Consider the following 81,401-nt stretch of genomic DNA (forward strand, 5'->3'; position numbering starts at 1 on the left):
TCAGGGTTAAAATTAGTTCCGGGTTTATATTGATACAAACCGTGGCTGGCTGAGATTGGGTAGGGTCTTTGTCCGCTTATAGCCATATTCTGAAGCTCACTTTGAATGTTGGACCAGATTGCTTGTGCGGTGTCCATTTGCCGTTCGAAAAATAGAATGATAAATTCATCACCGCCAAGGCGGAAAAGGACGTCTTTTTCTTTAGTATGGAGTTTGATGGTTTCGCAGCAAGTAGTAATCAGGTCATCGCCTGCAGAATGTCCGTACATGTCATTTACCACTTTTAAATTGTTTATATCAATATAGCAGACTATGAATTCTGATGATCCATCTATAAGGTGTTGTGAAAGGATTTCCATTCCTCGCCTTCTGTTGAGAACTCCTGTAAGCGGGTCAAGCGATGCATGATGATAAAGCTCTTCTTCCGTTGCCTTCAAATCTGTAATGTCCGTGCTTCCAATTAGGACACAGGATTCACCTAAGTAATTGACCAGTTCAAAATTGAGCATCGACCATTGCTGTTTATGTTTGACCATATAATTTTTTAAGCATTGATGTTCTTCGAGTTTTTTTACGATTGCTTGTTTTTCCTCCGGTGTGGTCAGCATGAACCATCCATCAAGCTTTGTCATATCTTTATTTTTCAAATGAAAGTATTCGATGGCTTGCTGATTTAGGAGCAAAATGTTGCCGGTTGTAAAGTTGAAAAGGACCAACGGATTAGGATTCATGTGAAATAATCTGCGAAAGCTCTCTTCATTCTTCATTAGTTTCCATTCGTTAGTAAAATTATTTTTGCGGAAGGTATAGAAGGCATACGCAATCGTAAATGAAATAACAGCAGCACCCGTTGAATTCACCATCTTAAATAAAAATGAAAAGTGATTTTTTTCAAGCAAAAACAATCCTGTAATGAAAAACAGATGAGTTCCCGTAATGAGGCCAGCTTGGTGCCGTGGCTGAACCGGGAAGACAACAGCAGCCGCTAAAAGAACAATAATATATGCATAGATATTCCCATTATTAAGCTGGCTGTTGATAGAAGAAACGGCGCCTATAAACAAATAAAGAAATACATAGGTGAGAATAATTGGCCCTTTGGCGTTGTCCTTGCTACGGCGATAGACGATCAAAAAGATAAGGGAGATCATCAGCCCTATGATATGAAAGGCTGAAAGGTTAAATTTATAAATTGGGTTATTCAGTTTAGCCAAAAGGATAAAGTCCACAATGAAATAACAGGGATAGGTGAAGATGAGCATATAGGAAACGTGCTTAATTCGCTCGAATAATAGGTTTTCATTACATTCGATAAATTGTTGCTCTATATCATTTTCACACGTAGCGTTTTTTGCCAATAACTCCATCAGAACTACCATCCCTTGTAATCAAATCACACCTGTATTTTATCATTGAAAACAGCGGCCTGTCACGAAAACAATGGGACATTTCTTGTTAAATGGTGTCGTATCCACTACCGGTGACTGGTTGATTTCACTGTTTGAAAAATAAACGGAAGAATTCCGCCTATTTTGGGAAATGCTCATATTTCCCTGAAAATAAAGGTGCTTATTCCGGTTATATTATCCAAATCTTTGTATTTTGCCCGATTTTGAGAAGTTAGTCGGAATATGTCCGCTTATATCCGCTTCTTTAGCCTTCTTTAAGACATTAGCCGGAAATTCTCCGCCTATGGATGCTCATACCTGTATCAAAAATCGGCAAAATAGGAAATTCCCCTTGCCAAAATATTTATGAGATTTCCAATGCTCATCCATTTCCTAATTCATGTTACTATTAATGAATGAACTAGTTTACTAGGGTTACTTCAGGATTAGGAGAATGAACAATGTTTATCATGATAGGGATCATCGCCTTATTAATCTACGTCGGGTTGGTGTATTATATCGGCTGGCGTGGATATCGTTGGCTGCGTCCGGAAAAATCGTCGCGAAGGTTTAAAATACTTTACACCATGGTAGTAGCCATAGCAGCTACTTCCTTCATTATGGGTCGAATTTCGGGGATTACATTTCTCAGCAAAATCGGCGCATACTGGATGGCCATTTTTTATCTGTTTCTCCTGTTGGTGCCAGTTGCCCATATTTCTGTGATCGTGCTGCGCTTAACTCGATTGCCACGCACCGGTACGCAGAAGTGGGCGGGAATAGTGATTTTGGTTCTAACGATTTCCTTACTTATTTATGGTACTTATAATGCATATAATCCAATCGTTCGTACGTATTCAATCCATATGGGAAAAAATACCCCATCATTAGATTCACTAACCATTGCAATGGCCGCGGATACACATTTTGGGTTGTTGTCTGGCAAAGATCATGCGAAGCGTCTAGTTAAAGAAATCAATGGGATGAAACCGGATATCATCCTACTGCCGGGAGATCTAATTGACGATGATATACAACCTTTCTTGGACCAGGGGATTGATGAGATTTTATCCAAGCTTCACGCTCCCTTTGGTGTATACGCCACTTTGGGAAACCACGACCGGCATAACGGTACGATGCAGGAATTAATTGATACAATAGAGCGAAGTGGAATCAACGTACTTTATGATGAAGCTGTTACAATCGAAGACCAACTTACATTGATTGGGCGAAAAGACCGCAGAGATCCCGATAGATCGGAATTGAACCAGATCATGAAGGGGGTTGACCTCTCCAAACCGGTGATCCTCCTTGACCATCAGCCCTATGACTTGGATATTGCCCAAAAAGCGGGTATAGACTTGATGTTGTCGGGGCACACTCACCACGGCCAAGTTTTCCCGGCGAACTTAATTACGGATTCGATTTATGAGAATTCTTGGGGGTATTTTAAGAAGGGCAGCATGCATTCGGTTGTAACAGAAGGTTTTGGATTCTGGGGCCCGCCAATCCGGATTGGAACGAGGTCAGAAATTGTGAGAATTCAGGTGGATTTTGAATAAGTAAATTGGGAAGTGAGAATCACCTATGTATAAGGTTGGTATTGTAGGACCGGCACGTTCAGTTGGGGTAATTTTACACTACGCAAAAGAATTTGAATCAAACCTAACATTTGTCGGATACTCCTATAACATTGTAAGTGAAACAACGGATATACTAGAAAAACATCATAATAATGTCGATTTTTGGCTATTTTCAGGCTATATTCCTTATAAGATCGCACAAAAATCAAAGCATTTTTCAAAGGATAGAATGGAGTATATTTTTATTACAGGGGATATGTTTTATCGCGGTGTGCTAGAAATAAGCCATGAAATTGGAAAGTTAGTGAAAAATGTTAGTATCGACGTACTAGATGTTCCTGAGGAAAGCTTTTTTGATGAAATAGTAGATTTAGATAAAATTTTAAATCATGTATATATCATACGATTTACGGCTAACACATCCATCGCTGAAATTATAGTCCATCATGCAGCACTCTGGAATGAACAAAAAATAGATAGTGTCATTACGGTTTACCCGACAGTCGAAGAAAAATTAAAGGAGATGGGGATTCCTGTTTGTTTGGTTAGCCCACACACCCAGGCTATTTATCACACGCTACAACTATTTAGCGAAAAAATCCAAACATTTTATTATAAGGAAACCCAAACCACTGCTTTAGTTGTACAAATTAAAAATTTTGATTTAATAAAAATGGCGAATAAAAATGGCTATGGAATCCATTTTTTACAGCTTAATATGAAAAAAATTATTCTGCAAATTTGTGAAAAAATAGATGGATACCTAATTGAGGAAAGTAATGGCCGCTTTGTCATTTTTAGTTCGCGTGGGATTGTTGAACGAAATATTAATGCAATATTTGAAATGATTGATCGTTTGTCAGTTGAAACAGAACAGCAAGTTGTTGTTGGTATTGGACATGCCTCTACGGTTTACTATGCGGAAAATTATGCGCATCATGCCATACAACATTTAATGGAGAAGGGGACCCAAGGTATTGTTGTAATGCAGGAAGATGGGGCAATGACAGAAATTGCCCAAGGGTCATCGCAAATTTCGTATGCAAGTCGTATTCAAGATAAGGAGTTAATTGAACGACTGAATAAAACGTCTATCAGTGGAAAAATGTTTGCAAAAATCGAGGCCATTATGAACGAGTTAAAAGTTGAGGCATTTAGTGCAAAAATGTTGGCAAAAGAGTTGAACATGACTGAACGGAATGCGCAGCGAATTATTTCAGAATTAGCGAAGGTTGAACTGATTGAATATTGTGGGGAGGAAAGTCGCAATTCAAGGGGGCGCCCTGCTAAGTTATATAATTTACGTGCATAATACTAATTGAAATATTGTAATGGGAAAAAGCATTTTCTATTTTAAGATAGAAAGTGTTTTTTTCTTTTAATCCAAAACCATATTCCAAAACTATTTTCAGTTATTTTGAAACCCCAAAAAATTTATTGAAAGCTTTTACAATTCGATATATAATTTACGTATATTTTACGAAAATGTCGCTAAATAAAAAAGGAGGGCATTTATGAAAGAAAATATTCTGGAGAAAAAACTTCGTAAAACATTGGTAATGCTACTATTCATTGGTTGGGCATTAGGGAACCTAGACCGTTATTTAATGAATTATGCCGTTGTGTATATTGGTAAGGATCTTGCGCTAACAGCAACGGAGACAGGTTTAATCTTGAGCTCATTTTTTCTAGGATATGCGTTAATGCAATTGCCCGGGGGGATTTTGGCTGATAAATTTGGGGCAAAACGGGTTTTATTAGTAGCGGTGATTGTATGGTCCATCTTTACAGGTTTAACAGCAGTTGCATTGACATTAGGTGTGATGGTGGTCATTCGATTCTTATTCGGAATTGGTGAGGGCGGTTTCCAACCTTCAGCTTCAAAGATTATTTCAACGTCTTTCCCTGTGAATGAGCGAAGTAAGGCAATGTCTATCATGCTTACATCTGGTGGGATTATGGCGATGCTTGTACCCATTATTTCAGCTGCATTATTGGTAACTATTGGATGGCGTACATTCTTTGTTATTGCTGGTTCATTGGGGGCAATTATTGCATTCCTATATTGGAAATATGTACCTAAGGATGAAGTAGCAAAAGAGTCTGTTAAAGGGCCTCAAGTAAAAGCGATATTAGGCATTTTATTTAAAAGGCCATTAATGTGGAGTTTAGTAATTGCTTACTTTACCATTTATGCGGTGAACTGGGGTTTAAATTCTTGGATGCCGAAATATTTATCAGATGTACGTGGGCTTGATTTAGTTTCCATTGGCTGGTTACAAATGATACCTGGTGCTATTCAGATTATTGCCATGTTGATATTTGGCTATTTAATCGACAAATTAGATTTAAAAGTAAATAAGTTTATTGGTGCTATATGTGCACTCGTTTTAGCTGGATTCCTATATTTAATGTTTAATGCAGAATTGATTGCGTTATTTATCACATACCAAAGTATCGTAACATTGTTATTGACTTTTGTTATGTTACTATTACCATCATTTGTGTTAAAGAGAATTCCTTCAGATTATGCGGGAACAGCTATGGGTATGGCAAACACCGGGGGACAACTGGCAGGATTTGTTACACCTACCTTAATAGGGTTCATGGTTGATTCATTTAATGGTTCATATAATGCTGCAATGTGGCTGTTAGTAGTGATTTCGATTATTTGTGTAGGTGCGATTTTAACAATCTCTTCAAATGGTCAAGGTAATAAGGAGGCAGAGCATGAGTACATTGCATAATTCATTATTTCATGTAACCAATTTTCTTCAAGAGAAAAAGAAAACGTTTACAACAATCAGTGATAAAATCTGGGCAAAACCGGAATTGCATTTTAAAGAAAGATATGCGGCTTCAGTAATGGAGGAAGCATTAAAAGCTGAAGGATTTACAGTTAAAAAAAATATAGCGAGTCTTGGAACTGCGATCATGGGCAGCTTTGGCAGTGGTCCGACTGTTATAGCATTTTTAGGTGAATATGATGCCCTGCCATTATTAAGTCAAGAAGGTGGAAAAGCAGAATATTCTCCGGTTGAAGAGAATGGCAATGGGCACGGCTGTGGACACAATTTACTTGGTACAGGTGCATTTGCAGCAGCAGTAGCGGCGAAAGAATATGTTGAAAAAACAAATGCACCGTTCACTATTCGCTTTTACGGTTGTCCGGCTGAAGAAAACGGATCAGGTAAAGCCCACATGGCAAAGCATGGTGTGTTTAATGATGTAGATACGGCTATTTCGTGGCATCCAATGACAAACAATGCAATTTGGAATATAACAACACTAGCAAACTACGCTGCGACTTTTAAATTTACAGGTAAGAGCGCTCATGCGGCTGCAGCTCCTCATCTTGGGCGCAGTGCTTTAGATGCAGTGGAGCTAATGAATGTTGGTGTAAACTACCTGCGTGAACATGTTATTCAAGAAGCGCGCATTCATTATGCTGTGGTCAATAGTGGTGGTACATCTCCAAATGTAGTTCAGCCCTATGCGGAGGTTTCTTATTTAATTCGTGCGCCAAAGAAACAGCAAGTAATGGATATCCATAAGCGTGTTCAAAAAATTGCTCAAGGTGCGGCCTTAATGACAGAAACAACATTTGAGGAACACTTTGAGGGGGCAGCATCGGATTTAATTCCAAATACAACACTTGCAAAAGTGATGCAGCAGCAGTTTGATGAGGCCCCATCCCTTCAATTTAGTGAAGAGGACTTTGCTTTTGCTGAGCAAATTTATCAAACATTGAATGATGAGAGCAAGGCTTTAGCTTATATGAATATGTCTCCTGAGCAAAAGGAATTAATAGGCAACAAGCGTCTATGCGAGCATGTATCCCCATTATCACAAGAGATGATGCTGTATGGCTCTACTGATGTTGGAGATGTTAGCTGGAAAACACCAACAGTACAATGTACAACTTCTTGTTTTGCACTTGGGACACCACTCCATACTTGGCAAGTAGTAGCTGTTGGTAATACGCCAATTGGACATAAAGGTATGCTTTATGCGGCGGATATTATGGCTCGCACTGCGATTGCTTGTATGGAAAATCCGAAAATTATTGAGGAAGCAAAAGAGGAGTTAAAGACTCGGTTAAAGGATGAAGAGTACGTTTCACTCATTCCAGAAACATAAAGTAATTGAAAAAGAGATGTTACCATCAATGGGCATCTCTTTCGTCATAAAAGAGAGGTAAACAGGATGCTAGAGCAAATTACAAATACAGCAAAAACATATACAATGAGAGGGAAACCTGCATCTTATATTCCGGTATTAGCGCTTCAATCTGTAGACCAATTTGCCGCATGTATCATAGATCAAAGTGGAAATTGTTTTGAGGCTGGTAATATAGAAGCACAATTTACTCTGCAAAGCATTTCAAAGGTTATTAATTTTATTGTGGCCTGTGAATATCATGGATTACAATTTGTCCTTGATAAAGTAGATGTTGAACCAACAGGTGACGCTTTTAATTCAATTATTCGTCTAGAAAGCACGGCACCGGGGAAACCATTTAATCCGATGATAAATGCGGGTGCAATTACTGTTGCCTCCATGCTACCCGGAGAAACTGTGAAGGATCGAATAGCATATGTTGCGGATTTTTTATATCGTATTACAGGTCATCTCCATCAAGTAAACGAAGAGGTTTATCGTTCCGAAATTGAAACAACCCATAGGAACCGGGCAATTGCTCATTATTTAAAGGCAAATGATTATTTGCTTTGTGATGTAGAGGAATCGGTAGAGACCTATATTCGTTTATGCTCACTCGAGGTTTCCGCAAAGGATCTTGCAAAAATAGGGCTTATGCTTGCCGGAAATGGCGTGCATCCATCAACAAACGAAAAGTTTATAACACCTAAAACAGCAAAAGTAACTAAAGCTTTGATGACAACTTGTGGACTTTATAACGCCTCAGGAAAGTATGCTGCTTCTATTGGAATTCCAATGAAAAGTGGTGTATCAGGCGGCGTTTTATGTACAGTAGCGGACGGTAAAGTTGAATACCTTAAAGGGAAATTAGGCATCGGTGTTTTTAGCCCGGGAATCGATGATATAGGCAATAGCGTTGCAGGCATGAAATTTATTGAAAAACTTTCGCAGACTTATGATTTAAGCATTTTTTGAAAGGGAGAAATAGGGCCGGTTCTCATTGTAATTGTTCGCGGGTTTCGAAAGCACCGTCTCGATATTACTAAAGAAGGAAATAGAAAATGATTAAAGGGCCAATAAATGATTTCAAGTAGACAATAAATATGAGCTAAAAATCCGTTAGTTTAAATGGAGTTTTAACTTCTCCCAACTTGAAACAAAGGTTGGGTTTTTATTGTTTTTTTATGAGGATACTCTTCATTTCCAGCCCTTCAACTGTATATTTTTTTATCTTGATAAGCCTTTGTAGCAAGCAGGGCCAGTATTAATATGAATTCAGCTATATTATGTAAGGCAGCAGTTTTTAAAAAGTGGATCATTGGTGCGAAGCTCATAATTAAGGTTCCGATAAAATACCATGGCCATTTTTGCTTCATCCAGATCATAATTGATGTAACGACTAACACAATGGAGACACCAATGATCATGACAGGAGGTCCGTCTCCAGCTCCTACATTTTTATAGCTTAAAACACCATACTTCATAGTAGGTTCTAGGGTAATTCCCCTGACCACTGTAACGAATTCGACGATAATCAAACAAATCGTCAATAAGACAGCAAGCCATGGGACAATGCCTTTTTTTGCCCATTTAAGATTTGCCTTTACTAGAGTATGCCAGGCAAAGAGGACAAGCAGGGGGGTGATAAGGGCATGCAAATAGTATCGGGCTAGGTTTAATGCCCTCAGTAAGTCTCCCTCTCCCATGTATTTCCCCAGTGCTAGGATCCCATTATCATAGAGTAAAGCCAGAATAACCATCATTAGTACATTTCCAATGTCAGTCCAACTTTGCCCTTTAGTCAGCAGGCTACCTAGTATGAATAGAATTAGGTATGAGATGGTAAGTAATGAATAGATAACAGTATCCATGTTCCGCTGCCTTTCTTAATTAAGATAGAAATAATAAGTCTATCTTATTGTATAAATAAAAAACTTATTTTATTCAAATATCTTCGAAAGAGCAGGAATGCCCTGATATAGCCTCTCCCACTTCGAACAACTTCTAGGGTTATAAAGTGATGAGCATTTCAAGTGTTTTGTGATAACATATATAGGTGAAAATGAAAAAGACTACATTACGAAGTCAGATTACCTGATAAGAAAACTATGAAAGTGGGAACAAATTTGACAATAATTCAAAACATCATTGATTTCATCCTACATATTGATGAACATCTAGTTGAAATCATCAAAAACTTTGGCGGATGGTCATATGGAATCGTATTTTTAATCGTATTTGTAGAAACGGGAATTGTGATTTTCCCTTTCTTACCGGGTGATTCCTTATTATTTGCTAGTGGTGCTCTTGCCGCGATGGGGGCATTTAACATTTATTTACTATTCATTGTCTATTTTTTCGCGGCGGTAATTGGGGATACTGTCAATTATCATATCGGCAGTAAAGTAGGGACTACCATTTCACAAGGAAGTTTAATGGGAAGATTGATTAACCAAGATAAAATGATGAGAGCTGAGGATTTCTTTAATCAGCATGGAGGAAAAACGATTGTGATCGCCCGCTTTATGCCGTTTATTCGCACGTTCATTCCTTTTATTGCAGGGGCGAGCAGGATGAACTACCGGTATTTCTTGATTTATAATGTGGTTGGGGCCGCAGTATGGGTAGGAGTTTGTACGATCTTAGGCTACTTTTTCGGCAATATCCCAATTGTCAAAGACAACTTTTCAACGGTTCTTTTAGCCATTATCTTCGTTTCTGTGCTGCCAGCCATTATTGGTTTGATTCGGGGGCAATTGAAGAAAGGATGACGGTTCCAAGGATGTGGTCAGGCTACGGAGAACCGCTCTTTAAATAGAGGCAGTTTTTAACTGGATGCCCTTCCCCTATAGTTGGGGGATTTCGTTAAGTACGTAATCAGAAAAATAGTCGTATAAATTCCGCTTAATTAATAAATATCATTGAAAACAGCCCTAATAGACGGAGAGATTCCGGCTATTGGCTCGAAAAACACAAAATTGGGGGATTTTACTTTGCATAGCCGGAAAATCTCCCTTTATTAACCCCGAAAACAAGCCCCATTCTGTATTAACCGGAAAATCTCCGCTTACTTTTCCTTGGCTAGATTCATAATTAAGGACAAGAAGATTCTATTAAAAATAAACAAAACCTCCTGTCCATTCGTGAACAGAAGGTTTTGTTATTACTGTTGCTGCTCCCCTGATACATTTATATGGAAGTTAACCCCGAACTTGTCCTTTACCATCCCATACAAGGGGGTCCAATCCGTCTTATGAAGGGGTACAATGACTTGTCCGCCATCTTCCAAAGCGGCGAAGATTTCTCTCGCTCTTGCCTCTTCTTTTGGATGAACGGCAATTTGAACCGTCTCGCCTGGCTGATAAGGCATGCCGTCATACGTATCGGAGAACATGAGATCCGCGTCGCCGACTTTCAAGTGTGCATGCATGACGCGGTTTTTCATGTCATCGCTCAACGGATAATTCGGGTCGGCAGGCATATCTCCGAACGTCGTGATACCCATTACTTTTCCGCCAAGAGCCTTCTCATAAAATTGTACCGCTTCTCCCGTGTTACCATTAAAAAACAAATACGGGTTTAAACCGATTGACATCATACAACAACCCCTTTGGAATAATTTGGACAACTCCATTCATGATACATTAATACGCAGCTTGCGTAAACTGGACTGACCCCACATCATGTACTTCTAGTATATTTATACGCGGTGATGCATGAGGTGGATGTGTTTCAATTAAGAAAAACCCCTATTTTTTAAGGCTTTTTCATGGCTACTTAACCACTGGCCCTTGATTATGTAAACTAACTATGTATACAATAGATATATTGTTTTCGTTTTCTTAATAAAACTTTGCTCTAACTTACACATTAAGCTGTACCCAAAACAAGCATTCAATCTTAAAAGGGGGGAGATTTGAAAGTAAAAATAAAATGAAAGCGAAAGATGGGACAGGATGTGGAGAGCACCATGAAAGGATGATTGCATGAGTGCAGATCTTACAAAAGGTCTCCAAGAAGAAGAAAAAGACGATTATTCATTTGATAAGGTTCCAGAAGAAAAACGTAATATGGGATGGTTTAGTGTAACCAACATTACGTTTGGTATTGCTACTGCGATTTTTTATTTTCAAACTGGTAGTGTAATGGCACTTCAGTATGGCGCTATGAACGCGATTATATCAGCGATTTATGCCATCGTGATTGCTGGAGTCTTAGGTACAGTGATTGCCTATTTATCCGCGAAATCAGGAATGAACGTAAACCTTATGTCTAGACAGGGTTTTGGATATATTGGTGCTTCGTTAACTTCATTAATTTACGCATCTAATTTCATCATGTATTGCGCCTTTGAAGGGATGATACTCGTTTCCGCAGTACATGCATATTTCCCCACAATTCCACTATGGATATTAATTATCGTTTTTGGATCCATTGTCATCCCGCTAAACTGGTTTGGCATTAAACAATTGGATAAATTACAAAAATGGTCATTACCAATCTTCTTTATCTTTTTAATTGCCATTATCATTGTCGCAGCCAATATACCCTCTCAATTTGACGGGCACTTTTGGAGCTATATGCCTGAAGGTGTACAGATAGGTGGAACAGCTTTATTGTTATGTATAGGAATGCAACATGGAATTATGGGACTAACCGCCTTAATTGCATCGGATTATGCGCGTTTCCTTAAACCAAAAGATATTACATTTGGATCCATTATGATCGGATTTATTCCGCAAATTTTTTGTTTTGGTGTCATGGGACTACTTGGAATTTGGTTTGGTGTCAAGTTAGCTGAATCTAATCCTGGGATCTATATTGTCACAATTCTTGGACTAGGCGGAGTCATTTTTACGATGTTAACTCAACTGCGTATTAACGTTACAAATATATACAGTGCTTCCCTATCATTGTCCAATTTCTTTGAGAATGTGCTCCATTTCAAACCTGATCGCCGTTTCTGGGTTGTTGTCTCAGGCATCGTATCGATCGTACTAATGCTTGGCGGTATTCTAGATTATTTAGGTAGTGCGATGACATTCCAAGGGGTTCTCTTAATGGCATGGGCTGCTATTTTAGTTACAGATGCATTAGTCGTGAAGAAGCTGTTGAAAATTGGACCGCAGAAATATGAAGCCAGACAAGAAAAATTATATAAATGGAATCCCGTTGGGGTTGCACCATTAATTATCTCAAGTGTCCTTGGAACGATTGCAGCATTAGGGTATATGGGAACGTTCCTGCAAAATACAGCTACTTTCTTTGCGGCGGTACTAGCTTCACTCCTTACCGTTGCAGTGGCAGTCTTTACGAAGGGGAGATACTACAGCAAAGAATCTGAAGTATTAAGTGTGCAACGAAAAAAAGAAAAAGAGAGAAAAATGCCGAAATACACAAGAGAAATACCGCTTGATTAATTAAAACAATTGTAAATGATACATGTTTGATCAAAGGTCCTGAAACGATAAACAGGACCTTTTGATGTTCGGAAGCTAAATATGTGCTTTCCCTAAGAAATTTTAGGGGAAGCACTTTTTTATTTAACGGTTTCGTCCAAAGCGATACTAACCCATCTTAGATAATTTTCATACATTGGCAGTAAACCAGGATGGCTTACTAGATAGTAATGGAGATTTTTAAAAACGAATGATATCAATACGAATAGACAACTAGATGTAAGGGAGATATTAAGGTGGAAATAATGATTTCAATACGAATAGACAATTAAATGTAAGGGAGTTATCAAATGAAAAAACTGATTTCCATTTTAGTGACAGCAATTCTCTTCATGTCTACGTTCGTCATGCCTACTTATGCGACGAACGGTGGGACGCAAGGGGCCAAGCCCTGGATGAACACGAAGCTATCTGCTGAGGAGCGCACTAAGCTGCTACTCAATGCGATGACGTTGGAACAGAAGATCCAGCAAATTGCTATTTCGCGCTTCAATGAAAATGATAAAGGTGAGCCGATTGTCATTAAGAGGGGCGGTACTAATAAATATCAGAGCGGCGTGTTCCCGCCTCAAGGTACCCTGCCTGGCTGTGAGTTTCAGGATACTGGCCGGCAAATCCGAGGAATTGAGGAACTGGGTATCCCGACAGTCCGCATGACAAACGGCGGTACGGGTGTAAAGGGCGGATCGTGCAGCAATGACCCAGTGGCGACGGGCCTGCCGTCCACTGTGGCTATGGCTGCAACCTTTGACCGCGGGCTGAACTATGAGGTCGGTCGAATCCTTGGCCAGGAGACACGTGCCTTCGCGCATCATGTGTTGCTCGGGCCGGGCATGAACCTCGTACGCCATCCATACGGCGGCCGGAACTATGAGTACTTCAGTGAGGATCCGTACCTGACTGGTGCCCTGGCGACCCAGCAGGTCAAGGGCATCCAAAAACAGGGAGTCCAGGCTCAACTCAAGCATTTAGCTGGCAACGAGCAGGAAACCGAGCGATGGACGATGGGTGTCCGGGTTCCCTCAAAGGCCATGAATGAACTGTACATGCTTCCATTTGAGATGACTGTCAAGGATGCTAACCCGGCTTCCGTAATGTGCTCGTTTCCGGATGTCAACGGCACCTATGCGTGTGATAGTTCTGAACTGCTGCAAGATGCCCTGCGTCGCAACTGGGGCTTCGGCGGTTACGTAATGAGTGACCGTCGCGCGATTCACGACACGGTCGCGGCCATCAAGGCGGGCACAAATGTCGAGCTTGACTGGGCACCACAGTACTACACTCAAGAGACAATTAAGAAGGCACTTGACTCGGGTCAGATGACAGAGCAAGACATTGACAATCTACTTCGTCCACGGTATATCAAAATGATTGAGTACGGCCACATGGACAAGCCTTTCAACAAGTTCCTGCCGGAGATTGTCGATCTGAAGGTTAACGGCGCTAGCGCACGGAAGATAGCAGAAGAAGGGGCCGTGCTATTGAAGAACGATAACCGCTTCCTGCCGCTAGACGGTAAACCGAAATCAATCGCGCTGATCGGAGTCGAGTGGTTCGCCGGTATAGCAAAGATGTCCCCGCGCTCTGTTCGGGACGACAACGAGAACGTCGTGACTTCTTATACGGTCACACCAAAACAGGGTCTAGAGAATGTTATCAAAGAGTTAGGCTATAGCACCAAAGTGACGTACAATGATGGCCGAGACCCGAAGGCTGCTGCTAAGCTTGCTGCTGAGTCCGACGTTGTGCTTCTCATGATCGGCGACAATCCGCATGAGACTAAGGACCGCGAGACACTTGGCTTCCCGGCTATTGATCTCAACAAAAACCCGGATCAAGTGGACTGGGTGGAGCAGGAGCCACTGATCGACGCGGTTCTGAAAGCAAACGCAAAGAAAACGGTTGTTGTCCTGAAAACTTCCGGAACAGTGCTCATGCCGTGGCTTAATAAGGTCCCAGCAGTCCTTGAAGCTTGGTATCCAGGAATGGAGGATGGCAATGCCGTCGCGAATCTGCTCTACGGTAAGGTCAATCCGTCCGGCAAGTTACCTATGACGTTCGGTGCGACTGAGCGTGAGGCCGCCTTCGCTACTGAGGAGCAGTTCCCTGGAACCCGTCAAGACACTGGCAAGCCTGGGGGTCCTGGCCCGTACGGTAACGGCTCTGAGCAGCTAATTGCCCAATACAAAGAGGGTCTCGAAATGGGTTACCGTTGGTACGGGGCCAACAAGGTGAAGCCTGTATTCCCATTTGGGTACGGCCTTTCGTACACAACCTTTAAGTATGACAAACTCAAGGTGAACAGGGTCCGCAACAACGGCTCGTTGTCTGGTATTGACCTTTCCTTCACGATTACAAATACCGGTGACGTTGCCGGCAAAGAAGCGGCACAGGTCTATTTGACCCTGCCGGCTGAGGCGGGGCAGCCGTCCAAGCGACTCGTCAACTTCGAGAAGGTTTATCTCAAGCCCGGTGAGAGCAAGCAAGTGACACTTAGGATTAACGAGACCGACTCCAACCGTCCGTTCTCCTATTTCATTCCGAAAGAACCGGATAATTTGAAGAACTGGGCCGACGGCAAGTGGGTTACCGCTAAAGGAAAGTACCGCGTACATGTCGGTGGTTCCTCGGCAAACACCCCGTTAGAAAAAGAGGTTCCGCTGAATTTTAAAACTCAGCAGGGACAAGGTAGAAGGTAAAGGCAAAAAAATTCCGTCAATAAGCCTTTGACTATGGGATGACATCGGCGAATCCGATAGGGGTTGTCAGACATCTTGAAAATAGTGAGCCCGTGAGCTTGGTGAATTAAGCCGAGGCTTGCGGGCTCATTGCTTTTTTCAAAGCCTTCATAGATGACCAGAGGGAAGAAAAAAATAAAGGAAGGAAGTGAACAGTCTGATGAGGGAATTTGTTTGGAACAGCTGGTGGGGTCTGGTACATTCGTGGTTGGTGGCCTTTAGCCTTGTGATCATCTTGAGTGCATGCTCCGTCAAGAAATCCGACGGGCCAGTCGGGAGCAAAGCCCCATCCGGGCATGGAGACTGGCAAACCCCCGGCCTGGTAGACCAGTCTGGCGCCCCGATTGAGGTGCCGAAGCCGAGTCCAGCCACGGGCAGGACCCTGGACGTCACAGATTTTGGGGCAGATCCGAATCCGGACTCACACGACGACGCAGCAGCCATTCGAGCGGCCCTTGATGAAGCCAAACCGGGTGATGAGGTTTGGCTGCCAGCGGGTACGTATGACCTGCGCTCCACTGACCCAGCTGATAAGTCGGCGAATATCGTGTTGCGCAGCGGCGTGAACCTGCGCGGCGAGGGCCGGGAGAGAACGGTGCTGTTGACCTCCTTCGACGGCGAGCATGGAAGCCGGGTGATCCGCGGCTCCGGAATCCACGACGTCATCATCGCTGATTTCACTATTACCTCCCGCTATGAGGGTCCATTCGGCGATGATCCCAACAATGGCAACGCGGGTGGCGGCCCGATGTACGGGGTCTACCTCGGTGCCCACAAAGGGAAGGCAAGCTCCAAGGTCCTAGTGGAAAACCTTGGAATACGCAGGTTCGAGCGCCATGGTATCTCCCTCAAGGCCAGCCGTGAAGTGACTCTCTCTGGAAACTACATTAGTGGGGCCACTGCCGTTGGCCACGGCGGACAGGGGTACGGTATCGCTATCGAGGGCTCAGCGGACCAGCACGACCCGGATGCCGCCAATGATTCCCGGCACAACATCGTCACCCGCAATACCTTTGATGGCAGGCATCTGCGGCACGCGATTCTATTACAGTTCCCCACGCATAACAATCTCGTGGCTGAGAACACCATCGTAGGCAGCCTCCTTGACGCAATCGACCTGCATGGCGAGGGCGAATACATGAACGAGATCCGGAACAACACGGTCATCGGCGGGAAGCGGGCGGGCATCGCACTGGGCAATCCCGGCGGTTCTAAGAACAAGCACGACGCTACTGGACCTGGAAACTGGGTGCATTCCAACGACCTGATTGGAAACCGTCAGGGAGTCCTCGTCATCCTGGGAACTCCTGACACCCTCATTGAGGACAACTGGATCAACGCCGGGGATAATTCGGAGACCGGCATTGAAGTCCGCAATGCGCCGGGTACGGAGTTGCGCGGTAATCTCATCACAGGAGGGACGGACGGGTTCTGGGCCATACGGCTCAGTGAGGACCGCGGTACTGACGGACGGGGCAAAGGAATCCCCTCAGGCATCACGATCGCGTACAATGTCATTCGACAGGCCGCCAACGGTATTAGAATCGATGCCGGGAAGGACCTAAACATAGTCGAAAACATCATTGACGACATTGAAGGACCCAAGCTAAGGGTGGCCGACGGGATCGAGGAAGGTGTTGATATTAAAAAAGTTGGGGATCAAGGAGAGTCAAAATAACAGCATGATGGGGAAGTAGAGATTAATTTCCTTCCCCAAATGATTTTTAATGATTAATATATAAACAATTCTACGACAAAAACCGATAAACAGGCCAATAAGGCAACACTCACCAAGCTGGCCCCCCGGTAGGCAAAAAGAATGGCCACAATAAAGCCAACTAGTGCGGACCATGGCGATGCCGTTACGTCTAAAATTGCCGGAAAAACCATCACTGCCAATGTTACATATGGAACATAGTATAAAAACGATCGGATATAGACATTTTTGATTTCTTTTCTGACGAGTGTAAGCGGCAGAACTCTAATAAGATAGGTCACAACTGCCATCACCAAGATATAATAAATAGCATTATTCATGAGTATGCTCCTTCACTGGATGCTCCTTTACCGGAAAGACAAACGCTGCGATACCTGCAATCAAAATCGTTAAGATGATAATTTTTACACCTGATGAGATGGATGCTAAGGTTTGCAGCTCAGCAAATACAAGGCTTAGTACCATAGAAGTGACGATTAGCCCGGAAAGGATTTTATTCCCTTTTGCTGGAGGGATAATGACAGCAAGCAGCATTCCGAACAATGCAATACTTAATGCACTCATCAATCTATCTGGCAGAATATTTCCGGAAATAACCCCAAACAGTGTACCTAGTGCCCATCCTGGCACCGCAACACTCATCACGCCATAGGCATAATAAGGGCTTAACTTTCCGGGAACCGCAACGGACACTCCGAATACCTCATCCGTAATCCCATATGCCATGATTAATCGATGGAAAAGGGGTGTTTTCGGGTCAATTTTTTGGGATAAAGCAAATGACATTAGAAAATACCTAGAGTTAATAATCAGCTGTGTGACAGCAATTTCAATGATGGCTGCGGCACTGGCAATAAGAGTAAGCCCAGCAAACTGTCCAGCCGATGTTAAATTTGTTACGGACATGAATACTGCTTCAAACGGATTTAGCCCGGCTTGCTTGGCAAGAATGCCAAAGGTAAACGAAACCGCAAAATAGCCCATCGCAATGGGAATTCCGTTCTTTAGCCCGTTTTTCCAATCTCCTATGTTTGTCTTCATTTTCTCTCTTTCGCTCCTCTATAGATGCTAATATGATAGGGTAATTTAATTAGAAATTATTATATATCAACTAGAACTTTTTAATATAAAAATGATTCTAGCATAGTTTTTGAGTTGGTGAAAATCGTTATTTTGCTAGAGTTTAATAGTAATTTCCTTAAATAAGCAATGACCATTATGAACAAATTTGCTGTAATAATGATAGAATAATAGTTCATCCTGTTCTAAGTAGGTAAAGAAGTGAGGAATTGACGGTGAAAAAATTTAAGAAGTTTTACTTGGAGATAACAAGTGTATGTAATCTTGCGTGCAGCTTTTGCCCGCCGACAGAACGACAGAAGCAATTCATTTCTGTGGAGGATTTTTCTAAGAGATTAGACCAAATTAAACCGCACACAGATTATATTTATTTACATGTAAAGGGTGAGCCTCTGCTCCATCCTAAAATAGACGAATTGTTAGACTTAAGCCATGAAAAAGGATTTAAAGTCAATATCACCACCAATGGAACATTAATTAATAAAAAGAGGGAAAAGTTATTAAATAAACCTGCATTAAGACAAATGAATTTTTCACTCCATAGCTTTGATGGGCATATTGGTTCTAAAGATAAGGAAGGGTATGTGAGAAGCATCCTTTCTTTTATCAAAGAAGCAACGAGTCAGTCTGAAATGATCGTTTCCCTAAGGTTATGGAACCTTACACAAGACAATACGACGAATATGGAAAGACAACGAAACAGAGAATTACTAGAAATTATTGAGAAAGAGTTTGATTTAGATTACAAAATTGAAGAGAAGGTCGAACCAGGAAGCGGCGTGAAAATTGCGGACCGCATCTTCATCAATCAAGATTACGAGTTCCAGTGGCCTGCGTTGCATGAAGAGGAAGATGATGGGAAGGGCTTCTGCTATGGCCTGCGAAATCAAGCAGGTATTTTAGCAAACGGAACGGTTATTCCTTGTTGTCTGGATGGTGAGGGAGTGATCAACCTTGGGAATATTAATGATCATTCTTTTTCAGATATTATCGAGATGGATCGAGCCAAGAACCTTGTAGATGGTTTTTCACGAAGAGTGGCAGTGGAGGAACTATGCAGAAAATGCGGATATCGCAAAAGGTTTGGAAAATAAATGTCATAAAGAAAGGGGCAGTCGTAGCATGACTGCCCTGCTTTTTATTCAGTTTATATTTAGCCTATGATCACTGCCAGTTTCGAGGTTTTAACTCTGGTCCAAGTATGTGTGGAACTTCTTCTCCGCTAGTTTCATCATGTACGGAATGGGCCGAATACAGGGAAAGCGTTGCCTCCTCCCGTTTATCAGATAATTTTGAACCCATGTTATAATATTAATTAGAGGGCCAAGCATCTTTTGGGCTAAGTCTATCTGACAGTATTATCCAATTGACAATTTTACATATCGATAAATGAGGAGTGATTGTTTTGGAATTCAATGATGTAATATTTGGACACAGGTCCATACGAGAATATGAAGATAGGGAAGTAAGTCAAGAATTGCTAGAGCAAATATTAGATGCAGGCATTCGTGCCTCTTCAAGTGGGAATATGCAAACTTATTCCATTATTGTCACAAGAGACAAGGAGCTTAAGCAAAAATTATACTCCCCTCATATGGAACAATCCATGGTTGTGGATGCACCAATCCTATTAACCTTTTGTGCTGATTTTAATAGAATGAGAAAATGGCTTACGCTCAATGATGCACCAGTCCACTTTGATAATTTCATGAGCTTTATGATCGGGGCGATTGATGCAACTTTGGCAGCACAGAACTGTGCTTTGGCAGCAGAGAATGCTGGGCTGGGCATTTGTTATATGGGCTCAACCCTTGCAAATTGTGATCAAATTGGGGAACTGCTAAACTTACCGCCAAATGTCGTACCCATCGTTGGTTATTCATTAGGATATCCCGCAGAAAGCCCTGCCCCGCGTGATCGATTGCCAAGGCATGGAGTTGTTCACTATGACCAGTATCGTGATTATTCAGATGAGGAAATTCTAGAAATCTACGAAGAAAGAAATGAAAAGGGATGGCAACGCTATATGGACATTCCGAGGCTGAAGGAAATGACAGAACGGCTGGGATTAAAGAATCTAGCCCAAGTCTATACCATTGCCAAATATACGCAGGAATCCCACATTGAATTTTCGCAGACAGTGCTAAATTACTTGGAGAAGCAGAATTTTATGAAGAATGAATGAGGTTTTCCCGCTTGATGCTATATCAAAGGGGGCATTGTATGAAACAACTTTATATCAAACAAAGGGTATTCAGTCTAGGTGGCAAATTTACAGTAAAGGACCAGCAGGAGAAGGATGTTTATTTTGTAGAGGGAAGTTTCATGCAAATTCCAAAGACTTTCTCCATTATGAATACAACAAGAGATGAAATTGCCCTAATTACGAAAAAGGTGTTCAGCTTTTTGCCGAAGTTCTTTGTTGAGGTGAATGGCCGAGAGGTGTTAACGATTAAGAAGGAGTTTTCTTTCTTTAAAGCACGCTATACGATTGATGCAGCAGGCATTGAAGTACAAGGCAATTGGTTGGATATGGATTTCCAGGTGTTACAGCATGGTGAAATCATTAGTAAAGTGAACAAGGAATGGTTCACTTGGGGCGACAGCTATAAAGTTCAAATATTGAATGAAGAGATGGAAGCCATCATTATTGCGCTCGTTGTCGCTATTGATTGTGTGAAGGCTGACCAAGCCGCAGCTTCCTCAGCAGCAACACCTTAAGGCAGGGGCGTTAAATTATAAAGCTGACAGTTTTTTTAAAAAAGCTAGACAAAAATGATGTTACATCATGTCTAGCTTTCTTTTGTACAATTATCAGTGTCAAAAAAAGTACTTTCTCAACTAGTCGATAAAAAGCTGCAGATCAAGAGGGTTCGCAGGGGATCAGATTCAGCACCCGATCAGATAGTCGGAAAAACTCCGCTTAATTCATAAATAAAGTAAAAAATAGCTTAAATAGACGGAGAGATTCCGGCTATTTACTCAAAAAACGTGCAAATGGGGGGATTTCCCCTGCTTAGTCGGAAAAACTCCCCTTATTTACCCCGAAACAAGCTCCATTCTGGATTTAACCGGAAAAACTCCGTTTATTTTACATTGGTTGTTGCTTAAATTGAGGCAAAAAACCTTTTATGGAAGTGAGATGAAACCCATGGGGGTTTTCACCATTCCCTCGGTTCATAGTTCAATTCTCTAAATAATTGAGTTCGCTCTTTCTTAGATAAATCTCTCCATTGTCCAGGGGGAAGATTGCCTAAATGAATATTCATGATTCGGATTCTTTGCAATCTGTAAACCTCATACCCTAATTCACCGCACATGCGGCGAATTTGACGATTAAGGCCCTGTGTTAAAATGATTTGAAAATCAAATTTAGATAACTGGGTGACTGTACAAGGTAGTGTTTTTGTTCCTAATATTTTGACTCCCTCTGACATTTTCTTCAAGAACTCGGGAGTAATAGGCTTGTCCACAGAAACAATATATTCCTTCTCATGCTTACCTTCAGAACGCAGAATTTCGTTAACAATGTCGCCATCATTCGTAAGAAGTATTAGGCCCTCTGAATCTTTATCAAGGCGCCCAATATTAAACACTCTTAATGGATGGTTGACCAAATCAACAATATTTCCCTTTACGCCTTTTTCGGTTGTACTCGTAATCCCTACAGGTTTATTTAAGGCAATATAGACATTGTTCCTTGCTACTCGGATTTGATTACCATTTACAAGAATGTCATCCCCGGGATTCACTTGGCTGCCTATTGTTGCACGTTTGCCATTTATCATAACTCTTCCATCAGCAATTAATTTATCTGCTCCCCGCCTAGATGCTACTCCAGAATCGCTTATAAATTTATTAATACGCATGTATGTTGACACATCCTTAATCAGAGGCTTGTTTTATTAGATAATTAACTATACTTTATTTTAAGAGTAAATTACAGCCCTATGCACATAACCTAATATCATCTGACGATACGTAAACGATACGGGGACAAAAAGAAAAGAAAAAGAAAACAACTACTAAGTCATCGGTGTGGCAGATGAAATTCAGTATAATGAACAGGGTAATGTATTTTTCAGTGGAGGGGAACCTTTTGAAGCGGCTATCTAAAAAGTATAAGAAACCTATCATTATTTTTATTATGATCCTTTTTGTGTTTGCTGGTTTACTTGATATTAAATACGAAGGATTGCTCTTTCAGCTATTACCTAATTCAATACAAACCTACTTAGCTGATATTTTTAAAAAAAGTGGATGATGAGCTCCATAGCTCGTTATTTGTCCACATCCCAATTATTGACATCAATTTATATTTCCCATAACATTATTTTAATCTAAAACTTATTAATTCCTTAAAGAAAGGATGTTTATGATGAATATGAAAGCAACCCTTACCCATAAAGAAAAAGCAGTGTCGTTCCTGCAGCTTGTAGCTTCTGGAAAAGTAGAGGAAGCCTATCAGAAATACATAAGCCCAGAATTCCGCCACCACAACCCTTATTTCCGTGGCGATGTCAATTCCCTTATGGTCGCGATGCAGGAAAATGCAGCCCTGAACCCTAACAAGATACTTGAGGTCAAGCATGCTATTGGAGAGGCAGAGATGGTTACGGTTCACTCTCATGTGAGACAGAATCCAGACGATATTGGGGGAGCAGTGGTCCATATTTTTCGGTTTCAGGATGATCAAATTGTTGAATTATGGGATGTAGGTCAACCTATACCCGAGGATTCTCCTAACGAGAATGGCATGTTTTAAGGTTCGTGTGGAAAATAATTTAATCCGAAAAACTATAAAAATTAATACATATGGAGAGTATTGTCAGAGAAGAGGGCACTAAATAAAGTCTTTTCGAGGAGGTCCTTATGCAAAAAATCATTCCACATTTATGGTATGACAAAGAAGCAAAAGAAGCCGCTTTATTTTATATTCGTTTATTTGAGGACTCTAAACTATTAAATGAAACAGTGATAGAAAATACTCCTTCTGGAGATTCGGATTTGGTCAGCTTTCAATTGGCTGGGCAAGAATTCATGGCGATTAGTGCAGGTCCTTACTTCAAATTTAACCCTTCCGTTTCGCTGATGGTAGCTTGCGAATCTGTAGAAGAGGTTAATGCCAAATGGAAAGCTTTAGTAGAGGGCGGTACGGAGCTCATGCCATTAGATGAGTATCCCTTCAGCAAGCGGTATGCCTGGGTGCAGGATCGCTTCGGCTTGTCATGGCAGTTGATGCTTATAGACAATAGTAAAGCTGTTCAAAAGATTACACCAAACCTGCTTTTCTCAAGTGATTCATGTGGGAAAGCTTATGAGGCAATCAAGTATTACACAGACGTATTTAAGGATTCGGAAATAGAAGTAATCAGTGAATATGAAGCAGGAGAAGCCAAGGCATCAAAGGCAAAGGTGAAATATGCAGCTTTCAACTTAGCCGGATATCATTTATCAGCGATGGATCATGGTTTGGATGTAGATTTCAATTTTAATGAAGCCTTTTCACTCATGATCAGCTGTAAAGATCAGAAGGAGATTGATTACTTCTGGGAAAAGCTCTCTGCCGTACCTGAGGCGGAACAATGCGGATGGGTCAAGGATCTATTCGGCCTTTCATGGCAGATCGTTCCGGACAATATGAATGAGGTCATGTATAAAGGCTCAAGAGAGGAAAACCGCAGAATTATGGAAGCACTATTAAAGATGAAGAAAATTGATTTACATGCTTTGGAAAATGCACGCTTGGAAAAATGATAAAAGTGGGCTGTGCCATAGTAGAGGAATTTGGCGGACAGTGGTTCCGTTATTTCACGAAAAACCTTTATTTCATAGTCTTATCGGACTTAGGTTCCGCTAAAGGGGGTCAAAAGGGTTAATTTTGGATGATTTCCATCGATTAACGGAACTAGTGTCCGCACACACTTGGAATAAGGGGGATTTTAAGTAAATAGCGGAATGGGAGTCCGGTAATTTTTTGTGCGGACTGTAGTTCCGTTATTGATCATGCATCTCTTAATCCTTGCTGTACTTGGCCAAATTGAAAATTCATAAGCTAGTATACCAAAAAAGCCAGTATCTCTTTAGGATACTAGCTTTTTTTGTTAACACTAATTTTCCAAATATAATGGTAAAGGATGGGTTCCAATGCGAGAATTTCTTTTACCGATGAGAAAATTATTGAATCATTTTAAAAGTCATTTGAATTACTAGAAATCTATATTAAAATGATTCTATCAAAGAGAGAGAAGGATTATTGATGTGGATTGTAGCAGCAGTTCTGACGATGTTGTGCTTTGGAATCAATAATATGATTTTTAAGGTCACGTCGGTCAAAGGACTATCGAAGGTGCATTTGCAGTTTTTCTTTTATCTAATTGCGTTTTTAATCATGTTTGGCTATGGGACAGTCGTAGGGTTTGCCTCATTTAATGGATTAACGATTGTGCTAGGGGCGTTCATCGGCATATTGAATGCAAATGGGAATATTCAAATGTCAAAGGCATTTGAAAAAGGACCTGCTAGTATAACATCGCCGCTTATTAGCACAAATACGATTATTCCTATCCTAAGCGCAGCGCTTATTTTTCAAGAGCATATTACACTCATTCAGTGGATTGGCATTATTGTTATTCTTGCTTCTGCAGCGATCATCCAATATGTGCCAAGCAGCGGCGTTAAGATGGATTATAAACCGTGGATGTACCGCATTTTACTGTCGATTGGATCGTTTGGTGTACTCGGTGTGCTTATGAAAACGTCCTCACATTTACATATTGATTCCATCAATACGCTAGTTTGTATGTATGGCGGTGGTGCGACCTATTTATTGATTAATAGCTTTATGATGAAGGAAAAATGGCAGCAAACAGAGCTAAAATTTGGTGCCCTTATTGGATGTATTAGTGTCGTAGGTTATAGCAGCTACTTTTTTGCCCTGAATATCGGAGTTGCCAGCATTGTATTCCCAATTGTTAGTTTAAATTGTTTAGTAGTCGTCCTAAGCAGCTGTTGGCTCTATAAAGAAAGGCTTAAAAAGTATCAGGTTATCGGGGTTATTTCCGCACTAGCCGGTATTGTGCTGACAAAAATTTAACAGAAACCATGAATCAGGGCTTAGGCTCTGATTTTTTTATGCGTAAAATCTTATCTGCTAGAATACGGAAATTTGAATAAATCTACATTTATTCCTAAATCTAGTTTTGGGTATAATTCCCCAAATTTTGTATTAATCCAATATTCCAACTCATATATATAACCAAAATGATCTGATTGAGGAGGAAGGTTTTTATGGAGGAAAAAGTGTTTGTTACACATAAAAGTCCAGATAGCAAATACGAAGGATTAATTACATATGGAGATAGAGATATTTCGTTGCCTAAAGATGCACTTATTTCTATCACTTTAGGCGAAAAATTTTCTGTCTGGAGAACGATTGTTAATGCGATTGTCAGTAAATTTGTTATGAAGCAGATGAAGAAATCTCCCAAACTGCTTTATGCAGAAATGAAAGGTGATGTAAAGGAAGGCTATGGACTTACCATGACAGTATGGGAATCCCATTCAATGAAGCAATTTCGGGATAAGAGTGCACATAAATTTGCTATGCGATTTTTTAGCTGGGTTTTTTATGGCGGCAATGCCCAAGCTTACTTTTTATCATTCAAAAATAATGGTTCGATCCCAACGAGTACCGAAGCCTATGAATTAGTAAAGGAATATGGCAGATTTTTTGACAATGGAAAGTTGATTCGGAGTAGCAGGGCTCCCATTTTTAATGATGAGGCAGAAATTCGTCCTTAATGATCATTGCTTCGCCTAACTTCTAGCAATTTTGAAAATGCTATTGTATTAATATGCATTCCTAGTTATTATTATAATAATTGATTGTAAGTATAGGAGAGATTGCTATGAATAGAAAAAATATTATTATTATTGGCGCAGCAGGAAGGGATTTTCATAATTTTAATACGTATTATCGTAATAATGAAATGTATAATGTTGTTGCTTTTACAGCAACTCAAATTCCAGATATCGATGGACGGAAATATCCAAGTGAATTAGCGGGCGAATTGTACCCTGAAGGTATTCCTATTTATTCACAAGAACAATTACCAGAATTGATTAAAGACTTGCAAGTGGATGAATGTGTGTTTGCGTATAGTGATGTGAATTACGAAGACGTGATGGGCGTGGGTGCGATTGTGAATGCAGCAGGAGCTAACTTCACATTGTTAGGGCCGAAAAGCACGATGTTAAAAAGTAATAAGCCTGTTATTTCCGTTTGTGCTGTGCGAACTGGAACTGGTAAAAGCCAAACCTCTCGAAAAGTGATTGAAACCCTGATCGAGCAAAATTTAAAGGTTGTTGCAGTAAGACACCCGATGCCTTACGGTGATTTAAACGCACAGCGTGTTCAGCGCTTTGCTACAGTGGAGGATTTAAAAGAGCATAATTGCACAATTGAAGAAATGGAAGAATACGAGCCACATGTGGCACGCGGAAATATAATATATGCAGGCGTGGATTATGCTGATATTTTAGCCGCAGCTGAAAATGATCCTGATGGCTGTGACGTTATTTTATGGGACGGAGGAAATAATGATTTTTCTTTCTTCGAGCCTGATTTAGCTATTACTGTCTTAGACCCACATCGCCCTGGACATGAGCTGAAATACTATCCCGGCGAAGTATGTTTGAGAACAACTGATGTGGCTATCATTAATAAAGTGGATAGCGCAGCAGCAGAAGCAGTTCAAATCGTAGAAAACAATATTAAATTCGCTAATCCGAATAGCACGATTATTAAAGCTGAATCAACGATTACGGTCGATCAACCGGAGGCTATTGCTGGAAAACGCGTGCTAATCGTTGAAGATGGTCCGACGCTAACACACGGTGAGATGAAAATTGGCGCAGGCTCAGTTGCAGCCAAGCGTTTGGGTGCGAAGGAAATTATTGATCCGCGTCCATTCGCAGTAGGTACATTAGTTGATACGTTTAACAAGTACCAGCATATTGAAAACGTCCTTCCAGCGATGGGATACGGCGAACAGCAATTAAAAGATCTTGAAGAAACGATCAATAAGGCTGACTGTGATGTAGTAATCATTGGCACACCGATCGATTTATCACGCGTCATTTCAATTAATAAGCCATGCACACGTGTACACTACGATTTAGACGAAATCAGCAGTCCGAACCTGAGCGATATTTTAAAGGACTTCATCCAAAAACATAAGCTTGTGTAATATTAGAAAAAGACTAGCGACATTAGTTGTTGCTAGTCTTTTTCAATGTAAGCTTCAAATGTAGATAAATCCAACTTTGGTTCCTTAAGATAGGAAAGAGGATGATTCAATAATTATTCTTTTAATTTCTTGAGAATTCGATAGTGCCCTTTTCCAGGAATATAGCCAATACTTCTATTAACATTTTGCATTGGAGCGTTACTTTCTTCCGAATCAGTGATCATAGTATGTGCCCCTGCTTTTATTGCTGCATCAATAGATATTCGTTTTAACGCCTTTGCAATCCCGCGGCCTCGGTATTCTTTTTGAACGCCTGTATAGTTCGTATACACCACCCCAGCATCCTCGGTGCTGAATAATTGAGTCACTCCAACGAAACGCTTACCATCAATGGTGATAAAAACCCAGTCATTGCGTGAAGAATCTTCTGGCAGAAACTCATTTCGCCACTGAGCAAAAGGAGGAAGGCTCTCGTATTGACCAGGATTATCCTTTGATGTTTCTACACATAATTCATATAATTTATGCTCTGTTTCCTCTCCTGGCATATCAGCTAACGTAACAAATTGAATACCTGATTTTGTTATTTGTTCTATTAAATCTACATACTTAGTTGAATCAAATTGATTGAGATCTAATACTAATTCAAATACATGAGCATCCAACGAAAAGCCACGTTTTTGAACAAAAGGAAGTGAAACATCAATCCAGTCCATTACTATAGATGATAATACAGATGCCTGATGTTCGTTAGCCCAATTTTCAATATGTGATAGGATCATTTCCCCTACACCTTGCTCACGAAAATCAGGGTGAACACAGAAGATACTTCCCAACTGACCGGGATCGGCCCAAGGAGCACGATAAGAAGCACCATAACCAATTATATGGCCCTTTTCGCCTTCAGCAACGACCCGTGTTCTTCCAAAGCCAACGAGTAGACCATTTTCATTTAATTTTAGATTAGAGGTGGCTGGCATTTGCTGATCTTCTTCTTCAATGGATTGAGCGGTTGCAGAACCAGGTTCAATTATGTTAAAGAGTTTCGCAATTTGTACATAATCTTCTGGAATTCTAATATCTCGAAGTCTTACGGCTGTAGAACCTTCACCTGATTTATTTAAGGACATTTATCTTTCCCTCCAATTAAATGCTGTCAAATAATTTACAAAACAGAGATTCTATTTAATTTCTACAATATCAAAAGAACTCCTTTTTTAGGAAAAGAATTAATCATTATAAAAATCATCTATTATACTATAAATCAATATTAAAATAGTCCTTTCATGTAGAAGGGAGAAGTTGTTCCTTAATTTAGTTCTTCAGTTTTGCAAAAGGGAAAAGGAACAAAGTGAATTTCCTCGTTTTGTTAGGTATTTTATTGACGAATATAAAAAAGTAGGAAAGGATAGCCTCTCCTACTTTTTCCTCTAGTCCACACCATGACTTTCAATAGTTATTTTAAAATAACAAATGAAGACTCTATCCCTCAATCCGCCTTCGATATCGAAACAGACTCGAACCAAGTTCATTCAACGCAATGGCCGCTAAGATAATGGCCGTGCCTACCCACTGAAGCGGTGTGATCGTTTCAGATAAAATAATGCTTGCTGATAGGATGGCGACCGGTAATTCAATAGATGTTAGGATATTGGCGATGCCTCCCGTAATTAAAGGCGCGCCCATCGCGAAAAATAGCGGCGGAAGGACAGCTCCAAATAAAGAAACTCCAACGGCACTGGTTAATAAGTTTGTCTCCAATGGAAATACAGATGGAATCTCACGCATGAAAATGACAAGAACTAAGATTGTTGATCCTGTTGCCATCAATGAGGTCCGGGTCCATGGATCCACATTTACTGCGACCTTTCCACTGAAAAAAATAAATCCCGCATAAGTGAATGCAGATAGAATGCCAAAAAGGATCCCTTTGAAAGGCATACCCTGTATGTCCCCATTTAAAACATTCGAAGCAAAAAAGACTCCTACTAATATTAAAATGATAGATAATATGGTTACAGGCGCAGGCTTGATTTTACTGAAAATCCATTCTAATAGGATTCCTATCCAAACGAATTGAAACATTAAAATGATGGCCAATGAGGCAGGCACATATTGCATGGCCCCATAATAAAAAATACTGGTTAATCCAGTAAAACAGCCGGTCATCATGATTTGAGGAATATTCTTTTTATTAAGCCCTTTAAAACCAGCACGTTTTATTAGGGTGAAAGACCATAGTAAAATGGAGGAAATCAACATTTGTGCGATATTAATTTGGCCAAGTGTATAGCCGAAGCTAAACCCCAATTTAGCAAATACCGGTGTAAACCCAAAAAAAGCAGCACCTATTAACACAAATAAAATACCTTTATTTAATTTCAATTATGAGACCTCCTTGGTGCTGAAATATACTATACTATTATAGCATAAATAGAGGATTGGCTGCCTCAATCCATGGGGTGAGTGAATAGCTTTAAGGAAACTATTAAAGAGAGGGGCATTGGTCACATTGATTGTTATGAATCTTGTTGATGAGCTGGGATCGGCAAAATATTTTCCCCTTCTCTCGTGTATCCGGACTATGGTTCCGTTATTTGTCTGAAAAAGCTGTTTTTCCAAGTTTATAGGACTGAGGTTCCTCTATTTCATGAAATGGAGGCTATTTCTCTATGTTTTTGGATCATTAACGGATTCTGTGTCCTATTCATTCAAAGAAAACGCATATTTTTTGTAAATAAGAGATCCCCTGTCCGCTGCTTGATAGGAACAGACACCATCCCCCGTTATGAACCTGTGAACAAGCAAAAAAATAACCCTTCCGAAAAAGGGATCTTCAACAAAAGACACGGGCTAAACCTATTCAATCCAGGGCCCCCTATATATCTGAGCGATTTTTCACAACTAAAGAAATAAATGAAAGTGTGCAAATGAAGGCAAATCCGATGAGAAGCCAGAATGCGGCGTCAAATGAGCCATTAGATGCTTCAACGATGAATCCAATGGCAATAGGAGTGACAAAGCCTGCAAGCTGCCCGCCAAAACTAACAAATCCCATGGTTGAACCGACAATTTGTGTTGGTACAGTTTTTAGGACACTTGTTGGGAGAAAAATGATGATAAATGCGCCAAAAACCATAATAATGGTTTGATATACCATGAATTCGGTGACACTGCTTGCATTAAACATAAGATAAAGCAGAACACCAACAGAGGCTGCGCTGATGATGCCGTAAATATATTCTTTTCCCTTTGGTAATTTATCTAAAATATAACCGGCCCCAAATGTCCCGATGATGGCTGACAATCCAGGAATGGCAGCAATCCAGCCTAATTCAAGCAGTTCTAATCCCCGAATGTTTACGAGATAAGTGGGCATCCATGATAAAAGTCCCCAGTTAATCGCATTTACACTAAACGAAGCAATGAACAAGCTCCAAACAAAAGGATACTTTAATAGCTGAAGTAAGGATTTTGGCTGTTGAATGTTTAATTCTACATTCACATTCTCATCTTCTGATTTAGGATTTTTTATGTAGAACCAAAAAATTATGGCTAAAACAACACCTATTACACCAATTATCCAAAACATTGAGCGCCACCCAATGGTTGCCATCATCGTCGTTGCAAATATAGGTGTCAAAATCCCTAAAAAGGCCCCTGATGAAAGAACGATGGCCATCGCTCTTCCTCTTTCCGATAAGGGAAAAGTTTGGGCAATCAGCTTGGATCCGGCTGGCATATAGCCCCCTTCTCCAATCCCGAAAAAAAAGCGAATCAATAATATCGAAGTTAACGACCACGCTGCGCCCGTTAAAGCAGTAAAGATGGACCACATGATGATGGCGGTTATCAAAACTTTTCTTGAGCCAAAACGATCGGCTAGCCAGCCCCCAGGAATTTGCATGAGCGCATAACCTGCAAAAAAACTGCTAAGCAGGAATCCTGTTGAGGTTGCACTTAGCTGCAAATCCTTCGTAATGGAAATGACAGCATAGTTCATCACAAATCTATCTAAATTTCCAAGCGACCATCCAGCAAATAATAAGGCTAATATGAAATGTTTTTCATCCCATGCTTTAAATTTCGCCAAAATCCTCTCCCCAGTCATTTTGAATTGGGTGCTGTCTTTATATTAAAGTGTGATCGCTTTATGACGGCCAAGTTCCCGCCGTTTTTGCCTAAGAAACTTAGGAAAAAAGTCTAGTATTATATATATTTTATAATTGGTGTATTAGCACATAAAAAAGAAAGTCACTATACTATCATTCAGATAGCACAGTGACTTTCAAAAATATCAGATTATCATTAATTGCGAATCAAGTAATCAAATGCGCCCAAGGCTGCATTCGCACCGGATCCCATTGAAATAATGATTTGTTTATATGGACTGTTTGTGCAATCTCCTGCAGCAAATACGCCAGGGATGTTCGTTGCGCCGCGATTATCGACAACGATTTCACCGATTCTAGATCGTTCAATGGTTTCACCTAACCAGTCAGTATTTGGCACAAGACCGATTTGAACAAATACTCCCGCCAATTCAATATGCTTCTCTTCTTCCGTGTCACGCTCAACGTAAGTAATTCCATTTACCTTATCGGTGCCGGTAATTTCTTTCGTTTGTACATTCTTCAAGACTGTGACATTCGATAAGCTGTTAAGACGGTCTTGGAGTACTGAATCTGCTTTAAGCTCTGCATTAAATTCAAGAACAGTTACGTGTTCAACAATTCCTGCAAGGTCAATCGCAGCCTCAACGCCGGAGTTACCGCCGCCAATAACAGCGACTTTTTTCCCTGCGAATAATGGGCCATCACAGTGCGGGCAGTACGCCACACCTTTATTCTTAAATTCAGCCTCACCAGGTACGCCGACATTGCGCCAGCGAGCACCAGTTGAAAGGATAACGGATTTGCTCTTTAGAACTGCACCGTTTTCCAATTCAACTTCAATGAGGTCTTTCTTTTCCAAACGTTTAGCACGCTGTAAGTTCATCACATCGATGTCATACTCTTTCACATGCTCTTCAAGGCTTGCAGCAAGCTTAGGACCTTCCGTTGACTTTACACTTATAAAGTTTTCGATGCTGAGCGTGTCCATAATCTGGCCGCCAAAGCGTTCAGCCACAATACCTGTGCGAATGCCTTTACGAGCCGCATAGATAGCCGCACTCGCACCCGCAGGTCCGCCTCCAACAACAAGAACATCGAATGGATCCTTATCAGCAAACTCGGACGCATCTGGACCGCTTCCCATTTTGGCAAGGATTTCTTCCAGTGACATACGGCCGCCGCCGAATTCTTCCCCATTAAGGTATACAGTTGGGACAGCTAGAATGTCTTTGCTGTCTACTTCTTCTTTGTATGCAGCCCCATCGATCATCGTATGTGAAATATTAGGGTTAAGAACGCTCATCACGTTTAATGCTTGTACAACATCAGGACAGTTGTGGCAACTTAAGCTGACGTATGATTCAAAGCGATATTCTCCCTTAATGCTTTTCACTTGATCAATGACTTTCTGATCGACTTTCGGAGCTCTTCCGCTTACCTGAAGAAGAGCTAATACTAATGAAGTAAATTCGTGTCCGAGAGGGACACCAGCGAAAGTTACTCCAGTGTCTTCGCCGATACGATTCACACTAAAGCTCGGAGTTCTTTCTAATTCTGTGTTCTCAACTTTTATTTTCTGTGACAACGTTGCTAATTCATCAACTAAAGCCAGCATGTCGCGAGAAACTTCATCAGATCCCGCACTTACTTTAAGAAGCACATCGCCCTCCATCATTTGAAGATATTGGGCTAATTGTGCTTTTATATCTGCATCAAGTAGCATGGATGACACTCCTTAAATTTTCCCTACAAGATCAAGGCTTGGCTTCAGTGTAGAAGAACCTTCTTGCCATTTTGCCGGGCAAACTTCACCTGGGTTGTTGCGCACGTATTGTGCAGCCTTAATTTTGTTAACAAGAATACTTGCATCACGGCCGATGCCGCCTGCATTAATTTCAAGTGCTTGTACAACACCGTCTGGATCGATAATGAAAGTACCGCGATCTGCAAGACCTTCTTCTTCGATTAGCACATCGAAGTTGCGGGAAATTTGTTGTGAAGGGTCGCCAATCATCACATATTTGATTTTGTTAATTGTTTCTGAATGATCATGCCATGCTTTATGTGTAAAGTGAGTATCTGTTGAAACAGAGAAAACTTCAACTCCAAGACCTTTTAGAGTATTGTATTCGTTTTGAAGGTCTTCAAGCTCAGTCGGGCAAACGAAAGTAAAGTCAGCTGGATAGAAGCAAACAACACTCCATTGTCCTTTCATGCTTTGTTCAGTAACCTCAATAAACTCGCCGCTTCCTGCATCATAAGCTTGTGCTTTGAATGGTAGAATTTCTTTTCCGATTAGAGACATAGTAAATCTTCCTCCTATATATGTTTTTAAATCTTAGATAGTTTGGGCATAAAGCCATCATTTTAAAAGGAAAAAATGATGAATATTTATTTCAATCATTATTCCTTAATTAAAATAATTCTAATACAATACCCATTGTTATATAGAATTTACTTTTTGTCAACAATTATACTTAACTTTTTAGAAGAACGTTGAAATACATACGGAAGTGGTTGGAATGATGGGTTTAGTCCTATCTTATAAAAAAGCATTTACTTTGATTTTTCATTGGAATTTATTTTTTCAATTACTATTGGTAGTTATCAATTACCCTGCGTTTTCAGCAATTAGAAAAAGGGATCATTAAGACCGTGGCCTCGGTCGAAAAAACACTTTAATTTTAAAAAGCACATTGAAAAAGGCTGTCCGGAAAGTCAGTTTTCATGACTGCTGGACAGCTTTTTCATTATTTTCTTCCAAAATTCCAAGTACTTATTGGTTGGGGGATTAGGTTAAGCACCTGGGCTAAAAAATAGACGGAAGAATTCCGCTTAATTAGTAAATAGCATTGGAAATAGCCATAATAGACGGAGAGATTCCGCCTATTTACTCGAAAAGGTCGAAAATGGGGGGATTTGCTTTGCATAGTGGGAAAACCTTCCCTTATTTATCCCAAAACTAACTCCATTCTGTATATAACCGGAAAATCTCCGCCTATTTTACTTTCGCTAGTTACTCGATGTATAAAAGATTTAACCTAAATAATGTAGTAAATCCTTTAATACCAATAAAAAACATTCATGATTTTGCAATCTCAACCCAGTATGTAAATGTCGTTGGCTTCATTTCTCTGCGCTGGTGATTACTCCGTACATCAAGGCTTGTTCAATGAATCCAACGACAATTTATTTTTACATAGAAAAAAACCATCAAATTCAATTACAAATTGATGGTTTTTTTATATATTTTTGGGGTTTTGTGACAGGAAAACAGATCCCGTTTTGATTTTTTGGTGTTATTGATTAACCTTCAATTGTTGGCTATTAAGCAATTGTTTTTTACAATCCGCCGGGATTTCTTACACTTAACGGAATGTTTTCATAGTCCTCAGGATTTAATTGATGGACAGATCCATCTGCTACACCGTTAATAATGCCCATAAGGCCTGTTTCGACCGTTTTAACGAGCTGGCCTTTTTTCTTTTGCCCGAAGTTTTGAGTTTGGCCGCTTACTTCAAATAGGACAGTTCCACTTCCATTTAAAGCAAATGAACCTAAAGCAGTACCAGGCAGGTCAATTTTTTGATCATATAATGAAATATTGGTAAAGACTGAATTTCCTTTTTCTTGTAAGGCGTTATAGACGGCTAAATTCAATTGGCGTGAGAAGTCATAATTGAAGTTATCCGCGTATGCAGCATATTTTTCTCCGCCAGGACTGTTTGGATTTGTAACGAATTTGCCTGAAATGGACATCGTTACCCGATCATCAGTCCCCTCTACATAAGGGAATCCTTGGTGGTGGAGATCCACGAATACATCCACATTTCCAAATTGCGCCTTCAAGTCTTTATATACGTCTCTTACCGTTTGTGCTTCAGGAGTAATATACCATCCATATTTATTCGATGCACCCGGAAAATCCTCTGCCTTAGGAACATAGTTCAAATCTGGGTGGAAATCACGGTTTACGTCAAATCCAGGTTTTTTATCATAATTCCAGCTTCCTGGAGTGGAATAATAGTTCCAGGCAGGCTTTACATTTGCAAGTTGAGGAAATTTGGCAACGACCGCTGACCAATCCATATCATTCGCACGACGGCTCAGCTCAGAACCATCCACATTCATCATCGGAATGACAACAATGGTAAGCTCATCTAAGATTTTTCTCGCTTCTTTAGAATTGCTGGATCCTAGGTCCTGCAGAATGTTTAGGAGCGCAACCGTTCCCGTTTTCTCATTTCCATGAATTTCACTCTGGATCAGCACAACCTTATCACCATGACCAACCGAAACCTTATAAATTCCACGTCCCTGGTTCGTATACCCAGCTGTTTCAACGCTTACTCTTCCTTGGCTCGATTTTTGAATCTGCTCTAGCTTCTTCCCGAGCTCCTCATAGCTAATGAAACCTTCAATCGATAGATTTTCCCCCTGCTGCGGACTTGGCCCTGGATCTGCTGACCCCACTGTCGGCACTGCAAATAAAGATGCAGCTAAAGCTGCTGAACTTAACACCTTCCAAACCTTTTTCATTCTTAATCCCTCCTCTTTTTATGTGAATATAAGGAGGTAATTCCACGATTTTTCCTTGATTCCTCTATGTTTTCAGAAAATGAATAGATGAGACTAAGAAGCTGAAAAAAAAGATAGGGATTAATATTCATATTTTTCAGAGTAATCGGTAAATATTACACCTTACGAACTATTTAGCCTACGCTCCTTTTTGTATTAATCCGATTATGTCTTTTCGCCAATCGTTTTTCAATATAACCTGTCCCAAATAGAACTCCAGCTGCAATAAACACAAATCCAATCAATTGTGAAGCTGTAATGGTTTCATTTAAGAAAAGTGCGGAGAACACTAGACCAAAAAAGGGAACAAAGTTATTAAATATAGCTGTTTGTCCTGCTCCTATCTTCTGAATCGCTGCATTAAAAACAACATACCCCAATCCTGTAGCCACTACCCCTGATACAATAAATAAAATGTAAATAAATATAGGGGCTGAAGTCATTTCATTGATTCCTTTAGGTTCAGCGATAAGACTAATAATCAGCAAACCTATTGAACCAACTAGGTACATGATTGTTGTTACCTGTTTTGAATCGAGTGTTTCTGTAGCCTTTTTTACAAAAATAAAACTAATGGCCTGGACGAACATAGCAATAAATATTATTAATTCTCCTTGAGACAATTGCATATTTCTGAACGAACCGCCTTGAATAAAAAAGACACCAGTTAACGCGAGAATAAAACCGATCGTTCGCAATTTAGTTAATTGTTCACCTAAAAAAACGAAGGCGAGTGTGGCTGTTGTGAGAGGTACTAATGCAAGAATTAAAGAAGCATTCGAAGCATCAATCATTGTTAAACCCACTGCCAAAAGCAAGTGATGTAGAATAACACTAAAAACACACCCGAGCAGTGTATAAATCCATTCTCGTTTCGTTAAACGGCGAAAGGATTTTCCGAGAATGATTATGAATAACGCTGTAATCCCAGCCATCATAATTCGGAATGCCGTCATGGTCTGTGGAGGTAATTCTGCCACCAATACTTTAATCATAACAATATTAAGTCCCCAAATAGCCGTGACAAAAAATACTAAACCGTAAGTTAGTAATAATCGCTTTTGATCCACAAACTTCCCTCCTTTGAACCCTGAATTTTACATTTCGATTACTGTCGGAATGTGCTCTGCATAGGTTAGGAAGTTATTGACGATCAGCTTTGTTATGACCTTCATATATCCGGTTGTCCTAACTTGAATTTTTAATAGTAGTAGCATATCATACTCACATACATTACAAAAGTGAATGTTCATCATGATGCGTATGACAAAATCAGATGGGGTGAGAGAAGAGATATGAATATCCAAAAATATATGGCATTTGTCAAAGCAGCGGAATTTGGCAGCTTTACAAAAGCTGCTCAAAGATTGGACTATACACAGTCTGGGATTAGCCGTATGATTAGTGATTTAGAAACGGAATGGGGGGTTTTCCTTTTCGAGAGAGGACGTGCCGGTATCAGTTTAACCTCGGATGGCTTAAAGTTACTTCCCCAATTAAAACGAATTTGTAACGAGCATGAAATCTTAATGACGCAGATCCAAGACTTACACGATATGGAGTCTGGGATGATTCGCATTGGGACATTTTCAAGCGTGGCAAGTCATTGGCTCCCTAACATTATCAAAATTTTTAAGAGGGATTACCCAAAGATAGATTTTGAATTTCTACTTGGAGATTATACAGAAATTGAAGGTTGGATTCTAAACGGACGTGTTGATTTCGGATTTGTGCGGCTGCCGTCAAATCCAGAATTAGAAACGATCTTTTTGGAGCAAGACCGTTTGCTGGTAGTGATTCCACAAAATCATCCTCTTGCTAATTGTGGAAAATTCCCAATTGGCGAATTGCTGAATAGTCCGTTTATGCTATTGGAAAAGGGAGCAAAAGCAGAAGTCTCTGAAATTTTTGAGATGCATCATATTTCACCGCAAGTTAATTTTACAACATGGGATGACTATGCCATTATGTCAATGGTGGAAAACGGGCTAGGAATCAGTATATTGCCAGAATTGATATTACAGCGTATTCCCCACAAGATTATATCTAAAGAGCTTGAAGTTCCTGCTTTTAGAAATATTGGTATTGCAATGAGAGATCAAAAATCACTTTCCATTGCGTCCAAGAGATTTTTAGAATATTTATCATATAGGACCAGAGGGGAATAAGTATTTATCCTTAATCGCAGAGCAAAAAGGATATGAAATAACCATTGAATACAACTATCTGAGTTTGGCGGACATCTGTTCCTTTAATTGCCCAAAAAGGGGCTAAATCCTCATATTTGCGGACATGGGTTCCGTAATTTTTAAAAAAAGCATTAATTTCCTGTGTTTTTTCCTTAATAGCGTCCTCTGTGTCCGATTGGCCCTTAAATTATGCTCATTTAATGAAATAACGGATCTACTGTCCTCCTAAATTTTTGACATGCCAGAATATAAAAATAGCAATGAATTTCACTTGGAGAATATTGGGGATAGGATATCAAAGAGATGTCCTATTCTTTTTTGTTAACTCTTCTTAATATATAGAAATAATTTTTTCGTTCCTGTTTTATTCGTAATGGAAGTTGTTAGGGTTATACAGTCAACTTGGAGGGAATGGGAAAGGGTGGAAATGCAGGCAGAATATCTAAAAGGTGCCATCCAGAAAGAAATTGAAAGATGTAGATTGGGAAATTAAGACATTTTATTTATTACAATATTCTACAAAATGGTAAGCTAATCGTTATTTTTTTTAATTCATGTGACATATCATGGTAATCTCTCTAATTTATAGTATGAGTCAGGCAGTTAATGGGCTGCTAGAATCTGATTTGCTATAAAGGAAGGTGCTGCTATACATATAATTTGCAGAAAAACATCTATCAGCAATTTAGAGAAAAATAACAAATAGGGAGAGAAAAAGATGAATAAAAAACAAATGAATTCAAAAAAAGAAAGTAAAAAGTTTGCAAAAAAAGTGGCTCCATTTGCGATGTCCACATCTATGATGGCTGCTGCATTTTTAGCTGCTGGTGCACCAACTTCTGCCGCAGAGCTAGAAAATAAAGGAGTTAAACCAGAAGTTCTGCAACATGTAAAAAATCACGGTCAGGAAGTATCTGCATTAGCTACAAGTCTGCCGGGATCTCCTGAAAAAGGGAAATTGATTAGCGAACTAGCAAAAAACAAATCGTTTAAAACAGTTAAGCTTAATACAGATGATGATAAAGATGAACCAAAACCGGTTGAAGGGGCTGATGGCGAAGAAGAAGCACAAGCTACTGACGAGGCAGCTAAGCCTGCCGACGAAGCCCAAGCCGAAGAAGGCACAGAAAATGCAGAATCAGAAGAAACAGCAGATGAAGCAGTAGAAGAGGAAGCCCAAGGGGAAGAAACAGCTGAATCTACTGACGAAGGACAAGCTGAAGAAGGCACAGAAAATGCAGAATCAGAAGAAACAGCAGATGAAGCAGTAGAAACTGACAACGCTAAAACTGACGAAAATGTTTCAAATGTAGATGCAGGGTTGTTTGATCAATGGGTAGTTGGAACCTACAAATCAATTACCAATGGCTATCAAAGCCTTATTGAATACTATCAAAAACTCATTGAGAAGCAATTTAATCAAACAGATTCTGAAGTAATGGTAGAAAATGAATCAGAAGAAAACGTAGTAGATCCATTAGCAGAAATACCAGTTGATACTGATATTGAAAGTACGACTGAGGTTGAAGAAACTACAGATACAGCTTTAGAAACGACTGAAGGTATCCCTGTTTCGGATGAAACAATTCCTACTGATGTTGATGCAGCAGATAACCAGGTCGACTTAGAAAATGTTGATGCAGCAGATAACCAAGTTGACTTAGAGAATGTTGATGCAACAGATAGCCAAGATTTACCTGGGAAAACGGAAGAAGATCAAGTAGATCCGGAAACTGTTCAAGATGAACAAGCAGCAACAGATGTTGAAACGGATGAGGCAACTCAAGAAAATGATCAAAAAGACGCAGTAGAAACTGACAACTCCAAATTCTCAATTATGGACAAATTAATTGGATACTATAAAGATTTAGTGACTGCCTACTCTAGCTTTTTGAACTTTTTCAAATAATGCAGTGCCGATTTCGGTAAACTAGTCTTTTAAAGATAGAAAAAAGAGAGGTTGGGGAGGCATTCTCCCCGCCTTCAATTAAACATGCAGTAGTCACAAGGCCACCATGAACATTATGGTGACCGTTTTCTCTCTTTTTGAAAAAGTCTATCCGTTTACGATCGTGCCGCCGTTCACATGAATAATCTGCCCGCTTACATAGGAAGAATCATCACTTGCCAAATATACATAGGCAGGCGCTAGTTCGTATGGCTGTCCTGCACGTCCAAGCGGTGTGTCGGTCCCAAATTGAGCCACCTTATCGACTGAGAATGTAGATGGGATTAATGGAGTCCAAATGGGCCCCGGTGCTACACCGTTAACGCGTATTCCCTTTCCCGCTAGTGACAACGCAAGAGATCTAGTAAAAGTAACGATTGCCCCTTTGGTTGCTGAGTAATCAATCAGCTGTTCATGTCCGGCATAGGCTGTTATGGAAGTGGTATTTATAATGGAACTGCCTTTTTGTAAATACGGAAGAACCATTTTTGTTAAATAAAAATAAGAAAAAATATTTGTCCGAAAGGTTCTTTCCAGTTGGGCAGAAGAAATATTCAGGAGACTATCCTGAGGGTGCTGCTCTGCTGCGTTGTTTACTAATACATCTATTTTCCCAAACTGGTCAATCGCATTATTGACAATCTCTCTACAAAAAGACTCATTTCCGATATCTCCAGGAAGTAATAGACATTCTCTTCCTTCCGCCTCAATTAATTGCTTCGTTTCGTTTGCATCTTCATGCTCTTCCAGGTAGTTAATCGCAATATTTGCCCCTTCTTTAGCAAAATAGATGGCTGTAGCCTTTCCAATTCCGCTGTCACCACCTGAAATGAAAGCTATTTTTCCTCTTAATTTCTCTGCCCCTTTATAATTGGGGTCAATTGAGGTTGGTTTTGGATCCATCCGACTTTCTAGTCCAGGCTGCTTGTTTTGATGCTGTGGGGGAAAAGCGTTTTGCTTCGGCTGATTTTGTTTGTTTGGCATGTTGAACGAACCTCCAACTAGTATTTATTTTCCTAGTATGGAGTAAACTTGCATGGATTATTTGTTTCGATGGTATCTGGCGATTTTTTTACGAAACTTATTTAGATCTACCGTCCTTTTTGTATACTTTAAATATTCCTTCCACTGCCCAACGGCTTCCCTAGTTTCACTGCGCCAAGTTTTAAAAATAGAATCCCTTCTCTATAAAGCCCAGAACCGATATTATTTTCATAGGACTACACTTAAGAAAATCTTAAGATTTACATAAAGAGTTTGTTAAGATTTGTTGGCTATTCTATCTTTAGGACAAAAAATAAAGGGGAGATAGGCCATCGACTATAAATACAGGGGAGAATGCAAATGAACATATTGGTTTGTGATGATGATCAGGCGATAGTGGATGCGATTGGGATTTATTTGGAAAATGAAGGCTATCAAATATTCAAGGCTTTTAACGGGATCGAAGCGATAGAAATCATTGATGACCAGGAGATTCATCTGATTATCATGGATATTATGATGCCTAAGATGGATGGAATAAACGCAACCATGAAGATTCGGGAAACTAATAAAATTCCATTGATCATGCTTTCTGCCAAATCAGAGGATTACGACAAAATTTTAGGATTAAATATTGGAGCGGATGACTACATAACGAAGCCTTTTAATCCTTTAGAACTCATCGCAAGAGTGAAATCCCAGCTAAGAAGGTATACAACATTAGGCGGGCTGGAAACAAAGAAAAATGTCTTCAAAACGGGCGGCCTCATGATTGATGATGAAAGCAAAACGATAACGGTTGATGGAGAGGCAGTCCGCTTGACACCGGTACAATATAAGATCCTAAAGCTTCTGACAGCAAACGCCGGGAGAGTATTCTCCATTGAAGAAATTTATGAAAAAGTATGGAATGAAACAGCCTTCAGTCCAGAAAATACGGTCACCGTTCATATTAGAAAAATTAGAGAGAAAATCGAAATCAACCCGAAAGAGCCCAAATATTTAAAGGTGGTGTGGGGAGTTGGATATAAAGTTGAAAAAGTTTAGCCACTTAATGACAACAAAAATAATTATTTTTATCTTAATGATTACATGTTTTACAGGTGCCATCCAAGCATCTGTAGATTTAGCAGTCAAGGGCGATGGGGATCTTGGACTTGTTTTTGGAGACAGCTACTTTCGCAGCAAGTCATTTGAACGGGAAAGTGAACCTCTCCTTTTTGACCTTACTAGATTGATCGGGGAATATAAGAGTGAGGAACATATTTTAAATGGTGGAACGATCAGTGAGGAAGAATGGAGAAACGAAGAAGAAAACTTATTTGAAGATTATCAGTTTCATTCGAAAAATTTCAATCCCAATTTAAGTGAAACGGAAAACTATGAAAAGTTTAAAGAAGACTATGCAGATAAGATCTCTCAGGCAAGAGACAGGCTGATTAAGGATGATTTAAGAGAGTTTCATTTATTAATGCAAAATATTAAAGAAATTAAAGGTCCTTTGTATTATGCAAGTGATGGGGTAAATGTATTTAAGAACAGTTCGCAGACGGAAAAGGGACAGTTTAAAACTTATCCTTCTTACTTGTTGTTTGAGGATTATTCAAGTGAAATTTACCCAGAGGAAATAGAAGACAATGAATCCTTCTATTGGTTTCGAGAAGGTAAAGAAGAATTTGATTCAAAGGGAAAGGCTATTTATATCGCTTTTACAGACGAATTTTTAAATAACAAAATAAAAGCTTGGAAAGAAAGTAAGGCAAGTGCCACAGAAAGTTTTTATAGAGTAGTAGGATTTTTTACAGGGTTTATTCTTTTATTTCTATATTTAGTCACTGTGGCCGGGAGAAGATTATTTAAGGATCAAGAGGTCCATTTACACGCAGTAGATAAATTATATGTGGATATTAATTTTTTCCTATTCTCAGGACTTATGGTGACATGGGTTGCCACGATGGAAACTATAACTTATTCAAACATACACAAGGCTGTTATTCCAATCACGATTCCGATTTCCGCAGCAGGGTTCATGCTGATTCTATCCCTAGTAAGGCATATCAAAAATAGAACGTTCTTTAAGCATACATTAATTTATAAACTCTTCTCGATTCTGTTTAAGTTTGTAAAGGATGTATATGAAAACGGAAATGTTGCGGTCAAAACAGTTTTAATTGTTATTGGATACCCCGTTTTGATTGCTTTAACATTTTTCATGTTTCCTATCACGATCGGGCTGGCTGCTTGGTTCTCATTAAGAAGAGTCAAGTCATTTAATGCTATAAAAGAAGGGGTCGAGAGGATAAAAGATGGGGATATTCATCATCACATCGATGTTGGCGGAAAAGGAGAGTTTAGTAAACTTGCGGCTAACATCAACAGTATGACTGATGGATTGAAAAAAGCGGTGGATAGCGAATTAAAAAGTGAGCGGCTGAAAACGGAGCTTATCACGAATGTATCCCATGATATAAGAACCCCATTAACTTCTATTATTACGTATGTAGATTTATTGAAAAAGGAAAAGGACCCAGCAAAGGTAGCCGAATATGTCGAAGTATTAGATCAAAAATCAAAACGGTTAAAACTATTAACGGATGATTTATTCGAAGCAGCAAAAGCTTCCAGCGGAAATATTCCCGTTCAGCTGGAGCGAATCGATATTAGTTCGTTAATCAATCAGGGCCTAGGGGAAGTAAGTGATAAAGTCGAAGAGCTGGGTTTAGAATTTAGATTCAATTACCCTAAGGAAAAGGTATATATTCAAGCCGATGGAAAATTATTATGGAGATCCATTGAAAACGTATTATCCAATATATTCAAATATGCCCTTAAAGGGTCTAGAGTATATATCGACATCGAGGAGACAGGCAACGAAGTCCTTCTCACCTTTAAGAACATTTCAGCCTATGAGCTCAATATTTCAGCAGACGAATTAATGGAGCGTTTTAAAAGAGGCGATGAATCCAGAACGAGCCAAGGCAGCGGATTAGGGCTATCCATTGCCGAAAGCCTGACTGAAATACAAAAAGGCAAATTCATGATACAAGTCGATGGAGATTTATTTAAGACGATGATTTATATGCCTAAATATAAAGATGTTATCTAAAGGGAACTTAGCAGACCAAATCGATTATGATTTGGTCTTTTCATATCTAATAAGGAAATCCCCCATCCATCTGTGCTTGGCGGACATCTGTTCCGTTAATTGGGCAAAAGTGGGCGATTTTTCATATTTGTGGACATGGATTTCGCTATTTATAAAAAAAGCGTTAATTTCCTGTGTTTTTCCGTCAATAGCGTACCCAGTGTCCGCTTTGCCTGTAAATTATGGCTATTTCATACATATAACGGATCTACTGTCCGCCAAACTCCATGCATGACTATTTGTAGTGAAGTTTCATCAAGATTGCGAAGACCTGGGCCCGCTGGATGAACTTCTCAGCTTTAAAATAACTTAAAATTATCATATAATAGTAAATATACTAATCTACAAATAAATGTGTTATACTCATAGATAAATGTGATATACTTATTAATGTGATATAATCACGATAAGCTTATTTTTGATACAGAATCGGTGTGGACTAGATCGCGCCTTCGCTTGGTGTGGCGCTTAAGTAGGGGAGCCTGCATCCTTTCTGCAAATTTTAGGTATAAGGGATGGTTAAAATGAGCAACAGCGAAACGAAAACTGACGTCATCTTAATTGGTGCCGGAATCATGAGTGCGACTTTAGGGACACTTCTGAAAGAATTAGTACCGGAATGGGACATTTCAGTGTTTGAAAAGCTCGAAAAGGCTGGAGAAGAAAGCTCTAACGAATGGAATAATGCAGGAACTGGGCATGCCGCATTGTGCGAGCTTAACTATACAAGCGAAAAACCAGACGGATCTATCGATATTAGCAAGGCGATCAAAATTAATGAACAATTTCAGATTTCGATGCAATTTTGGTCTTATCTTGTCAGCAGAAAGCTAATCAATAATCCGCATGACTTTATCATGCCCTTGCCCCATATGAGTATGGTACAAGGGGAAGAAAATGTAACCTTTTTAAAGAAGCGTTTTGAAGCGCTTTCAAATAATCCGCTGTTCAAAGGGATGGAATTTTCCGATGACCCGGCAAAGTTGATGGAATGGATTCCGCTTATTATGGAAGGCCGTTCATCGAATGATCAAATTGCAGCGACAAAGATTGACTCAGGAACGGATGTTAACTTTGGTGCATTAACACGTATGCTATTTGGCCATTTAAAAAATCAAAACATTGAAGTCAAATATAAACATCAAGTGGAAGATATTACCCGGACTAGTGATGGTCTATGGGAATTGAAAATTTGGAATATGGAAACCGGCAACATCGAACGCCATACAGCCAAATTTGTCTTTATCGGCGGCGGCGGCGGCAGTCTGCATTTGCTGCAAAAAACGGGCATTCCTGAAAGCAAGCATATTGGCGGATTCCCTGTAAGCGGAATTTTTCTGTCATGTAACAATCCAAAAGTGGTTGAACAGCATCATGCAAAAGTTTACGGAAAAGCTAAAGTGGGTGCGCCTCCAATGTCTGTTCCACATCTTGATACACGATATATTGATAATAAGAAATCATTGCTATTTGGACCATTTGCCGGATTCTCACCGAAGTTCTTAAAAACGGGTTCAAATATGGACTTAATTACTTCAGTCAAACCAAATAATGTTTTAACAATGCTGGCGGCAGGTGCAAAAGAAATGTCATTGACGAAATACCTAATCCAGCAGGTTATGTTATCGAAAGAACAGCGTATGGAAGAACTGCGAGAATTCATTCCGAACGCTAAATCTGAGGATTGGGAATTAGTAGTAGCGGGCCAACGTGTACAAGTAATTAAAGATACTGAGGCTGGCAAAGGAACGCTTCAATTTGGTACGGAAGTAATTAATGCGGCTGATGGCTCGATTGCAGCATTATTAGGAGCTTCTCCAGGTGCTTCTACGGCTGTTCACGTTATGCTTGAGGTCTTAAATAAATGCTTCCCTCAACATGTGAAAGAGTGGGAGCTGAAAATTAAAGAAATGATCCCTTCTTATGGCTTGTCACTTATGGAAAATCCAGAGCTTCTGCACGAAATTCACACTTCAACAGCAGAAACGCTCGGTTTAGCCGAAAAAGAATTAGTTCATAGTTAAATTTCAGATAAAAGTTCCGAACCTTTAATCTAGCTTTAGATTGAAGGTTCTTTTTTATCGTTAATTTGCGGTTTCACAACGGTCCAAAGCGCCATATACATATACTACTTTTGATCATAAAGGAGTTTATAAAATTGGGAATGAAGGGCCGCATGACATTTATGACGTGGAATCTTTATGCTGGTGCAGACTTGGGGCCGATTTTTACCGCGAAGGTTAATGAACTTCCACAACGTGTTACCGAGGTATATCGCCAATTTCTAGCGACTAATTTTCCTGAACGTGTAAAAGAAATCGCCCGTCAAATTGCTTTGAATCAGCCTGATATCATCGGATTGCAAGAAGCGGAACTATGGGCGCTGCAAGTCATGTCAGTACCAAGTTTCCCTATCGTAAAATACAATTTTATTAAACTTCTGTTAAAAGAACTGAGAAAATTCGGATTACAGTATGAAGTCGCGGCCACAAATAAAAACGGTTTTGCTTCCCTGATTTCAAGTGAAGGGAATTCAGTATCTTTGTCGGACAGAGACACTACTTTAGTCCGAAAGCAATCCGGACTGCAGGTTATTCAATCCATCTCAAAGGAATTCCAAGTCAATTTGAAAGTTCCCATTGGGGTGAAAACCTTTCAGATTGTTAGGGGATGGTCATTCATCGATGTGAAAGCAAATGGCCGTACTTTCCGGGTGATCAACACCCATTTGGAACCTCTTTCTGAAGGTGTCCAAATTGCGCAAGGCAACGAAATACTGAAAGGGCCCGCCAAAACCAATCTTCCGGTTATTATCCTTGGAGATTTGAATTCGGATGCTGATGGCACGGGTACACCAACTTACGGAAATTTTAGATCAGAAGGATTTGAGGATGTTTGGGAGGAAGCAGGTCAAGGGGGCGGCTTTACCTGCTGTCAAGATGCGGATTTGTTAAATGGTCTATCCTCACTTAATAGAAGAATAGACTTTATTTTATTCAAAAACGGCTGGATGCCGATTCGTGCAGATCTAGTAGGGGAAGACCAAAGCGATAGAACCCCAACCGCGCTCTGGCCTTCTGATCATGCTGGAGTAGTTGGCAGGCTATTTTTACCGTAAAATTGGAAAAGGCTGCCGGACGCTAGGATCCGCAGCTTTTTTCAGTTAAAACGTAAAGCGGGAAACTTGTTCGTCTCCGATCATTAGCCCGTCTATTTCTTGGAAACCTACTTTTTCGTAAACACGTTTTGCGTGCTCATTTGTTGGTTCATAAGATAGGGAGATGGTTTGATGGCGATCCTCTTTCATGTTCCTAATATCGTCAATTACAAGTTGAATCGCTTCTTTGCCATACCCTTTCCCTTGATGGTTTTGATCAATCATCATGCGATAAATCCAGTATTCATGGTCGTCTTCGTCAATTCCGAAAAGTGTAAATCCAATCATTTCCTCGCCGTTATAGATTCCTTTTGCGTGGAAATTTTCAAGGAAATTCAACTGGGCTAATGATACCGCATTAGATGCCACAAACATCACTTGATCTTCACGGACACGCAGGGAAATGGCCTTACGCCAATTGTCTTTCGTAATCGATTCTAAATGCAACATATGTCAACACTCCATTCCATTCATCAAAAAACTTTTGAAAAAATAACGCCTTCTATTTATTCGGTAAAAACGATTTATTTCCTTTATTCCCTTATAAAAATAGAGGTAAATTGACTATTGAAGAGAGATATGTAAAAGTAAAAAGAGATACTGAAGGAGGAACTGAACGAAGTGATAAACATAACGATTCCAAAACCAACTGTAACCATTACGAAACAGAAAAATCCGGAGCTCAGCCATATTTATGGATTTACTGACTTTCATCTTATCCCTAGAGATAAGGGTGGTATATTTATGTTTTATAACAGTAATCAAGAGCTACTATTCGTTGGGAAGGCAAGGAAGCTGAGACCAAGAATTAAAAAGCATTTTGAGGATACTGTATCCCCAATCAAATTGCATAGAGATGAAGTGACAAAAATTGAAGTTTGTGTAATAGAGGATCCTGTACATAGAGAAATTTACGAAACGTATATCGTTAATGAACTTAAGTCGAAGTACAATATAGACAAGGTGTTTTTTAGATAAGCTTATTAAGAGAGGCAATAGGTATAGTCAAATTAGATCATATCTATTGTCTTTTTATTATTTTAAAAGGATGAGAATGGTGGTTAGTAAATATATTTATACGTATTCCTGCAAAGAAGGGGAACGTTCATTATGTGATTTAGAAATGCGCACATTACTTGGGAGTGAGCCGCAAATTGGCATTGTGGAGAGCCATTTAATGCTGGATCCAAGCCGAAGTCCGTTTTTAAAGGAAAGAGTTTCTGTAATGTTTGAGGCGGAAACTCTTGATCATCTTCTTGAACAAGTTTCAGCCTTAGAAGTAACGGGTGAAACTTATAAAGTGATATATGTAAAAAATGGTGCTCCTGAAAAGGTAGGGTTTGAAAATCGGCGTACTATTGAGAAGAAAATTGGACTACATATAAATGGAGTGGCTGATCTCCATCACCCACAGCAATTGTTTGGCGTCATAGTGGTAAACGGAAGATGGATATTTGGTGATTATGTTGAAGGTGAACCTGTTTGGCATCGGCATCAGCAGAAGCCGAATAGTTACTCCACGGCGCTTAATACACGTGTGGCAAGGGCCATTGTCAATATCGCCATACCTGATCCAAGTGGGATCAAGGCTATTGACCCTTGCTGTGGAATTGGGACCGTACTAGTGGAGGCTTTATCAATGGGGATTGATATAGTGGGAAGTGACAGAAATCCACTTGTTCTTGGCGGAGCGAGGGAGAATATCGCCCATTTTGGACTAACCGGAGAAGTGAAATTAGCCGATATCCGTGACATCACGAATCAATATGACACAGCGATTATTGATTTGCCGTATAATTTATGTTCAGTCATCACCCCAGAAGAGCAGGCCGAAATGCTTCAAAGTGCTCGTAGATTTGCTAAAAGAGTTTTAGTGGTAACCGTTGAGCCGATTGATGAAATTCTTGTCAACACAGGGTTTGTTGTGGTGGATCGGGCTTTCGTTAGGAAAGGGTCATTTACCCGCGAAGTGATTGTATGTAAGTAAACCTTATTTCCCTATAATGGGAAGCAATAATAGCTTTAGCGATTCTAAAAAATGAATACTAAGGAGATTATGATAATGAAAGTGGGATTTGTTGGAACAGGGAATATGGCAAGCGCCATCATTAGAGGGATGATTAATAAAGAACATACAAGGGCGAATGATATCTTTGTATTCGATGTAGATACGGAAAAGATGAATCAGTTTGTTAGGGAGACTGAAACGAATACATGTGCCTCCTGCGAAGAGTTGGTAGAATGTGCGGATATATTGGTTTTAGCGGTCAAACCGAACCAATTTGAGACCGTTTTAACACCATTGAAAGAGTGTATTCAAACAAGAAATCCACTGATTGTTTCCATTGCAGCAGGAACTTCGATTGAAAAGATCCAAACGCTTACAGAGGCAGGAAGTGAGCTAGCCATTATTAGGGTCATGCCGAACGTAAATGCCATGATTGGTGAAGGGGCTGCAGCTGTTTGCGGGAATAAATCTGCTAGCCAGGAACAAGTGAATTTTGTTCTGGACATGTTTAATGCGATTGGCATGGCAATTGAACTACCTGAGGAGCATTTCAGCACGTTTACAGCCATTGCTGGCAGCTCGCCTGCTTATGCGTATTTATTTATTGATTCCTTGGCCCGTGGCGCTGTGAAAAATGGGTTGCCGAAAGAGTTAGCCAATAAAATTGCCGCACAAGCTGTTTTAGGAAGCGCAAAGATGATTCTTGAAAGTGATGAGGACCCATGGGTGCATATTAATCGAGTCTGCTCTCCCGGCGGAACAACGGTAGCCGGCTTAGTGGCGTTAGAGGACCAAGCCTTTATCTCAACGGTGATCAAGGGTGTAGATGCAACGATTAAAAGAGATGAGGAATTAATGGGAAAATAATTGTTGTAATAACACTTTTATTAGTAGTGAACATGGTAGGAGCTCAGGGTGTTGACTTTACTAAAATAGGTAACTATTAGCGGAAGGCGGTCCTCTCAAAAGTTTAAAGGACTCCCCTTCCGCTATTTGCGCAAAATCCCCCTATTTCCAACTGTTGCGGCCACCCATTCCGTTAATCGATGGAAATCATACATAAAATCCCTTCATTAGCCCTAATAGCGGAGCCTAAGTCCGATCAGCCTATGAATAATGGCATTTTTGTGAAATAAAGGAACCACTGTCCGCTAATTTCTTCAGCCTGAAGAATTCGATGTATGAAGTGCTTACTCAGCCCTCTTTGAAAGCAAACTAAGAGAGTTCGTGTCAAAGTAAGCTTCGTTACTAGCTACCTCCATAAGAAAAGAATCATTACCAAGAATTCTTGTCATAAAGTTGTTTCTAGTGTAAGCACTGTGAAACCAAAATACGTTTAGCCTGTCCGATAAATACCACGGTAAAAAAGTGAAACTTTATTGAAAACTGCACAGTATAATGTAGTAATGTTTTCCAAAAAGGGAGGAGCGAAATAAGATGAGTATGATCACAAGGTTTAAGGATATTATGGCAAGCAATATTCATGCATTGTTGGATAAGGCAGAGAACCCTGAGAAGATGATTGATCAATATGTAAGAAACCTGAATAAGGATTTAGGGAAGGTAAAATCGGAAACGGCCTCGGTAATGGCTGAGGAGCAGCGGTCAAAAAGGGCATTACATGAGTGCCAAGAGGATATGGAGAAGATGGAACGCTACGCGGTAAAGGCACTAGAAGCAGGGAATGAAGGAGATGCGAGACGGTTTCTAGAGAAGAAAGCGGAATTGGCAGCGAGATTCTCTGAATTGCAGACTGCTTTCCAATTGGCTTCAGCGAACTCTCTGCAAATGAAGCAAATGCATGATAAGCTTGTCGCGGATATCGGCGAATTGGAATCGCGAAGGAATATGCTAAAGGCGAAGTGGTCAGTGGCAAAAACCCAAGAACGAATGAATAAGCTCGGAGCTTCAGCTGCCCAATCAGGACAGTCGATCTCTGCATTTGACCGAATGGAAGAAAAGGTTAATCGCGCATTAGATGAATCGAAAGCCATGGCCGAACTAAATGCGGGCCCGAAGGATGATATTGCAGACTTAGCAGCGAAATATGAAGAAAAGGGCAGTGACAGTAACATTGATCGTGAGCTTTCGGCACTGAAAGAAAGGATGAATAAATAAGGTTGTGGGCGCGAGAGGCTTTCCATTGCCCGGAAGAGCACTTTTTTAACTTTTGCGGTAAAAGGCCTGAATGTTCATTACCCGGCAGAGCACCTTTTTCCTTTTCGCGGTAAATGAAAAACATTTTCCTTGTCCACAAGTTCCTCCTTTTGCCTTTTTGAGTAAATCGTGTAGGACAAAGAACCTGAGTATAAAAGAGGTGAGGAGAGCGTGATTTTTCACTATAAATGCCCGAGCTGTGGGAGTGATATGAGCTTTGATGCTGATTCAGGCGAATTATCCTGTCCGAGCTGCGGCAGACAAGAGAGCATCGAAAATTATCCAGAAGAGTTGAGGAGAGCCACGTTTTCAGAGGATGAGACAAATGAATATCATTGTGAGAATTGTGGGGCCGTTTTAATGACAACAGCTGAGACGGCTGCCACAAGCTGCAGTTTTTGCGGGGCGGGTGTGGTCATTGCGGACCGGCTATCAGGTCATCTTGCCCCTGCCAAGGTGATTCCTTTTACAATCAGTAAGGAAGAGGCGACTGAGGCCTTTAAAAAATGGTGCAGAAAAGGGCTTCTTACGCCGAAAGGTTTCATGATTGCAGACCGAATCAAGAGTATAACAGGCATGTATGTGCCTTTTTGGTTATTCGATCTGAATAGCAAGGTTCAGGTGAATGCCACTTGCACGAAGGTCAGAACCTACACAAAAGGGGACTATATTTATACGGAAACGAGTTATTATGACGTTTTCCGTGATATAAACCTTGATTACGTCAAAATCCCAGTGGATGCATCGGAAAAAATGCATGATGACTTAATGGATAAATTGGAGCCATACCCATATGAGCAGCTAAAGGAATTTAAAACTCCTTATTTGGCTGGATTTATTGCGGAAAAATATAATTATACGGATGAAGAACTGCTTCCAAGGGCGAAGGATAAAATAAGCGACTATGTTGAGTCCTATGTTCGTTCAACATTTTCGGGCTATCAATCAGTCAATTATAAGAATAAGCAAATTGATACGAGAAATGTAAGCAGTTATTATGTTTTACTGCCTATGTGGATGGTCAGCTATGATTTCAATCAAGCCGAGCATGTTTTTGCGATGAATGGGCAAACAGGAAAAGTGGTCGGCAAACCGCCCATTAGTTCAGGCAAAGTGGCTATGTGGTTTAGCGGGATTGCCGCCGGAACCTTTGTCGCCCTTAAATGTGCTTCCTATTTGATGGGAGGTGGCTTTTGGTGAGAGGAAGTTGTGTAAACAAACGATGTCTCTTTTTCTTTTTCGCCGCCATACTTCTGCTGCTCCCGTGGGAGTTATCAGCCAAAGCAGAGTCACTTAATCAGACGCAATATATTTATGATTACGCTGAGCTGCTAACGGAGGAGGAGGTGGCTGAATTAGAATCGTTGGCAAGGAAACTCGGGGAGGAAAGAAATACGGCCTTTCTAGTCATAACGGCTAATGGGACGGAAGGGAAGGACATCGTTCCATTTGTGGAGGATTTCTATGATGAGCAGGCTCCCGGCTATGACCAGCCGCATGGAAATACGGCAATATTAACGATTGATATGCAGGAAAGAGATGTGTATTTGGCAGGATTTAAAAAGGCGGAGCAGTATTTAGATAGCGGGCGTCTTGATCGGATTCGAAATAAAATTACCCCTGATTTATCGGAAGGCCAATATTATCAAGCCTTTTCAACGTTTATCTACACGGCCCATCAGTACATGGGATATGAGCCAGGTGTGAATCCGGAAAACCTGCTTTTTAAATGGTGGTTTCAATTGGCGGCAGCCTTACTTACAGCCGGAATCATTGTGATGATTATGGGCTATCGCACAGGCGGCAGGATCACGGTAAATGCAAGGACTTATATGGATAGTTCCCGATCCGGAGTGCTAAACCAGTACGATCATTTTGTGAGAAAAACCGTGACGAAGCAAAAGAAGCCGTCCTCCAATTCAGGCGGCGGTGGAGGCGGTGGCGGAATCAGCAGGGGAGGTCACTCGCATAGCGGAAGCAGAGGCAAGTTCTAAGGCAACTTAGTAATAGAGGAAAGGAGCAAATAATCGATGTCTTTTTTTAGAAACCAATTTGCAAATGTAGTGGAATGGCAAGAATTTAGAGAGGATATGATTTTTTACAAATGGAGCAATCGGGAGATTAAAAAGGGGAGCAAATTGATTATTCGCCCAGGTCAGGATGCGATCTTCTTTAATAATGGAAAAATCGAAGGGGTATTTCGTGATGAGGGTGAGTATGATATCGAATCGCAGATCATTCCCTTTTTATCGACATTAAAGGGGTTCAGGTTTGGGTTTAACAGTGGCATGCGTGTAGAAGTGCTGTTTGTGAACACGAAGGAGTTTATTGAAAAGTGGGGAACGAAAAATGCGATTAATATCCCAACGCTAGGGCTCCCGGGCGGCATGCCGATTCGTGCGAACGGCACATTTCATTTTAAAGTAAATGATTATGTAGCCTTAATTGACCAAATAGCAGGAGTCCGCGAGCAATATATCGTAGAGGATGTCAAAATACGGATTACTTCGATCCTTGATCAGCTCCTGATGAAATGGATTTCAAGAGAAGGGAAGGATATGTTCAATCTCCAATCCAATTCCTTTGAAATTTCTAAAGGGATCCAGGAAGATTTAGATATGCAGATGATCAAGAGCGGCATCACAATCACAGGCTTTAATGTCATGAGCTTCAGCTATCCGAAGGAAATTCAAGATATGATTAATAAAAATGCTTCACATGGAATGGTCGGCAATGTTGAGCGGTACCAGCAGATTTCCATAACGGACGGCATGGCTTCAGGAAAAATGAGCGGGGGGGGAGTGGCGTCCGATATGGCTGGGATGATGATGGGGATGAATATCGCGGGCAAAATGCTGAATCAAATGAATCAGCAGGGCCAAGGTCAGCCTGCCTCCTCTCAAAATGCACAATCACCTTCACAATCGAATGGCGGTGAGCAAAAAAGACCTAATTTTTGCCCTAATTGTGGGACAAAAACGGGTGAAGGCAATTTCTGCTCCAACTGTGGGCAAAAGCTTGTTTAAGCGGGCGGGGACCTCTTTAAAAAGTTGGGCTATTTTATAAAGAGGGGTTGCCCGTTAAGACAGAGCTAAGTTATAGAGGGTCATGGGCTAGTCCTCATGACCCGCGTAATAAGTGAATGACCATACGGTTTTTAAAAAATATTGGTTTGGGTATAAAAACCAATTTATTCGTATTCTCAATACTAGCCTAGGAATGAACTAGCATTTTACAACTCCCGACATACCATATTATGTGCATGTCAATTTTGATTGAAGGGAGTATGAAATGATTAAAGTTCTTTTTATCACTCGTGATTTTAGCCAATATGTAGAACGAAATACATTTTATTTAACGAATGAATTACGAAAATGGATGGATGTAATCGAATGGTTCGAACCTGGAGACATTCATGAAATCCTTAGAAAAATACGTGAAAAGCCTGATTTCATCCTGCTTAATGATTTAAGGGATTCTAGATGTCCGGCCATTTCTGGGCTCTCAACGCTCAAAATCCCTTTTGGAATCATTATGCATGATCTGCATTGGGAAGTGGAAAAACGAAAGAAATTTATTGAGGAATCAAAGGTTAAATATATATTTAGCATCTATAGAGACCCCTTTTTAAGGAAGTTTCCGGAATATAGAGACCGCATGTACTGGCTCCCGCATTTCTTCAATCCGGCTATTTTCAAGGATTATCATTTAAAAAAGGATATCGATTACCTCCTATTAGGGAAAATGGCGTCGTATTACCCATTAAGAAAAAAGATCGTGAAAACGATGAAAGGAATCCCTGGTTTTGTTTATCGCGAACATCCAGGCTATCGCAATATAAGTGAAGGGGAAGAAAAGGCTCTTGTCGGAGATAACTATGCGAGAGAAATTAATCGCGCCAAAATTTTTTTCACATGTGATTCAACCCTCCATTATCCCATTATCAAGTATTATGAAGTGTTAGCGTGCAACACCTTATTACTTGCCCCTTCCTTAAAGGAACTAACGGATTTAGGTTTTATTCCTGGGCAGCACTTTGTGGAAATTAATAAGGATAATTTTTTAGAAAAGGCTAAGTATTACTTAGATCATGAAGAAGATCGGAAGCAAATAGCGCGGACAGGCTATGAGATGGTTCATAAAAATCATACGGTGTCTATACGTGCAGTCCAGCTAGTTTCCTATATTAAAAAAATTCTAGGCAAGTTGGCTTAAACCGGACAGGCTGGCGAAATGTAGGGAAATAGGGAAACAAGATCGCTGAAGTTTCCCCGTTTTTATTCCTTTACCAGCATTTTTAATAGCTCTTTCAATGCAAATGAATGGTAAGCTCCTTTTTTTGTAATAATTCCAAGCTTCCACAATAGGGTGGAGTTTTCGAGAGGAATAATTTTGACATTCCGGTTAGATTGTTTATTAAATATCGATTTAGGCAAGAGTGTAATTCCAAGATTCGATGAGACCAGTTCGAGAATGAGATCCCATTGCGAGCTTTGGTAGGAAATAGCGGGGGTAAACCCTGCTTTTTTGCATGCATCTTTTATATAGTCATGTAAGGTAAAGTCTTCTGAAAAAATGATAAACCTTTCATCCTTTAATTCAAGTAAGGATACTGATTTTCTGCCCGCAAGCTTATGATCCTCCTGGATATACAACACAAATTCATCTTGTATGAAGGGGTAAATATTAAATTTCTCCTCATTGGCCGGCAATACAACAATGCCAAGATCTATTTCGCCATTTTCAATTAATGACCCAATCAGCTTGGCGCCATGTTCGATTAATTCAAGCGAAACCTTTGGATATTGCTTGTTAAAATCGCTGGCGATTTTCGGAAAAAACAAGGTTCCTATAAGCGGGGGAATGCCAATTTTAATTTCTCCCGAAGCAATATCCCTTAATTCATCTAAATGGACATTTAATTCGTTTAAGGTAGCGAGAACTTTTTGGCTGTGTTGAAAAACAATTTTTCCTGCATCTGTGAGATGTAAATGCCTGGTTGAACGATCAAATAGTGTAACTTGCAGCTCTTCCTCTAATTTTTTGACAGCTTTGCTTAAGGAAGGCTGTGTTAAGTAGGAATGGGCAGCTGCTTTCGTAAAGCTTTTGTGGACAGCCACTTCAATAAAAGACTTTAAGTCTTGCAGTTCCATAGATGCCTCCTATTTATTCCGATTATTCATAGTTTATATTCGATTTATTCATTTTACTTATAGTAATGATGGCTGTAAAGTATTAATTAGATAATTGATTTGTGAATTTTCAAAATATTTTCCTTTTGACATTGGTGAAGGCGCGGCTCGAACCTTGCAATGGTTCGTCTCATATTAGCCCAGTCAAGGCGCTGTAGCCATTAATGATAAACTTAAAGGGGATTGAAGCAATGAAAACCATACTTACATCATTTTCTGAAGCTGTAAAGGACATTAACGATGGTGCGACCATTATGGTTGGGGGCTTTGGTTTAGTCGGAATTCCAGAAAATTTAATTCTGGCATTGGTGCAAACAGGAGTAAAGGATCTTACCGTTATCTCCAATAACTGCGGCGTTGATGATTGGGGCCTCGGTTTGCTTTTAAAAAACAAACAGATCAAAAAGATGGTTGGTTCCTATGTAGGGGAAAACAAGGAATTCGAACGGCAGGTGCTTTCCGGTGAAATTGAGGTAGAGCTTGTCCCACAAGGAACGCTGGCAGAACGAATTCGAGCGGGCGGAGCGGGAATACCAGCTTTCTATACGCCCGCCGGGGTGGGAACACCTATTGCAGAAGGAAAAGAGGTCCGCGAGTTTGACGGGAAAGCTTACCTGCTTGAAAGAGGGATGACAGCAGACTTTTCCTTAGTTCGGGCTTCCGTCGGGGATAAGATGGGCAATCTTGTATATAACAAAACGGCCCGAAATTTCAATCCGATGATTGCTGCCGCTGGAAAAATAACAATCGCTGAAGTGGAGAAATTAGTTGAGGTTGGGGAACTGGATCCCGATCAAATTCACACACCTAGTATTTATGTTCAAGCCATAATTGTTGGAAATCAAGAGAAGAAGATTGAGAGACTAACAGTTCAAAAATAGAAGAAAGGAGTGAAGATGATGTCCAAAACATCAACGAGGGAAAAAATCGCTAGACGTGCTGAAAAGGAAATTGAAAGCGGATTCTACGTGAATTTAGGTATTGGCATTCCAACGATGGTTGCCAATTATATTCCAGAAGGAAAGCAGGTCGTTTTACAATCGGAAAATGGGCTGCTAGGGATTGGGCCTTATCCAACAGAAGACGAGGTCGATCCTGATTTAATCAATGCCGGAAAGGAAACCGTTACAGCCATTAAAGGAGCTTCATACTTCACTAGCGCTGAATCATTTGCGATGATTCGCGGAGGCCATATTGATATCGCCATTCTCGGCGGAATGGAGGTTTCTGTGAAGGGTGACCTTGCCAACTGGATGATCCCTGGGAAAATGATTAAAGGGATGGGAGGCGCAATGGATCTCGTGCATGGTGCCAAAAAAATTATCGTCATTATGGACCATGTGAATAAAGATGGGCAGCCGAAGATTTTAAATGAGTGTTCCTTACCGTTAACAGGAATGGGCGTTGTCAACCGCATTATTACGGACCGTGCCGTGATTGACGTAACTGAGGGTGGCTTGAAATTAGTGGAAGTAGCTAAGGGCTACACGATTGAAGATATTGTCAACGTGACGGAACCGAAGCTTGAGATCGCTGATGATGTGAAGCTCGAGGCATTTTAATGATATGTAAAATTGGGAAAGGGATTAAACCCTTTCCTTTTTTGTATCCCGATGATAAAGACATTCCCCCAACCTGCAGAATTTGACTCCCCGTCTCCAAGAAGTTAGGCATGACGGGGTACAAAACTACATAAATTTATAAAATAGGGAAGATTTAGTACTTTCGATTCATTATAATAGAATGAGTGGGACCAAAGTATCAGGATTTTCAATATGATTTGAAAGGTTGGGATAACCCCATATGAGAAGGATACTTAAAAGAGTGCTTTATAGCTTTGCCATTTTACTCGTTTTATCACTTGCTGCTGTACTATTGTTCGGACACTCTAATTATTCAAAGGGATCGGGCAATTTACAATCGAAACTGGATGCATTCATGGAAAAGAAGGAAGATTTCAGCGGTGTTGTCCTTATTGCTAAAGACGGAAACATCCTAATGGAAAAAGGTTATGGAATGGCTAACAAGGAGGAAGGGCTTACCAATCAGCAGGATACGAAATTTAGAATTGCGTCCATTACAAAAACATTTACGGCTACTGCCATTATGCAATTAGAGGAAAAGGGCCTGCTCTCCGTACAGGATCCGTTGAGCAAATTTTATCCGGACCTTCCAAACAGTGACTCTATTACGCTTCATCATCTATTGAGCCATTCGTCAGGTTATGTTGAGTATCTTTCCAAGGGGTTCGAGTTTGATCATGAATATACAAAGGAACAGCTTGTCGACCTTTTTAAAGATGAGCCGCTGAACTTCACACCAGGCAAAAAATTTAGTTATAGCAACTCCGGATTTCTTTTACTAGGAATGGTTATTGAAAAGGTATCAGGGCAATCATTCGAAGACTATATTGCTGAAAATATTTTTAAACCTGCAGGTATGACCCACTCATCCTTCGACGTTGAAAATCCACAAGAATTGGCGACAGGCTATGTGAAAGGGGAACCTGGCCCGAAAGTTGATCCTTCTATCGCTTTTGCCGCTGGAGATATTATATCTACCGCACAGGATGTTTATTTATACGACCAAGCTTTAAAAAGTAATAAGTTATTAAAGTCTGAAACACAAAATAAAATGTATACGGTATACTCAAGCAGCTTCCCTTATCAATACGGTTATGGCTGGTATGTGTTCGAAACCTTCGGACACCGCAACATCAGCCATTCAGGAGGATATCCGAACGGCTTCAGAAATTATCTTACTAGATACATAGACGATGACCTGACGATTATCGTTTTGAGTAATCAAATGGAAACGAATTCGAAAGCATTGACGAGAGAATTAGCTTCCATCGTTTTTGGAAAGGGCATTTGGTTTTGGCAAAAATCCCTTTAGAACTTGAAGAAGGACTATTATTTGCAATGGCATGGATGCCTTAAAGTAAGAAAGCGTGAAAAAAAGAACGGAACCCAATCTGCTGAAGGGCTGATTGGGTTCTGTCCTTACCTGGCCATTTCGTTCAAGTTAGCGGGACAAGGTACCTGTCCCCTTGTGCCAAGAGAGAACTTTATCCATAAAAAGAGCTTCACACAGCCTGTAGTAAGCAAGATAACGGAAGTACCCCATATTACACTCGTAAGATCAGGAATGAAATCATATAGGAAAGACCATGTAAATCCTAATGAATTTGGCAACTGGGTTAAAATGAGCAACGGTAAAATGAAGTTAACCAGTAACGGCAGGATTATCGTTTTGAGTTTGGGTGACTTCCCATTTATTAATCCGGAATGCCATTTTAAAATGTTTTTCATATGAAAGATTAGTAGAACAACGATAATCAGAATGACCCCATTCATGATCATATAGATTTTAGGAAAAGTATTGCTGGAAATGCTGGAAGGCTCTTTGCCTGCCAAAATATCAACGACTCCTGCCCCAATCTTCTCAATGAGCCCCGAGATGATGATCGAATTATTAATATTGGACAGGAGAATAATTCCGTAGTTTTCATTTGGCATGATGATCATGGTTGAATGATAATTAGGAGCCTCTCCTGAATGTCTGATTGTTGGCACCCCATTGGTTGGTGAAACAAACCAGCCCATCCCGTAATAACTGTCCTCCCCCATAATAGGCGCTTTTACACTTGGTTTGTGCATTTCTTCTAAACTCGAATTTGAAACTAATGTTTGGCTGAGATATTTTCCGTTATTCATTTGGGCAATTAAATAATGAGTCATATCCTCTGCACTTGAAATGAGATATCCCGCAGGAAGATACTCCTCGTTAAATGGCAGTTCGTTTTCAAAATTGAATCCAAACCACGTTCGATAACCTGCAGCTAATCCGTTCTCCCCTGCTAGAGTTTGTGAGGTATAGCTATGAGTCATGTCAAGCGGGGTAAAAATATTTTCCCTAATATACTCCTCATAAGCTTTATTAGTAACAGAGGTAATAATTTGACCAAGAAGCTTGTAATTTTCATTGGAGTATTCAAACACTTGCCCAATGTTTTCTCTTTTGATTTGCCACTCCCCATTTTGCTTAGGGGCCTTAGAAATTCCGCTCGTCTGATTAAGAAGCTGCCTAACCGAAATGTTCGGGAAATCCATTTCGGGAAGATACGTTTGGATTGGCGAATCCAAATCAACCTTACCTTCCTCAACCAGCTTCATAATGGCCATTGCTGTAAAGGATTTGGTGGTTGATCCTAAGATAAAAGGAGTTTGGGGTGAAATCTCTTTTCCGTACCCTTTTAAATGAGTAATCTGATCTCCTTTCACAATTCCAATTGCTAGTCCGGGGATGTGAGCTGCTTTCATTTCTGCTTGAATGTATTCATCAATTTTTTCCTCGGAAAGTTCATTTGGCTGTGCATGTGCAGACCATAGATGGAATGGGGTTAGTAACATACAAAAAACAAATAAAATCATTATTTTTTTCATTTCTCATTCTCCTCAACTAAGTATTTCTGCTCTAAGTGTAGGGCGGAAAATAGAAAAAAAGGAGGGGGATTTTTTCTCCCCTCCCTACTTGCGGCGTTTGAGCTTTTTCGAAATGTTTTTCATATGGGTGCCGATTGTATCTAGCGTGGTATGGAAATACTCGGCCATCTGCGGTCTCGTATATCCTTCTTCCTTTAAGCTGAAAATATTTTTTTCCATCGGGGTGAGTGACTTTAAGCGAATCTCTCTAAGTATTGCGCTTGTAGCATCCGGATGAAGGGAAACCTGGTCATAGTGCGCCTCCCGAATGCAATTCAGGATATCTTGGATGCTGGATTTGTTTACATAGTTAATGGCACCATATTCAATCGCCTTAACAATGATTTCCCGCTCGGCTAAGGCAGTTAACATGATGATTTTGATCCCTTTTCCTAAATTAGAGATTTCCGAAGTTGCCTCAATTCCATCTAAGTTATTATCGGTTAAATTAATATCCATGAGGATTACATCAAGAGGCAAGTGTTTAGCAGCTTCAATTGCCTCTTCTTTTGAGGAAACTACCTTAACAACATCAAGGTCCTCTTCTAGTTTAAGGTCCTCTGTTATATCCCTTTGCCATCTGGAATCATCCTCAACCAGCATGACTCTTATTTTTTCCAATCGTTCTCACACTCCAAAATGATTTCGCTTTAATTGGCAGATGAATGCTCATTGTTGTCCCCTTCCCAATTTCTGAATAGGGGATGGATAGCGTGCCGCCATGTTTGTTGATAATAAAATAAACATAATAGAGACCTACTCCGTAATGGGAAACTGACTTTTTTGTCGTAAATAATGGAGTAATCACATCATCTAAATGATCTCGATGAATCCCTTTGCCGTTATCAGTCACTTCAATTACAGCTTCTTGATTTTTACGATAAAGGCTGATTTGTATTTTTCCATTCTGATGTTCAATTGCCTCAACACTGTTTGATAATAAATTCGTTATGCATTCTTTTAAATGTAAGGGATCGACTTCCGCATCGATTGAGGCAGATAAATTCATCTCAAATTTAATACCTGGATGCTGGTCTCCTTCATGGAAGCCCTTTGCTGCCTCATGGATAACATCATTAATTGATTGTGTTTGTAGGTTTAGCTGAAAATCATCCGTTTTTTTAGTAGCTAGAATCATATTATTCATGTGAAGGAGGGTTTCGTCCATTGCTTCGAAATTTCGCCCAAGGGGTTCAGCTAAGGTTGAATCCATTGATGAAATGATCCGTTTATTGCGTTCATTCAAATATAGCAGTCGGTTAATTTCATTTTTTAACGTGTGCAATACCATTGAATCGGCCTTCATTTTTAGATCAAGGGGGTCGTGCTGAAAGGTGAAGGGCTCATAAATAAAATCAGTTCCCTTCGCTTTGAACCGTTTCAGCAATATAACTGTTAAGCAGCCTGTGAAAATTAATAAGCCCCATATGATCGTTTGGGTTGGAGCGTAATTAGCGATTTTAATAGCTAAAGAAAGGTCATAAATAAAAGTGGCAATCAAACACACAAGCCCAAAAGTGAAAATTTTCGCATCAATGTTCCCATTATAGGCGTTTCTAATAGTGGAAATAGCAATATATAATACCGTTGCAATATTCAATAGACTATATGGGAGAAAAATATCTTCAAGGTAAACGATTGAGAGCAGGGATAGCATAGTGATCATCCCCCAGCTGAAGAAATGGACCTGCCATAAGCGGCGATTTATTTTTCTATAGCCTGGGCCAAAGATTTGCTCATAAAATAATAAAAAGAAAGGACTGGCACTATAGGAAGCGTATTTTATGAAAGATGAGTAGGTTATGGCGGCCGGCAATTGCCAAGCGCCGATTAAATTGATTGAAATGGCTGCAAGGAATACTCCAAAGTATAGAAGATAAGGATGTTTTCTCTTAGGAAGTGAATAAAAAAATACACTGATGAAGAAAATGCTTAAGAGTAATAACAAATAAATAAAGAAATATTGGAAACTATAAGGAACCATGCTCTTACTCCTATTCGACTCGTTAGTTAAAGATATTATACAATAGGGACTAGGGGCCCGTCTCCATGTTCCATTTCAAACTGAAGGGATGTTATTGTAGATGATAACGCAAGTCGGTCAAATTATGTTATACGTTAATAATCAAGAGGAATCAGTGAAGTTTTGGACTGAAAAAGTCGGATTTATCGTCGTTTCTGATCAAGATAATGGCCACATGAGATGGATTGAAATTGCTCCTTCACAGGGAGCGGAAACAAGCATTGTTCTTCATAACAAGGAGTTCATAGCCAAAATGCAGCCGGAATTAAATCTTGGCACCCCATCGTTAATGTTTTTCACAGAAAACCTGGATCAATTGTATAAAGATCTTACTGATAAGTATGTCACGGTTGGCGAAATTGTCACGATGCCTTCAGGAAGAGTATTTAACTTTGCAGATGATGAGAAAAATTACTTTGCCGTCATGGAAAAAAGTAAGGCGTAATAATAAAAACTAGATGCCGAGTTTCAAGGGCATCTAGTTTTTTATATTTACTTCGTATAGTTATCAAAATATCCTTGAATAAAAATAATCGGTGTTCCTTTATCTCCGCTGCCTGAAGTTAAGTCAGATAGAGATCCAATCAGGTCAGTTAATTTTCTAGGAGTCGTTCCTTGTGATTCCATTGATCCTACAAGGTCAGATTCTTTATTATTAATAAATTCGGAGATCGCCTTTTTCAGTTCTTCCCCTTTTAAATCAGCAAAATTATTATCAGCAAGATACTTTAGCTTTATTTCATTAGGAGTTCCATCAAGGCCGGAAGTGTAAGCAGGTGATACAACTGGATCCGCAAGCTCCCAAATCTTTCCGACTGGATCCTTAAAGGCGCCGTCTCCGTAAACCATCACTTCAACGACTTTTCCTGTCTTTTCTTTCAGCATTTGCTGAATTTGGTCAACAACCGGCTGGCAATTGCGCGGGAATAGCTTCACACTGTCTTCAGTTGCTTTATTGGATCCAAGGAGACCATAATCTTCATTACAGCCGCTTCCATCAATAGACTCTGATAAAATATTATCGAGGCTATAAATTTTTTCGCCGCCATTCGCTTTTAAAATTCTCTTCGTTCTAAATCTTGTATGGATATCACAAGTAAGAACATTCTTTGTATATTCTAAAATGGTTTTCGGGTTATTGGAGAAGATGACTTCACATTCCACACCGTATTCTTCTGCTAACGATTTATAGTAATCAATATAATCAACACCGGTAAAAGTATGTTTGTTATAGCCAAAAAGGTCACGGAATTGGTTCTCAGTTAGAACATCTGTCCAAGGATTCACACCCTTTTCATCAAGTAAATCGATATCAACTAAATGATTTCCGACCTCATCAGACGGATAGCTGAGCATTAATACAATTTTCTTTGCTGTCCCTTTTGCAATCCCGCGAAGACAGATAGCAAAGCGATTGCGGCTTAAGATAGGGAAAATGACCCCAATGGTTTCATCACCAAATTTTGAACGAACATCTTGAGCAATATGATCGACTGTCGCATAGTTTCCTTGTGCACGAGCAACAATGGATTCCGTAACGGTTACAATATCTTTATCTTGAATACTAAAGCCTTCAACTTCTGCAGCCTTTAGCACACTGTCTACAACAATTTCTTCAATATTGTCCCCTTGATTGATGATGGGGCAACGAAGGCCTCTAACAACAGTTCCAACTACTCTTTCCAATATAATCGCTCCCTTATGACTGTTAGGCTTAATTTCCATAATATCCACTTGTACTATACACCTCTTTAGTGATATAAGTAAAATTAATATATCTAATAGTGGATATAAGGGGTGTTTATATGGTTAGTAAGTTAGATTTATATAAGGTTTTTTGTATCGTTGGAAATTGCAAAAGTTTTTCTAAAGCGGCGAAAGAGCTTTACATGACACAGCCTGCCGTTAGTCAAAGCATCATGCAATTAGAAAAAGAATTGGATACACGCCTTTTCAACCGGACTCCTAAAGGGGTTACCTTCACGGATGAGGGCAAATTATTATTTGAATATGTTCATTCAGCTATTAATTTAATTGATGTAGGAGAGGAAAAGATATTAGAATTTAAAAATTTAACGGCGGGAGAATTAAAGATCGGTGTCGGGGACACGATCTCCAGATATTTTTTACTCCCATATTTAGAGCTTTTTCACAATCATTATCCTAATATTAAATTTAAGATTGTGAATGGGACGACATTAGAAATCTGCTCCTTGCTGAAATCAGGGGAGGTCGATGTGGCTGTTTGTAATTTCCCGCTTGATGATCCTGCGTTAGAGCTAAGGCCTTGCCTTGAAGTCCACGATATCTTTGTATGCGGTGAAAAATATAAGGGCCTTTTATCTGAAGCCGTAAGTATTCAGAAATTAGTTAAGCTGCCGTTAATTTTTCTTGATAATTCAAATTCCAGAAACTATGTGGAGGAATACTTGCTATCCAAAGGGATACAAATATCCCCTGAATTCGAATTAGGCTCACATGATTTACTTTTGGAATTTGCAAAAATTAATTTAGGGATTGCCTGTGTCACGAAGGAATTCTCACAAAATTATTTAAATAAAGGATTATTGTATGAAATCCAGCTTGTCGAGGAAATACCAAAGCGCGATATTGGCGTTTGTTTTCTAAAAAGTGTTCCACTTTCGCCAGCCTCCACTAAATTTGTAGAGATATTAGAAAAGAAGCCAGCACAAATGGCATTTCTATAAAGTGAAGCTGTTCTTCAACAGTATTATTTTTAATAAAATTAATTGTTGAAGGTTTCTGTAAAATCTGATATTATGGAATCAATTTCAAAGGCTATGTGTAACTGGCGAAAACGGATAACCGTGGGGGAGCACATAGTAACGATTAGCCGTTCGCCTGGGCAGAGGTAAGGGAGTTTTTTCCCTTACCTCTTTGTGTATATACAGGGGGGATGGCTTAGAAAATTAATGGTTGATAAAGCTTTTAATTTCTATTATTGTAGAGGTACAGATTTTTCGTAAAATTACTAATAATTAAATAGAAGGAAAGCTATGATTGTTATGGGTCGCACTATAACAGGAGCAGCTTCTGGAGAGACTGCACGTTGACTGCAGCGCCGAAGGGTTCAAAATCTCAGGCAAAAGGACAGAAGAATAACAAATGTATTGTGCTATTTGTTATTTTTTGACGTCTGATGAGATTGGGGAACACCAGTCTCTTTTTTTATTTTATTAGATTCCTAGTTTAAAAATAGACGATAAAGAGGAGAAGTGACGATGAGCACAACAGTAGTAAATAAAGTTAAGACAATCAAAACATTAAATAATATCGCAGAAAGCGGACTAAAAGTTCTTAATAACGACTATACAATTGACAATGATCATGAGAACCCTGATGCGTTTGTTGTTCGCAGCTTTAATATGCATTCTATGGAATTCGGCAATCAATTAAAGGCTATTGCACGAGCAGGAGCGGGCGTGAATAACATACCGGTCGAAAAGTGCACGGAACAAGGGATTGTTGTCTTTAATACCCCGGGTGCTAATGCCAACGCAGTGAAAGAATTGGTGCTGACTTCATTAATGGCTGCATCTCGCAACCTTTTTGCCGGTGTGAGCTGGGTTAAGAACTTAGCAGGTGAAGGAGAACAAATTCCAAAGCTTGTGGAAGCAGGCAAGAAGCAATTTGTTGGGAAGGAAATTAAGGGGAAAACGCTAGGCGTTATTGGGCTGGGGGCGATCGGCGCCCTTGTGGCGAATGATGCGATTGAGTTAGACATGGATGTCATTGGGTTTGACCCATTTATCTCTGTTGATATTGCCTGGAAGTTATCCCGCAAAGTTCAGCGCGCGATGACCATCGAACAGCTTTTTGCCGAATCTGATTATATTACGGTCCATGTTCCATTAACGGAAGATACGAGAGAAATGTTCAACGAAGCGACCTTTAGCTTAATGAAGGACGATGTATATATTTTGAACTTTTCTCGAGGAGAATTAGTGAATGAAAAGGACATGGCTACTGCCCTTGAAAGCGGAAAAGTAGGAAAATACATGACAGATTTCCCAAATGAAAATGTATTGAAAATGAAAAACGTGATTCCAACCCCTCACCTTGGTGCTTCTACAGTGGAATCCGAAGAAAATTGCGCGATTATGGCAGCCCGTCAGCTAAAGGATTTTCTTGAGACCGGGAATATTAAAAACTCAGTGAATTTCCCAAATGCTGCTCTTCCTTATACAGGAAAACAGCGTGTGACGGCTTTCCATAAAAACATACCAAACATGGTTGGGAAAATTACATCTGCTATCTCAAACTATCATTTAAACATCGCTGACATGGTGAATAGAAGCCGCGGCGATTATGCTTACACTATTATTGATATTGATAGTCATGTAGATCAAGAAATTATGTTGAGTTTGGAAGAGATCATAAGCCAGATCGATGGAATTGTGACCGTTCGAATGATTCCATAAGCTAATAGAGACTAGCCTCCTTTAATTCGGAGGTTGGTCTTTTTTTGCCTGAAGGGATTCATGGTGATCGTTTTAGCGGTTTGAGATGGAAAACGGAAGCTATGAAGGGCTCATGATGCTTGTTTTAACAAGTTAAGATGGAAAACGGAAGCTATGAAGGGCTCATGATGCCTGTTTTAGCAAGTTAAGATGAAAAACGGAAGCTATGAAGGGCTCATGATGCCTGTTTTAGCAAGTTAAGATGAAAAACGGAAGCTATGAAGGGTTCATAAAGCTCGTTTTAGCAGGTCAAGATGGAAAACGGAGGTCATGAAGGATTCATGGTATTTAAGTTCGGTGAAAATATCATACTAAGACCAGCATTTATGAAGTTTAGTGGAAACTTTACTGATTATCCAATATACTTGTAGGCGATGAAACCAAGATAGTATTTAGACTAATAATGAAGGGGGAAATGGCCAGTGTCGAAATTGCCTAATTGTCCAAAATGTAATTCAGAATATACATATGAAGATGGAAATCTGTTTATTTGTCCGGAATGTGCCCATGAATGGAATCTGGAATCAGAGGCCCAAAATGATGACGTAAAGGTTTATAAAGATGCAAATGGAAATATCTTAAACGATGGGGATACGGTTACAGTCATTAAAGACCTTAAGGTGAAAGGGAGTTCATCTGTTATCAAGGTTGGAACGAAGGTTAAAGGAATCCGTCTTGTAGATGGCGACCATGATATTGATTGCAAAATTGAAGGCTTTGGAGCCATGAAATTAAAATCTGAATTTGTTAAAAAGGTATAAGAAAGACAGGACCTAACATCCTTGTGGCTTACCCTAAGAAGAGTATGAAAAAGCATACAATAAAAAATGCCTATCTGATTGATTATCCAACCAGATAGGCATTTTTTATCGTAAACTACGCTTGTAATATATAACTCTTTTTCTAATTAAATTGCTATACATGGTTTAAGGAAGAAGCAATTTAACTCCATCAAGTCCATTAATGGTATTCTTAAGTATTTCTGTAAAGGCCTCCATATATTCTGATTCATGATCTGGCTTACTAATTAAAAATATATTTCTGTCAGGTGGGTTGTTGATGAATTTTCGAGTGATTAATAACGGATTCTTCAGAAAGTACTCCAAAGCAGATGATGGGACAAATGTCCATATATTTTTATTTAAAGATGTAAGAAAATCTTCAACAAGTAAAATTAAATCAGTTTCAATAAGTGGTTCATTCCGTGTTTTAAACCAGTAATCAAACCAAATCATATACTCTGCTGAATACGGAGAATAAACACTATTTGAAACAGAAAGCATATTAGGCTCAACTATGTCTGGATAGTCTGAATCAGTTCGGCATATAAAATGCATTTTTTCACTATAAGCAGGTAAGGATGTAACCCCTTTAAAATAATAGTTAGCACCTACTAGTGCAACCTCAACACTTCCAGTAGCAACTCTTTGATAGCATTCACGATAGTTTAATGTTTTCAAACGAAGTGCTAAGTTAGGGAATCTTTTGATCATTTCCGTATAGACTTTGGACAAAACATATAAATGTGGCCCATCCGAAGAAGCTATATGGAATAGGTTATATTGTTTGATAGTATCTAGGGATTTTACATCACTCCAAATATCTTTGAATCGATTAGCGATAGATATAAAAGAGTTCCCTTTTTCAGTAAGTTTTACTTTTCGAACACCTTTTTGTCTAATAATCAAAGGAAATCCAAGTTTTGCTTCCAGCTGTGAAATACGTTTACTTAAAGCTGGTTGAGAGATGTGAATAGCCTCAGCTGCTTTTGTTAGTGATTCGTGCTTTACAACTGCTAGAAACGCTTCGATTTCATAAGAGGTCATTAATTAATCTATCCTTTCTTATAATATAACCTTTGGTTATATTATAAGTTCAATTAATTCATTATTCAAACAAATTGATATATTTTATAATAGCAGTAACACACATTTCATACCCATTAAACAATTTAAGAGGAATCAAACAAACAACGAAGGTACGTAAGGAGGTGGAAAATGTAGATTTTATTGCTAAGGCGCTTCAAATCGCAACAAAGCGAAAATGTGATATTCAAAGCCTCATTACGGAATAGAAAACTCTAAGGGATGGAAATAGATTAATGGAAAAAATGATGATTGCCAATGTACCTACAAAAATTGAAAAAGCCAATTTTTTTAGTAAATACTTGAACAAATCGGTCTTTATTAAACGCGATGACCAGACGGGAATGGAAACATCAGGAAATAAAGTTAGGAAGCTAGAGTATTTGTTGAAAGATGCTCAAACTAAAAAGTGTGATTATTTAATTACCAGTGGCGGGATCCAATCAAACCATGCGAGAGCCACTGCAATTATAGCGGCTAAATATCAAATGAAATCATTATTGATTTTAAAAGAAAGTGAGACTAATAAGTCAGAAGGGAATCTATTTTTCAATAGATTAGTCGGTGCACAAATAAAACTAGTATCCGAAGATGAGTATCGAAATTTAACATCAATTATCAAAATAGCGGAAAAAGAATTGACTAGTTTGGGACATAAACCATATGTCATTCCGATGGGAGGTTCGAATGGTTTAGGGGCTTTAGGATATGTAGAAGCATACTATGAAATCTTGCGTCAAGAAGAGGAATTAGGAATTAGGTTTGATACAATCGTGGTTGCGAACGGCTCCGGGGGAACGTATGCGGGTTTGTTATACGGAAATAAAGAAAGCAATAAAAGTAAGAATATTATCGGAATGAGTGTGTTAAATCAGCAAAAAAAAGCAACTGATAATATCATGCATATTTTGGAGAATATGAATCAATATAGGGCCAACTCTTATTCGTTTAATGATAAAGAGATTAATATTATTGACCGTTATATTGGATTAGGGTATGGCAAAAGCCAATTGGAAGAATTGAAATTTATCGAGAGATATGCACAAGAAGATGGGCTTATTCTTGACCCCGTCTATACAGGAAAGGCCATGTATGGTCTATACCATGAACTTGCAAATGGAAAACTCCAGGATAGCCAAAACATCCTTTTTATTCATACGGGCGGTATTTTTGGTTGGACGGATGAAAAGATTAATATGTTAAATAGATGAAAAAAGTAAAAATCATTTTCGATAAAGAGGGGAAACTATGATGTTACACGACTTTGATGAAACTATAAATAGAATCGGCACTGATTCGGATAAATGGGACAATGAAGGAAAAGGTGGTGCACTGATTCCATTAGGGATTGCTGACACTGATTACAGAGCTCCAAAAGAGGTATTAGATGCAGTAAGAAAAAAAGTAGACTTTGGCGTTTTCGGTTATGGATATTTTCCTCATGAGCGATTTACTAGTGCTATTAAAGGATGGTATGGTCGCCATCATAAAGTTGATATTGGTCTAGATGAAATTAGTTATGCACCAGGACTAATGACAGGTGCTTTATGGATGTTTTTAGATGCTTACACCAATCCGGGAGACAAGATCGTGATTCAACCTCCAGTCTATGCAACTTTTAAAACGGTCATTGAGAATTTTAATAGAGAAGCTATCAACAATCCATTAAGATTTAACGATGGATGTTACAATATTGATTTTGAAGATTTAGAGAATAAACTAAAGATGCCAGACGTAAAGATACTCCTTGTATGTAACCCTGCTAATCCAATTGGACGGGTATGGACAAAAGAAGAAATGAAGAAAATGTATGATTTGTGTCGCGAGAATAACGTGATTATTATAAGTGATGAGATTCATAGTGATATGATCCACAAAGGATTACCTTTTTACTCCTTTTTAGAGATTTGTGAGGAAGAGGATAAAAATGTTGTAGTGATGAACTCTCCAAGTAAAACTTTTAATTTAGCATCTTTTTTTAGCGCTTATATTATTATAAAAAACAAAAATTTGAAGAGAGCTTTTGACGATATTTACGTAAAATATCACTTTGATTATAACTATCTAGGGATTGAGGCTTTAATAGCTGCTTATAATGAATGCGATTATTACGTGGATGAATTAAATGATTATTTACGAAAAAATATTACCTTTGCTATAGAGTATATCAATAAAAATATGCCAAAGTTAAAAGTTCAGTATCCTGAATGTTCCTATTTATTATGGATTGACTGTGAAGAGTTAGGCTTAAATAGCGAATTGCCAACTAAATTTTTTGAAGATTCGGGAATTAGGGTTAATGCTGGTAGCACATATGGAAAAGATAGCGGTAATTTTGTGAGAGTAAATATTGCCTGTACAAGATCTTTATTAGAAGTTGCTTTAGAAAAGATAAAGGAAAGTTATGTGAAACGAGCTTATAAATTAATTCCTTAATTCATAGAGGTGGAAAAGTGAAGAGTATTCCTTTTACAAAAATGCATGGTTGTGGGAACGACTTTATTTTGATTGATAACAGGGAAGACATTATGGAGGGTGTAACAATAACCAAATTCGCTGCGGAAGTTTGCAAAAGGAGATTTCATATTGGCGCTGACGGTCTCATGTTGTTGGAAAAATCGACTATTGCGACTTTCAAAATGCGATATTTTAATGCTGATGGCAGTGAAGGAGAAATGTGTGGAAATGGAGCCCGTTGTCTTTGTAAATTCGCCTTTCAGCTTGGCGTGACTGGAAAGGAGATGACTTTTGAAACGTTAAATGGAATCTATGAAGCATCCATCCATGACTCTTATGTAAAAGTAAAGTTCCCTGAACTTAAAAAGAATGAGATTGTACTAAACCAAGTTTTATCTTTGAACAATCAAAACAAAACATATCATTATGCCAATGTTGGTGTACCGCATACGGTATGGCTGCAAGATTCTTTTGACCTGTCGGAGTGGTCTTCCTTTTATGAATGGGGAAGGATGATTAGGAACAGAACGGATATCTTTCCACAGGGAACGAATGTAAATTTAATTGAAATTTTGGATCGGCATCATATCAATATAAGGACATATGAAAGAGGAGTCGAAGAAGAGACTTTAGCATGCGGGTCGGGTGCTACGGCTTCGGCGATTATGTCACGGTTATTGGATCTAATTGAATCTCCTGTCACGGTAAAAACACTTGGGGGGACTCTTAGAGTATCGTTTCAAGTAACAGATGAAATGATTCAAGACATATATCTTGAAGGTAATGCTGTTACGGTTTGTGAAGGGACTATTCCATTGGATGATTGGAAAGGTGTAAAAGTTTAAAATAACTAAGGAGGATCGGAACATATGAATAAAAAGAGTATTTGGAAATCATATAAATTCCCTATCATTTTAATATTGTCAATAATAACAGGAAGTATTATTGGCTTAATTGCTGGACCTAAAGCGGAAGTACTCAAACCGTTGGGTGACATTTTTATTAATCTCATGTTTACCATTGTCGTTCCACTTGTATTTATCTCTATTAGTAGTGCCGTTGCCAGCATAGCAAGCCTCAAAAGACTTGGTAAAATCTTAGGAGTTATGCTATTAGTGTTTGCTGTTACGGGGATCATTTCTTCCATTGTTATGATTGTGGGTGTGACAGCATTCCCTCCGGCAGAAGGAGTACACATTGAAATGCAGAAGCCGGATGAAATAAAGCCATTGAGTACGGCAGACCAAATCGTTTCTGCATTCACCGTACCTGATTTTCTTGAATTGTTTTCAAGAAAAAACATGCTTGCTTTAATCGTCTTTTCTATCCTTTTCGGTCTTTCTGTTAGTATGTTAGGTGAAAAGGGAAGGAAAATTGCAGCGGGGCTTTCTCAACTCTCCGATGTAATAATGAAACTCGTTTCCATTGTTATGTGGTTTGCTCCAATTGGATTAGGCGCCTATTTTGCAACGTTAATTGGGGTATTCGGTCCTGAATTGCTTGGTTCTTATGCAAAAGCGATGGCCATTTATTATCCAATTTCAATTATATATTTCTTTGTTGCCTTTACCATTTATGCTTTTATAGCTGGGGGGAAAAGAGGGACAAAAACATTCTGGAAGGAAATTATCACTCCAGCAGCCACTTCCTTGGCAACTCAAAGCAGTGTTGCGACAATTCCAGCAAACCTAGCAGCTTCCGCCAAAATTGGCGTTCCAAAAGATATTCGCGAAATTGTTATTCCTGTTGGAGCAACAGCCCATATGGACGGATCCTGCTTAAGTGCGATATTAAAAATTGCTTTTCTTTTCGGTTTATTCAATATGTCCTTTACTGGAATAGATACGTTTATGACGGCTATTCTCATTGCTTTATTGAGCGGCATGGTCATGTCGGGAGTACCAGGTGGAGGTTTTGTCGGTGAATTGTTAATTATCACAATGTATGGGTTCCCTCCAGAAGCCTTGGTTATCCTCTCTATGTTAGGAACTTTGGTAGATCCTCCGGCAACAATGGTAAATTCAACTGGAGATACAGTAGGTGGAATGTTAATGGCCAGAATCATCGAGGGGAAAAACTGGATGGACAAAAAGTTAAAGCCTTCAGAATTTATAGAACATGGAGAAGCATTAGAACAGTGATAAGTACCACCTAGGTTTTCCTATTGAAGAAAGGAAGGCAACTGACCTAAGTTAGTTGATGTGTTCTTTACAACTTCGTCAGTTAGGTAGATAAAAGATTCGAATAAGAGGACAAAGCTGTTCTGCTTAATATAAGGCAGAAACAGCTTTTTCTTTTGCAACAAGCAGGATTTCTGTGCATAGATTATGGATAAAACCAACTATGCAAAGGGGAATACTCGAGATGATTCACCCACATACGGAGTTACGCTTTATTAATGATCAGATAGGTTTTGGGGTATTTGCTACTGAATTCATTCCAAAGGGTACCATTACGTGGGCTTTGGATGAGCTGGATCAAATACTGAAGCCAGACGATGTTGAAAATCTAGATCCATACAGAAGGGAGCTCCTAAAGAAATACTCCTATCGCAATCAAGAAGGAAAATATATTCTTTGCTGGGATTTAGGCAGATATGTGAACCATAGTTTTCATGCTAATTGTTTAGGAACCGCTTATGAATTTGAAGTGGCAGTCCGGGACATTTATCCAGGGGAGCAATTAACAGATGATTATGGAACTTTAAATATAGATGAACCCTTTGAATGTATACCAGAGGATGGAACAGAGAGAAAAGAAGTTTACCCTGATGATCTACTTAATTTCTCGGAGGAATGGGATCAAAAAGTAATGGAAGCTTTACAAAACCTCTATGAGGTTAAACAGCCCCTATTTCACCTCATTCAGCCACAATTTATGGAAAAAATAAAAATTGCATCCTTAGAGCGAATTCTATTGGATTCTATCAAATGCATCTATTATGACCGAAATAAACATAGATAATGGTTAATAAAAAATATGAAGCATACATCCTTCAACATCAAGGATGTATGCTTCTCTATACATCTATTTAACTCTTCTAATCTCAATTTGGAATTCTTTAAGTCTCTGGTACAGGGTTGTACGAGAGATGCTAAGGTGTTTGGCTGTTCTCGTGATATTTCCCTTGTGTTTCATTAATATTTGGATATAAAATTGGCGTTCGTGTTCATAGTTTTTTTCCTTTATATCCGTAATGCTCTTTATATTATGGAGGGAATAAGAGCCTTCCTGCTTAAATGCTTGGACATTTTCAGCTATTTCTTGAGGAAGATGCTCTTGTTCAATAATGGATGAGTTCCCTGCTAAGTAATAGGCTCTTTCAATTACGTTGCAAAGCTCTCGGATATTTCCGGGCCAATTGTATTTTTGCATTAGCATCAGGGCTTCATTTGAAAACTCCTTCTTATTGCCGGTTAGGGCATTGAAATCTTCTAAATAATGATAACTGAAATGGGCGATATCCTCAGGTCTTTTACGAAGAGGCACAAGTTCGATAGTAAAAACATTTAGCCGGTAATACAGGTCACTCCGAAATGAGCCATTGAAGGCAATTTCCTGAAAAAGATCCTTATTCGTTGCGGCAATGATTCGTACATCTAACGGAATAGGCTTGTGACCGCCAACGCGAAACACTTCTTTTTCTTGCAAAACTCTTAATAAGGTTGTTTGCAGCTCAAGAGGCATTTCACCAATTTCATCAAGAAAAAGAGTCCCGCCATTAGCAACCTCAAATTTGCCTGGACTGCCGCCCTTTTTGGCACCTGTAAAAGCCCCTTCTACATACCCAAACAGTTCAGAATTAATCAGTTCTTTTGACATTGCACCGCAATTTACCGCTACAAATGGCTTATTCCTCCGTGCACTTTCATTATGGATAGCACGAGCAAACATCTCTTTGCCAGTTCCGCTTTCGCCTAGTATAAGAGTATTAGCCTGTATTTTCGAAGCAGAGCGTGCCAATTCAATTGTTTTTAAAAATAAATTGCTGGAACCGATTAGATCATAAGTAGTTAAGTTCTTTCTTTCATTCAAGGAAAAACGATAAGGCTGGCGAGGAAGGGACTTAAAACGAATAAAAGTCAACAAATTTTTCTTTTGTACTTTTATCTCAAAGCTTTCTTCTTTATCCTTCCGCCTTAAAATACGCTCCTCTCCTTTTTCTCTGTCGCTCCTATCCAAAGAGATCTCCTGTAAAACAGTTTGTACCATGCTTTGTTTATTTCCCCATAATTCAACTGCCTTTTTGTTTTGAAAATGAATATCCCCTTCTTTTATGATGAACAAACCTCCCGGCTGCTGGTCTGTAATTTCACCAAGGGCGTTATTTAAAATATGCTGTTTCTCTTGACTTTCAACTAGCTTAGAACTTAGATGGATGATCCCCTTAATGCTTTCTAGCAGCTGTTCAGTTGATTCAGATGAAGTCTTTGGCATATAAACGCCCAATACACCTTTACGTTTATCAAATGATCCAACGATAGGGAACCCTGCAACAACATATGTATTGTTTGATTTCCTAACACTCTCATTTGTAACTGTATATGCGGATGTTTTCTCTCTGAAAGCAGTGCTAATTCCACTGTTTTCTAAGAGTGTGCTATTTACCGTATCTCCTGGCCGCAAATTTAATAGTGGGGAGGTGGCTGCGGGAGAGCCACCATTAATGATTTCTATCAGGACACCTTCCTCATCAAAATAGGCAAACGGAAAGGGAAGCCATGAAAGATTTTTTTTGAGTTCAGAAAGAAGGGGCTGGCACTGATTTTTTTTAGTCTGGAATTGCTCATTATTTTTGACAGGAATAATATCCTTAGGATGTGATGGCAGTGCGTCTTCCATCAACGGAATCGGTTTAATTGGATTATCTGACTCCCATAAAATATGAAATTGACCGGATTCATTGACCTTTCCAATCCGCGAATTTAGCCATACATGCTGATTGATCGGATCAACCATAATTTTCCCTTGTGGGGCTTCAATGGATAGACCAGATAAAGCATTTCGAATAGCTTTAGTTGAGACAGTATCCACCCTTTTAAGTGCTTCTGCAAGCAGGATCATGCTATTATAGGCACTCTCCATAACCGAACTAATAATATCAGTCCCATAAATTCGCTGGAATTCCGTAATGAATTTTCTATTTTCGGCCCGATCAATCGTGCTGAAATATGAAAAACTGGAGTAAAATTCAGTTTTCCCTTTAGGATCAATCGCTTTAATTTCAGTTTCCGCCGTCACATTACTAGCAATGGGCTGCTGAAACCCGAGTTTTTCATGCTGCTGGTAATAGCTAATGGTACTGTCGCCAACCAAGGTGGAAAAGACAATATCTGGATTCATCTGTCGGATTTCACTGAAGTGCTTATCAAAAACTTGGTTTCCTAGTGCAACGTATTGTTCTCCAAAAACAGATCCTCCGTGATATTCAACGAGCTGGCGTACGAATCGGTTTATCTCTCTAGGATAAATATAGTCTGAGCCTAGGAGGTAAAAGGTCTTTCCAACATGGCGAATGAGCCAAGGAATGAAGTCCAGCAGCTGTTGATTAGGCGTTGAATTGGAATAAAAGATGTTGGGATGCATTTCTCCGCCTTCATTTATGGTCGGATAAAATAATAAATTATTATACTTTTCCAAAACGGGAATAACACTTTTCCTGCAGGCGGCGGTATAGCAGCCGATAATGGCCGTGACTTGATCGGTAACGATAAGCTTTTCAGCCTTCTGGCGAGTTATATCAGGATCGGAAGCCGCATCCTCGACAATCGGGATAAGTGTTTTTCCATTAATGCCGCCGCTTTCATTAATATGTTTAATCGCTAATAAGCATGCTTGATACTGTCCCCGTTCAGTAATACTGGTTGTCCCTGTTAATGAAAAGAGAATTCCCACTTTCAGCTCCTGTTTTTCCAATGATATTGGCTCCCTTCTTTTATAAAATTGTTCATTTTTTGTTCAGTACACTAATTTGACAGTTGAACATCTTCTTTACAGATTTGAGTGTACAAATGCTTAACATTTTGTTGGCAAGAAAATTTTTTTTAATGAAAAATGTAATTTTTATAAAAGGAAGAAAAGTTGACTCTCAAAAGGTTAACAACATCAAGGTATTATATTCTTCATTTCATTGGAAAAACCTTTAAGTCTTTTATTTATGAAACTTGGCATGGACTTTGCATTACTAAAAGTGAAGGGTGCAAACCAAGAAAGGAAGTGACTGATTGTTTGGGTATTGTAAAAATGCCACCCAAAACCTAAAGTGAATCAACTGATTATTCCAAATTACCGGCAGCCACTTTGGTAAGTCAGAAACATTACAATGGTGAAAATAAAGGAGGGTTTATTTTGAATGCACAAGCAAAGAAAGCTTATTTAAGTACAGATAAATACATCCTTGAGAATAACATTAAGCCCCTTATTACAGAGGAGTTAATTGAAGAGCATAGAAAGCTTCCTGTTGGCAGGCATAGCTATAATCTAAGTATGGTTGTTAATTTCCTAAGAAGAAATCACGAAATTATCGAAGGAAAAGATCTTATTGTTTGTACAAAGCCCCACCAAGAATGGTGTTTAGGGGAGCATCCGGGGAAACGCGGAGTTCCGTATAAAGTTTTTGAAGATCAATGCTTTGACACACGTGAAAAGGCAGAGCATGCCTTATTCCTTAAAAGACTCAAAAAACATGGATTAGTAGATTAATAACTACCAAAAAGGGAGAGGATTCTATTGGCAATTAACGGTTATACAGATCGATTAAGTGTTCAGCCCGGTCAAAATATTAAATTTATGGTTAACAGTGACCATAAAAAATATAAAACAGAAATTGTCCATCTTGTCCATGGGGATTCCAATCCCGAAGGGCCAGGACTAAAGATTTATAGTGTAGATGCAGATGTGAATAAGGAATATGATGGCAGAAAGCAGGCCATACATATGGGATCCTATATCAAGTTCGATGCTCAGTCTCATTTTGAAAGCGTTAACAGTTTTTCGTTGCAAGCGATGATTTATCCAACAACACCTGATTTAGGCGTGCAAGGAATTCTGACAAAATGGTCCCCTGATCAAAATTCAGGTTATGGCCTTTTCATTGATGAAAAAGGCTGTCTGGCTTTATGGATTGGCGATCAAAACGGGAACGTTGAGAAGGTTAGCACTAACAAGCCACTCGTACAAGGCACATGGTTTTTTGTTGGGGGAACCTATGATGCGGAAACAGGGAAAATAACTGTTTTTCAAGAAGCTGTCATTAGTAAAACAAATGGGAGATTTTCACTTCCATATGGAATTGAAGAGATGAATGCAAATAATGAAGTAGAAACAGTAGTAAAGCCTCATGCTACAAATGATGCTGAATTCACCATCGCCAGTATTTTCCAAAAAGCAGACGGTAAACAAAAGGTTATTTGGCGATTTAATGGGAAAATTGACCGTCCGCGTATCGCGAATGAAGCTTTAACGAAAGAAGAAATGTCTGCATGGATTGAAAATCCTTCGGGAAATCGTGTTGTAGCGGCATGGGACTTTGCGGAGGGAATTACAAAGAAGGGCATCAAAGAGCTTGAAAAGATATATGATAAGGGACCAAATCAAATCCACGGTGAAGCAGTTAATCACCCTACCCGCGCGATGACCGGATATAACTGGACATCTGAGGAGCAAAACTTTACCCATGCCCCAGAACAATATGGAGCTATTCAATTCCATGATGATGATATGACTGATGCGAAATGGGATGTTGACTTTGAATGGACAGTTCCTGATACGCTAAAAAGCGGTGTATATGCTGCCCATGTGCACGCAGGAGATGATGAGGATTACATTGTATTCTTCGTTAGACCTAAGAAGGGGAAGCCTACTGCGAAAACAGCTCTTATTATTCCTACTGCCAGCTATTTAGCATACGCCAACAACCGCTTCCAGGACATCCCGCTTGCTCAACTTATGTTTGGAAGAGCCCCAGTTGTCCAGCAGGAAGATATGTACTTGGGAGAGCATGCGGAATTTGGTCTATCCACATATGATCATCATAATGATGGTTCAGGGGTTTGCTTCTCATCTAGCTTGCGTCCAATTTTAAATATGAGACCAAAATACCGTCATAATTTATCTCCATCCTTATGGCAATTTAATGCGGATTTACACTTAATCGACTGGCTGACTGAAAAAGGTTTTGACTTTGATGTTATTACGGATCAAGACCTGCATTTTGAAGGATATGAGCTGTTAAGCCATTATCAAGTAGCCATTACAGGCTCTCACCCAGAATACTACTCGGGCCAAATGCTGGATGCTGTAGAGGATTACCAAGCTAATGGAGGCCGCTTCATGTATATGGGCTCAAATGGTTTCTATTGGGTTGTTACCTTTGATCCGAATAATCCAAACCTCATGGAAGTTAGAAAGAATTATGGAAACCAAGGCTGGAAATCTAAGCCGGGCGAAATTCATTTAAGTATTACGGGCGAACAGGGCAGTATTTGGAAGCACCGTGGCAGGGCGCCTCAAAAGGTTTGCGGCGTAGGATATATGGCGGAAGGCTTTGAAGTATCTTCTTATTATCTGAGATCAGAGGATAGCTTTGAACCTGGAGTAGAATGGATCTTTGAAGGAATTGGAAAAGACGAAAAAATCGGTGACTTCGGTCTAGTAGGTGGAGGAGCAGCTGGATTAGAATTAGATATTTATGATGAGGAGCTTGGAACTCCTTCGCATGCCGTCATCGTGGCTTCATCTGTAGGCCATACAAATGTCTACGTGCCGGTAGCAGAAGAATTGTACTTTAACATTCCTGGCCTAGGAGGGGAAGAGAATCCAAGAGTAAGGGCTGATATGGTTTACTACCCGACTCCAAATGGTGGTGCAGTATTCTCAACAAGCTCCATTGCTTATTGTGGAAGCTTATCACACAATAATTACGATAATAATATTTCTCGTCTAACAGAGAATGTGTTGAAACGATTCTTATCAGAGGAACCGATTCCATTTCCGGATTTGAGCAAGAAGGCTGAAACTGTAAAATAATGGTGAGTTAATAAGAAAGCGTTATTGATAGATTAATAGTTTAACAGGTAAATACAGGTAAGCTCCAAAGGAAAAAAACCTATGGAGCTTTCTTTTTGTCTGCTTTCTCAACAACATCAGTCAAGTCCTTATTTTTGTGTAAAATCAAATCAACAATGCTAACCTTAGTATAGTTGATACCTCTGTTTGATTTTTTTCTGGGGGAAGGGGGTAC

Annotated in this window: 68 protein-coding genes and 2 riboswitches (1 of these 70 only partly in view); of the genes, 46 read left to right on the forward strand and 22 right to left on the reverse strand. The window is 39.6% G+C overall.

All coding sequences use genetic code 11. The annotated features are described in order from the left end of the window. A protein-coding gene (locus tag AR328_RS13970) for a sensor domain-containing diguanylate cyclase (protein ID WP_066296151.1) crosses the window boundary here: on the reverse strand, positions 1 to 1,367 show its 5' portion. It extends 79 nt beyond the left edge of the window; 1,367 of the gene's 1,446 nt are visible here — the first part of the coding sequence; it begins with the start codon at positions 1,365 to 1,367; the stop codon falls past the left edge of the window. 482 nt (positions 1,368 to 1,849) lie between these two features. Here AR328_RS13970 and AR328_RS13975 point away from each other — a divergent pair, with 482 nt between their 5' ends. From AR328_RS13975 to glsA, 5 genes are all read left to right on the forward strand, one after another. After that, a complete protein-coding gene (locus AR328_RS13975; protein ID WP_066296157.1) occupies positions 1,850 to 2,950 on the forward strand; it encodes a metallophosphoesterase in 1,101 nt (366 codons plus the stop codon). A 25-nt stretch (positions 2,951 to 2,975) separates the two neighbouring features. Next, positions 2,976 to 4,283, forward strand: coding sequence for a hypothetical protein (locus AR328_RS13980; protein WP_066296161.1), 1,308 nt, complete (start codon positions 2,976 to 2,978; stop codon positions 4,281 to 4,283). A gap of 202 nt (positions 4,284 to 4,485) precedes the next feature. Continuing rightward, complete coding sequence (locus AR328_RS13985; RefSeq protein ID WP_066296164.1) at positions 4,486 to 5,718, forward strand: MFS transporter; 1,233 nt, start codon at positions 4,486 to 4,488, stop codon at positions 5,716 to 5,718. Beyond that, the gene (locus tag AR328_RS13990) at positions 5,702 to 7,111 is read left to right on the forward strand and encodes a M20 family metallopeptidase (RefSeq protein ID WP_066296170.1); all 1,410 of its coding nucleotides are present in this window, start codon (positions 5,702 to 5,704) and stop codon (positions 7,109 to 7,111) included. The genes AR328_RS13985 and AR328_RS13990 overlap by 17 nt, the downstream gene beginning before the upstream one ends. Before the next feature lie 66 nt (positions 7,112 to 7,177). Further along, the gene (glsA, locus tag AR328_RS13995; RefSeq protein WP_066296173.1) at positions 7,178 to 8,107 is read left to right on the forward strand and encodes a glutaminase A; all 930 of its coding nucleotides are present in this window, start codon (positions 7,178 to 7,180) and stop codon (positions 8,105 to 8,107) included. Positions 8,108 to 8,343: 236 nt separating this feature from the next. Here the strand turns inward: glsA and AR328_RS14000 are convergent, their stop codons facing one another. Continuing rightward, positions 8,344 to 9,003, reverse strand: coding sequence for a hypothetical protein (locus AR328_RS14000; RefSeq protein ID WP_066296180.1), 660 nt, complete (start codon positions 9,001 to 9,003; stop codon positions 8,344 to 8,346). 255 nt (positions 9,004 to 9,258) lie between these two features. On the opposite strand from AR328_RS14000, the gene AR328_RS14005 reads away from it, so the two are divergent. After that, the gene (locus AR328_RS14005) at positions 9,259 to 9,903 is read left to right on the forward strand and encodes a VTT domain-containing protein (RefSeq protein ID WP_442854453.1); all 645 of its coding nucleotides are present in this window, start codon (positions 9,259 to 9,261) and stop codon (positions 9,901 to 9,903) included. 392 nt (positions 9,904 to 10,295) lie between these two features. On the opposite strand, the gene AR328_RS14010 is transcribed toward AR328_RS14005, so the two are convergent. Further along, positions 10,296 to 10,727, reverse strand: coding sequence for a VOC family protein (locus AR328_RS14010; RefSeq protein WP_066297291.1), 432 nt, complete (start codon positions 10,725 to 10,727; stop codon positions 10,296 to 10,298). 391 nt (positions 10,728 to 11,118) lie between these two features. On the opposite strand from AR328_RS14010, the gene AR328_RS14015 reads away from it, so the two are divergent. The 3 genes from AR328_RS14015 (at position 11,119) to AR328_RS14025 (ending at position 17,007) form a co-directional block, all read left to right on the forward strand. Further along, positions 11,119 to 12,552 (forward strand): purine-cytosine permease family protein, encoded by a 1,434-nt coding sequence (locus AR328_RS14015; protein WP_066296191.1) that lies wholly within the window; start codon positions 11,119 to 11,121, stop codon positions 12,550 to 12,552. 329 nt (positions 12,553 to 12,881) lie between these two features. After that, complete coding sequence (locus tag AR328_RS14020) at positions 12,882 to 15,290, forward strand: beta-glucosidase (RefSeq protein WP_066296196.1); 2,409 nt, start codon at positions 12,882 to 12,884, stop codon at positions 15,288 to 15,290. A gap of 199 nt (positions 15,291 to 15,489) precedes the next feature. Beyond that, positions 15,490 to 17,007, forward strand: coding sequence for a right-handed parallel beta-helix repeat-containing protein (locus tag AR328_RS14025; RefSeq protein WP_066296199.1), 1,518 nt, complete (start codon positions 15,490 to 15,492; stop codon positions 17,005 to 17,007). Between the two features lie 53 nt (positions 17,008 to 17,060). Here AR328_RS14025 and AR328_RS14030 read toward each other — a convergent pair whose 3' ends face one another. Together AR328_RS14030 and AR328_RS14035 are read right to left on the reverse strand one after the other, a co-directional pair. Beyond that, positions 17,061 to 17,366 (reverse strand): AzlD domain-containing protein, encoded by a 306-nt coding sequence (locus tag AR328_RS14030; protein ID WP_066296202.1) that lies wholly within the window; start codon positions 17,364 to 17,366, stop codon positions 17,061 to 17,063. Further along, positions 17,359 to 18,087, reverse strand: a complete 729-nt coding sequence (locus AR328_RS14035; RefSeq protein WP_066296205.1) for an AzlC family ABC transporter permease — start codon at positions 18,085 to 18,087, stop codon at positions 17,359 to 17,361. Before AR328_RS14035 ends, AR328_RS14030 begins: the two co-directional genes overlap by 8 nt. A gap of 254 nt (positions 18,088 to 18,341) precedes the next feature. Between AR328_RS14035 and AR328_RS14040 the strand changes: the two genes are divergently transcribed. From AR328_RS14040 to AR328_RS14050, 3 genes are all read left to right on the forward strand, one after another. Continuing rightward, complete coding sequence (locus AR328_RS14040) at positions 18,342 to 19,220, forward strand: radical SAM/SPASM domain-containing protein (RefSeq protein WP_066296212.1); 879 nt, start codon at positions 18,342 to 18,344, stop codon at positions 19,218 to 19,220. A gap of 302 nt (positions 19,221 to 19,522) precedes the next feature. Continuing rightward, positions 19,523 to 20,311: a nitroreductase family protein gene (locus tag AR328_RS14045; RefSeq protein ID WP_231734845.1), complete on the forward strand. Its 789-nt coding sequence runs from the start codon at positions 19,523 to 19,525 to the stop codon at positions 20,309 to 20,311. A 38-nt stretch (positions 20,312 to 20,349) separates the two neighbouring features. Further along, the gene (locus tag AR328_RS14050) at positions 20,350 to 20,847 is read left to right on the forward strand and encodes an LURP-one-related/scramblase family protein (RefSeq protein WP_066296222.1); all 498 of its coding nucleotides are present in this window, start codon (positions 20,350 to 20,352) and stop codon (positions 20,845 to 20,847) included. A gap of 440 nt (positions 20,848 to 21,287) precedes the next feature. Here AR328_RS14050 and rluF read toward each other — a convergent pair whose 3' ends face one another. Further along, entirely contained in the window at positions 21,288 to 21,995 is a 708-nt protein-coding gene (gene rluF / locus AR328_RS14055; RefSeq protein ID WP_066296225.1) for a 23S rRNA pseudouridine(2604) synthase RluF, read from the reverse strand. A gap of 230 nt (positions 21,996 to 22,225) precedes the next feature. Between rluF and AR328_RS14060 the strand changes: the two genes are divergently transcribed. From AR328_RS14060 to AR328_RS14085, 6 genes are all read left to right on the forward strand, one after another. After that, positions 22,226 to 22,390 (forward strand): hypothetical protein, encoded by a 165-nt coding sequence (locus AR328_RS14060; protein ID WP_231734848.1) that lies wholly within the window; start codon positions 22,226 to 22,228, stop codon positions 22,388 to 22,390. A gap of 120 nt (positions 22,391 to 22,510) precedes the next feature. After that, a complete protein-coding gene (locus AR328_RS14065) occupies positions 22,511 to 22,891 on the forward strand; it encodes a nuclear transport factor 2 family protein (RefSeq protein WP_066297296.1) in 381 nt (126 codons plus the stop codon). Positions 22,892 to 22,998: 107 nt separating this feature from the next. Continuing rightward, entirely contained in the window at positions 22,999 to 23,883 is an 885-nt protein-coding gene (locus AR328_RS14070; protein WP_066296226.1) for a VOC family protein, read from the forward strand. Positions 23,884 to 24,385: 502 nt separating this feature from the next. Then, positions 24,386 to 25,222 carry a DMT family transporter gene (locus AR328_RS14075; protein WP_066296229.1) on the forward strand — a complete coding sequence of 279 codons (837 nt, stop codon included), beginning with the start codon at positions 24,386 to 24,388 and terminating at the stop codon, positions 25,220 to 25,222. 194 nt (positions 25,223 to 25,416) lie between these two features. Continuing rightward, entirely contained in the window at positions 25,417 to 25,929 is a 513-nt protein-coding gene (locus tag AR328_RS14080; RefSeq protein WP_066296234.1) for a hypothetical protein, read from the forward strand. Positions 25,930 to 26,036: 107 nt separating this feature from the next. Next, complete coding sequence (locus AR328_RS14085; RefSeq protein ID WP_066296236.1) at positions 26,037 to 27,377, forward strand: cyclic 2,3-diphosphoglycerate synthase; 1,341 nt, start codon at positions 26,037 to 26,039, stop codon at positions 27,375 to 27,377. Between the two features lie 113 nt (positions 27,378 to 27,490). Here AR328_RS14085 and AR328_RS14090 read toward each other — a convergent pair whose 3' ends face one another. From AR328_RS14090 to AR328_RS14120, 7 genes are all read right to left on the reverse strand, one after another. Next, positions 27,491 to 28,507, reverse strand: a complete 1,017-nt coding sequence (locus AR328_RS14090; RefSeq protein ID WP_066296242.1) for a GNAT family N-acetyltransferase — start codon at positions 28,505 to 28,507, stop codon at positions 27,491 to 27,493. A 352-nt stretch (positions 28,508 to 28,859) separates the two neighbouring features. Next, positions 28,860 to 29,762 carry an EamA family transporter gene (locus tag AR328_RS14095; protein WP_066296247.1) on the reverse strand — a complete coding sequence of 301 codons (903 nt, stop codon included), beginning with the start codon at positions 29,760 to 29,762 and terminating at the stop codon, positions 28,860 to 28,862. A 493-nt stretch (positions 29,763 to 30,255) separates the two neighbouring features. After that, the gene (locus tag AR328_RS14100; RefSeq protein WP_442854454.1) at positions 30,256 to 31,470 is read right to left on the reverse strand and encodes an MFS transporter; all 1,215 of its coding nucleotides are present in this window, start codon (positions 31,468 to 31,470) and stop codon (positions 30,256 to 30,258) included. 215 nt (positions 31,471 to 31,685) lie between these two features. Next, the gene (gene ahpF / locus AR328_RS14105) at positions 31,686 to 33,215 is read right to left on the reverse strand and encodes an alkyl hydroperoxide reductase subunit F (RefSeq protein ID WP_066296252.1); all 1,530 of its coding nucleotides are present in this window, start codon (positions 33,213 to 33,215) and stop codon (positions 31,686 to 31,688) included. A gap of 12 nt (positions 33,216 to 33,227) precedes the next feature. Beyond that, a complete protein-coding gene (gene ahpC, locus AR328_RS14110) occupies positions 33,228 to 33,797 on the reverse strand; it encodes an alkyl hydroperoxide reductase subunit C (RefSeq protein ID WP_066296255.1) in 570 nt (189 codons plus the stop codon). Between the two features lie 1,037 nt (positions 33,798 to 34,834). Beyond that, positions 34,835 to 36,031, reverse strand: coding sequence for a M14 family zinc carboxypeptidase (locus tag AR328_RS14115; RefSeq protein WP_066296263.1), 1,197 nt, complete (start codon positions 36,029 to 36,031; stop codon positions 34,835 to 34,837). Positions 36,032 to 36,204: 173 nt separating this feature from the next. After that, positions 36,205 to 37,140 carry a DMT family transporter gene (locus AR328_RS14120; protein ID WP_066296267.1) on the reverse strand — a complete coding sequence of 312 codons (936 nt, stop codon included), beginning with the start codon at positions 37,138 to 37,140 and terminating at the stop codon, positions 36,205 to 36,207. 225 nt (positions 37,141 to 37,365) lie between these two features. On the opposite strand from AR328_RS14120, the gene AR328_RS14125 reads away from it, so the two are divergent. Together AR328_RS14125 and AR328_RS14130 are read left to right on the forward strand one after the other, a co-directional pair. Next, positions 37,366 to 38,238 carry a LysR family transcriptional regulator gene (locus tag AR328_RS14125; protein WP_066296270.1) on the forward strand — a complete coding sequence of 291 codons (873 nt, stop codon included), beginning with the start codon at positions 37,366 to 37,368 and terminating at the stop codon, positions 38,236 to 38,238. A 739-nt stretch (positions 38,239 to 38,977) separates the two neighbouring features. Beyond that, positions 38,978 to 40,168, forward strand: a complete 1,191-nt coding sequence (locus AR328_RS14130; RefSeq protein WP_066296280.1) for a hypothetical protein — start codon at positions 38,978 to 38,980, stop codon at positions 40,166 to 40,168. Positions 40,169 to 40,315: 147 nt separating this feature from the next. On the opposite strand, the gene AR328_RS14135 is transcribed toward AR328_RS14130, so the two are convergent. Continuing rightward, on the reverse strand, positions 40,316 to 41,191 hold the full coding sequence (locus AR328_RS14135) for an SDR family oxidoreductase (RefSeq protein ID WP_066296283.1): 876 nt from the start codon (positions 41,189 to 41,191) through the stop codon (positions 40,316 to 40,318). 360 nt (positions 41,192 to 41,551) lie between these two features. Here AR328_RS14135 and AR328_RS14140 point away from each other — a divergent pair, with 360 nt between their 5' ends. The 4 genes from AR328_RS14140 to AR328_RS14155 all read left to right on the forward strand — a co-directional run bounded on the left by AR328_RS14140 (position 41,552) and on the right by AR328_RS14155 (position 47,454). After that, positions 41,552 to 42,238, forward strand: coding sequence for a response regulator transcription factor (locus AR328_RS14140; RefSeq protein WP_066296287.1), 687 nt, complete (start codon positions 41,552 to 41,554; stop codon positions 42,236 to 42,238). Then, positions 42,225 to 44,297 carry a HAMP domain-containing sensor histidine kinase gene (locus tag AR328_RS14145; protein ID WP_231734851.1) on the forward strand — a complete coding sequence of 691 codons (2,073 nt, stop codon included), beginning with the start codon at positions 42,225 to 42,227 and terminating at the stop codon, positions 44,295 to 44,297. The genes AR328_RS14140 and AR328_RS14145 overlap by 14 nt, the downstream gene beginning before the upstream one ends. Positions 44,298 to 44,860: 563 nt before the next feature. Then, the gene (locus AR328_RS14150) at positions 44,861 to 46,360 is read left to right on the forward strand and encodes a malate:quinone oxidoreductase (RefSeq protein ID WP_066296298.1); all 1,500 of its coding nucleotides are present in this window, start codon (positions 44,861 to 44,863) and stop codon (positions 46,358 to 46,360) included. A gap of 140 nt (positions 46,361 to 46,500) precedes the next feature. Then, the gene (locus AR328_RS14155) at positions 46,501 to 47,454 is read left to right on the forward strand and encodes an endonuclease/exonuclease/phosphatase family protein (RefSeq protein ID WP_066297301.1); all 954 of its coding nucleotides are present in this window, start codon (positions 46,501 to 46,503) and stop codon (positions 47,452 to 47,454) included. 45 nt (positions 47,455 to 47,499) lie between these two features. Here AR328_RS14155 and AR328_RS14160 read toward each other — a convergent pair whose 3' ends face one another. Continuing rightward, on the reverse strand, positions 47,500 to 47,943 hold the full coding sequence (locus AR328_RS14160) for a GNAT family N-acetyltransferase (protein ID WP_066296301.1): 444 nt from the start codon (positions 47,941 to 47,943) through the stop codon (positions 47,500 to 47,502). A gap of 171 nt (positions 47,944 to 48,114) precedes the next feature. On the opposite strand from AR328_RS14160, the gene AR328_RS14165 reads away from it, so the two are divergent. The 8 genes from AR328_RS14165 (at position 48,115) to AR328_RS14200 (ending at position 55,873) form a co-directional block, all read left to right on the forward strand. After that, positions 48,115 to 48,471: a nucleotide excision repair endonuclease gene (locus tag AR328_RS14165; protein ID WP_066296304.1), complete on the forward strand. Its 357-nt coding sequence runs from the start codon at positions 48,115 to 48,117 to the stop codon at positions 48,469 to 48,471. A gap of 79 nt (positions 48,472 to 48,550) precedes the next feature. Next, on the forward strand, positions 48,551 to 49,480 hold the full coding sequence (locus tag AR328_RS14170) for a TRM11 family SAM-dependent methyltransferase (protein ID WP_331457191.1): 930 nt from the start codon (positions 48,551 to 48,553) through the stop codon (positions 49,478 to 49,480). A 75-nt stretch (positions 49,481 to 49,555) separates the two neighbouring features. After that, positions 49,556 to 50,368 (forward strand): pyrroline-5-carboxylate reductase, encoded by an 813-nt coding sequence (proC, locus tag AR328_RS14175; protein WP_066296309.1) that lies wholly within the window; start codon positions 49,556 to 49,558, stop codon positions 50,366 to 50,368. Between the two features lie 570 nt (positions 50,369 to 50,938). Then, positions 50,939 to 51,619 (forward strand): PspA/IM30 family protein, encoded by a 681-nt coding sequence (locus AR328_RS14180; protein WP_066296312.1) that lies wholly within the window; start codon positions 50,939 to 50,941, stop codon positions 51,617 to 51,619. Positions 51,620 to 51,829: 210 nt separating this feature from the next. Next, complete coding sequence (locus AR328_RS14185) at positions 51,830 to 52,858, forward strand: TFIIB-type zinc ribbon-containing protein (RefSeq protein WP_066296317.1); 1,029 nt, start codon at positions 51,830 to 51,832, stop codon at positions 52,856 to 52,858. Next, a complete protein-coding gene (locus AR328_RS14190; RefSeq protein ID WP_066296327.1) occupies positions 52,855 to 53,652 on the forward strand; it encodes a TPM domain-containing protein in 798 nt (265 codons plus the stop codon). Before AR328_RS14185 ends, AR328_RS14190 begins: the two co-directional genes overlap by 4 nt. A gap of 36 nt (positions 53,653 to 53,688) precedes the next feature. Further along, the gene (locus AR328_RS14195; protein WP_066296329.1) at positions 53,689 to 54,684 is read left to right on the forward strand and encodes an SPFH domain-containing protein; all 996 of its coding nucleotides are present in this window, start codon (positions 53,689 to 53,691) and stop codon (positions 54,682 to 54,684) included. A gap of 265 nt (positions 54,685 to 54,949) precedes the next feature. Then, positions 54,950 to 55,873, forward strand: a complete 924-nt coding sequence (locus AR328_RS14200; RefSeq protein ID WP_066296332.1) for a glycosyltransferase — start codon at positions 54,950 to 54,952, stop codon at positions 55,871 to 55,873. A gap of 62 nt (positions 55,874 to 55,935) precedes the next feature. On the opposite strand, the gene AR328_RS14205 is transcribed toward AR328_RS14200, so the two are convergent. Continuing rightward, positions 55,936 to 56,811, reverse strand: coding sequence for a LysR family transcriptional regulator (locus AR328_RS14205; RefSeq protein ID WP_066296335.1), 876 nt, complete (start codon positions 56,809 to 56,811; stop codon positions 55,936 to 55,938). Positions 56,812 to 57,041: 230 nt separating this feature from the next. Here AR328_RS14205 and AR328_RS14210 point away from each other — a divergent pair, with 230 nt between their 5' ends. From AR328_RS14210 to AR328_RS14220, 3 genes are all read left to right on the forward strand, one after another. Next, a complete protein-coding gene (locus AR328_RS14210) occupies positions 57,042 to 57,731 on the forward strand; it encodes a CoA transferase subunit A (RefSeq protein WP_066296338.1) in 690 nt (229 codons plus the stop codon). A gap of 18 nt (positions 57,732 to 57,749) precedes the next feature. Then, positions 57,750 to 58,412 (forward strand): CoA transferase subunit B, encoded by a 663-nt coding sequence (locus AR328_RS14215; protein ID WP_066296342.1) that lies wholly within the window; start codon positions 57,750 to 57,752, stop codon positions 58,410 to 58,412. A gap of 241 nt (positions 58,413 to 58,653) precedes the next feature. Further along, positions 58,654 to 59,745 carry a serine hydrolase domain-containing protein gene (locus tag AR328_RS14220; RefSeq protein ID WP_082677243.1) on the forward strand — a complete coding sequence of 364 codons (1,092 nt, stop codon included), beginning with the start codon at positions 58,654 to 58,656 and terminating at the stop codon, positions 59,743 to 59,745. A 107-nt stretch (positions 59,746 to 59,852) separates the two neighbouring features. Here AR328_RS14220 and AR328_RS14225 read toward each other — a convergent pair whose 3' ends face one another. From AR328_RS14225 to AR328_RS14235, 3 genes are all read right to left on the reverse strand, one after another. Beyond that, positions 59,853 to 61,295, reverse strand: coding sequence for a serine hydrolase domain-containing protein (locus tag AR328_RS14225; RefSeq protein ID WP_066296350.1), 1,443 nt, complete (start codon positions 61,293 to 61,295; stop codon positions 59,853 to 59,855). Between the two features lie 84 nt (positions 61,296 to 61,379). After that, positions 61,380 to 61,955 carry a response regulator transcription factor gene (locus AR328_RS14230; protein WP_066296351.1) on the reverse strand — a complete coding sequence of 192 codons (576 nt, stop codon included), beginning with the start codon at positions 61,953 to 61,955 and terminating at the stop codon, positions 61,380 to 61,382. Further along, entirely contained in the window at positions 61,927 to 63,318 is a 1,392-nt protein-coding gene (locus tag AR328_RS14235; RefSeq protein WP_066296354.1) for a sensor histidine kinase, read from the reverse strand. The genes AR328_RS14230 and AR328_RS14235 overlap by 29 nt, the downstream gene beginning before the upstream one ends. Positions 63,319 to 63,418: 100 nt before the next feature. On the opposite strand from AR328_RS14235, the gene AR328_RS14240 reads away from it, so the two are divergent. Beyond that, positions 63,419 to 63,802 carry a VOC family protein gene (locus AR328_RS14240; RefSeq protein WP_066296359.1) on the forward strand — a complete coding sequence of 128 codons (384 nt, stop codon included), beginning with the start codon at positions 63,419 to 63,421 and terminating at the stop codon, positions 63,800 to 63,802. A gap of 47 nt (positions 63,803 to 63,849) precedes the next feature. Here the strand turns inward: AR328_RS14240 and AR328_RS14245 are convergent, their stop codons facing one another. Continuing rightward, positions 63,850 to 65,043: a coenzyme F420-0:L-glutamate ligase gene (locus AR328_RS14245; RefSeq protein WP_066297305.1), complete on the reverse strand. Its 1,194-nt coding sequence runs from the start codon at positions 65,041 to 65,043 to the stop codon at positions 63,850 to 63,852. 119 nt (positions 65,044 to 65,162) lie between these two features. Between AR328_RS14245 and AR328_RS14250 the strand changes: the two genes are divergently transcribed. From AR328_RS14250 to AR328_RS14260, 3 genes are all read left to right on the forward strand, one after another. Then, complete coding sequence (locus tag AR328_RS14250) at positions 65,163 to 66,065, forward strand: LysR family transcriptional regulator (protein WP_066296365.1); 903 nt, start codon at positions 65,163 to 65,165, stop codon at positions 66,063 to 66,065. Between the two features lie 87 nt (positions 66,066 to 66,152). Next, positions 66,153 to 66,232, forward strand: a riboswitch (ZMP/ZTP riboswitch). 169 nt (positions 66,233 to 66,401) lie between these two features. Continuing rightward, positions 66,402 to 66,482, forward strand: a riboswitch (glycine riboswitch). A 117-nt stretch (positions 66,483 to 66,599) separates the two neighbouring features. After that, positions 66,600 to 67,799: a phosphoglycerate dehydrogenase gene (locus tag AR328_RS14255; RefSeq protein WP_066296366.1), complete on the forward strand. Its 1,200-nt coding sequence runs from the start codon at positions 66,600 to 66,602 to the stop codon at positions 67,797 to 67,799. A gap of 461 nt (positions 67,800 to 68,260) precedes the next feature. Beyond that, the gene (locus AR328_RS14260) at positions 68,261 to 68,599 is read left to right on the forward strand and encodes a zinc ribbon domain-containing protein YjdM (RefSeq protein ID WP_066296368.1); all 339 of its coding nucleotides are present in this window, start codon (positions 68,261 to 68,263) and stop codon (positions 68,597 to 68,599) included. A 165-nt stretch (positions 68,600 to 68,764) separates the two neighbouring features. Here the strand turns inward: AR328_RS14260 and AR328_RS14265 are convergent, their stop codons facing one another. Continuing rightward, positions 68,765 to 69,664, reverse strand: coding sequence for a LysR family transcriptional regulator (locus AR328_RS14265; protein ID WP_066296371.1), 900 nt, complete (start codon positions 69,662 to 69,664; stop codon positions 68,765 to 68,767). Between the two features lie 275 nt (positions 69,665 to 69,939). On the opposite strand from AR328_RS14265, the gene AR328_RS14270 reads away from it, so the two are divergent. The 5 genes from AR328_RS14270 to AR328_RS14290 all read left to right on the forward strand — a co-directional run bounded on the left by AR328_RS14270 (position 69,940) and on the right by AR328_RS14290 (position 75,124). Further along, the gene (locus AR328_RS14270) at positions 69,940 to 70,914 is read left to right on the forward strand and encodes a 1-aminocyclopropane-1-carboxylate deaminase/D-cysteine desulfhydrase (protein ID WP_066296374.1); all 975 of its coding nucleotides are present in this window, start codon (positions 69,940 to 69,942) and stop codon (positions 70,912 to 70,914) included. A 37-nt stretch (positions 70,915 to 70,951) separates the two neighbouring features. Then, positions 70,952 to 72,139 carry a MalY/PatB family protein gene (locus AR328_RS14275; protein WP_231734854.1) on the forward strand — a complete coding sequence of 396 codons (1,188 nt, stop codon included), beginning with the start codon at positions 70,952 to 70,954 and terminating at the stop codon, positions 72,137 to 72,139. Positions 72,140 to 72,156: 17 nt separating this feature from the next. Further along, complete coding sequence (dapF, locus tag AR328_RS14280) at positions 72,157 to 73,005, forward strand: diaminopimelate epimerase (protein WP_082677244.1); 849 nt, start codon at positions 72,157 to 72,159, stop codon at positions 73,003 to 73,005. A 24-nt stretch (positions 73,006 to 73,029) separates the two neighbouring features. Beyond that, positions 73,030 to 74,301, forward strand: coding sequence for a dicarboxylate/amino acid:cation symporter (locus AR328_RS14285; RefSeq protein ID WP_066296379.1), 1,272 nt, complete (start codon positions 73,030 to 73,032; stop codon positions 74,299 to 74,301). 223 nt (positions 74,302 to 74,524) lie between these two features. Continuing rightward, the gene (locus AR328_RS14290; protein WP_066296381.1) at positions 74,525 to 75,124 is read left to right on the forward strand and encodes an SET domain-containing protein; all 600 of its coding nucleotides are present in this window, start codon (positions 74,525 to 74,527) and stop codon (positions 75,122 to 75,124) included. A gap of 63 nt (positions 75,125 to 75,187) precedes the next feature. Here AR328_RS14290 and AR328_RS14295 read toward each other — a convergent pair whose 3' ends face one another. After that, positions 75,188 to 78,076 (reverse strand): transporter substrate-binding protein, encoded by a 2,889-nt coding sequence (locus AR328_RS14295; RefSeq protein WP_066296385.1) that lies wholly within the window; start codon positions 78,074 to 78,076, stop codon positions 75,188 to 75,190. 432 nt (positions 78,077 to 78,508) lie between these two features. On the opposite strand from AR328_RS14295, the gene AR328_RS14300 reads away from it, so the two are divergent. Together AR328_RS14300 and AR328_RS14305 are read left to right on the forward strand one after the other, a co-directional pair. Next, a complete protein-coding gene (locus AR328_RS14300) occupies positions 78,509 to 78,862 on the forward strand; it encodes a hypothetical protein (RefSeq protein WP_066296388.1) in 354 nt (117 codons plus the stop codon). 27 nt (positions 78,863 to 78,889) lie between these two features. Further along, positions 78,890 to 81,187, forward strand: coding sequence for a LamG domain-containing protein (locus AR328_RS14305; RefSeq protein ID WP_197414467.1), 2,298 nt, complete (start codon positions 78,890 to 78,892; stop codon positions 81,185 to 81,187). Positions 81,188 to 81,401: the final 214 nt, after the last annotated feature.

It is taken from the genome of Bacillus sp. FJAT-29937 (assembly GCF_001509555.1).
GTDB lineage: Bacteria > Bacillota > Bacilli > Bacillales > Cytobacillaceae > Cytobacillus.

Excerpts from the sequence above, each read along its gene's own strand:
- AR328_RS13975 (WP_066296157.1), top strand. The coding sequence starts at position 1,850 with ATGTTTATCATGATAGGGATCATCGCCTTATTAATCTACGTCGGGTTG.
- AR328_RS13980 (WP_066296161.1), top strand. The coding sequence starts at position 2,976 with ATGTATAAGGTTGGTATTGTAGGACCGGCACGTTCAGTTGGGGTAATT.
- AR328_RS13985 (WP_066296164.1), top strand. The coding sequence starts at position 4,486 with ATGAAAGAAAATATTCTGGAGAAAAAACTTCGTAAAACATTGGTAATG.
- AR328_RS13990 (WP_066296170.1), top strand. The coding sequence starts at position 5,702 with ATGAGTACATTGCATAATTCATTATTTCATGTAACCAATTTTCTTCAA.
- glsA (WP_066296173.1), top strand. The coding sequence starts at position 7,178 with ATGCTAGAGCAAATTACAAATACAGCAAAAACATATACAATGAGAGGG.
- AR328_RS14000 (WP_066296180.1), bottom strand. The coding sequence starts at position 9,003 with ATGGATACTGTTATCTATTCATTACTTACCATCTCATACCTAATTCTA.
- AR328_RS14010 (WP_066297291.1), bottom strand. The coding sequence starts at position 10,727 with ATGTCAATCGGTTTAAACCCGTATTTGTTTTTTAATGGTAACACGGGA.
- AR328_RS14015 (WP_066296191.1), top strand. The coding sequence starts at position 11,119 with ATGAGTGCAGATCTTACAAAAGGTCTCCAAGAAGAAGAAAAAGACGAT.
- AR328_RS14020 (WP_066296196.1), top strand. The coding sequence starts at position 12,882 with ATGAAAAAACTGATTTCCATTTTAGTGACAGCAATTCTCTTCATGTCT.
- AR328_RS14025 (WP_066296199.1), top strand. The coding sequence starts at position 15,490 with ATGAGGGAATTTGTTTGGAACAGCTGGTGGGGTCTGGTACATTCGTGG.
- AR328_RS14030 (WP_066296202.1), bottom strand. The coding sequence starts at position 17,366 with ATGAATAATGCTATTTATTATATCTTGGTGATGGCAGTTGTGACCTAT.
- AR328_RS14035 (WP_066296205.1), bottom strand. The coding sequence starts at position 18,087 with ATGAAGACAAACATAGGAGATTGGAAAAACGGGCTAAAGAACGGAATT.
- AR328_RS14050 (WP_066296222.1), top strand. The coding sequence starts at position 20,350 with ATGAAACAACTTTATATCAAACAAAGGGTATTCAGTCTAGGTGGCAAA.
- rluF (WP_066296225.1), bottom strand. The coding sequence starts at position 21,995 with ATGCGTATTAATAAATTTATAAGCGATTCTGGAGTAGCATCTAGGCGG.
- AR328_RS14065 (WP_066297296.1), top strand. The coding sequence starts at position 22,511 with ATGAAAGCAACCCTTACCCATAAAGAAAAAGCAGTGTCGTTCCTGCAG.
- AR328_RS14070 (WP_066296226.1), top strand. The coding sequence starts at position 22,999 with ATGCAAAAAATCATTCCACATTTATGGTATGACAAAGAAGCAAAAGAA.
- AR328_RS14075 (WP_066296229.1), top strand. The coding sequence starts at position 24,386 with ATGTGGATTGTAGCAGCAGTTCTGACGATGTTGTGCTTTGGAATCAAT.
- AR328_RS14080 (WP_066296234.1), top strand. The coding sequence starts at position 25,417 with ATGGAGGAAAAAGTGTTTGTTACACATAAAAGTCCAGATAGCAAATAC.
- AR328_RS14085 (WP_066296236.1), top strand. The coding sequence starts at position 26,037 with ATGAATAGAAAAAATATTATTATTATTGGCGCAGCAGGAAGGGATTTT.
- AR328_RS14090 (WP_066296242.1), bottom strand. The coding sequence starts at position 28,507 with ATGTCCTTAAATAAATCAGGTGAAGGTTCTACAGCCGTAAGACTTCGA.
- ahpF (WP_066296252.1), bottom strand. The coding sequence starts at position 33,215 with ATGCTACTTGATGCAGATATAAAAGCACAATTAGCCCAATATCTTCAA.
- ahpC (WP_066296255.1), bottom strand. The coding sequence starts at position 33,797 with ATGTCTCTAATCGGAAAAGAAATTCTACCATTCAAAGCACAAGCTTAT.
- AR328_RS14115 (WP_066296263.1), bottom strand. The coding sequence starts at position 36,031 with ATGAAAAAGGTTTGGAAGGTGTTAAGTTCAGCAGCTTTAGCTGCATCT.
- AR328_RS14125 (WP_066296270.1), top strand. The coding sequence starts at position 37,366 with ATGAATATCCAAAAATATATGGCATTTGTCAAAGCAGCGGAATTTGGC.
- AR328_RS14130 (WP_066296280.1), top strand. The coding sequence starts at position 38,978 with ATGAATAAAAAACAAATGAATTCAAAAAAAGAAAGTAAAAAGTTTGCA.
- AR328_RS14135 (WP_066296283.1), bottom strand. The coding sequence starts at position 41,191 with ATGCCAAACAAACAAAATCAGCCGAAGCAAAACGCTTTTCCCCCACAG.
- AR328_RS14140 (WP_066296287.1), top strand. The coding sequence starts at position 41,552 with ATGAACATATTGGTTTGTGATGATGATCAGGCGATAGTGGATGCGATT.
- AR328_RS14150 (WP_066296298.1), top strand. The coding sequence starts at position 44,861 with ATGAGCAACAGCGAAACGAAAACTGACGTCATCTTAATTGGTGCCGGA.
- AR328_RS14155 (WP_066297301.1), top strand. The coding sequence starts at position 46,501 with ATGAAGGGCCGCATGACATTTATGACGTGGAATCTTTATGCTGGTGCA.
- AR328_RS14160 (WP_066296301.1), bottom strand. The coding sequence starts at position 47,943 with ATGTTGCATTTAGAATCGATTACGAAAGACAATTGGCGTAAGGCCATT.
- proC (WP_066296309.1), top strand. The coding sequence starts at position 49,556 with ATGAAAGTGGGATTTGTTGGAACAGGGAATATGGCAAGCGCCATCATT.
- AR328_RS14180 (WP_066296312.1), top strand. The coding sequence starts at position 50,939 with ATGAGTATGATCACAAGGTTTAAGGATATTATGGCAAGCAATATTCAT.
- AR328_RS14195 (WP_066296329.1), top strand. The coding sequence starts at position 53,689 with ATGTCTTTTTTTAGAAACCAATTTGCAAATGTAGTGGAATGGCAAGAA.
- AR328_RS14200 (WP_066296332.1), top strand. The coding sequence starts at position 54,950 with ATGATTAAAGTTCTTTTTATCACTCGTGATTTTAGCCAATATGTAGAA.
- AR328_RS14205 (WP_066296335.1), bottom strand. The coding sequence starts at position 56,811 with ATGGAACTGCAAGACTTAAAGTCTTTTATTGAAGTGGCTGTCCACAAA.
- AR328_RS14210 (WP_066296338.1), top strand. The coding sequence starts at position 57,042 with ATGAAAACCATACTTACATCATTTTCTGAAGCTGTAAAGGACATTAAC.
- AR328_RS14215 (WP_066296342.1), top strand. The coding sequence starts at position 57,750 with ATGTCCAAAACATCAACGAGGGAAAAAATCGCTAGACGTGCTGAAAAG.
- AR328_RS14220 (WP_082677243.1), top strand. The coding sequence starts at position 58,654 with ATGAGAAGGATACTTAAAAGAGTGCTTTATAGCTTTGCCATTTTACTC.
- AR328_RS14225 (WP_066296350.1), bottom strand. The coding sequence starts at position 61,295 with ATGAAAAAAATAATGATTTTATTTGTTTTTTGTATGTTACTAACCCCA.
- AR328_RS14235 (WP_066296354.1), bottom strand. The coding sequence starts at position 63,318 with ATGGTTCCTTATAGTTTCCAATATTTCTTTATTTATTTGTTATTACTC.
- AR328_RS14240 (WP_066296359.1), top strand. The coding sequence starts at position 63,419 with ATGATAACGCAAGTCGGTCAAATTATGTTATACGTTAATAATCAAGAG.
- AR328_RS14250 (WP_066296365.1), top strand. The coding sequence starts at position 65,163 with ATGGTTAGTAAGTTAGATTTATATAAGGTTTTTTGTATCGTTGGAAAT.
- AR328_RS14255 (WP_066296366.1), top strand. The coding sequence starts at position 66,600 with ATGAGCACAACAGTAGTAAATAAAGTTAAGACAATCAAAACATTAAAT.
- AR328_RS14265 (WP_066296371.1), bottom strand. The coding sequence starts at position 69,664 with ATGACCTCTTATGAAATCGAAGCGTTTCTAGCAGTTGTAAAGCACGAA.
- AR328_RS14270 (WP_066296374.1), top strand. The coding sequence starts at position 69,940 with ATGGAAAAAATGATGATTGCCAATGTACCTACAAAAATTGAAAAAGCC.
- AR328_RS14275 (WP_231734854.1), top strand. The coding sequence starts at position 70,952 with ATGATGTTACACGACTTTGATGAAACTATAAATAGAATCGGCACTGAT.
- AR328_RS14285 (WP_066296379.1), top strand. The coding sequence starts at position 73,030 with ATGAATAAAAAGAGTATTTGGAAATCATATAAATTCCCTATCATTTTA.
- AR328_RS14290 (WP_066296381.1), top strand. The coding sequence starts at position 74,525 with ATGATTCACCCACATACGGAGTTACGCTTTATTAATGATCAGATAGGT.